This is a genomic window from Flavobacterium faecale (genome assembly GCF_003076455.1).
Taxonomy (GTDB): Bacteria; Bacteroidota; Bacteroidia; order Flavobacteriales; family Flavobacteriaceae; genus Flavobacterium; species Flavobacterium faecale.
In genome coordinates, this window is record NZ_CP020918.1 from 2,928,358 (window position 1) to 3,043,700 (window position 115,343).

99 protein-coding genes (2 of these 99 only partly in view) are annotated in these 115,343 nt (G+C 35.7%); 41 read left to right on the plus strand and 58 right to left on the minus strand.

Annotated features, from left to right (window positions below):
- The 7 genes from FFWV33_RS12500 to FFWV33_RS12530 all read right to left on the minus strand — a co-directional run.
- Window positions 1-63, minus strand: the 5' portion of a protein-coding gene (locus FFWV33_RS12500; RefSeq protein ID WP_108741211.1) for an REP-associated tyrosine transposase. The gene continues 504 nt to the left of window position 1, outside the view; the window shows 63 of its 567 coding nt (coding positions 1-63); its start codon is at window positions 61-63; its stop codon lies off the left edge, out of view.
- Between the two features lie 189 nt (window positions 64-252).
- Window positions 253-714 carry a hypothetical protein gene (locus tag FFWV33_RS12505; protein WP_108741212.1) on the minus strand — a complete coding sequence of 154 codons (462 nt, stop codon included), beginning with the start codon at window positions 712-714 and terminating at the stop codon, window positions 253-255.
- Window positions 704-2,350 (minus strand): hypothetical protein, encoded by a 1,647-nt coding sequence (locus FFWV33_RS12510; protein WP_159086019.1) that lies wholly within the window; start codon window positions 2,348-2,350, stop codon window positions 704-706. Before FFWV33_RS12510 ends, FFWV33_RS12505 begins: the two co-directional genes overlap by 11 nt.
- 6 nt (window positions 2,351-2,356) lie before the next feature.
- Window positions 2,357-3,916 (minus strand): T9SS type A sorting domain-containing protein, encoded by a 1,560-nt coding sequence (locus FFWV33_RS12515; RefSeq protein WP_108741214.1) that lies wholly within the window; start codon window positions 3,914-3,916, stop codon window positions 2,357-2,359.
- A 114-nt stretch (window positions 3,917-4,030) separates the two neighbouring features.
- A complete protein-coding gene (locus tag FFWV33_RS12520; protein WP_159086020.1) occupies window positions 4,031-5,314 on the minus strand; it encodes a hypothetical protein in 1,284 nt (427 codons plus the stop codon).
- An 86-nt stretch (window positions 5,315-5,400) separates the two neighbouring features.
- Entirely contained in the window at window positions 5,401-6,921 is a 1,521-nt protein-coding gene (locus tag FFWV33_RS12525) for a transglutaminase domain-containing protein (RefSeq protein ID WP_159086021.1), read from the minus strand.
- 101 nt (window positions 6,922-7,022) lie between these two features.
- Window positions 7,023-8,381, minus strand: a complete 1,359-nt coding sequence (locus tag FFWV33_RS12530) for an O-antigen ligase family protein (RefSeq protein ID WP_108741217.1) — start codon at window positions 8,379-8,381, stop codon at window positions 7,023-7,025.
- 887 nt (window positions 8,382-9,268) lie between these two features.
- On the opposite strand from FFWV33_RS12530, the gene FFWV33_RS12535 reads away from it, so the two are divergent.
- Window positions 9,269-10,072 (plus strand): SDR family oxidoreductase, encoded by an 804-nt coding sequence (locus FFWV33_RS12535; protein ID WP_108741218.1) that lies wholly within the window; start codon window positions 9,269-9,271, stop codon window positions 10,070-10,072.
- A 186-nt stretch (window positions 10,073-10,258) separates the two neighbouring features.
- The gene (gene fsa / locus FFWV33_RS12540; RefSeq protein WP_108741219.1) at window positions 10,259-10,915 is read left to right on the plus strand and encodes a fructose-6-phosphate aldolase; all 657 of its coding nucleotides are present in this window, start codon (window positions 10,259-10,261) and stop codon (window positions 10,913-10,915) included.
- Between the two features lie 53 nt (window positions 10,916-10,968).
- Here the strand turns inward: fsa and FFWV33_RS12545 are convergent, their stop codons facing one another.
- From FFWV33_RS12545 to FFWV33_RS12570, 5 genes are all read right to left on the minus strand, one after another.
- Complete coding sequence (locus FFWV33_RS12545) at window positions 10,969-11,901, minus strand: transglutaminase-like domain-containing protein (RefSeq protein WP_108741220.1); 933 nt, start codon at window positions 11,899-11,901, stop codon at window positions 10,969-10,971.
- A gap of 453 nt (window positions 11,902-12,354) precedes the next feature.
- Window positions 12,355-13,221 (minus strand): nucleoside phosphorylase, encoded by an 867-nt coding sequence (locus tag FFWV33_RS12555; RefSeq protein ID WP_108741222.1) that lies wholly within the window; start codon window positions 13,219-13,221, stop codon window positions 12,355-12,357.
- 146 nt (window positions 13,222-13,367) lie between these two features.
- Window positions 13,368-13,700, minus strand: a complete 333-nt coding sequence (locus FFWV33_RS12560) for a translation initiation factor (RefSeq protein ID WP_108741223.1) — start codon at window positions 13,698-13,700, stop codon at window positions 13,368-13,370.
- A gap of 131 nt (window positions 13,701-13,831) precedes the next feature.
- Window positions 13,832-14,782 carry an isopenicillin N synthase family dioxygenase gene (locus FFWV33_RS12565; protein WP_108741224.1) on the minus strand — a complete coding sequence of 317 codons (951 nt, stop codon included), beginning with the start codon at window positions 14,780-14,782 and terminating at the stop codon, window positions 13,832-13,834.
- A gap of 27 nt (window positions 14,783-14,809) precedes the next feature.
- Window positions 14,810-16,354 carry a hypothetical protein gene (locus FFWV33_RS12570; RefSeq protein WP_108741225.1) on the minus strand — a complete coding sequence of 515 codons (1,545 nt, stop codon included), beginning with the start codon at window positions 16,352-16,354 and terminating at the stop codon, window positions 14,810-14,812.
- A gap of 154 nt (window positions 16,355-16,508) precedes the next feature.
- On the opposite strand from FFWV33_RS12570, the gene FFWV33_RS12575 reads away from it, so the two are divergent.
- The 8 genes from FFWV33_RS12575 (at window position 16,509) to FFWV33_RS12610 (ending at window position 27,996) form a co-directional block, all read left to right on the plus strand.
- Window positions 16,509-17,684 (plus strand): 2-isopropylmalate synthase, encoded by a 1,176-nt coding sequence (locus FFWV33_RS12575; RefSeq protein WP_108741226.1) that lies wholly within the window; start codon window positions 16,509-16,511, stop codon window positions 17,682-17,684.
- A gap of 11 nt (window positions 17,685-17,695) precedes the next feature.
- Window positions 17,696-18,814 (plus strand): 3-isopropylmalate dehydrogenase, encoded by a 1,119-nt coding sequence (gene leuB / locus FFWV33_RS12580; protein ID WP_108741227.1) that lies wholly within the window; start codon window positions 17,696-17,698, stop codon window positions 18,812-18,814.
- A gap of 34 nt (window positions 18,815-18,848) precedes the next feature.
- Entirely contained in the window at window positions 18,849-20,522 is a 1,674-nt protein-coding gene (gene ilvD / locus FFWV33_RS12585) for a dihydroxy-acid dehydratase (protein ID WP_108741228.1), read from the plus strand.
- 86 nt (window positions 20,523-20,608) lie between these two features.
- The gene (gene ilvB, locus FFWV33_RS12590) at window positions 20,609-22,306 is read left to right on the plus strand and encodes a biosynthetic-type acetolactate synthase large subunit (RefSeq protein WP_108741229.1); all 1,698 of its coding nucleotides are present in this window, start codon (window positions 20,609-20,611) and stop codon (window positions 22,304-22,306) included.
- Window positions 22,307-22,409: 103 nt separating this feature from the next.
- Entirely contained in the window at window positions 22,410-22,943 is a 534-nt protein-coding gene (gene ilvN, locus FFWV33_RS12595) for an acetolactate synthase small subunit (protein WP_108741230.1), read from the plus strand.
- 3 nt (window positions 22,944-22,946) lie between these two features.
- On the plus strand, window positions 22,947-24,419 hold the full coding sequence (gene ilvC, locus FFWV33_RS12600; RefSeq protein ID WP_108741231.1) for a ketol-acid reductoisomerase: 1,473 nt from the start codon (window positions 22,947-22,949) through the stop codon (window positions 24,417-24,419).
- 362 nt (window positions 24,420-24,781) lie between these two features.
- Entirely contained in the window at window positions 24,782-25,726 is a 945-nt protein-coding gene (locus FFWV33_RS12605) for a sugar phosphate isomerase/epimerase family protein (protein WP_211316261.1), read from the plus strand.
- Between the two features lie 26 nt (window positions 25,727-25,752).
- A complete protein-coding gene (locus FFWV33_RS12610; protein ID WP_108742544.1) occupies window positions 25,753-27,996 on the plus strand; it encodes a heparinase II/III family protein in 2,244 nt (747 codons plus the stop codon).
- Between the two features lie 98 nt (window positions 27,997-28,094).
- Here the strand turns inward: FFWV33_RS12610 and FFWV33_RS12615 are convergent, their stop codons facing one another.
- From FFWV33_RS12615 to FFWV33_RS12645, 7 genes are all read right to left on the minus strand, one after another.
- Window positions 28,095-28,814, minus strand: a complete 720-nt coding sequence (locus FFWV33_RS12615; RefSeq protein WP_108741233.1) for a 3-ketoacyl-ACP reductase — start codon at window positions 28,812-28,814, stop codon at window positions 28,095-28,097.
- 10 nt (window positions 28,815-28,824) lie between these two features.
- The gene (locus FFWV33_RS12620) at window positions 28,825-30,345 is read right to left on the minus strand and encodes a Dabb family protein (RefSeq protein WP_108741234.1); all 1,521 of its coding nucleotides are present in this window, start codon (window positions 30,343-30,345) and stop codon (window positions 28,825-28,827) included.
- Between the two features lie 26 nt (window positions 30,346-30,371).
- Window positions 30,372-30,827 (minus strand): GlcG/HbpS family heme-binding protein, encoded by a 456-nt coding sequence (locus tag FFWV33_RS12625; RefSeq protein ID WP_245891510.1) that lies wholly within the window; start codon window positions 30,825-30,827, stop codon window positions 30,372-30,374.
- 115 nt (window positions 30,828-30,942) lie between these two features.
- The gene (locus FFWV33_RS12630) at window positions 30,943-31,515 is read right to left on the minus strand and encodes a Crp/Fnr family transcriptional regulator (protein WP_108741236.1); all 573 of its coding nucleotides are present in this window, start codon (window positions 31,513-31,515) and stop codon (window positions 30,943-30,945) included.
- 296 nt (window positions 31,516-31,811) lie between these two features.
- On the minus strand, window positions 31,812-32,405 hold the full coding sequence (locus FFWV33_RS12635; protein WP_108741237.1) for a sialate O-acetylesterase: 594 nt from the start codon (window positions 32,403-32,405) through the stop codon (window positions 31,812-31,814).
- 6 nt (window positions 32,406-32,411) lie between these two features.
- Window positions 32,412-32,699, minus strand: a complete 288-nt coding sequence (locus FFWV33_RS12640) for a hypothetical protein (protein ID WP_108741238.1) — start codon at window positions 32,697-32,699, stop codon at window positions 32,412-32,414.
- Window positions 32,700-32,705: 6 nt separating this feature from the next.
- The gene (locus FFWV33_RS12645; protein WP_159086022.1) at window positions 32,706-34,985 is read right to left on the minus strand and encodes a beta-galactosidase; all 2,280 of its coding nucleotides are present in this window, start codon (window positions 34,983-34,985) and stop codon (window positions 32,706-32,708) included.
- 214 nt (window positions 34,986-35,199) lie between these two features.
- On the opposite strand from FFWV33_RS12645, the gene FFWV33_RS12650 reads away from it, so the two are divergent.
- The 5 genes from FFWV33_RS12650 to FFWV33_RS12670 all read left to right on the plus strand — a co-directional run bounded on the left by FFWV33_RS12650 (window position 35,200) and on the right by FFWV33_RS12670 (window position 40,244).
- Window positions 35,200-36,006, plus strand: coding sequence for an enoyl-ACP reductase FabI (locus tag FFWV33_RS12650; RefSeq protein WP_108741240.1), 807 nt, complete (start codon window positions 35,200-35,202; stop codon window positions 36,004-36,006).
- Window positions 36,007-36,297: 291 nt separating this feature from the next.
- Complete coding sequence (locus FFWV33_RS12655; RefSeq protein WP_108741241.1) at window positions 36,298-37,290, plus strand: glycosyltransferase family 2 protein; 993 nt, start codon at window positions 36,298-36,300, stop codon at window positions 37,288-37,290.
- A gap of 9 nt (window positions 37,291-37,299) precedes the next feature.
- A complete protein-coding gene (gene coaE / locus FFWV33_RS12660; protein ID WP_108741242.1) occupies window positions 37,300-37,896 on the plus strand; it encodes a dephospho-CoA kinase in 597 nt (198 codons plus the stop codon).
- A 59-nt stretch (window positions 37,897-37,955) separates the two neighbouring features.
- Window positions 37,956-39,536: a sensor histidine kinase gene (locus FFWV33_RS12665; protein WP_108741243.1), complete on the plus strand. Its 1,581-nt coding sequence runs from the start codon at window positions 37,956-37,958 to the stop codon at window positions 39,534-39,536.
- Window positions 39,537-39,539: 3 nt separating this feature from the next.
- The gene (locus FFWV33_RS12670) at window positions 39,540-40,244 is read left to right on the plus strand and encodes a response regulator transcription factor (protein WP_108741244.1); all 705 of its coding nucleotides are present in this window, start codon (window positions 39,540-39,542) and stop codon (window positions 40,242-40,244) included.
- A gap of 136 nt (window positions 40,245-40,380) precedes the next feature.
- Here the strand turns inward: FFWV33_RS12670 and FFWV33_RS12675 are convergent, their stop codons facing one another.
- The 8 genes from FFWV33_RS12675 to FFWV33_RS12710 form a co-directional block, all read right to left on the minus strand.
- Window positions 40,381-40,881, minus strand: coding sequence for a MepB family protein (locus FFWV33_RS12675; RefSeq protein ID WP_108741245.1), 501 nt, complete (start codon window positions 40,879-40,881; stop codon window positions 40,381-40,383).
- Between the two features lie 193 nt (window positions 40,882-41,074).
- On the minus strand, window positions 41,075-41,815 hold the full coding sequence (locus FFWV33_RS12680; RefSeq protein ID WP_108741246.1) for an acyl-[acyl-carrier-protein] thioesterase: 741 nt from the start codon (window positions 41,813-41,815) through the stop codon (window positions 41,075-41,077).
- A 163-nt stretch (window positions 41,816-41,978) separates the two neighbouring features.
- Complete coding sequence (miaA, locus tag FFWV33_RS12685) at window positions 41,979-42,899, minus strand: tRNA (adenosine(37)-N6)-dimethylallyltransferase MiaA (protein WP_108741247.1); 921 nt, start codon at window positions 42,897-42,899, stop codon at window positions 41,979-41,981.
- Window positions 42,900-43,039: 140 nt separating this feature from the next.
- Window positions 43,040-43,867 (minus strand): ion transporter, encoded by an 828-nt coding sequence (locus FFWV33_RS12690; protein ID WP_108741248.1) that lies wholly within the window; start codon window positions 43,865-43,867, stop codon window positions 43,040-43,042.
- A gap of 7 nt (window positions 43,868-43,874) precedes the next feature.
- Entirely contained in the window at window positions 43,875-45,236 is a 1,362-nt protein-coding gene (locus FFWV33_RS12695) for an exonuclease domain-containing protein (RefSeq protein WP_108741249.1), read from the minus strand.
- Between the two features lie 129 nt (window positions 45,237-45,365).
- Complete coding sequence (locus FFWV33_RS12700) at window positions 45,366-46,025, minus strand: YggS family pyridoxal phosphate-dependent enzyme (RefSeq protein WP_108741250.1); 660 nt, start codon at window positions 46,023-46,025, stop codon at window positions 45,366-45,368.
- 159 nt (window positions 46,026-46,184) lie between these two features.
- Complete coding sequence (locus FFWV33_RS12705) at window positions 46,185-47,075, minus strand: 3-hydroxyacyl-CoA dehydrogenase family protein (RefSeq protein ID WP_108741251.1); 891 nt, start codon at window positions 47,073-47,075, stop codon at window positions 46,185-46,187.
- An 88-nt stretch (window positions 47,076-47,163) separates the two neighbouring features.
- Window positions 47,164-48,129 carry a Gfo/Idh/MocA family protein gene (locus FFWV33_RS12710; RefSeq protein ID WP_108741252.1) on the minus strand — a complete coding sequence of 322 codons (966 nt, stop codon included), beginning with the start codon at window positions 48,127-48,129 and terminating at the stop codon, window positions 47,164-47,166.
- A gap of 398 nt (window positions 48,130-48,527) precedes the next feature.
- Between FFWV33_RS12710 and FFWV33_RS12715 the strand changes: the two genes are divergently transcribed.
- On the plus strand, window positions 48,528-49,169 hold the full coding sequence (locus FFWV33_RS12715) for a protein-L-isoaspartate(D-aspartate) O-methyltransferase (protein WP_108741253.1): 642 nt from the start codon (window positions 48,528-48,530) through the stop codon (window positions 49,167-49,169).
- Between the two features lie 180 nt (window positions 49,170-49,349).
- Here the strand turns inward: FFWV33_RS12715 and FFWV33_RS12720 are convergent, their stop codons facing one another.
- Together FFWV33_RS12720 and smpB are read right to left on the minus strand one after the other, a co-directional pair.
- A complete protein-coding gene (locus tag FFWV33_RS12720) occupies window positions 49,350-50,399 on the minus strand; it encodes a Fic family protein (protein WP_108741254.1) in 1,050 nt (349 codons plus the stop codon).
- Window positions 50,400-50,604: 205 nt separating this feature from the next.
- Window positions 50,605-51,060 carry an SsrA-binding protein SmpB gene (smpB, locus tag FFWV33_RS12725; RefSeq protein WP_108741255.1) on the minus strand — a complete coding sequence of 152 codons (456 nt, stop codon included), beginning with the start codon at window positions 51,058-51,060 and terminating at the stop codon, window positions 50,605-50,607.
- Window positions 51,061-51,129: 69 nt separating this feature from the next.
- Between smpB and FFWV33_RS12730 the strand changes: the two genes are divergently transcribed.
- Window positions 51,130-51,354: a VF530 family protein gene (locus tag FFWV33_RS12730; protein ID WP_108741256.1), complete on the plus strand. Its 225-nt coding sequence runs from the start codon at window positions 51,130-51,132 to the stop codon at window positions 51,352-51,354.
- Here FFWV33_RS12730 and FFWV33_RS12735 read toward each other — a convergent pair.
- Window positions 51,351-52,205, minus strand: a complete 855-nt coding sequence (locus FFWV33_RS12735; RefSeq protein ID WP_108741257.1) for an aldose 1-epimerase family protein — start codon at window positions 52,203-52,205, stop codon at window positions 51,351-51,353. The genes FFWV33_RS12730 and FFWV33_RS12735 overlap by 4 nt on opposite strands.
- A 120-nt stretch (window positions 52,206-52,325) precedes the next feature.
- Here FFWV33_RS12735 and FFWV33_RS12740 point away from each other — a divergent pair, with 120 nt between their 5' ends.
- Window positions 52,326-54,575, plus strand: a complete 2,250-nt coding sequence (locus FFWV33_RS12740; RefSeq protein ID WP_108741258.1) for a M1 family metallopeptidase — start codon at window positions 52,326-52,328, stop codon at window positions 54,573-54,575.
- A 69-nt stretch (window positions 54,576-54,644) separates the two neighbouring features.
- Here the strand turns inward: FFWV33_RS12740 and FFWV33_RS12745 are convergent, their stop codons facing one another.
- On the minus strand, window positions 54,645-55,685 hold the full coding sequence (locus FFWV33_RS12745) for an agmatine deiminase family protein (RefSeq protein WP_108741259.1): 1,041 nt from the start codon (window positions 55,683-55,685) through the stop codon (window positions 54,645-54,647).
- 313 nt (window positions 55,686-55,998) lie between these two features.
- Between FFWV33_RS12745 and FFWV33_RS12750 the strand changes: the two genes are divergently transcribed.
- Window positions 55,999-57,126: an acyltransferase family protein gene (locus FFWV33_RS12750; protein ID WP_108741260.1), complete on the plus strand. Its 1,128-nt coding sequence runs from the start codon at window positions 55,999-56,001 to the stop codon at window positions 57,124-57,126.
- A gap of 126 nt (window positions 57,127-57,252) precedes the next feature.
- Window positions 57,253-58,770, plus strand: coding sequence for a choice-of-anchor I family protein (locus tag FFWV33_RS12755; protein WP_108741261.1), 1,518 nt, complete (start codon window positions 57,253-57,255; stop codon window positions 58,768-58,770).
- Window positions 58,771-59,015: 245 nt separating this feature from the next.
- Here FFWV33_RS12755 and FFWV33_RS12760 read toward each other — a convergent pair whose 3' ends face one another.
- On the minus strand, window positions 59,016-59,903 hold the full coding sequence (locus FFWV33_RS12760; RefSeq protein WP_108741262.1) for a carbon-nitrogen hydrolase: 888 nt from the start codon (window positions 59,901-59,903) through the stop codon (window positions 59,016-59,018).
- 193 nt (window positions 59,904-60,096) lie between these two features.
- On the opposite strand from FFWV33_RS12760, the gene FFWV33_RS12765 reads away from it, so the two are divergent.
- Both FFWV33_RS12765 and FFWV33_RS12770 read left to right on the plus strand, forming a co-directional pair.
- Window positions 60,097-60,807 (plus strand): hypothetical protein, encoded by a 711-nt coding sequence (locus FFWV33_RS12765; protein ID WP_108741263.1) that lies wholly within the window; start codon window positions 60,097-60,099, stop codon window positions 60,805-60,807.
- Between the two features lie 260 nt (window positions 60,808-61,067).
- A complete protein-coding gene (locus FFWV33_RS12770; RefSeq protein WP_108741264.1) occupies window positions 61,068-63,983 on the plus strand; it encodes an FAD-binding and (Fe-S)-binding domain-containing protein in 2,916 nt (971 codons plus the stop codon).
- Between the two features lie 247 nt (window positions 63,984-64,230).
- Here FFWV33_RS12770 and FFWV33_RS12775 read toward each other — a convergent pair whose 3' ends face one another.
- On the minus strand, window positions 64,231-65,112 hold the full coding sequence (locus tag FFWV33_RS12775) for an NAD(P)-dependent oxidoreductase (protein ID WP_108741265.1): 882 nt from the start codon (window positions 65,110-65,112) through the stop codon (window positions 64,231-64,233).
- A 426-nt stretch (window positions 65,113-65,538) separates the two neighbouring features.
- Between FFWV33_RS12775 and FFWV33_RS12780 the strand changes: the two genes are divergently transcribed.
- The 3 genes from FFWV33_RS12780 (at window position 65,539) to FFWV33_RS12790 (ending at window position 68,427) form a co-directional block, all read left to right on the plus strand.
- Window positions 65,539-66,147, plus strand: coding sequence for an alpha-ketoglutarate-dependent dioxygenase AlkB family protein (locus FFWV33_RS12780; RefSeq protein ID WP_108741266.1), 609 nt, complete (start codon window positions 65,539-65,541; stop codon window positions 66,145-66,147).
- 187 nt (window positions 66,148-66,334) lie between these two features.
- Window positions 66,335-67,738 (plus strand): dihydrolipoyl dehydrogenase, encoded by a 1,404-nt coding sequence (lpdA, locus tag FFWV33_RS12785; RefSeq protein ID WP_108741267.1) that lies wholly within the window; start codon window positions 66,335-66,337, stop codon window positions 67,736-67,738.
- A gap of 146 nt (window positions 67,739-67,884) precedes the next feature.
- Window positions 67,885-68,427: a lipocalin family protein gene (locus tag FFWV33_RS12790; RefSeq protein WP_108741268.1), complete on the plus strand. Its 543-nt coding sequence runs from the start codon at window positions 67,885-67,887 to the stop codon at window positions 68,425-68,427.
- A gap of 59 nt (window positions 68,428-68,486) precedes the next feature.
- Here FFWV33_RS12790 and FFWV33_RS12795 read toward each other — a convergent pair whose 3' ends face one another.
- Window positions 68,487-69,380 carry a DUF4349 domain-containing protein gene (locus FFWV33_RS12795; protein WP_108742545.1) on the minus strand — a complete coding sequence of 298 codons (894 nt, stop codon included), beginning with the start codon at window positions 69,378-69,380 and terminating at the stop codon, window positions 68,487-68,489.
- A 177-nt stretch (window positions 69,381-69,557) separates the two neighbouring features.
- Between FFWV33_RS12795 and FFWV33_RS12800 the strand changes: the two genes are divergently transcribed.
- From FFWV33_RS12800 to FFWV33_RS12810, 3 genes are all read left to right on the plus strand, one after another.
- Window positions 69,558-70,844, plus strand: coding sequence for an anthranilate synthase component I family protein (locus FFWV33_RS12800; protein WP_108741269.1), 1,287 nt, complete (start codon window positions 69,558-69,560; stop codon window positions 70,842-70,844).
- A 1,414-nt stretch (window positions 70,845-72,258) separates the two neighbouring features.
- Window positions 72,259-73,569, plus strand: a complete 1,311-nt coding sequence (tilS, locus tag FFWV33_RS12805; protein ID WP_108741270.1) for a tRNA lysidine(34) synthetase TilS — start codon at window positions 72,259-72,261, stop codon at window positions 73,567-73,569.
- Window positions 73,569-75,584 carry a protein-disulfide reductase DsbD family protein gene (locus FFWV33_RS12810; protein ID WP_108741271.1) on the plus strand — a complete coding sequence of 672 codons (2,016 nt, stop codon included), beginning with the start codon at window positions 73,569-73,571 and terminating at the stop codon, window positions 75,582-75,584. Before tilS ends, FFWV33_RS12810 begins: the two co-directional genes overlap by 1 nt.
- A 436-nt stretch (window positions 75,585-76,020) precedes the next feature.
- On the opposite strand, the gene FFWV33_RS12815 is transcribed toward FFWV33_RS12810, so the two are convergent.
- The 6 genes from FFWV33_RS12815 to FFWV33_RS12840 form a co-directional block, all read right to left on the minus strand.
- A complete protein-coding gene (locus FFWV33_RS12815) occupies window positions 76,021-77,328 on the minus strand; it encodes an ammonium transporter (protein ID WP_108741272.1) in 1,308 nt (435 codons plus the stop codon).
- 319 nt (window positions 77,329-77,647) lie between these two features.
- Complete coding sequence (locus FFWV33_RS12820; protein WP_108741273.1) at window positions 77,648-78,721, minus strand: alanine/ornithine racemase family PLP-dependent enzyme; 1,074 nt, start codon at window positions 78,719-78,721, stop codon at window positions 77,648-77,650.
- Between the two features lie 2 nt (window positions 78,722-78,723).
- Window positions 78,724-79,875 carry an alanine racemase gene (gene alr / locus FFWV33_RS12825; protein WP_108741274.1) on the minus strand — a complete coding sequence of 384 codons (1,152 nt, stop codon included), beginning with the start codon at window positions 79,873-79,875 and terminating at the stop codon, window positions 78,724-78,726.
- Window positions 79,865-81,019: an amidohydrolase gene (locus FFWV33_RS12830; protein WP_108741275.1), complete on the minus strand. Its 1,155-nt coding sequence runs from the start codon at window positions 81,017-81,019 to the stop codon at window positions 79,865-79,867. The genes alr and FFWV33_RS12830 overlap by 11 nt, the downstream gene beginning before the upstream one ends.
- A gap of 185 nt (window positions 81,020-81,204) precedes the next feature.
- On the minus strand, window positions 81,205-81,639 hold the full coding sequence (locus FFWV33_RS12835) for a GNAT family N-acetyltransferase (RefSeq protein ID WP_108741276.1): 435 nt from the start codon (window positions 81,637-81,639) through the stop codon (window positions 81,205-81,207).
- Window positions 81,629-83,092 (minus strand): sodium:solute symporter family protein, encoded by a 1,464-nt coding sequence (locus FFWV33_RS12840; protein WP_108741277.1) that lies wholly within the window; start codon window positions 83,090-83,092, stop codon window positions 81,629-81,631. The genes FFWV33_RS12835 and FFWV33_RS12840 overlap by 11 nt, the downstream gene beginning before the upstream one ends.
- 450 nt (window positions 83,093-83,542) lie before the next feature.
- On the opposite strand from FFWV33_RS12840, the gene FFWV33_RS12845 reads away from it, so the two are divergent.
- Window positions 83,543-85,078, plus strand: coding sequence for a YifB family Mg chelatase-like AAA ATPase (locus tag FFWV33_RS12845; RefSeq protein ID WP_108741278.1), 1,536 nt, complete (start codon window positions 83,543-83,545; stop codon window positions 85,076-85,078).
- A gap of 550 nt (window positions 85,079-85,628) precedes the next feature.
- Here FFWV33_RS12845 and FFWV33_RS12850 read toward each other — a convergent pair.
- Genes FFWV33_RS12850 through FFWV33_RS12860 form a run of 3 tightly spaced genes read right to left on the minus strand, consistent with a single transcriptional unit; the run spans window position 85,629 to window position 89,710 of the window.
- Window positions 85,629-85,871: a hypothetical protein gene (locus FFWV33_RS12850; RefSeq protein ID WP_108741279.1), complete on the minus strand. Its 243-nt coding sequence runs from the start codon at window positions 85,869-85,871 to the stop codon at window positions 85,629-85,631.
- Between the two features lie 10 nt (window positions 85,872-85,881).
- Window positions 85,882-89,322 carry a DUF3427 domain-containing protein gene (locus FFWV33_RS12855; protein ID WP_108741280.1) on the minus strand — a complete coding sequence of 1,147 codons (3,441 nt, stop codon included), beginning with the start codon at window positions 89,320-89,322 and terminating at the stop codon, window positions 85,882-85,884.
- The gene (locus tag FFWV33_RS12860; protein WP_108741281.1) at window positions 89,315-89,710 is read right to left on the minus strand and encodes a (deoxy)nucleoside triphosphate pyrophosphohydrolase; all 396 of its coding nucleotides are present in this window, start codon (window positions 89,708-89,710) and stop codon (window positions 89,315-89,317) included. Before FFWV33_RS12860 ends, FFWV33_RS12855 begins: the two co-directional genes overlap by 8 nt.
- A gap of 364 nt (window positions 89,711-90,074) precedes the next feature.
- Here FFWV33_RS12860 and guaC point away from each other — a divergent pair, with 364 nt between their 5' ends.
- Window positions 90,075-91,115: a GMP reductase gene (guaC, locus tag FFWV33_RS12865; RefSeq protein ID WP_108741282.1), complete on the plus strand. Its 1,041-nt coding sequence runs from the start codon at window positions 90,075-90,077 to the stop codon at window positions 91,113-91,115.
- Between the two features lie 6 nt (window positions 91,116-91,121).
- Complete coding sequence (locus FFWV33_RS12870) at window positions 91,122-91,619, plus strand: GNAT family N-acetyltransferase (RefSeq protein WP_108741283.1); 498 nt, start codon at window positions 91,122-91,124, stop codon at window positions 91,617-91,619.
- A 521-nt stretch (window positions 91,620-92,140) separates the two neighbouring features.
- Here FFWV33_RS12870 and FFWV33_RS12875 read toward each other — a convergent pair.
- The 6 genes from FFWV33_RS12875 to FFWV33_RS12900 all read right to left on the minus strand — a co-directional run bounded on the left by FFWV33_RS12875 (window position 92,141) and on the right by FFWV33_RS12900 (window position 98,025).
- Window positions 92,141-92,710, minus strand: coding sequence for a pentapeptide repeat-containing protein (locus FFWV33_RS12875; protein ID WP_108741284.1), 570 nt, complete (start codon window positions 92,708-92,710; stop codon window positions 92,141-92,143).
- Between the two features lie 192 nt (window positions 92,711-92,902).
- Entirely contained in the window at window positions 92,903-94,129 is a 1,227-nt protein-coding gene (glgA, locus tag FFWV33_RS12880; RefSeq protein WP_108741285.1) for a glycogen synthase, read from the minus strand.
- Between the two features lie 254 nt (window positions 94,130-94,383).
- A complete protein-coding gene (locus FFWV33_RS12885) occupies window positions 94,384-95,502 on the minus strand; it encodes a PAS domain-containing sensor histidine kinase (RefSeq protein WP_245891512.1) in 1,119 nt (372 codons plus the stop codon).
- 315 nt (window positions 95,503-95,817) lie between these two features.
- Window positions 95,818-96,669 carry a hypothetical protein gene (locus tag FFWV33_RS12890; RefSeq protein WP_425433134.1) on the minus strand — a complete coding sequence of 284 codons (852 nt, stop codon included), beginning with the start codon at window positions 96,667-96,669 and terminating at the stop codon, window positions 95,818-95,820.
- A 10-nt stretch (window positions 96,670-96,679) separates the two neighbouring features.
- A complete protein-coding gene (gene kdsA / locus FFWV33_RS12895; protein WP_108741287.1) occupies window positions 96,680-97,498 on the minus strand; it encodes a 3-deoxy-8-phosphooctulonate synthase in 819 nt (272 codons plus the stop codon).
- A gap of 77 nt (window positions 97,499-97,575) precedes the next feature.
- The gene (locus tag FFWV33_RS12900) at window positions 97,576-98,025 is read right to left on the minus strand and encodes a 2-dehydro-3-deoxyphosphooctonate aldolase (protein WP_108741288.1); all 450 of its coding nucleotides are present in this window, start codon (window positions 98,023-98,025) and stop codon (window positions 97,576-97,578) included.
- A gap of 246 nt (window positions 98,026-98,271) precedes the next feature.
- Here FFWV33_RS12900 and FFWV33_RS12905 point away from each other — a divergent pair, with 246 nt between their 5' ends.
- Both FFWV33_RS12905 and FFWV33_RS12910 read left to right on the plus strand, forming a co-directional pair.
- The gene (locus tag FFWV33_RS12905) at window positions 98,272-98,829 is read left to right on the plus strand and encodes a YeeE/YedE family protein (RefSeq protein WP_108741289.1); all 558 of its coding nucleotides are present in this window, start codon (window positions 98,272-98,274) and stop codon (window positions 98,827-98,829) included.
- 3 nt (window positions 98,830-98,832) lie between these two features.
- Window positions 98,833-99,246 (plus strand): DUF6691 family protein, encoded by a 414-nt coding sequence (locus FFWV33_RS12910; RefSeq protein ID WP_108741290.1) that lies wholly within the window; start codon window positions 98,833-98,835, stop codon window positions 99,244-99,246.
- Window positions 99,247-99,419: 173 nt separating this feature from the next.
- Here FFWV33_RS12910 and FFWV33_RS12915 read toward each other — a convergent pair whose 3' ends face one another.
- Window positions 99,420-99,695, minus strand: coding sequence for an ATP-dependent Clp protease adaptor ClpS (locus tag FFWV33_RS12915; protein WP_108741291.1), 276 nt, complete (start codon window positions 99,693-99,695; stop codon window positions 99,420-99,422).
- Window positions 99,696-99,738: 43 nt separating this feature from the next.
- Entirely contained in the window at window positions 99,739-100,572 is an 834-nt protein-coding gene (gene prmA, locus FFWV33_RS12920) for a 50S ribosomal protein L11 methyltransferase (RefSeq protein ID WP_108741292.1), read from the minus strand.
- 487 nt (window positions 100,573-101,059) lie between these two features.
- Between prmA and FFWV33_RS12925 the strand changes: the two genes are divergently transcribed.
- Window positions 101,060-102,283: a porin gene (locus tag FFWV33_RS12925; protein ID WP_108741293.1), complete on the plus strand. Its 1,224-nt coding sequence runs from the start codon at window positions 101,060-101,062 to the stop codon at window positions 102,281-102,283.
- Between the two features lie 60 nt (window positions 102,284-102,343).
- Here the strand turns inward: FFWV33_RS12925 and tpiA are convergent, their stop codons facing one another.
- The 4 genes from tpiA to FFWV33_RS12945 all read right to left on the minus strand — a co-directional run bounded on the left by tpiA (window position 102,344) and on the right by FFWV33_RS12945 (window position 105,465).
- Window positions 102,344-103,099, minus strand: coding sequence for a triose-phosphate isomerase (tpiA, locus tag FFWV33_RS12930; protein ID WP_108741294.1), 756 nt, complete (start codon window positions 103,097-103,099; stop codon window positions 102,344-102,346).
- A gap of 22 nt (window positions 103,100-103,121) precedes the next feature.
- Window positions 103,122-103,625 carry a TlpA family protein disulfide reductase gene (locus FFWV33_RS12935; protein ID WP_108741295.1) on the minus strand — a complete coding sequence of 168 codons (504 nt, stop codon included), beginning with the start codon at window positions 103,623-103,625 and terminating at the stop codon, window positions 103,122-103,124.
- 184 nt (window positions 103,626-103,809) lie between these two features.
- Window positions 103,810-104,910, minus strand: coding sequence for a BT_3928 family protein (locus FFWV33_RS12940; protein ID WP_108741296.1), 1,101 nt, complete (start codon window positions 104,908-104,910; stop codon window positions 103,810-103,812).
- 12 nt (window positions 104,911-104,922) lie between these two features.
- Window positions 104,923-105,465 carry a DUF1599 domain-containing protein gene (locus FFWV33_RS12945; protein WP_108741297.1) on the minus strand — a complete coding sequence of 181 codons (543 nt, stop codon included), beginning with the start codon at window positions 105,463-105,465 and terminating at the stop codon, window positions 104,923-104,925.
- A gap of 158 nt (window positions 105,466-105,623) precedes the next feature.
- Between FFWV33_RS12945 and folP the strand changes: the two genes are divergently transcribed.
- Together folP and FFWV33_RS12955 are read left to right on the plus strand one after the other, a co-directional pair.
- On the plus strand, window positions 105,624-106,448 hold the full coding sequence (gene folP, locus FFWV33_RS12950; RefSeq protein WP_108741298.1) for a dihydropteroate synthase: 825 nt from the start codon (window positions 105,624-105,626) through the stop codon (window positions 106,446-106,448).
- Window positions 106,449-107,069: a hypothetical protein gene (locus FFWV33_RS12955; RefSeq protein ID WP_245891514.1), complete on the plus strand. Its 621-nt coding sequence runs from the start codon at window positions 106,449-106,451 to the stop codon at window positions 107,067-107,069.
- 298 nt (window positions 107,070-107,367) lie between these two features.
- On the opposite strand, the gene rlmH is transcribed toward FFWV33_RS12955, so the two are convergent.
- The gene (gene rlmH / locus FFWV33_RS12960) at window positions 107,368-107,841 is read right to left on the minus strand and encodes a 23S rRNA (pseudouridine(1915)-N(3))-methyltransferase RlmH (RefSeq protein WP_108741299.1); all 474 of its coding nucleotides are present in this window, start codon (window positions 107,839-107,841) and stop codon (window positions 107,368-107,370) included.
- 139 nt (window positions 107,842-107,980) lie between these two features.
- Entirely contained in the window at window positions 107,981-109,219 is a 1,239-nt protein-coding gene (locus FFWV33_RS12965; protein WP_245891516.1) for an ATP-binding cassette domain-containing protein, read from the minus strand.
- Between the two features lie 201 nt (window positions 109,220-109,420).
- Between FFWV33_RS12965 and nadC the strand changes: the two genes are divergently transcribed.
- The 4 genes from nadC to priA are packed head-to-tail and all read left to right on the plus strand — an operon-like array spanning window position 109,421 to window position 114,209.
- On the plus strand, window positions 109,421-110,278 hold the full coding sequence (nadC, locus tag FFWV33_RS12970) for a carboxylating nicotinate-nucleotide diphosphorylase (RefSeq protein ID WP_108741300.1): 858 nt from the start codon (window positions 109,421-109,423) through the stop codon (window positions 110,276-110,278).
- Window positions 110,279-110,306: 28 nt separating this feature from the next.
- Window positions 110,307-111,245: a YihY/virulence factor BrkB family protein gene (locus tag FFWV33_RS12975; RefSeq protein ID WP_108741301.1), complete on the plus strand. Its 939-nt coding sequence runs from the start codon at window positions 110,307-110,309 to the stop codon at window positions 111,243-111,245.
- 60 nt (window positions 111,246-111,305) lie between these two features.
- A complete protein-coding gene (locus FFWV33_RS12980; RefSeq protein WP_108741302.1) occupies window positions 111,306-111,731 on the plus strand; it encodes a DUF2147 domain-containing protein in 426 nt (141 codons plus the stop codon).
- Window positions 111,732-111,755: 24 nt separating this feature from the next.
- Entirely contained in the window at window positions 111,756-114,209 is a 2,454-nt protein-coding gene (gene priA / locus FFWV33_RS12985; RefSeq protein ID WP_108741303.1) for a replication restart helicase PriA, read from the plus strand.
- On the opposite strand, the gene FFWV33_RS12990 is transcribed toward priA, so the two are convergent.
- Window positions 114,206-114,901, minus strand: coding sequence for a LytR/AlgR family response regulator transcription factor (locus tag FFWV33_RS12990; protein WP_108741304.1), 696 nt, complete (start codon window positions 114,899-114,901; stop codon window positions 114,206-114,208). The two genes, priA and FFWV33_RS12990, sit on opposite strands and share 4 nt — an antisense overlap.
- A 185-nt stretch (window positions 114,902-115,086) precedes the next feature.
- Here FFWV33_RS12990 and rpsF point away from each other — a divergent pair, with 185 nt between their 5' ends.
- Window positions 115,087-115,343, plus strand: the 5' portion of a protein-coding gene (rpsF, locus tag FFWV33_RS12995; RefSeq protein WP_108741305.1) for a 30S ribosomal protein S6. The gene runs 85 nt beyond the window's last position; 257 of the gene's 342 nt are visible here — the first part of the coding sequence; the start codon lies at window positions 115,087-115,089; its stop codon lies off the right edge, out of view.

A 115,343-nucleotide genomic window follows, 5' to 3' on the forward strand; every position in this document is an offset into this window, starting at 1 on the left:
CACCACAGCAAAGCTGATAAAATATACTCCATCTGGATTATGAAATTTATAATTCCTACTCATAATATCTATAAAAATAAGACTGTTCTGTAAATATATAAAAGTTTTGATTACAGCAGAACATACAAAACGCAGTATTTTTAAAACCCAAAAAGCACAACTCTCGCTGTGCTTTTTAGTTTTTAAATTAGAATAATTACGTTGCTATTCACGAAACCACACGAAAGGATTCGTGCGGTAGCGGGGGTCTTTTTAATATTTGTATTTCTCAGGATGTTTTTCCCTTTTATTTATAACCTCAAATAATCTTTTAGTAATATTGTCTTTTTCTCTTTCTAAAACAATAATTCTACCAGACTTATTTTTTTCGGGTTGGAGATATAAAAATATTGTATTTTCATCGTATGTCAAAACATCAAAAAAACCTCCTCTCCAGTCTAAAATAGAGTCATTTTTAACACTCCATTCCGATGGTAATATTATATTATCAGCTGCACCAATATACTTTTTGTATTTATTAGTTTCTCTATCTAAAGTATATCGGTCAGAAATTTTATTTTCTTTAAAAATATAATGTGTAAATTGATATTCATTATCAAAACATATCCAAGATTCATTTGGGTTGTTTATTAATATTTCTTCTAAACTTCTTTGCCTATCACATCCCGTAAGGATAAATAAGAATATAATTAATTGGCTTATTTTAGTTTTCATCTGATATAATTTTGTAAGGTATTTGCGGTAATAAACTATTGAAATTTTGTCTGTCTCTAATTTTTATATCTAACGTTCCTTTTTGGTTGTAATCAAGAGGATCTATTACAAAAGTAAAGTCTAATCCAGCAATATTATTAAAATTATCTATTTTTTGTTTTATTTCATAAACAGGATAATCTCTTTGAGTATCTGTTCTTTTATCCATGTTTAAAATATACCTTACTAATGATCTTATAGTACCAATTTGATAATCCCGAGTAGCATCTTTAAATGTAATATGTTTCATGGCATTTATATAGACATCGATATGTGTAGATAAATTATCTGGAGTCTTTAATATATTATCATCCACATGAAATATCTCGTGTTTTAAAATACTTTTAAAATTATTAACATTATCCAAATCTTTTGAATAGCCACCATTTGAATTTAGAGTTATCACGCTTCCTTTTGTACCATCACTAAATTTAACAGAAGAAAGTGTACTTGCTTGATTTTCAGACGATGGGTCTGTAGCTTTCCTCGAGCCAATATAAAAAAAGTTATTCTTATCATTTAATTCTCTTGCCAAAGATGCAGCATATCGATTTAGTTCGATTCCATCAAAATGTGAATTAGGATCTAATTCAGATGGTTTTTTGTATGTTCCATCTTCAGATTTTATTTTTACTGTATTGCCTTCAATTCGAAAATCGGGTGGTGTTAAATCTATCAGATTTACAATATCCACAAAATCGCTTTCAGCAAGATTCTCTTCACACGAACACATTTTTTGTTCTCCTTTTGTGACAACTATTTTGCTGGTTGTTAGCTTTGAGGTAGTACAGGGTTGATAACAATCATCTGGAGGGGTGTTACCTTGTGTTTGACTGTCTTCTTCATCATCAGGAATATCATTAAAAGCACCTGTGTTTTCATAATCAGTTCCAGTATTTGTAGGGAACCCTGGAGGTGTTGTTGAGGTTTTATCTGGACATTCTTTACCTTCAAATCCTCCAATGTAACCGCCATTAAACTTGGTTGATACAGCCGTCCATGTATAACTTAATGATTTGATTTCATAATAATTTCCATGTTGCAAAATTTCTGGGTTTACTAAATTGGCAGCAGCAGTTCCAGTTTCAGTGAAAAGATTTTTACGTACTTTATCTAAATCTGAAAAATAAAATGGACCATTAAAAGTAATAACATCTCCTATTTGATAGTTTAAAGAGTTACCAGGCACATAAGTTTTATTTTTTCCTTCTGAACAATCATCTTCTGCAATTTTTATACAACTACAATCTTCGTTTTGAACAAAACCTTCAATGCATGTATTTGGGCAAACAATCTCTATATTTGATGGTGTGTCACCATAATCACCATCATCACCACCATCACCACCACCATCATCATCACCATCATCATCACCAAATTGATCTTCTGGTTCTTCAGGATCAGCGGGCCAATCAAAATCATCAGATGAACCATTATCAATAATTACTTCGTCTAATTCACCTAAATCCCAAGTATCATCATCATCATCATAATATTCATAATCATCATCATCATCGCAATCATCCTGAGCATAACTACCCTGTCCTGCTAACAAGCAAAATAGTAGCATTACAAATGTAAAATATTTTATTTTCATTACTTGTTATTTTTTAATTAAAATGGTTTTTATTACTTGGTCGTTATAGTACAGATTCAGGATGTAGTTACCTGCAGAAGCATTGAAGGGTATAATTTGTTCTTGTAGTCCTGTGCCAGTAGTTGTGAGCTTTTGAGTGCTTTTGAGCAATCCCATAAAATCATATATACGAATACTAATTTCGGTTGGAATAGTCAGTTCGTAGCTTAGTTTAAAGCTATTACTAGTTACTGGATTAGGATAGACCACTAGATGCGAAACAATGGTGTTTGCTGGGTTTGCGACTGGTTCTTTCTCTTCGTCATTCAATTTTCGCTCTAGGATGAGGTACATTGGTTTTTCGTTTTCGTGCTGTTTAATGTTGTACAATTGCAGGTTGCCTACAATATATATATCGTCCTCGTTTTCGAGTAGTTGCAGTTTGGCTTCCTTGAATTTATACGACTTCATTACGGGCTCTACATACCTATTGAGACGGTCTATTTTAGAATCGTTAAACAGGATTCTTTTTTCTTCGAGCGTGGCTTTAAAGGCTAAAGAATCGCCTTCTTGTTCTGTCCATATTCCTGCAAGGGCTTGTCCGTCTTGGTCTAGCGTTATTTTGAGCGGTGTGGTAGTAATGATGTTTTGACCGCTCCAGTCGTAGCGCATGAGGTGTCCTGTGTATTCGCCACTAATATCACCTTTAGCGATTTTGTGTTTTACCTTTTTTATTTTTTTAGGCACTTCAATAGGGGCATTTTCTACGTCTTCGGCTAGGGGTGTCGAGACAGTTTTGATTTGATTAGGTTCGGCATTTTCAGATTCGGGTTGTGCTAGTTCCAGCTCGGCTCTTTTGAAACCCAAATCGGCAGCTTGGTTGTAATATTGGCTCGCTTGTTCTTTGTCTATCGTTACACCATAACCATTACTGTAGCAATAGCCTAGCATATAGATAGCTATGGGGCTTTTTTTGTCGGCAGCTATTCTAAAGTATGCTAAAGCTTTGTTGTAATCTTGTGGAACTCCAAAACCTTTATAATGCAAATACCCTTGAGCATAAATACATTGCGCATTTCCTAATGCAGCTCCTTGTTCAAAAATATCCATTGCTAGAACATAGTCTCGTGTGGTACCCAAGCCATTTTTTACCAATTCGCCCCAGCGTGCATACCCATTTATATCACCTGCTTTGGCTGCTTTTTCAAAATTGCTTACCGCTTTGGTTAAGTCTTTGGGTATGCTTACACCTTCTCTGTATAGTGTTGCAAGGTTGTAATAGGCTTTGCCATAGCCATTTTGAGCTGCTTTCTCAAACCATTCTATTGCCAATACATCATCGGTGGGGACTCCTAAACCTTGAATGTAGATTTGAGCCAATCCATTCATTGCTTCAGGATTGCCCTCGGTGGCTAGCTGCTGAAAAGTTTGTAGTCCTGCTTGAGGATTATACAAACGGGAACCTTCCATAAGCTGTAATCTAGCTTTTTTTAGAGGGTTGGGTGGGTCGGTGGCTGTTTGCGAAAAACAGTGTGTACTGCCTAGTAGCAGTAGCAGGGCAACCCCAGTGGTAATTGTTTTTGTCATTGGTTTGTTATTTAAAGGTTATTATTTTTATTTTTACAAAACTTTTTATTGTAATTTTTGCTAACAAAAAACTGTTTTCTAAGTATTGAGTATTGCAAAACGAATACGCTCACTTTACCATTTTAATTGACTTTTGGTAACGGTAGTATTTTTTTCATTCCTTTTGATAGAGTCCAATTGTTTGAGTAAGTCGGGTTTTTTGAGCTCTATATCTCGTTTTTTGAACATATTGACTGCACTTTTATTCATTTTTAGTTGGTCGCTAACCATTAAATAGCGCAATTGGTACATAGCAAATTGTTTGGTTACTGTTTTTTGATCTTGCCCTTTTGTAAGCCCTTTGTTTTCAAGCTCAGACCACTTTTCTTGTGCAATTTGTATCGCATTCTTTTTATTTTTGTTTGCCAACAATTTTTCAATTTGTTGCGGGTCTAGGATAGATGCAATTGCCGTGTTTTCAAATAACGTATAAGTGTCTGTTTTTTTGAGTAGTACATTGGTTGCTTTGTCTTTGTATTTCATTATTTCCAATTCTTTGTATTTGGATAATAAAGAGTCAATTTGAGTGGTGTTGAGGTTTAGTTCTTTTTCAAATTGAATCGCTAGTGAGAAAATATTTATTTTGTATATAAAATCTGATAAAATATTAAATCGAGTTAACACAGGTGGTTGTTTTTCGAGTACAATTAGATTTTTTATTTCGGTGCTTTTTTTGGCATCAAATTTTTTTGCGCTGGAGTCTATATAACTATTCAATCCTATATAATAATCCAATAGTTGGCGATGTACGAGACTACTATCTTTGGCAGCTACCAATTTTAGTTTTTGAATATTTTTCCAATCATTGTCTGCTTCTTCTTTTGATTTGTCTGTATAAACCAAATTAATTACCATTGCAAATTGCTTTTGATTGAGAATAGTATCGAGTTTTTGGTTGTAAAACTGTTGTTTTTGTACTGATTCTTGCATGTTTTGAAAATCCAAAAGCTGGTTATGAGCTCTAATGGCAATGATTTGTTGGGTTGTTAATTCTAGTTTTTTGGCAGATTTTAAAGCCAAAAGAAATCTGTTTTTGTTGTCTAGTTTGTATTGGTAAGCATCTAACTGTTCGTCTGACAAAATACCTGTTAGTAATTTTTGAGTTGTTGGATAGTAATTTTTTAAATTAGCAATGGGCTCTCCTTTGGCAACACTTAGATTTGCAAGACTATCATTGGCAATTAATTTGTTGCCAATTTTAAATTGCTGGTCTTCAGTAAGTACTGTTTTAGTTGAGATATCATAAATTTTATTAAGCATTGAAGCAGGAAATTTTTTTATAACTTTCGGACTTAATTGTGCCGTAATCAAGCTTGATGCCATGAAGAATAAGAGCAAGAATGGAGTTGTTTTTTTCATTTTTTTTGTGTTAGTTAATCGTTTATTCGATTATTTGTTAGAAGATTATTTCTAATTCAAAATTCCTAAATCCTTAATTTTGTTGTTTAAAACCACGTTCGTTCTCCTGTATCATCAATTATAAACGGCCGTTCAAGTCCTTTAGAATCGCTACTCAAGAGTAGAAGCAAAGCATTTTTGGGTACTTTATGAAATAGGAGTGATACTGTAGTTTCTGTGGCTGTAATAGTCTCGGTCAATTGCCATTTGTTATTCCAATACATTAATTTGTAGCTTACATTGGGTTTTATGATTAAATAATTGGCTAGTGATTTGATGTTTATATCCTGCAATTGATTGAAGTCGGGAGTTAAAACGGTATTTTCGGTTTCTCCCACAATAATAGGCGCACCAGCTGGAATCATTTTCTCATTACTGTAATATTGAGGTAACACGACTGTGCCTAGGCAAATTTGATCAAATTGAGAGTCGTTATTTATGATTTTTCCCCACCAAAAAGGTTGCCAACGTAAACTACTAAAAGTACAGGCATAAACGATTTTGTTTGGTAGTTGATTGGGGTATAAAGAACATTTTACGTTTCTTGTTTTCCAATATTCATTTGTAACATCGAGGAAGTTAGTTTCTCTTAAAAACCCCTTTGGGATTTTATCTTGTTCTTCAAAACTAGCTAGGTTTTGTGGGTTTTTAGAATAAGTTGTTCTTAGAACTTTGGCAGGTTCTCGTCTTAGTTTTTCATTGTATTCTTTTGTTCCATAGTCAAAATGAGTGGGTTGGTTGTTATCGCCAAAAAAAGCGTTCAACGCATGACCTCCTTTTGTGGTTGCCCAATAGGGAATAAAATCTACGGTGGCAGGAATTCCTTGAGAGCGCATGGTAAAAACTCCTAAATCTGCCAAGTCTTCACAAGGACCTTGTTTGCGAAAAAGTAGTTGCAGACTGCCTAATCGAGGCAAAGGGTCTTTGCGTTTGCCAAAACTCCAGGTATTTGTAAACCACGAATTGGCTTCGTCGGTTACATACGGAAGGATGGCTTCAAAACCAATGTCTTTTATTTTAGGAGTTATCCAGCTAAATTTTGTGCTATATGCAGTTCTCCATTCTTGAAGTGGCTCTATATTGATTCTATAAGGTAAAATATAGTCGCAAAAAGCATCGAATGAAATGTTTTTAACAGGAGAATATTTCCAAGCATCAAATGCTTTTTCGAGATTGTTTATCAAGAAATCTCCTTTGATGGTTTCAATATCGTTACTCTTAAATGGTTTGGGTCTCAAACCGGGATTTTGAGTTTTGATGTATTCAATTACTTTGGAAGCTTCATTAAAATCGGGATAATCTAGTTCGTTGTAGGCGATTTTTTGACCATCTTTGCTTTCCCAATAATAATCCGCCGATTGGTGGATGTCCATATTGGCAATCAAAAAATAAATGGCTTGTAGTTTTTTCGGGTCATTTGTTTGCTGGCAATGTGCAATTGCTTTCTCCAATTCAGGTCGATTACTACCTGCCTTTTTTAGATTTTGTTCAACAGCAACAGGATGTTGAGCGTACACTCCAAGTGAGCAAATTAGCAAGAATAATAGTGGCTTAAATTTGTGTAACATTTGTTAATTGTTTAATAGGTTATTTGTTTAATCGTTTAATTGGTTTATTCAGTTATTTGTTTAATTGCGACTGGTAACTATCAACCAACAACTGAAAACCATCAACTACGACTGACCACTTTCTTAGCTTTCATCTTATAATACTGTACTTTTCTTGACGGTATTTTAGGCTTTAAGTCGATTATCTCTTGGGCAGCTTTTTTTGCATTTGGGATGTCCTTGTTTTTTAAATAGGCCTGCATCAATAAGTTGCGATACTTGAATTTAGAAGGCTTTGTCAAGATTAATAGTCGAAATTGAATAATGGCGTTGGCGTATTGTCCTAGTTTTTGATATGAATACCCCTTGCCTAAAAACAATTCGGGGTCCGAACTGTACGATTTGGCTTTGTTGAGGCAATCGATAGCGTCTGAATATTTTTTTGTTTTATAATAAACCAATCCTAAATTTTTCCAGTAATCAGGGTATTGTTGTAATTTTGGTTGGATTTTCTGGAGTATTTTTAAGGCTTCTGGATAATTTTTAGTTACTACAAGCAAAGATGCTTTTTTGTTTTGTCTGTCGGCAATTGCAGTATTGACAAGAGAACTTAACAAGAAAATGCTAATTGCAATTCCCCCCATTTTAATTGTGGTGGCAATAGAGTTGTCTTTCATAGCTATCCATTTTGGCAATGAAATAGGTTGCACTTGGCAGCAAATTATAGCCGCATAAATTGAGAACATTGTCATAGCAGGAATACATTGTGTCGCAACATTAACCATCGCTATTATTACAAAAGCAAACACTCCAGCAAAGGAAAGATGAAAAATGCGATTATTGTTTATGGAGTATTGTGGCGATTCGCTATCTTCTTCCAGATTTGCACTTTCGACTAAGGACTTAGGACTAAGTACTAATGACTTTCTACTCTTCAAAGCAACTAGTAATGAACCAATAAAAAATGACAATAATGTGAGCCCAACTAATCCACCTTCAACAGCATTTTGAAAAATTTCGTTATGAGGGACTAAAACGTGTCCTGCATTTTGCATTTCTTCGGAGGTGGCTTTACCTTTTTCGATATATTGTGCTTGAAATAAATTGTATTCTTTTTCGAATAAACCATAACCATAACCTAATAATGGTTTTTCTACAACCATCAAAGTCGATAATTTCCAGATAAATTTACGCCCGTCCGACGAGGCTTTTTTGCTGTTATAAAGTTGGTTGCCAATTGGAATTAGAATAATACAAAAAACAATCGCAAGTGCTTTGACAGACATTTGATTCTTTTTGTCTTTTGCCCATTTGATAAAATCATATTCTAAACCAAAATAAATTACGGCAGCCATTACAATACCAATCCAAGCCGCTCTACATTTGAGTAAATACAGCGCAACTAATAGAAATGCGAAGCTAATAGCCGTTATTTTTGACTGTTTTTGTCTGAAAGAAGCATAAAAGAATGGAGTTGTCATGGCTAGAAATAATGCCGTAACATTGGGGTTACTCCATGAACCTGTAACTGTAAAGAGGTTGTTTTTGCTTTCTAATGTGCCAAAAAATTGTAGTAAACAATAGCAAGATTCTACTGTAGCAATAGCAATAATTCCAAAAGCGAGTAGTTGGAAGTCGAATTGAGGATGTTTGAATAATTGAGTAGCAGTACAAATTAGCAGAAAATGTATGCCATAATAAATAACAATGTCCGTTGAACCACCTATTAAAAAATACCGAACGGCAATGTAAGAAACCCATAAACCACAAAGTAGAATGGGTAAACAAGTGTTAAGTTGTTTATTATCAGTTAAATATAAATGGGGGGGGGGGTAATTGCAAATAGCAAAGCACTTATGCCAAAGGCATAATAGGCAATGCTAGTGGTTTGGTAGAAATAATCTGTATTGATAAGTCCTGCAATAATTGTAACTAACAATAGAAGCGTTGGAAAGGTAATTTTGCTATTCACTTTTAAAAATTCAGTTTGTATTTATTTCTTGTTAACAAACATAGTCCAAAAATTATGTTAAACCTATACCCACTTTTAGTGATATTACATTTTCAATGAAAATTTATTAAATTATTTATTAATAATGTTTTTATGTTCTTAAAATATAAAAAATTTTGTTAAAAAACAGTATTTATTGCGTTGTGTAATGGTTTCAAATTGATTGGAGTATAAAACAAATGTTTTTTTTTGAATTTCTTAAAATTTAAAATAGTGCAATTAAAGAATTCTTAGTGCATTTAAAAAAAAAGTAACAATTAATTGAGCTGCATTAAGAAGAAAGTTTTGGTTATTTGAGTAGTCTATAAAAAGAAATTTTTGAACAAAAATACTATATTTGCTTTCTAAAATTTTTAAATGAATAAAGTAGTTTTAATAACAGGAGGTTCATCTGGAATTGGGAAATCTATAGGCGAGTTTTTGCAACAAAAAGGATTTACAGTTTATGGAACGAGCCGCAACCCAGATCGAATCACAGATTCTCTTTTTCCGTTATTAGCTTTGGATGTGCGTAATGTAGCGACTATAAAAACCGCCATTGCCGAAGTTATTGCTCGGTCTGGACGAATAGATGTGGTGATAAACAATGCTGGGGTTGGAATAACGGGACCACTTGAAGAGATACCTACCGAAGAAATCAAAAATAATTTTGAGACTAATTTTTTTGGTCCAATCGAAGTCATGAAAGCAGTTTTACCACAAATGAGGATTCAAAAATCGGGTTTGATTTTGAATGTAACCTCAATTGCGGGCTATATGGGCTTGCCGTACCGTTCTATTTATTCGGCATCGAAAGGAGCTTTAGAAATTATAACTGAAGCGTTACGAATGGAAGTAAAATCGTTTGGGATACATATTGCAAATGTTGCTCCTGGAGATTTTGCCACTAATATAGCCTCAGGTAGGTTTCATGCTCCCGTAATTCAAGGATCTGCTTATGAGAAGGTGTATGGTGATATGCTAGAAACAATGGATGAGCATGTAGATGCAGGTAGTAATCCAATGGAGATGGCAGAAGCTGTTTTTGCTATTATTCAAGAACCAAACCCTAGGATACATTATAAGGTAGGTGCTTTTATGCAAAAGTTTTCTATTGTACTGAAACGTATTTTACCTGACAAAGTATATGAAAAAATGTTAATGAAACATTATAAGTTGTAAATTAGCGTCGGTTTTGCGTGAAGGATAGGAGCAAACTACCTTGCAGTGCGGATAGCCTGACAGCGCTTGCGGGAGCAGGCGACTACTCGCAAACTGAATTGGCCTGCTCCTGTAAGTGGTGGCACGCCCAAAGGATATTTTTGGAACGGATGAATTAAATTATTAAACATAAATAAATTAAGAAATATGAAATTTTTTATTGATACGGCTAATTTGGCTCAGATTAAAGAAGCGCAAGCTTTAGGTGTTTTGGATGGTGTAACTACAAATCCGTCTTTGATGGCTAAAGAAGGAATCACTGGAAAAAACAGCATTTTGAAGCATTATGTGGATATTTGTAATCTTGTTGAAGGTGATGTAAGTGCTGAAGTAAATGCTCTTGACTTTGACGGAATGGTGAAAGAAGGTGAAGAATTGGCTGACTTACACGAGCAAATCGTAGTGAAATTGCCTATGACCAAAGAAGGGATCATGGCTGCAAAATACTTCTCTGATAAGGGAATTAAAACAAATGTAACTTTGGTATTCTCTGCTGGACAAGCTTTGTTGGCTGCAAAAGCAGGTGCCACTTATGTTTCTCCTTTTATTGGTCGTTTGGATGACGTTTCGACTGATGGATTGAACTTGATTCAAGAAATTAGAGAAATTTATGATAACTACGGATATGAAACTCAAATTTTGGCTGCCTCTGTACGTCACACGATGCATATTGTGAACTGTGCAAAAATTGGTGCTGATGTAATGACGGGACCATTGTCTGCAATTTATGGTTTGTTGAAACACCCATTGACAGATATTGGATTGGCGCAGTTTGTTGCTGATTTTGAAAAAGGAAATAAATAATATTTTTCTAAAAATAGTAAAGCCTCATTTTTTTTATTAAAAATGAGGCTTTTTTAGTTTAAGGTCAAAGCACCCAGTATCTCTTCAGACATGAATGGTCCGCCAGGATAAGAGGCTGTATAGTCTAAGTTTAACCAAATTTGGTTGCGCTCATCGATATGATAATGCAATTGTTTGTTGGCACTTTCTTTGGTGAACAACACATTTTTGATCAAAAAGTTTACTGTTTCTAAGTCGTTCATGCTCCCGATCAAAATCTCAGGGTAGATGTGTCCTTTGGTATGTATGAGGCGAGGCGTGCCACCGATGGCGCGTACACAAGCAGCCATAAGTATCGAATGATCATCGCAGTCTCCAGAAAGGTATTTTAGGGATTCGCTTGCTGTAGCAATGTAATCATCGTCTTTTGGATCGCTTACATAATGCCAACGACTATTAATTTCTTTGAAAACGGCAAAGCACTGAATAATGGTTCGGTACTCTGAATAACCTCTTACGTTTTTGAAATTTTCATTGGTAGCCATGATGGCAAAGGTGCGTACTTTTGGATTTTTGTACTCAATAGCATTGAGAATCAAGTTTTTGTTTGGGAAAGGTAAAAGCTTGGAAACAATGATATCTTGCGGATACGGATTGTCTGACATGGTGTAAATCATGGAGTTGTAGTCCTCAAAAATACTGTCAAAACCATAATTACCAAATGTTGTACCATAGACTAAAGCCAATATATAGACAAATATGCAAATGATTATAATGGTACGCAACAATCGTAATGTAAGCTGAATGGCGATTAATAATAAGATGAATAGAAGTATTCTATCAATGTTGAAAGGCCAGTTGAGTTCGATTAGGTTCTCGTGAGCGATGATAAAAACGGGTATGGAAATTAAAATATTAAGTACAAAAATAATGACATCGTCCCATGGTTTTTTGACCTGTAGACTCTGCTTTATTTGAGTAAAAGTAATGTTCTTAATATTTATCATAAATAACCTAAAAAGGCAAAAACAGGAATGATTTTACATTTTTATCAAAAGTACCTATTTTATAGCTGATTTTGGTGTGAAAAAAATGTTTTTGAAGATTGTTTAACAGTTTTTTTCGAAATGATAATTGCTATTCCTATTCTGTGATAAAAACCATGATTTTGATCTAAAAGTGAAGTAGTTTTTGAAGAACTTGTAAAACTAGTTTATGAATCATTTTTTAATCGAAATAGTCAATCAATAAAATAAGTGCAATAAAAGTACCGATACCCAAAACAGTACGGATTCCCTCAGGAGAGAATCCGCTTTTGTTTTTGATTGGGTCATTTTCAAACAGGTGATAGGCTAAGCTGGTATTGCATTCTACGCTTCTTACATGGTAGCAGAATAACGCATATATCCACAATGAAAAACCTCCTAAGGCTAGAAATAATTTTTGAAGAAAAGTCCCCACTATTTTACCAATTGCTCTAAGGCATAATCAATCAAGTTGATGGTAGCCTGATTAGGATCACTACTGAAAGTTTTTGTGGCACGATTAGCAATGATAGCATTTAGAGATAAGGCATGATGTCCTAAAAGAGCAGATAGACCGTAGATGGCAGCTGTTTCCATTTCTAAATTAGTAATTCGAACGTCATTGTGACTGAAGCTGTCCATTTTGTTATTTAGTCCTTCGTCTTGTATTGGTAAACGTAAAATACGTCCTTGTGGTCCAAAAAATCCACCGGCCGTAGCTGTGATTCCTTTGAAAATTGAATCACTTTCAAATTGTTTTTCGAGTTTTTCAGAACAGGATACAGCATAAGGTCTCCCTTTGTCTGGACTCCAGCTGGTGTGCTTGATAAAGGCGTCTTCTAGTGTTGCATGTGTAACGTGATCGGCTTGGTAGGAGCGAAGCATACAATCTAGACCCAATCCCATTTTTGACATTACAAAACTATCTACAGGAATGTCAGCTTGCAATGATCCTGAGGTTCCAATGCGTACAATGTTTAAGGCTGTATGTTTTTCTTTTATGGTACGAGTCGTTAAGTCAATATTGACCAAAGCATCCAATTCGTTTAATACGATGTCAATATTATCGGGTCCAATTCCCGTAGATATTACTGTAATTTTTTTGCCTTTGTAAGTTCCGGTTTCAGTTTTGAACTCTCTTTTTTGAGTCGAAAATTCTACAGAATCAAACAATTGCGTAATTTTTTCGACACGATCAGGATCTCCTACAAAGATGATGTCGTGGGCTATATTTTCTGGTTTTATATTCAGGTGGTATACACTACCATCTGGGTTCAATATCAATTCTGATGCTGCTATCATTTTTTTATTTTTTAATTATACTCTTCGTCTTTAAGACCAAAAGTTAGTTTTTTATTTCTAGAACTAAATTTAGTTAAAAAAAGTGGCAAAAATATCAAAAACTGATTTTTTTGCCACTTTTAAGAAAGCGAAATAAGGAAGGGGTTTTAGCCACCCACACGTTTTACCTTAAATCCTTTTTCTTTTAAAAGTTGCATGATTTTGTCGCGATAATCTCCTTGCAAAATCAAGGCACCATCCTTAAAACTACCACCAACACTAAGTTTGGTTTTTAGTTCCTTGGCCAAAATTTTAAAGTCTTCATCCTCGCCCTCATAACCTTCGATAATGGTTGTTGCTTTCCCTTTTCGTTTTTCATATTTACAAATCATAGGTTCTTTTTGAACGTATAATTGGTGAGGTGTATCGTCAATTTCTTCGGGCTCATTACTAGGTACATGATCCGGGAATAGGTTTTTTAATTGGTCTTCTAGATTCATTTTTATTTTATTTGAACATATAAGTGGTACACTGATGAAAAGGATTCGGAAAAGCGAAACTACGGATAAAAAAAGCTTTTTTTATTTCTAAGATCTCTCTAATCAATGTTCCAAAAGCATGCAATGAAATATTATTTTTTAATCAATCCTAATTCAACTAAACGCTCATAAAGAAAATCTCCAGCAGTGATGTCTTCAAATTGTTTTGGGTGTTCGGCATCGATACAATTTTCTAAACAATTTAGTTTCATATCACTCACAGGATGCATGAAAAACGGAATAGAATAACGAGATGTTCCCCATAATTCTCTCGGTGGATTTACCACTTGGTGAATGGTCGATTTTAATTTGTTGTTGGTGTGTCTTGATAGCATATCACCTACATTAATCACCAATTCATCTGGTTGTGCAATAGCATCAATCCATTCTCCATCATGATTTTGTACTTGCAATCCTTTTCCTTGAGCACCCATCAACAAAGTGATTAGGTTAATGTCGCCATGAGCAGCTGCACGTATGGCATTTGCAGGCTCAGACGTAATAGGTGGGTAGTGAATTGGGCGTAGGATAGAGTTTCCTTCTTCAGCATATTTGTCAAAGTAGAATTCGTCCAATCCTAAACGTAATGCCAAAGCTCTAAGGACATAAATTCCTGTTTTTTCAAGCATTTGGTACGCTTCTTTTCCGGCTACATTAAAACGAGGTAATTCTTCAACTTCAATATTTTTTGGGTATTCAGAGGCATATTTTGAGCTGTCATCTACGTATTGACCAAAATGCCAAAATTCTTTTAAATCACCTTCTTTGCGTCCTTTAGCATGTTCTTTTCCAAAAGAGATATAGCCTCTTTGTCCGCCTATGGTTAAGTCTTCATATTTTTGTTTCGTTTCTAAAGGTAACTGGAAAAAATTTCTTATTTCGCTATATAATTCTTCAACTAAATTTTGGTCTAAAAAATGTCCTTTCAAAGCTACAAATCCAATATCTTCAAAGGCAGCTCCTATTTCGTTTACAAATTTTTGTTTTCTCTCAGGATCATTCGATAAAAAATCTCTTAAATCTACGCTAGGTATGTTTTGCATGATTATGTGTTTTAAAATTATTGTCTTTTAACGGTTGTTAGTTTTTGCTTTTTCTTTGATGATATCACCAATTTTTTTGTTTTCTATTTTGCTTTCTAACCATGAAATAATATCAAGGTATAGGAAAGCTCTTTTTTCGTATGGTATTTTTTCTAATTCTATAAAACGCTCTCGCATTTTGATAAATTCCTTTTTAATGTCAGAAGGATAGATCGAATTTAAATTTCGCATGAAGCGAATAATTTCTTTCTGAACCTCATGTAAATCATTCATTTTAAGTAAGAACTTATACGTGTTTTTGATTTGCGTTTCTAGGTGCAAATCTTTTCCTAGTTCATAGTTGACAATTAAGTACAACAAACGAGCAAAACACATTAAATCTTCACGCATGGTCAGATTCTTATTGTTGATGATTTTTTCTAGGTAAAAAATACACTCGTTAAATTTGTCTGATCCAAAATAGATGCATGCAAACTTATAATAAAACAACATCTCGTGATGCTCATCAAGGTGATCGCTGTGAATCTTAATTTTATCAATTACAATCGGAATCAAATATTCGCCTTCTTGAAACGAGCCTTCTAAGATATGGTAATTTAATTTATTATTGTATAAATATAAAAATGCAAGTGACGAAATATTGTCATTGACAGGAAAACGAGGATCTTCGATAGTCGCTTCGAGTTGCTGCAAGTAATTTTTGAATTTAGTTTGGTATTTCAACATAAAAACCGACTCCAGAAAATAGTTGTTTCCTTTTAGAAAAAAAACGGGATTGAGGTAAATCATGTTTGGATTGTCATAAAATAGAGTTACCCATTTGTAGGCAAATTTATAACTGGCAACAAAATCTTGTACCAAAAAACTACGCCACAAATTGGCATTATAAAACCAATATTTCTCTCTAAAACCAAATTTATTTTCGTCGAGTTTGGCAATATGTTTATTGAAATATTCGTCAATATACTGGTATTCTTCGTCATTTTTTACATAGCCCGTTTTGAGCATAGTACCGTACAATTGCAACGATAAATTAGATAGTTTACTCGAAATGGTGTTTCGATAATTAAGCTCTTTTGCTTGTATAACGAGCTCATCTGCACGCCCTTGTATACTGCGTGTGATGTATTGTGACTCGATTAGTTTTTCGAATTCTACGATCTCAAAAGCGATGTATTTTTCATCATTTTCGAGAGCCTGAATTTTTGTTTTGTCTAATATTTTTAAACTTTGTTTGTATAAACCTTTGTTATACAAAATGGTAGCAAAATCAATTTGCTCACGTAATTGGTATCGAATGTTTTGACTCGGAATATTTAATCGAATACTAACCAATATTTGCTTGTACAAATAAGATTTTAAATTTGAAAGTTGCACCTTTTTTATAATGCCACTTTTGAGTATAATTTTTTCGTCATAACCTTCCGATTTGTCCAGGATATTGAATAATTCGATAAATTTTGTATTGGAACTTGTCTCTAATCGACTCGCAAAGATCTTAAACTGACGTTTTTCAGACTTTGAAAGGGATTTGATTAAGACAAATAAAAAATCTTTTTGATGGTTAGCCATTGTAAAATAATAGTACTTAAGTAATTGTTAATCAGCTTTTTGAGTAGAGTTAATCTTCTTTATAAGCAGTATATTTCATTAATTTGATTTTTATAATAAAGTAATGAAAGGTATATTTGTTACCAAGTTGTGAAATTACATTAAATAAATTAAAATGAATAGAGAGAAAGTTCAAATTTTTGATACGACTTTAAGAGACGGAGAACAAGTTCCAGGATGCAAATTAGATACCAAACAAAAACTCGTTATTGCTGAACGATTGGATGGAATGGGAGTAGATGTTATCGAAGCTGGATTCCCTGTATCGAGTCCTGGTGATTTTTTATCTGTTTCAGAGATTAGCAAAATTGTAAAAAATGCAACCGTATGTGGACTTACACGTGCAGTAAAAAATGATATTGATGTTGCAGCTGCAGCCTTGAAGCATGCCAAAAGACCTCGTATACACACAGGTATTGGTACCTCACAATCACACATTATACACAAGTTAAATACAACACCTGAAGATATAATAGCTAGAGCAGTCTTTGCAGTAGCTCACGCCAAAACCTATGTTGAAGACGTAGAGTTTTATGCAGAAGATGCTGGTAGAACAGATAACGCTTTCTTGGCTCGAGTCTGTGAAGAAGTCATAAAAGCAGGTGCTACAGTACTTAATATTCCTGACACCACAGGGTATTGTTTGCCACACGAATACGGTGAAAAAATTAAATATTTAAAAGAAAACGTAAAGGGTATCGAAAACGTTACGATTTCTTGCCACTGTCATAACGATTTGGGTATGGCGACTGCAAATTCTATCGCAGGTGCTATGAACGGCGCAAGACAAATTGAATGTACTATTAATGGAATAGGTGAGCGTGCAGGAAATACAGCCCTTGAAGAAGTGGTAATGATTTTCAAACAACACCCATACCTAAACTTATATACTGATATTGATGCAAAGCAATTAAACGAAATGAGTCGTTTGGTATCAGATTCTATGGGGATGATGGTGCAGCCTAATAAAGCAATTGTTGGTTCGAATGCATTTGCTCACAGTTCTGGAATTCACCAAGATGGTGTAATTAAGAACAGAGAGACCTATGAAATCATGGATCCATTAGAAGTGGGTGTGAATGAGTCATCAATCATCTTGACAGCAAGAAGCGGTAGAGCAGCCTTGGCATACAGAGCGAAAAAAGTAGGTTATGAATTGACAAAAGTGCAATTGGACCTTGTTTATGTTGAGTTTTTGAAATACGCAGATATTAAGAAAGAAGTAATGGATGATGATATACATCAAATCATTGAAGCTTCTAATTTACAAGACGATTTAGTTAGAAATTAAAAATAAAAGCCATGAATTTAAAAATAGCTGTACTTGCAGGGGACGGAATAGGTCCCGAGGTAGTTCTTCAAGCCATGAAAGCATTGAATGCAACTGCTTTGATGTTTGACCACGAGTTTATTTTTGAAGAAGCTCTCATTGGAGCTGCGGCTATAGATAAAACAGGAAAGCCTTTACCGGAGCAAACATTGAATTTATGTTTGAATACAGAGGCTGTGCTATTTGGCGCTATCGGAGACTTGAAATATGACAACGATCCAGAGGCGAAAATTCGTCCAGAACAAGGGTTGTTTCAATTGAGAAACGCGCTAGGTTTATTTGCAAACAGTAAATCAATCAAGCCTTATGAAGGTTTACTCTCTAGCTCTCCTTTGAAAAAAGAAATTATTGAAGGAACTGATTTTCTGATTTACAGAGAACTTTCAGGCGGAATTTATTTCGATGAAAAAACCTTGAGCGAAGACGGAAAAGTAGCCACTGATTTGTGTAAATACACCGAGGAACAAATTTTGAGAATTGCTCATTTGGCTTTTAAAGCAGCACAAAAGAGGAACAATATCGTGACACTTATTGATAAGGCAAACGTATTGGAAACTTCAAGATTATGGCGCAAAGTGGTAACTGAGGTAAGTAAAGAATACCCATCTGTTGAACTTAATTATTTATTTGTAGATAATGCTGCCAAACAAATCGTTGCCAAACCTAAGCAATTTGATGTTATTCTTATCGAAAATTTATTTGGTGATATTTTATCAGAGGTTGCAAGTGTAATTACGGGTTCTATTGGAATGTTGGCATCAAGTTCTATTGGGGCTTCACATACTTTATTCGAACCAGTTCACGGAACTTTTCACCAAGCTAAAGGGAAGAATATTGCTAATCCATTTGCCTCAATCTTATCAGCAGCTTTGCTGTTAGAACATTTTGGTTTGGTAAAAGAAGCAAAAAAAATACACGAAGCGGTCGAAAAAGCAATTGCTTTGAAGGTCGTCACCACCGACTTGAATCCAGAGTCAAAATTCGGAACGAATGAAGTTGGAGATTTTGTTTCCAATTTTATTCTAAACAAGCAAGATTTATTATACTTCAACAATGACAATGTAAGTATAGGACAATCAACAATAGTATAATTACAAAAAAAAGACAGATACAAACACATATATAATGGAATTAAATAAATACAGTAAGACGATCACTCAAGATGAAACACAACCAGCTTCTCAAGCTATGTTGTATGCACTTGGACTAACTGAAGAAGATTTAAAAAAAGCACAAGTAGGTATTGTAAGTATGGGTTACGATGGGAATCCATGTAACATGCACTTAAACGACTTGGCAAAAGATATTAAAACAGGTGTCTGGAAAGAAGATTTAGTAGGTTTGATCTTTAACACAATTGGTGTTAGTGACGGAATCTCAAATGGTAATGACGGAATGCGTTTTTCATTGGTATCTCGTGATGTAATTGCAGATTCTATTGAAACAGTAATGGGAGCACAATGGTACGATGGATTGATTGCTGTTCCTGGTTGCGATAAAAATATGCCTGGTGCTTTGATGGCAATGGGTAGAGTAAACCGTCCATCTATTATGGTATACGGTGGATCTATTCACCCAGGAAAATGGAAAGGTGAAGATTTGAATATCGTTTCTGCTTTTGAAGCTTTAGGAAAAAAAATAAAAAATACAATTACACCAGAGGATTTTAAAGGTGTAATTCAAAATGCTTGTCCAGGTGCTGGTGCTTGCGGAGGTATGTATACTGCAAACACAATGTCATCTGCAATTGAAGCTTTGGGAATGAGTTTGCCGTACAGCTCATCAAACCCTGCTTTGAGTCCAGAGAAAAAACAAGAATGTGTTGATGCTGGTGCAGCGATCAAAATATTATTGGAGAAAGATATCAAACCTAGAGATATTATGACTCGTAAAGCATTCGAAAATGCAATTACGATTGTAGCAGTTCTAGGAGGTTCTACAAATGCTGTAATGCACTTAATTGCAATGGCACATTCAGTAGGAATCGAATTGACACTTAAAGATTTTCAAGATATTAGTGATAAAACACCTTTATTGGCTGATTTAAAACCTAGTGGAAAATACCTAATGGAAGACTTACACAATGTTGGTGGTGTTCCAGGAGTAATGAAATATTTATTAAAAGTTGGATTATTACACGGTGACTGTTTGACTGTAACTGGAAAAACTATCGCTGAGAATTTAGCATCTGTACCTGACTTACAAGACGGTCAAGAGGTTATTTTCGAAATTCAAAAAGCATTAAAAGCGACTGGAAATATTCAGATATTGTACGGAAACGTAGCTTCTGAAGGATGTGTGGCTAAAATTAGTGGAAAAGAAGGTGAATTTTTCGAAGGTACAGCAGTAGTTTTCGAAGGAGAAAAGCAAGTAATTAAAGGAATCCAAGGTGGAGAAGTAAAACCAGGAAATGTAGTTATTATTCGTTACTGCGGACCAAAAGGTGGACCAGGAATGTCGGAGATGCTAAAACCAACTTCTGCTATTATGGGAGCTGGATTAGGAAACACAGTAGCCTTGATTACAGACGGACGTTTCTCTGGAGGATCACACGGATTTGTAGTAGGACACGTTACTCCTGAAGCTTATGAAGGTGGAGGAATAGCTTTAATCGAAAATGGTGATGTGATTACCATTGATGCTGTGAACAACACCATCAATATGAAGATTTCTGATGAAGAATATGCAAAACGTAAAGCTGCATGGAAACAACCAGTATCTCCAATCAAACAAGGGGTTTTACTTAAATATATGAGATCGGTTTCAAGTGCATCTGAAGGATGTGTAACTGATAAATAGCTTTTAGCTTTTGGCAATAAGCCATTTGCTAAATGAAGTATTACCAGCCAAAAGCCAAGTGCTAATGGCCAAATGCAAATAAAAATATGGAAACAACTAAAATAAGCGGGGCAGAAGCCGTTATAAGATGCTTACTAGAAGAAGGCGCAAATTTGGTTTATGGTTATCCAGGAGGAGCAATCATGCCAGTTTACGACGAATTATATAAATTTCAAGATCAATTGCATCACGTTCTTGTACGTCATGAGCAGGGTGCTGCACATGCTGCACAAGGTTTTGCTAGAGCAACAGGTAAGGTGGGTGTGTGTATCGCAACTTCAGGACCTGGTGCAACAAACTTAGTAACTGGAATTGCAGATGCGCAAATTGACTCTACACCTTTGGTATGTATTACTGGACAAGTCGGGAAACATTTGCTTGGTTCTGATGCTTTTCAAGAAACAGACATTATCGGAATATCGACTCCGGTAACCAAATGGAATTATCAAATTACAGAAGCACATGAGATTCCAGAGATCATGGCCAAAGCTTTTTATATCGCTCGATCAGGCCGACCAGGTCCAGTATTGATTGATATTACCAAAAATGCTCAATTTGACTTATTAGACTTTAGCTATACAAAATGTACCGATATCCGTAGCTACCATCCAAAACCAATTCTTAATGAAGAAAAAGTTAAAGATGCTGCTGCAATTATCAATAAGGCCAAAAAGCCTATGATTATTTTTGGTCAAGGTATTGTTTTGAGCGAAGCAGAAGCAGAGTTGAAAGCATTGGTTGAAAAAGCAGGTATACCAGCGGCTTGGACTATTTTGGGACTATCAGCTTTGCCTACCGATCATGATTTAAATGTTGGTATGGTGGGTATGCATGGAAACTATGGACCTAATATGCTAACCAACGAGTGTGATGTTTTGATCGCTCTTGGAATGCGTTTTGATGACCGTGTTACCGGAAATTTACAAACGTATGCAAAGCAAGCTAAAGTTTTACATTTCGAAATTGATCCAGCAGAGATTGATAAAAACGTAAAATCAGAAGTTGCTGTTTTAGCAGATTTGAAAGACGCCTTAACAGCTTTATTGCCTTTGATCGAAAAAAAATCGCATACAGAATGGCATAATGAATTTAAAAGACATTATGATATCGAACTAGAGGCAGTTATCAATGAAGAGTTAGCACCAACCAATGGAAAAGGAATTTCAATGGGAGAAACAATCGAAATGATTAACAAGCACTCTCATGCAGATGCTATTATGGTTTCGGATGTAGGTCAACATCAAATGTTTACTTGTCGTTACTCAAAATTCAACCAAACCAAAAGTAATGTAACTTCTGGAGGATTGGGAACTATGGGTTTCGCCTTGCCAGCAGCAATTGGAGCAAAAATGGGTAGACCAGACCGCGAAGTAGTTGCCGTAATTGGCGATGGTGGTTTTCAAATGAACATTCAAGAGTTAGGTACAATTAACCAAACTAAAGTTCCGGTTAAGATTGTAGTGCTAAACAATGAATTTTTAGGAATGGTTCGCCAATGGCAAGAATTGTTTTTCGATAATAGATATGCTTCTACCGTAATGGTTAATCCAAACTTTTGCGCTATTGCAGAAGGGTATTATATCAAAGCAAGAAAAGTAACCAAAAGAGAAGAACTAGACGAAGCGGTTGCCGAAATGATGGCATCCAAAGAGGCTTACTTCTTGGAGGTTATGGTAGAAAAAGAAAATAACGTATTCCCAATGATACCTACAGGAGCTTCGGTTTCAGATATCAGATTATCATAAAATAGTTTAATAGTTTAAGGATTAAAGTTGTTTAATAACGGAACTTTTAAGTTGCCAAACAATTTTAAACTTTAAACAATTTTTAAACTTTAAACAAAAAAAAATGGAAAATAAAACATTCACCATTTCAGTATATTCAGAAAACAATGTAGGGTTGTTGAATCGCATCTCAGGTATCTTTTTGAAGAGACATATCAATATTTTGAGTCTTAATGTTTCAGAATCAGAAATCGAAAACGTTTCAAGATTCATTATAGTTGTAGATACGACAGAGAAATGGGTCCAAAATATAGTAGGACAAATAGAAAAGCAAATCGAGGTGATTAAAGCATTTTATCATGTAGATGATGAAACTATTTTTCTCGAAAATGCTTTGTTCAAAATAGATTCTAGTTTGCTTTTCGACGAAAGACAAATTCAGAATATTATCAAAGAAAGCAATTCTGAAATCGTTACGGTTTCAAGAAAATTCTTTGTCATTTCAAAATCAGGAAGACGTTCTGAAATTGAAGAAGTACACGAAAAATTAAAACCTTTTGGAATCATGCAATTTGTGCGTTCAGGCCGAATTTCAGTTTCGAAAGAACCAATGGAGATATCAACATTATTACAAGAATTAAATATAAATAAATACTAAAAAATGGCAAATTACTTCAATTCATTACCACTTAGATTACAGTTAGAACAATTAGGCGTTTGTGAATTCATGGATAAATCTGAATTTACTGACGGAATCACTGCTTTAAAAGGAAAAAAAGTAGTTATTGTAGGTTGTGGAGCTCAAGGTTTAAACCAAGGGTTGAATATGAGAGATTCAGGATTAGACATCTCTTACGCTTTGCGTGCTGAAGCTATCGCTCAAAAAAGAGCATCTTATATGAATGCAGCCGATAACGGTTTTACTGTTGGAACATATGAAGAATTAATTCCTACAGCTGATTTAGTATGTAACTTAACTCCAGACAAACAACACACTGCTGTAGTGACTGCAATCATGCCTTTGATGAAACAAGGAGCTACATTGGCGTACTCTCACGGTTTTAATATTGTTGAAGAAGGAATGCAAATTCGTAAAGACTTAACAGTAATTATGTGTGCACCAAAATGTCCAGGATCTGAAGTACGTGAAGAGTACAAAAGAGGATTTGGAGTACCAACTTTAATCGCTGTTCACCCAGAGAATGATCCAAACGGAGACGGATTAGCTCAAGCTAAAGCCTATGCTGTAGCAACAGGTGGAGATAGAGCAGGAGTATTGCGTTCTTCTTTCGTAGCAGAGGTAAAATCAGATTTAATGGGTGAGCAAACAATCCTTTGTGGTTTGTTGCAAACAGGTTCAATCTTGTGTTTTGATAAAATGGTAGCAGAAGGCATTGATGCTGGATATGCTTCAAAATTAATCCAGTACGGATGGGAAACTATCACAGAAGGATTGAAATATGGTGGAATCACCAACATGATGGACAGATTGTCTAATCCTGCTAAAATTGCTGCTTTCAATGCAGCTGCAGAATTAAAAGAAATCATGCGTCCATTATTCCAAAAGCATATGGATGATATCATTTCTGGAGAATTCTCTAGCACAATGATGGCTGACTGGAACAATGATGATAAAAATTTGTTGGCTTGGAGAGCTGCAACAGGAGATACTAACTTTGAGAAAACTCCAGCTGGTGACGTTGAAATTTCTGAGCAAGAATACTACGATAACGGAACTTTGATGGTTGCAATGGTAAAAGCGGGTGTTGAGCTAGCTTTTGAAGCAATGACAGATTCAGGTATTATCGAAGAGTCTGCTTACTACGAGTCTTTACACGAAACACCACTTATTGCTAACACAATCGCAAGAAAGAAATTGTTCGAAATGAACCGTGTAATCTCTGATACTGCTGAGTACGGATGTTATTTGTTTGATCATGCTGCAAAACCATTAATCGCTGAGTACGTGAAAAATGCACCATCAAACATGGTAGGTCGTCCATTCGGAAACACATCTAACGGAGTTGACAACAAAGAATTGATCGAAGTAAATGCAATCATCAGAAACCACCCAGTTGAAGAAGTTGGTGCTTGGTTGAGAGAGTCAATGACTGCAATGAAAAAAATCGTATAATTTAATATACAATTTTAATAGTTTGAAAGGCTGCGTATTTTTACGCAGCCTTTTTGCGTTAATATAGGATTTATTTACAGTTATTTTTGGGCGTGCCCCTTCGTAATCCCGATAGCTATCGGGAACGGGTCAGGCTATTCGTTGCAATCTTGTGGGGGCATAAATGCCAGCCCCCACAAGGATTTCGACCGATAACTCGGGACTATCCTTCACGCAACTTCAAGACAACGATAAGTATTTGTTTTGGAAATTACTGATAACTATTTTGAATATATATTTCAAAAAAAAGAGTACATTTGGAAAACCAATTTGGTTATCCAAATAGAAGCAATACTTTATAAAGTCATTTTAAAATAGATTTCATGACAACAAGACGAGAATTTATTACAAAATCTGCCTGTGCTGCAGGAATATTACCTTTATCGAGCTTTTGCTTACCTAGTATTTTTGATTTTGCTGATAATGATTCCCTTGATGTTAGTATATTTTCTAAACACCTTCAGTTTTTAGATTATAAAGCCACTGGTGAAATGGCGGCCGAAATGGGATTCTCCGGTGTTGATTTAACCGTTCGTCCAGGTGGTCACGTACTCCCAGAGCGTGTACGCACAGATTTGCCATTAGCTATTGCTGCCATTAAAAAAAGCGGCATCCATTGTAATTTGATTACAACGGCTATTGAAAGTGTCAATAATCCCCTTGATATGGAGGTCTTAAAATGTGCTTCGGAGGCAAAAGTACAGGTCTACCGTACCAATTGGTACAAGTACAAAGATGGTATGTCTATGCAAGATTCGCTACTTTTCTACCAAGAAGAAGTCCGAAAGCTAGGCCAGATAAATAAAGAACTTGGTCTTATAGGTAGTTATCAAAATGTAGACGGAATTGCAATAGGTTCTTCTTTTTGGGAAGTCGATACGATTCTACAAACGGTTGATCAAAAATATTTTGGCGCTCAATATGACATTAGACACGCTTTAGCTGAGGGAGGGAATTCATGGGAAAACGGATTTAGATTATTACATGATAAAATCAAAGTCATCGTTTTAAAAGATTTTAAGTGGGGAATTGTAAACGGGAAATGGCAGGCCATTAATGTGCCAGTAGGAGAGGGAATGGTGGATTTTACTACCTATTTCAAATTACTAAAAAAACACCACCTAAAACCTCCAGTTTCTTTGCATATCGAATATGATTTGGGAGGAGCTGAACAAGGAAAAGAAATCATTACTGTAGACAAAAAAGTAGTTTTTGACGCCATCAAAAAAGACTTGGTAACCATTCAAAAACTATGGAAAGAAGCTTAACGACTATAACTAACCAAAAAATTAATATGAAAAATATTGTATCGGTAATTATCTTGCTTACTAGTTTGTACGCACAAAATATTTGTTCTCAAAACATTCCATCTGAAAGTATAATTGCAACAAATGAACTAGCTTCTTACCTAAAGCCCGAGGTACAGCAAGAGTTGGGTGGTCGTAACGCAATTACGCCAACTGTACTAGCTAACTATTTTCGAACTAAATTTTCAGAACGATATTTTTATAATTGGAAAGATAATGATGCTCGATTTCAAGCGTATGCACAAGCGTATCCCGATACGGAAAAGAATCATTTAGAAAGAGCTTCCGATCACATGACAAAATATCCTGCAATTGCCCAGTGGAAGCTACCTTACAAGTATCGAAATGGTGAACCAGTCGATACCTATGCTATGCGACATTTAGCACGCCAACATAAGATGGTAGATATAGCTTTCGAATATAATTTTCAAAATAAAGATCCAAAGTACATTACTTATTTCAAGGACCAATTAAAGTCGTTGAATTTGGCTCTGTTAGCCAACAAGTATGAAACAATGGAAGGTGGAAATGGTACTTATGAAGCCTTTCGATCAGGATACCGCATTTTGAATTGGCTGGAAATTCACAATATGTTCTTGGGTGAAAAAACATATTCAGATGAAGATCAATTAGTAACTATTGCCACTTTATTACAACATGCTTCCAATTTGTATGAAAGTAATACCGAATTTGTTCCAGGGAATCACCAAACAAGAGGAATGTCGGCTTTGGCAATGCTATCTATTTTGTTCAACGACTTTGAAGATGCAGATAAATGGAACGAGCGTGCGATGCATCTATTAGAACAACATTTATCAAAAGAAATTAATGCAGACGGATTTCAGTTTGAGCGTACGGTTCATTACCATATTAGCGATATTGATACGTATTATTATGTGTACCAATTGGCAAAAAACAGTAACGTAAAAGTAGATCAAATATGGGAAAATAAATTAAAATCTTTGTTTGTAACCTTAACCAAAATTGCTTATCCAGATAAATCAGCACCCGTTTTTTCAGATGATACCGATAAACCTTGGGCTGAGACCAATGACATTTCTGGAGCGTTAACCTTAGGCTATTTGCTTTTCGGTGATCCGCAAATGGGTTATTTTGCCAATAATTTTGTAGCATCTGATATGTTTTATTTTCTAAACAATTCACAATTGAAAATGTTAGACACTATTAAAACGCAAGCACCTAATTTTAAGTCGGTTGATTTTCCTGTGACAGGGTTTTACTTCATGCGCCAAGGTTGGAACAAAGATGATATGATGATGTCAATTTCAAACGGATTGGATCCAGATAAACCAGACCATCAGCATGGTGATATGTTGGGCATTCAGGCGATGGCAAACGGACAGGTTGTTTTACCCAACTACCAAGTGCGTTATTCGTTAAAGGACTTTGAGTTTTTCAAAAATTCGATGGTGAAAAATGTTGCCTTGGTGGATAACGAATTAATAGGTAAAGACTACGGCGGAAACCAAGGAGGGAGTGGTTTTGGTAAATTTAAATCGCTACCACATCCAACAACTATTGCATGGAAGACAGCTGAGGATCTTGATTTTTATGCAGGTAGTCACGATGGCTTTGAAAATATAGGTGTTTATTATTCGCGACAAGTCATTTATTTAAAAGGGGATATGTGGATTGTGAAAGATAATTTCAAATCGACTACACCGCATACCTACAAGCAGGTTTGGCAAGGACATTATAGTGTTGACAAAGGGGCAGATTTAATTAGATCTAGTTTTTCGGACGGTTCAGGTGCTGATATTTACCAATTTAAGAGGGCAGACACAGTTCAGTCTGACGGGAAAGATGGAAAACAGTGGTCTGTAGTAGCAAAGAAAGACCAACAAGATTATAGCTTCATCACCGCTGTAACTCCTTTTAAAAGTTTTGAAGGAAGAATTGATGAGGACAAAGAAAGCCCAGCGGTAAAAGGGTGGAAGCAGAACAATTCAAATTGGACTGCAGAAGGAACAGCGACAGTTTCACTATCAAAAGAGAAGGCTTCAGTATTTTTTTCTGTAAAAAAGTTAACGCTGAATTTGATACAACTAACTTTTTCGTCTGATGCAGATGTATATGTGAAAGAAGTTGAGGGCAAAATACTAATTACGTCGCTAAATCAAGCTACAGTTACAGTTACCTATAAAAATGGTAAGGTCAGTAAAAAGGCTATTTTAAAACCAGGTGAAACGTTCGAAATTATACTGCATTAAAGCTACGATTTCGATTAGAATTAAGGACTATCTAATGTAAATAGCCAAAAAAAGCCGTAGATATTTATTTACGGCTTATCTAATTTTCGAAAAAAAAGTTACGGATTTGTAGACCATAAAGCCGCACTTTTAAGCATTGCTCTTCGTGGTAATTGTAATCCTGCTACAATTAAATCGGCAAAATCTTGTGGTTGCAATACACTATCTTCAGAATCTTTGTTTGCAATACCTAATTCTATCGTCATGTCAGATTCTATAGTGCTTGGTGTTAAGGTGCAAACTCTGATATTATTTTTACGAACTTCTTTCATTAACGATTCAGACATTCCAATTACAGCAAATTTAGAAGCTGAATAAGCAGAAATATTTGCATTTCCATTCAAGCCTGCGGTAGAAGAAATGTTGATAATATCACCTTCATTTTTAGCCAATAAATAAGGCAAAACCTCTTTGGTTACATAATACATACCCATTACATTGGTTTGAATAATTTCACTCCATTGGCTAACTTCCATGTCATTAAATGATCCAATAGCTGCAATGCCGGCATTATTAACCAAAATATCTACCCCGCCTAAAGTTTCAACAATACTTTTTATATTCGTTTTAACTGCTTCATAATCGCTTACGTCAAATACAGAATAAATTGCAGTAACGCCAATCGCTTGCAATTCAGCAACAGTTGCTTTTAAAACAGCTTCATTTCTTCCTGTTATTGCAATATCAATACCTTCTTTGGCAAAAGCTATCGCTGTTGCTTTTCCTAATCCACGGCCACCACCAGTAATAATGGCTTTTTTGTTTTTTAAATTACTCATATGTTCTTATTTATTTAGTCCAGTAATCAAGTACTAAAACGTCGTCTATTATCGGTCCTATTTTATTTACCATTTTTAGATGGGCTTCATGAAAAAGATAAATTTCTCTAGCGTGCTCATTATTAAATGTTATGGTAAAGCAATGTGTTAAACCTTTACTATGTCCTTCAGTACTATCATTAACTCCCCATTCAATAGTTGCAATTTCTGGAATTTCATTTTTAAGATTTAAAAAAGCTTTAACTGCCTCATTAACTTGTTGCGCTGTTGCATTATCTTTATACTTTAAATTGACCATATGTCTTAACAGCTTTCCCTCTCTATTAATTTTAGGAGAAACCTTGTAGGAAGCAATTTTTCCCATATCAAATCTGTTGGAGCCAGCAATAAGGAAATTATCATTGCCAATTTTATGCGATCGTAATCCGTAGTAAATCGAGAAACCCATTTCTAAGTAATTTAGGGGAGTTAGAATTCCGTTTTCATCCAGTTTGCATAGCTGAATACTAGCATCATCTCTAGTTCCTACAGCTAATATGGCTTCTTTATTAGTTGTAGATACAATTTCAATCCTTGTTTGACCTTTTAACTTAGTGTTTTCGTCATCTTTTAAGACAAAATGTGGCAGCAGTGCGCCTTTACTATTTATTTTAAAAACACTCACGCCATCGCCATGATACACAAAATTTGGTCTTTTTATAAATCCATTATTTTCATAATATTTATGATGTCTATGTCCTACAATCACATAATTATTTTTTCCTAAAGTAACTCCAGTTACGGGGTATGCGCCAGTTAAGTAGCGATCGGTATCATTGTCATCTATGTTGTTGACGTTTTTAAAAGTTCCATTTTCGAAAATTCTAAAGCTACTTACACCATTATCCTGAAAACCACTAGTGTACAAAAAGGTTTTTCCGCCTATATTATGAGTAAACATGCCAATGATACCATCAGTGTGTATTTTGTCATCATCTTTCGTAGACTGTACCGAAGTCAATTTTCCATCATCATGAATTTTAAAACTACTTAAACCTGGCGTTTCTTCCAATCCTCCGATAAAAAGATACGAAGCCTTTTTCATGTGAATTACTTGTAAGGTTATAGCGGTACCAAGATGGGTTTTGTCAGTGTCTTCTACTAGAGCCACTCGTTCTAGAGAACCCGTATCATGTATTTTGAAAGTTTCAATAACATTTCCGTACTTGTTTGCAACAAACAAATAATCGGTGCCATTTATCTTATCAGCAACCATTCCTCTAGCCGGACCTTTTTTCATATACAGTTCGTGGTTACTTACAGGCGTAAGCTTACCGTCTTTGTCTAGGCTAAAAACATCTACATTTCCAGTTCCTCCAGCAAATACAAAATGGGATCCGTTTTTTTCGTAACTAGTGATAGAAACGGTGTTTTTACCGGATATATTTTGGAAATCTTTTCGATACAGCATCAGTTGATCTGTAACTTGAGAAAAAGATATTTGTGTTAGAAATAGTAAACATAGTAGACTAAATCGTTTAATAATGTTCATAGTAGTATTTTTTTTATTTTAATAATTTACTCACTTATTGCAGCGGCTCCTACCATAGCAATTGCTCTATCCTCATCAATAGTGCCGCCACTTACACCAATGGCACCAATAATTTTGCCTGCTTTATTTTTGATAGGTACACCACCGGGAAAGGTCATCAAACCTCCATTTGAATGCTCGATGTTGTAGATAATTCCTCCAGGTTGCGTCAATTCTCCAAGTTTTCCAGTATCAATATTGAAATAGCGTGCTGTCTTCGCTTTTTTGATGGCGACATCAATACTTCCTAGGAAAGAATCATCCATTCGTATAAATGCTTTTAAGTTTGCACCAGCATCCACGACGGCTATGTTTACGAGTACATTTGCTTTTTTAGCATTTTTCTTAGCTGCCAAGAGTGCTGTGAAGGCTTCCTCATGAGTAATGTCACTCGAATTTTGCGCTTGCAATGCACTTGTCATGCTAAGTAAGCAAATAACCATCAGCTCCAATTTTATTAGTTTCAGTATTTTCATCTTTCTGTTTATACATTTATATTACAAAAGTCATCAACAGTAGGCAGAAAATTGTTGAACAAGTTCAACAATGACTAAATAATTAGCTATTCTTTTTTATTTTGCTCAAAAATTCATGTGTTATTCCCAAGTAACTCGCGACTTGCTTGTCTGTTAGTTTAGAAACAATGTTTGGATAAGTGGTGGTAAAGTGAAAGTAACGTTCTTTTGCAGTTTGACAATGATTACTGATTAATCGACGTTGCCAAGCCACTATGGCTTTTTGAGACATTATTCGGAATAATTTTTCTACCACAGGAACAGTTTCATAAAGAGCAAGTTTATCTTCTCTGCTAATCAGTAAGAGGGTGCTATCTTCTAAAGCTTGGATGTTTAGATCCGACGATTTTTGGTTCATGAAGCTATCAATATCCATCAGCCACCAGTCATTGCTTGCAAAGTAAAGCGTGTTTTCATTACCTTTTTTATCAATAGTAAAAATTCTAAAACAGCCATCAATTACAAAACCCTCAAACTTACAAACGCTACCTTGCGTCAATAAAAACTCCTTCTTCTGGATCTGTAGCGGCTGAAAATAAGTGCAGATGTTCTCTAATTCTGCATCAGAAAGAGTGACGTTCTTTTGGATATTTTGTTTGAGGAGATTGTATTTCATTAATTTTCTTGTGCTTGAATCGGTAAATAATCATCTTGATTTTTCAAATCCCTTTTTTGATTAAGGCACTAATTTAGCAAATAAAAGTTAGATGAAAAATCGGCTTTCAAGTTGACTTCTTTTGGGCTTTCAGTTTAGATTGTTCATATGCTTCCAAAAGATTGTTTAATTTGTTTATTTTTTTAAAGTTTTTTCATACATATATGTGCTATCTTCATTGATGGCCATTAGAATATACTCTGTTTGACAGGATAAAAAAAATCATATTGCAAACAAATGACGCCTACATTTTAACGTTAATACGCCAGTTCCAACAACTTTTCAGCAAAGGCAGTTCCAAGATTTTTTTGACCTTGTGCATCGTAATGTACTTTGTCAGATCGTTTAGGGTAATCTTTAAAACCACTATTCATTGATGTCAGTATAATATCAGTTTTAGGATCATCTTTGGCAACACTTACCATTGCATTACGAACAATTTCGACACCTTCAATGTATTGACGGGGAGGACAACTGATTTGACCGATTATAAATGGCATTTTGGGTAAATTAAATTCAGAACGATAGGATTCAATTAATAGCTTCAAATTTTCTTCATAGGCTAGGGCCGTAAAATCTTTACGGGTGTCTGTTTCTCCTTGCATCCACGCCATTCCTATAATGACATACTTTTTATTTTCAGCTTTTAGAGCATCCAAACATTTGTGAATGCTAGTTATATGCTTTTTATAGAGATGCATTTGTTTGCGCTTTTCATCTAGTTCTGCTGTATTCGCTTTTTGAGCAGTCCAATTGGGATTCCATGCACCATATAGGGTAGTGCCACCAACAGCTTCCTTAATGAGTAAATACTGTTTGTCTGGATTTTTTTCGGCTAATGTGAGACCGATGAATAATTATGGACCAAAGTCAGTTGCTATTTTGTCAGCTTTAAAATAGGAAAGAGGTTGTGCGTCTCTGCCATCAACAACAACCGAAACACGATTTTTAACTGCTTCAATTCTTTTAATATCTTCTGGCTTTACATCAGCCATGATGCCATGACCCGCCATATTTGATTGACCTCCCAGTAAAACAATTTGTAATATTGCATTCTTGGATATTGTTTTTTGAGCCTTTACTTCATTCGAAACAAAGGCCAAAAACAGCACTACTAGAATTTTAAATTCATTATTAATTTTCATCACTTATTATTTTACTTCCAGAAAATAAACTTGATTAATGTTCATTTTGAAAGTAGGAGCTAATTTTTCGCCAGTAAGATAGTTCACTACTGAGGTAGGTGTTTTTCCGTCAGCAAGTGTAATCGAAATAGCAGCTTCATTTTTACCGTAATTCGCAATGTTCAAGAATGAATTTCCGTTTTTATCAGATAGAACTCTCCAATCACATCCTTTTTGTTCCAATCCATTGCTTTCTTTCACATTCAAAGCAGGCAATTTGTTTTTTTCTTTTAAAATCGAAAAAGCTTTATTTTTCATTTCGTTTAATGATTCTACGACTATCACTTTTCCTTTTGAATCTTTCAAACTAGTTTGTAATGGTCTTCCGTATTCATCCGTTTTTAAACTTTCTTTGTCCATGATAACCACACCACCTGTATCAATATAGGATTGTAGTGCTTTAATATCAGTTTCGAAAGCAAAAGGGGTTTTGGTAATCAAAATCGTTTCCCAAGTTTTATTGTCGTTATTTTCGATAATTCCTTTTGTAGCAAATCCAATAGGAGTACCTTCAAAAAATACCTTTTGATACGCTTTAAAAATATCGTCCATATGGGTTGGTTTGTTGATAGACGAAGCCTTCGTATAAAAAATACGAATTGGTTTCTCTTGGCGTTGCAATTCCATGATTTTGTCCGAAATCGAATTTAAATCCAAAATGGTGGCATGAACTTCGTTTACCACGCGTGGTTGGTGGTTGTTTGAGGCAGCATAACCGTTGCTGTCTTCGCTTTTTCTACTAGAACCATCTTCTCTTCTAGCCCAATACCAGGTTTGAATAGCGGTTAACCCATGCACATACGCTTGCCAATAATTGCAACGCACGTATTCTTTAGTTTGGTATAAATCTCTGTATTTTCCTGTAGAAAGAAAATGTCCTTCGGTGTTGAACATGATTTTGTCTGGACTAATAGATTTATAAAAATCATATGACATACACATTTCTACCCAATCAAAATTGAAGTTTTTCTCCCATTCTTTTGGTTTCCCCCACATCCATGGCCCGCCAGTACTACAATCGTTTCCAATAATGTCACTATTGCGAGTCAAGGCTTCCATATCAATACCATGATCTCTTTTATTTTCTGTCCAAAGGTTAGGCATGATTTTCATGTGGGTTCTCGCGTTTGGATCATATTTTTTAACCTCCTTTTGTAGAAATGAAAACCAATTGGTAACTCTGTCCATATTATAACTTTCAAAATCAAACCAAGTTGCGGTCCCTTGTTGCGATTCGATTATGTCTTTTGGAACTACCATTGTTTCAAAATTACTGAAATTTGTTTTCCACAGCTCATTAACTTCATCAATATTCCCATGACGTTTTTCTAGCCACTTTTTAAAATCAAGAACAGCCAAATCAGAAATAGGAGCAGATGCCCAAGTTTTTTGTATGGTGTTCCAATGCGGTTCGTTACATAACATATATCCCAATTTGGTATATTGCTTTCCAGCCATCAAAGGCACAACAGCGGCAATCAAATCTGACTGAATTTTCTGTGCTACAGGATGATTAATGTCGTACATGGTATATTTTATTCCTGGGCCATCTGTGATTTCAGGATACTTATTTTTGGCCCAAGTTGGGGTAGTGGAGTGGTTGAAAAAAATGAACCCCATGCTACCGTTTTCTTTGGTAGTTAATTCTTTTAATTTTTGAGGATTAACTTCTCCGTTTTCATTTACAACATAAGAAGGAGTTAGAAAATAGCCATCTTGATCCCCATGAAATTCGGTATATTTTTTGCCTGCAGGTTTCCATGTCCAATCTGTAAGAAAAACAGGTTTTCCAGCAAAGGTGATTTCGTCTTTGTTCACATCAGTTTTTGACCAATCAATTTTAGGAGTAGGCAAGCGTTTTATTTTTCCGGTCGCTATCTGCTGTAATTCGGATATAGCATCATCGAGCATGATTGCCATTTCTTTGCGTTCAAAATCGGGTAACATTTTTGCATATTTGTCCGCTTCCTTTTTATAAGCATTTACTAAGGCAAAGCTTTTTTTATTCGTTTCAAAATTATCATCATCCCATTTGGCATAATCCAAAAATATTTCAGCTGTTCTTAAAGCTGTTTCCTCCTTAAGAGTATTGATTTTTTTTGATTGTGCTTTTCTTATCTCTATTTTTAAAATATTGATTTTTTCTTTAACTATTTTTTCAGTGGTTTGAGCGGAGATACTGCCGCAAATTAATAAGGAAAAAAATGTTGATTTTATAAAACGTGAGGAGTTATTGTTGTATTTCATTTTATAGATAATTTGATAGGTTAGATTTCCGGTACTAATATTCAAATTAATGACTTTAGAATTAAAATCATGTATCTGTCAGTTTATAAATATGAATTGCTTAAGGTTTATAGATACAAATTAATATTAAATCGCTTTTTTGAATCTAAAAACAAATAATTATTACTACTGTAAAGTTGTTTGCTTATTTTTGAGCTCTTAAAAATACAAGATCATGTACAATTTATTGAAAGGAAAAAAAGGAATTATTTTTGGCGCTTTGGATGAGAGTTCAATCGCCTGGAAAACAGCTGAACGCGTGCACGAAGAAGGTGGTGTTTTTGTGTTAACAAATGCTCCAGCTTCGATACGATTGGGCAATATTACTGCCTTGGCTGAAAAGACAAACTCACAAGTGATTCCTGCAGATGCAACCTCAGTGGCTGATTTAGAAAATCTGGTCGAGCAAGCCATGGTTATTTTAGGTGGTAAAATAGATTTTGTTTTACATTCGATAGGGATGTCTGTAAATGTTCGAAAAGGAAATCATTATACCAATCAAAATTATGAATTTACCGAAAAAGGCTGGAATGTATCGGCGGTTTCATTTCATAAAGTAATGCAAGTTTTGTACAAAAAAGATGCTATGAATGAGTGGGGTAGTATTGTGGCTTTGTCCTATATGGCAGCGCAACGCGTATTTCCAGACTATAATGACATGGCAGATAATAAAGCTTTTTTGGAATCAATTGCGCGTAGTTTTGGATACTTTTTTGGAAGAGATAAAAAAGTGAGAGTTAATACTATTTCGCAATCACCTACAGAAACACGTGCAGGAACAGGAGTGAAAGGATTTGGTGGGTTTATTGCATTTGCAGATAAAATGTCACCACTAGGAAACGCAACTGCCGAAGATTGTGCCAACTACGCCATCACACTTTTTTCTGATTTAACAAAGAAAGTAACCCTTCAAAATTTACTGCACGACGGCGGATTCTCCAATATGGGAGTGAGTCAGGAAGTGATGGAGATGTTTGAATAATTTTTAAGTAAGGATTATAGATTTGGGATTTGTTAAAAAATAAGGATTTAGGATTTTGATTTTCATTTGATCACTCAAAATAGAGGATTGATCGATAAAAATGATTTGACATTGTTAATGCTTCGCCAGTTCGCACTTTCAGGCTCGAGTCACAAACCGTTAATCCTAAATCCTGATTCCTGATTCCTAATTCCAAAAATCAAAATTTCTTTTAAATCTATTGATCAAGTCTATTCTAATATCCATTATATTTGCGGTCGATTTCCAACTTAATTTAATCCTTGTTTGAGTATGTTTTTCTCATTAATAATTCCTGTTTATAATCGTCCTGACGAAGTTGCTGAGCTTTTAGAAAGTCTAGCAAAAACAACTTACAAAAACATGTTTGAAGTCGTTCTAATCGAAGACGGTTCCACTATACCTTGCTTGGAAGTCGCTAATAGATATGTCAATAAACTGGCTATTTCGTACTATCAAAAAGAGAATTCAGGTCCTGGTGATTCTAGAAATTTCGGAATGACCAAAGCACAAGGAGATTATTTTATCATTTTCGATTCTGATTGTATAATTCCGGAGCAATATTTAGATGAGGTCGAAAAAGCCTTGGCTGCAGATTATGTCGACTGCTTTGGAGGTCCAGATGCGGCACTCAAAAGTTTTTCAGACATTCAGAAAGCTATAAATTTCACCATGACGTCATTTTTAACCACAGGTGGAATACGCGGTGGCTCTGAGAAAATTGGTAAGTTTCAGCCTCGTAGTTTCAATATGGGTTTGTCTCGCAAGGCATTTGAATCATCAAAAGGTTTTGGGAATATTCATCCTGGTGAAGATCCTGATTTATCCATTCGATTATGGGAACTAGGTTTTGAGACTCGTTTGTTTACAAATGCTTTCGTCTACCATAAGCGTCGTATTGACTGGGATAAATTTACTTTGCAAGTAAGTAAATTTGGTAAAGCTCGTCCAATATTAAACAGTTGGTATCCCAAATATAGTAAGTTGACTTTCTTTTTTCCGTCATTATTCGTGATTGGATTTATAGTAGCTTTAATTTTACTTCTTTTCAATAATGACTATTTGTTAAAATTATATTTCCTATATTTCGTTCTGTTATTTGTGGTTTCGACCATAAAGAATAAAAATCCAAAAATAGGTTTCTTATCCGTTATTGCCGCTTGGAAACAGTTTTTCGGATACGGACTTGGTTTTATCAATTCCTATATCAAAGTTATTATTCTTAAACAAAAGCCAGAAACAGCATTTCCAGAATTATTTTTTTAATATAAAATTATGACAAAAACGATCGGGCTAACAGGCGGAATTGGAAGTGGTAAAACAACCATTGCGAACTATTTTAATTCTAAAGGTATTCCGATTTACATCGCTGATATTGAAGCTCGCAAGATCATGCAATCTCAAGAAATAATTGAAGCTTTAAAAGTGATTTTTGGTACTTCTATTTTTGATGGAAATATCTTGATTCGACAAAAATTAGCTGATATTGTGTTTAACGATCCCGAAGCTTTGAAGCGTCTGAATGGGATTGTTCATCCTGCAGTAAAAAAACATTACGAGGATTGGCTTCTGGAGCAAGACTCGGTTCCGTATATCGTTTATGAATCGGCTATTTTATTCGAAAACGATGGCTATAAAAATTTTGATTACATAATTTCTGTAACTGCACCCGTGCAAACGCGTATAGATCGTGTCATGGATCGCGATGCTATAAGCCAAGAACAAGTTCAAAAACGTGTTGATGCACAATGGAGCGATGAAAAACGCATCTCCAAAAGCGATTTTATCATCGAAAATTCCAATTTAGAGCAAGCAAAGCTAAAAGTAGATCAAATTCTTAAAATTTTAAAGATTAAACAAAAAGAGTCTTAAATGTTAATCTTTGGTTAATGCATATTTAGTTATAGTGTTAAAATCTTAATTTTGAAGCGATGAATAAAATGTTTTTTAGATTATTGGTTCTACTAATGAGTTTATCCTTAATTGGGATAATTCTCGTTCAAGTTTATTGGTTTAATACCTCTTTTAAAAATAATGATGAACAATTTAAGTTTCACGTTAAGCAAGTTTTAGGGAATGTAGCCGATAAGTTGCAAAAGCAAGAAGCTTACAGTTTCTACGACAAATACAATCATTATAAAGATAGTACAGGTAAAATTCCACAAAAAAATGATTTGTTAGAATTTTACTATGTTCAAAAAAATCCAAAAACAAATGAAACTATTGTGTATACAAATAGTTTAATGTCTGAGGATTATAACATCTCATCATCGCTCTTTGATAAAAAGTTTAGTGCTGATAAATTCAAGAATTTCAGTAGTCGTAGGACCACAGAGGTCTATAACGGAAACGGAATTGATAAGTCGGGATTGCAACAAAGTTTGACACCTGATATTAAAATACAAAAAAGTGGAAGTTTAGATATTCTAGATAACGCTCAGTTCGAAATATTTTTTAAAGATATTGCTTCTGTAATGCCGATTAATGAAAGAATTTCGAAAGAAAAACTGGAGAAGTTAATTAAGAAAGAACTAGAGCAATATGGTGTAAATACCAAATTTGAATTTTCTATTTTCAATAATGGAGTACAAACGAAGATATTGTCCAAAGGATTTTGTCACAAAGAAGAAGGATATTCGATTCCGATTTTTTCAGACAATGAGGGGAATGAGAAGTACAAATTGTTTGTAATGTTTCCTTATAAAAAGAAATTTCTTTGGTCAGAGCTAGTAAGTATTACGGTATTGTCGATAATCTTTACATTGATTATCCTAATCGCTTATAGTAGCGCCTTGAATCAATTGATAAGACAACGCCAGATATCAGAGATCAAAACGGATTTCATCAATAATATGACGCACGAGTTTAAAACTCCTATTGCGACTATTAATTTGGCACTTGACGCAATAAAGAATCCGAAAATTATTGACGATAAAGAGAAGGTCTTGAGGTATTTGCAAATGATTCGAGACGAAAATAAACGTATGCATGCACAAGTAGAAAATGTATTGCGTATTTCGAAACTAGAAAAGAAAGAGTTAGATATTGAAAAAGAATCTAATAATGTAGAAGATATAATTGGTGAAGCAATTGAACATGTAAGTTTAATTTTAGAAGATAGAGGTGGAGCAATCACCACTAATTTTGAAGCCGCTAGAACAACTGTGTTGATTAATGAAGTTCATTTTACAAACGTAATTGTGAATATCTTAGAAAACGCAATCAAGTACACTACAGGGGCACCTGAAATTGTAATTATGACAGAGAATATCAAAGATATGATCTTGATTAAAGTACAAGATAATGGTTTGGGAATGAGTAAAGTGGCTCAGAAAAGAGTTTTCGAAAAATTCTATAGAGAGCACACTGGAGACATTCACAATGTAAAAGGGCACGGTCTTGGATTGGCCTATGTAAAAAGAATAGTTGAAGACCATAATGGTCAAGTATATGTAGAAAGTGAAAAGGGAAAAGGAAGTACCTTTATAATAAAAATACCGCTAATAAATTAAGATATGGAAAGTGTAAATAAAAAAATACTCTTAGTAGAGGACGATTTGAATTTTGGAGCCGTTCTAAAGGACTATTTAATGCTAAATGACTTTGATGTTACCTTGGCTAAAAATGGTATGGAAGGTTTTGAGAAATTCAAAAAAGACACGTACGACTTGTGTATTCTAGACGTAATGATGCCATACAAAGACGGGTATACCTTAGCAAAAGAAATTAGAGAAAAAAATAGTGAAGTGCCTATTATCTTCTTGACTGCAAAGTCTATGAAAGAAGATGTATTAAAAGGATACAAAGCAGGTGCTGATGATTATTTGAATAAACCTTTTGATTCTGAAGTATTGTTGATGAAAATCAAGGCAATTATTCAGAGAAAATCATCAGATGTTAAGCCTGAGCAAGTTCAATTTGAATTTATCGTTGGTAAATTTCATTTAAATTCAAAACTTCGTTTCTTGACAATTGAAGGTGAAGAACCTATAAAATTGTCTCCTAAAGAAAATGAATTATTGAAAATGTTAATTCAACATGAAAATGATTTAATGCCAAGAGAATTAGCTTTGACAAAAATATGGAGAGATGATAATTATTTTACTTCTCGTAGTATGGATGTGTACATCGCTAAATTACGTAAATATTTAAAATTAGACGAGAATGTTGAAATCCTTAATATCCACGGAGAAGGATTTAGACTAGTAGTCAAAAAATAATACGCAGTAGTAATTATAATGCCAAAAGCTTCGAGAAATCGAGGCTTTTTTTATTTGTAATCTGTCGAAGATGCTGTGATAGGTCCTTTAGTATTACGAACTGAAATTAGAAGTTTGTACAGAAGTATTTTTTTATTTAAAAAATCGAAAGGAGGTTGCTAACTTTTTGTAATTGTTCCGTGCTATTATTTGAACAATCGATAAAGTAATTATACTGCCAAATCTGTGTTTTTTTTGCTTGCTGATTGTTTACTTGATCCCAAGTTGGATAAACTCTAAATCCGCACTTTCCTTTTTTAGTGCTACCTGATAGAATGGCGTTGTCATGTAACACAGTTTTAGGAAAAATAAAGTACCCAATCTGATTGTCTTTTTTTGCAGCTATGATGTAAAAATCATAAGGATCGACTATACTGTGCGGGGTTGTAATTCCTTGGCTGTTGCGTTTCCATAAGGTTACAAATTGACCTGTTTTGGTGGGTGTGATTTTAGAAACTCTAAATTTTATCGAAAGTTCTCCCAGCAGAAAAGTATGCGCCGAATAGCCTGTGCTCTCAACTTCAGCTTGAACAGCTGCTATTGATAGACCGATTGCATTAAAAAGTACTTCGTCAAGATGTTTTATTTCCCTAGTCACAATTTTTACTCTTTTCGATTAAATTCAAAACTAAATAGGCTGTTTTATATGTAAAATGAGATAGCTTCCAAAAGCTAAATGGTTGCAAATGTTTTTTTTTTATATTCTACAACACTCGTAACAGACAACATGGGCTGCAACCGTTTTCATCAAGCAAGGATAAGTTTGAAGCATTAGCTGATTGTTATTCGAACTAAATTAAATTCAGTTGTAAAGCAAAACAGTTCTTGTTTTCTTTTGTGACGCTGAAAACGATTAAATGATCGGCAATATTTTCATGAATGACTACTTTGTCTCGTAACGAAAGTTCTTTCATGAAATTCATCTCAAAACTCTTTATTTTTTGGTTTAGAATAATTTTTTCATCGACAACATCCATGCACCATTCAAGGTATTTTACATGGTTTACGTGGTTGATAATATCTAAATCGGATAAAATGACAGATTTTCCAAAAACTTCTTCTTTTTCGGGATTGATTACTATTTTCGAAAAGGTTTCGGCGGTAGCTTTCAAATCTGGATATAGTACAAAATGTTCGTGATCCAATGCCAAAGCTTCTGGGCGTCGTTTTACGGTGTTAAATACAGCCCAAAAAGTTTCTCCTCCAATAATTTTCTCGCCGTTAAGGTAGATTTCTAATGCTCGAATAGAACGTGAATTTTCCAGGGTATTAATCCACGTTTTGACCGTAACCGTATCTTTCCATTTGGGTAGCGATTTAATTTCGACACGCATTCGACTCAGTACCCAAGCTTGTTTAAAAGCTTGCATGTCTGAAAAGCTAATGCCACCAAGATCTGCATGTGTAGCGGCTGTAAGCTGCAATAAGTTGCATAACTCAGTATACTTTAAATGGCCTGAAGGAAGGCACTGCGTAAAATTTATTTCGTAATCTTTTTCTAATATCGAACTAAAGGATGGGTGTATTGGCATTTTATAAGCGTATTCGGTTGTGTATTATTTAAAATTAGCGTGAAAACAAAAATAAGGAAAATCTATGGTTTTACTAATACTTTTTAGTTAATGAATGTGAGTTTAATTCATAAAACAATAGAACAGCAAAATTACATAACCACTAAGTTGATATTTACCCTTTTTATTCTGTCTTACCAGTAATATAATCGATTATGGTAGGTGTTGGTGTTTCAAAGTCGAACCACTTTGTACTTTCATCACGTTTAAACCAAGTTAGTTGACGTTTAGCAAAACGGCGGGTATTCTTCTTGATTTCTTCAATGGCAAAATCCAAGCTAATTTCTTGATCAAAAAACTGAAATAATTCTCTATAGCCCACCGTTTGTAGGGCGTTCAGCTCTCTTTTAGAATATAAACTTTTAGCTTCTTTAAGCAAACCTTCATCCATCATGATGTCTACTCGCTGGTTGATACGGTTGTAGAGTACAGCACGATCAGCTTCGAGACCAATGAGTATGGGGGTAAAGTAGCGACTTTTTTCTTTTTGTTTTAAAAACGAAGAGTAGGGTTTTTGAGTGCCTATACAAACTTCTACAAAGCGCATCATGCGTTGCGGATTGAGTAAGGTTTGCGGATTTTCAATGCTGACAGTTTCAAAATACTGTGGGTCAAGACTTTTTAATTGGTCTTGCAGGTATGTGATTCCGAGTTTTTCATATTTTACGGTAACGTCTTTTCGCACCATAGCATCTATTTCCGGAAATTCATCAAATCCTTTCAAAACAGCATTTACGTAAAGACCTGAGCCACCCACAAAAACAACATAATCATTGAATTGAAATAATTTTTCGATGGTGCTTATGGCTTCTTTTTCATAATCTCCTACCGTATAATTTTCGGTTATCGATTTGTTTTGTATAAAATGATGTTTAGCTGCGGCTAGCTCCTTTTGATTCGGGACTGCGGTACCAATGGTCATTTCTTTAAAAAATTGTCGGCTATCGCACGAAACTATATCACATTTATAATAATTGGCTAACTGAATACTCAAGGCTGTTTTGCCAATTGCTGTGGGACCGATAATCGTAATTAGGTATTTCATATTTTGCTTTTAGTCCAAATAAATAAGACTGTTGCAAGTTACTATTTCTAAGAATAAAAGTGGAGATTTAGGGCTTTCTTTCTTTATTATTTAAAAAATTAAAGACCAGTATTTTGAGTAATAAATGACTGAAAATTATATTAACTAAGTAGTGAAGTTCCACATTTATAACAAAATCGAGCATTGTCCTGATGGTCATCTGTGCCACACACGGTACAAGGTTTTGTTTGTTTAGGAACTTTGGTTGTAGATTTTGCGATTTCGGCGGTTACAATACCTGTTGGTACTGCGATGATGCCATAACCCAATATCATTACGAAAGACGCTATAAATTGTCCAAAGGGCGTAACAGGTGAAATATCACCATAGCCTACGGTCGTCAAGGTGACAATGGTCCAGTAGATTCCGGCAGGAATACTCGTGAAGCCACTTGCTGCTCCTTCGACTACATACATGATGGAACCGATTATTATTGTGATAATGAGTACGAAATAGATGAAAACAATGATCTTACCACGACTAGCGTTAATAGCTCTTTTGAGGTGAACCGATTGACTATTGAATTGCGGATGATTCAGAATTTTGAATAGTCGTAACAATCTTAAGGCGCGTACCACCGTGAAGACGTTTGACCCCACAAGAACTAAGCTTAAGTACATGGGAAAGATCGAAAGGAAATCGATAATACCGTAAAAACTGAAAATGTATTTCCATGGTTTGTCAATACTGATGATCCTCATGAGGTATTCGATAGAGAAGAAAACAGTTATGACCCATTCTAATAATATAAGTTGTGAATGATACTGAGCATTAAAATCTGCTACGGTTTCCATCATCACTAAAAGAACACTGAGTAGAATAAGTGCCAATAAAATTAAATCAAATAACCGCCCCGCTTTGGTGCTAGTACCATAGATGATGATATAAGCACGTTGTTTGAATAGGGTATAATTTGATTTCTTAGACATTTTTTTGTTAGAATTTCATGATTTTGTGCCCCTTATTTTTTTTAAGGTAAGTTTGAACAGTATGCTTTGTGTCTCTATTATTTGGCATAGGAATCAGTATCGTTCTAAGGATTTCAATATTGGTGATTTGATAATTTAAATCATAAAAAGCATAGCCCTTCAATTGGCCATTTTCTATCAATACGGCTGATCGTTCGGATACAGATCTACCTCGATCAATGATCACCATACTAGTGTTATCAAAATTATTTTTCGTGATGAAATTCTGTACTCTTAGGTTGTACTCGGTAGCGGAAACTTCTCCTAAGCATGCTCCATCACATTCCTTAATTTTATGCTTGAAGCAAGCGGTCTTAGTAGGGTATAAGCCAGTTAGTTTCTGACATAACTTAAATTCATCTGTAATACGGAATAGCGCATTTTTACCATCTGTCTCATTGTTGTATGAAGTGATATCTTTTTTGCGTCCGTCTGTTTTTTGAAGCTTTAAGTTTAGGTAGCCATTGCTGTCTTTCTCAGCATAAATGGACCAAGGTAAAGTGTTGCGTCTCGGAATACGATTATAAACGGGACGGTTAACTTTAATCGCTTCTGTCTCTTTTAGAATGGCTATAAGTTCGTTTCCTGTCTCTTCATAAGACACTTCAAAAACTTCTTTTTGTATTTTTTTGGCAGTATTTGTTATTCCAGTAAAAATCTGGTTGATACGTTTTTTTATATTTCTACTTTTTCCAATATTTATAATAGCTCCAGCTTGGTTATGGACGTAATAAATTCCCGTTTTGGCAGGGAGCTTGTTTATAATATCTTGAAGTTTTGGTGCGATTCCTTTTTCGATTTCGAATTTAATAAAATCTTTGACAATCGTTTTTTCGATATCCTTATCAAGCAACATTTTAAAAAGCTTGACGGTAGCGAGTGCATCACCACTTGCCCGATGCCTATCTGTAACAGGGATGCCTAAGGCACGCACAAGCTTACCAAGGCTGTAGGATGGCTGTTCTGGGATCAAGGTCTTGGCTAATTCTACCGTACAGATGGTTCGCGACTGAAAATCATATCCTAGGCGACGAAATTCAGTTCGCAAGATGCGATAGTCAAAAGTTGCATTGTGAGCCACCACCACACAGTCAGTTGTGATTTCAACAATGCGTTTTGCAATTTCATGAAATTTAGGCGCCGATTTTAGCATGGCGTTATTTATACCTGTAAGTTGTACCACAAATGGCTGAATAGGAATTTCAGGATTAACCAAGCTAATAAACTGGTCCACAACTTCGTGTCCGTCAAATTTATAGATGGCAATTTCCGTAATTCCTTCTTCGTTGAATTGTCCTCCTGTGGTTTCTATGTCTAGTATCGCGTACAAAATAAGTATTCAGTTTACAGTTATAAGTGTTCAGTAGTGAAAAGTAAGTAATCAGTTGTTGTAAAAGATGAATTTCATTATGAACACAAAATCAAAAATCGTTAATCCTTAATCAGAAAACGTTAATCGTTATCTTCCTCCAAAGATACTACTTCCAATGCGAACCATGGTACTTCCGCATTCTATAGCGAGTTTGTAATCGCCTGACATTCCCATTGAAATAGTCTGAAGGTTACAATGTACAGGATTTTTACCTTTTAGAGTATCAAAAATAGATTTTAAATGGGTGAACTCTTTCTTGACTTGCTCTTGATTGTCGGTGAAAGTTGCCATTCCCATCACGCCTTGTATTTGGATATTTTGCATTGTAGCAAATTCTTCGGAAGCTATCAGGTCATTCAGTTCCTGCTCATCCAAACCAAATTTAGTTTCTTCTTCGGCAATGTGTAGTTGTAATAAACAGTTAATCACACGATTATTTTTCGCGGCTTGTTTATTGATTTCTTGAAGTAATTTTAAGCTATCAACACCATGAACTAAGCTTACAAAAGGAGCCATGAATTTGACTTTGTTGGTCTGTACATGTCCAATCATATGCCACTGAATATCTTTCGGCATTTGTTCCCACTTGTCTGCCATTTCTTGAATTTTGTTTTCTCCAAAAATGCGTTGACCAGATTCGTATGCTTCGGTTAAATCACTTACAGGCTTTGTTTTAGAGACCGCAACTAAAGTAACAGTTTCGGGTAACGTAGTTCGTATTTGTTGTAGATTTTCGGCTATTGTCATTGTATATGTTTTTTATCGAGTTAGAATTTTATTCTAAATTGATTATTTTTTATTTTTAAGATTTCTTCAATCCGTATTTCGAAAAATGAAGTATTCGAGTATAAAAATTTATTGAGCTGCAGATTAAAAATTTCTCCAACCTGTATTTCCAACAAGTGTCTATTTCAAAAACTGCTTAGAAACTTTTTCAGCCTTCTTGCTTTCGCTATAATCATAAAAACCTTCGCCAGATTTTACACCCAATTTTTTAGCATTGACCATGTTCACTAGTAAAGGGCAAGGCGCATACTTTGGATTTTTGAAACCATCGTGCATCACGTTTAAGATGGATAGGCAAACATCTAGTCCAATAAAATCGGCCAGTTGCAAGGTTCCCATAGGGTGACTCATTCCGAGTTTCATTACGGCATCAATTTCGGCAACTCCAGCTACTTGATTATAAAGCGTCTCAATTGCTTCGTTAATCATTGGCATTAAAATGCGATTTGCTACAAATCCAGGATGATCATTGACGGTAACAGCTGTTTTTTCTAATTTTTGAGTCAATGCCAAAGTAATAGCAACAACCTCATCACTAGTATTGTATCCTTTAATAATTTCGACCAAAGGCATAAGTGGCACGGGATTCATAAAATGCATACCAATCACTCTATCAGGATGTGCAACTACGGCTGCAATTTGCGTAATCGAAATCGAAGACGTATTAGTCGCAAAAATAGTATTGTGCGGACATAATTCGTTCAATTTTTTGAAGATAGCGAGTTTTAAATCTAGATTTTCAGTAGCTGCTTCAATCACAAAATCGACTCCTGTGACACCATCTTTCAAATCGGTATAGGTAATTATATTTGTAATGGTCTTGGCGAATACCTCGGTAGTTATTGTTCCTTTGGTTACCATTCGATTCAAATTGTTAGCAATTGTTTCCATTGCTTTATCTAATGCCTTCTCTGATACATCAATTAACTTGACTACAAAACCATTTTGCGCAAATGTATGAGCAATTCCGTTACCCATAGTTCCTGCACCAATTACTGCTACTGTTTTCATTTTCTAAAATAGGTTAAAAGTTAAAAAAGTTTATAGATTAAAATCACCTGAGCGACTTTAAGCAATAAACTTTTAACCGTAATTTGTATTATTTTTTAAAACAATCAATTATCTGATAAGCAATTCTAAGTGCTTCTGTTGCTTGTTCGAGAGTTACTACTGGCTCTGTATCGGTGTTGATTGCATGTGCAAAAGACTCAAGTTCGTCCAAAATGGCATTGTTGTGATTTACATCAGGATTAGAGAAATAAATTTGTTTTTTTACTCCTTCGGCATTTTGTAAAATCATATCAAAATCACCAGGATTTTCTGGTGCATCCTTCATTTTTACCACTTCACATTTTTTCTCTAAGAAGTCTACGGAAATATAGGCGTCTTTTTGAAAAAATCTACTTTTACGCATGTTTTTTAATGAAATACGGCTTGCAGTCAAGTTGGCAACACAGCCATTCTCAAATTCTAAACGCGCATTGGCAATATCAGGAGTTTCACTAATCACAGATACGCCGCTCGCAGACACATGTGTAACTGGCGATTGTACTACGCTCAAAATAGCATCGATATCATGAATCATCAAATCCAAAACCACAGGAACATCGGTTCCGCGAGGGTTGAATTCAGCTAAACGATGCGTTTCAATAAACATCGGATTTTCGATCATATTTTTGGTAGCGATAAAGGCAGGATTAAAGCGCTCCACATGCCCAACCTGTCCCTTAACATTATATTCTTTTGCAAGTGCAATAATTTCTTCTGCTTCGGCAACAGTATTCGAAATTGGTTTTTCGATAAAAACATGTTTACCCGATTTTATGGCCGCACGAGCACATTTGTAATGCGATAACGTAGGCGTTACAATATCAATCACATCCACAGCGTGAATCAACTTGGCAATAGTTTCAAAATGTTTATAGCCAAATTCCTTTGATATTTTTTCGGCATTTTCTTGATTAGGGTCATAAAAACCAACCAATTCATATTTTTCAGATTGTTGTAATAATCGCAAATGTATTTTTCCTAAGTGACCAGCACCCAATACTCCAATTTTCAGCATAATGATGTAATTTCTACAAAAATAAGAATTATAAACTAACATCAAACAGCTAATCATCACAAATGTTGACCAAATTTAGTTAGTCGTAAATAGCTTTTTTGTCGTGCAAGTATCAAGACGAAAGTGCCACTGATGTACTTTTAAAAATAGTGCAGTAGTTTATTTCAAACGTAGTTCACTTATTATTTAAATAAAGAATAAGAGGTGCAATAATATTTTGATGCTCGTTGAAATTGGCAGAGAAATTATTTTAAATTATACGCTTGCTATATCTGTGTGAACTCCAATTGCTTATCCAAAGCCTGCAAAATAAGTTCCAATTGTTCAAAACCACTTTGCTTTGAAGCCCTAATATTTGAAATTCTTTTCTATTTTTGCTAAAATATAAATACCTCACATTGAAAGATACTGCAAAACATCAAGGACGTCGAAATCAACTAGTAAGCTTATTACAAGAAAAAGGAATTACAGACAAAAATGTTTTGGAAGCCATCAGAAAGATTCCGAGACACCTGTTTTTGAATTCAAGTTTTGAGGAATATGCCTATCAAGACACCGCTTTTCAGATTACGGCTGGGCAAACCATTTCGCAACCTTATACCGTAGCATTCCAGTCACAACTGTTAGAAATCAAAAAAGATCATAAAATTTTAGAAATAGGTACAGGCTCTGGTTATCAAACGGCAGTTTTGTGCATGATGGGTGCTAAAGTTTTTAGTATCGAAAGGCAAAATGAATTGTTCAAAGAAACGTCTGCCTTACTACCAAAACTAGGCATTAGACCAAAACACCTCACCTTTGGAGACGGATACAAAGGTTTACCAGGTTTCGCTCCATTCGACAGCATTATTGTAACTGCTGGCGCTCCGTTTATTCCGCAACCACTTATGGCACAATTAAAAATAGGGGGTAGGCTGGTAATTCCGTTAGGAGAAACGGTTCAAATTATGACATTGCTTATTCGTATCAACGAAACGCAATTTGAAAGACACGAACTTGGAGAGTGTAAGTTTGTTCCGTTGTTAGAAGATAAAAACTAAGATTTCCAATTTTTCATACACTGTTTTAGTGCGACTGAATTGATTGAAAAATATAAAATTATTAGTATGCACCTTTTCGCTTTTGCGAATTTGTTTTCCGCGTTTATTATTTTACTAAAACAATTAAGTCCTAAAATTCAAAATCCAGAAAGCCATTCGAGCATCATCGAATGGCTTTTTTTATTGTCCTATAATCCCAATGTAGCGTTCCAGGGATTGTTTTTCTATCTGTGCAATAAACAACAAAAAGTCTTCCTTGTTATTTTGGGTTTGTGCCGTCTCAAGAGATTGGTAATACTGCATTCTTGAATCATAATCTCCTTTTATATTGGCAATGACATAACCATGTTGTAGCAAAATTAAGTTCATCACTAATCGAGAGGTCCTGCCGTTCCCATCAATAAACGGATGGATAGTAACCAGTCGTTCGTGCATTTCGGCAGCCAAAACTACGGGGTGCAAGTTATTTTTGTGGGTTTCATACCAAATATAAAAATCCTCCATCTCTTTTGAAACCATGTACGGTTGTGGTGGCATATAAGTACTACCTTTTATCATAACTTGTACTTTTCTGTATCGACCTGCATCATCGGGATTAATTCCTCTCAGAATCAAATTATGGATTGACAAAACTTCTCTTTCATTCAAAGTGGTGTTTTTCTCCATCAAATGTTTAATGTAAGCAATCGCTTCTTGATGGTTAATGGCCTCAAGATGTTCTCTCATGCTTTTTCCAGAGATAGTCAGACCTTCGTTGATAACCAAGTCGGTCTCGCGTAAGGTGAGTGTGTTGCCCTCGATACGATTACTCTCAAAGGTGTATTCAAGCTCGAGTGCTTGTGCAATCCTGAAACTATCAAATTGTCTAAATTGGTCTAATTTTATTTTTAAAACATCAATTTGATCCAGCACCGATTGGAGTGCATTTGAAATGATATTGTTGGTAACACTTCTATTATATTTTATTTCTTCTTCAGCTTCTTTTAATGCTTTAAGAGCTAAGGCATCATCACCAATTTCATAAAGAATTTTTTCTTTGAGCCAAGCCACCATCAAGGTTTCGTAGTTAATGTCTAGTGCGGTAGCCAATTTTAAAATTTGTTCTTTGGTTGGTTTGCGCGTGCCACTTTCAAATTTACTAATCAAGGCTTGATCGATGCCCAATAATTGTGCAAGCTCTCTAGTTTTTAAGGCCTTAGATTCCCGAGCTGTTTTTAATAAATACTTCATAACTATATTTTTGTCATGACAAAAATAGTCATATTTCTTAATATAAAAAAAGCATTATTCAATTATAATTCAATAATGCTCTAATTTAAATCTATTTTGTAGTGTACATAGCATTATGTGCTAAAATTATTAACAATTCAATCCTGACCCAAAAAACTTAGTAACTCAGTCTCTTGGCAACTAAATAAGCGGGCAGAATATTTCCCTATTTATGTATTTTTTTAATTCTATCCAAATCTCGTTTGGTATCTTGTTCTTTGAGAGATTCTCTTTTGTCGTAGGTTTTCTTTCCTCTACAAAGACCAATTTCTAGTTTAGCCAATCCTTTATCGTTGGTATACAATTTTAAAGGCACAACGGTAAGTCCTTTAGATTGTACAGCGCGAGCAAGGGTTTTTAATTCTTTTTTCTTGAGCAGAAGTTTTCTCTCACTACGTGCTTTGTGATTAAATTGGTTTCCAAAGGTGTATTCTTCAATATAAGTATTGATTGCAAAAAGCTCTGTACCAGTAAATTCGCAAAAACTTTCGGTGATATTGGCTTTTCCTAAACGGATGGATTTGATCTCTGTACCTGCTAGTACGATTCCAGCAGAATACTTTTCGATTATCTCATAATCAAATCGAGCACGTTTATTAAGGATGTTAACTGTTTTTAGCATAGGTTTGCAAATGTAGGAACATTTAATATAAGTCCACAACTTTTTAACGAAATTGCATAAATTTGTCAAATGGAAAATCAGCCTTCAAAAGATCCGATGCACGGAATCACGCTAAAAATCATTGTCGAACAACTTGAATCCTATTATGGATTTGATACTTTGGCAGAATTAATTAACATAAAATGCTTCAAAAGCAATCCGTCAGTCAAATCATCACTTACTTTTTTACGAAAAACAGATTGGGCACGAAAAAAAGTAGAGGAGTTGTATATTAAGACGTTACCTAAGTTTTAAACGATTTCAATAGTATATTGCGATGCAAAAGTTTCGTTGGCAGCCAATTTTAAAATGCCTTCTTTTTCGAAAATATTTCCGTTCGTGTCTATCGTATCAGCATAACCTAACCACGGTTCAATGCATAAAAATGGTGCGTTAACCATCGTCCAGATTCCTAAGCTAGGAAAATCGTTGTACTGAACGCGCAAGAATGCAGTATTGTTTTCGATTATACTCAATGTTTTCGAACCTATTGTTTTAAAAATAAGCGCATCATTTTCGAATAATGAATATTGCAATGCGACACTATTTTTGTTGTCTAATGGAAGCTCTTTGGTGCTATCTGCTATTAAATTGTCTTCGAGTAAATGATATGCAAGGGATTCTTGATCGCTAAATTGCAATGAATATTCCTCAAATTTGTTTGGTAAGGCAAAGGCAGGATGTGCGCCAATAGAGAAGGGCATTTCAAAATCATTATGGTTCATTACTTTATAACCAACATGGAGATTTTTAACTTCTAAGGTATATATAATTTGCAATTCAAAAGCAAAAGGATATTTTTCAAGCGTAGTAGCATTCGATTCAATAGAAAATACTGCTTTTTTGTTCGTTTTTTCGATGAGCTTAAATTCCATTTCACGTGCAAAACCATGTCGTGACATTTTGTACTCCTTGCCGTTACACAAATAACTATCGTTTTTAAGAGCGCCTACAATTGGAAAAAGTACAGGTGAATGTTTGCCCCAAAAGTCAGGGTTGCCTTCCCAGATGTATTCTTTGTTATTTATGTCTTTAATAGAGACCAACTCGGCACCCATAGACTTAATTTGAACCGTTAAATTTGCGTTTTCTAGTGTTGTTTTCAAGAGTAGACTATTAATTATTACGAAAAATTTAAGAAATAAGGTTAAATTCACTTCTTTCGTATCAAATATAAGCTATCTGTTCGTTTTTTTTTCATTAATTTGTTATTTAAATATAAAAGTATGATAAGTAAATGTTCGGGTCTTTTTTATGCAGCATTATTGCTAGCCAGTTCAACATCATGGAGTCAGCAGGCACCAGATGCACCTTCAAATTTCAATTATAACGAAGCGTTTTCTTCCAATTTTTACAGCAGTCAAGGAACTATGTTTCGATCAGCTAGTGGTCAGCCAGGAATTACGTATTGGCAAAACCGAGCAGACTATCAAATATCGGCTAAATTAGATGACAAAAAAAGCGAAATTACAGCGACAGCCGTTATTAATTACACCAACAATAGCCCAGACAAATTAGGTTTTTTGTGGTTGCATTTGGATCAAAATTTATTCAAATCCGACTCAAGAGGAGAGGCTTTAGTACCACTTAGTGGAAGTAGAAATGGATCTCATGGGCAAGTTTTTGATGGAGGACACAAAATCAAGTCGGTAAAAGCAATCACGAGTTCAAAAGGTAAACTAACAGAAACAGAAGTGAAGTTTTTGATTACCGATACGCGTATGCAAGTTTTTCTGCCATCAGAATTAAGTGCGAAAGGTGGAGCAGTAAAATTAAAAATAGATTTCTCATACATCTGTCCAGACGAAGGTTCAGACCGAACAGGAGTATTAGAAACCAAAAACGGAAAAATATTTACAATTGCGCAATGGTACCCACGTATGTGTGTATATGATGATGTACGCGGTTGGAACACGAACCCTTATTTAGGAGCATCGGAATTTTATTTAGAATACGGTGATTTTGACGTTTCAATTACTGCTCCCTCCAATCATTTTGTAGTTTGTTCAGGTGAGTTGTTGAACGCAAAGAGTGTTTATTCTGCAACTGAACAAACCAGATTAGCACAAGCTAAAGCAAGTGATAAAACGGTTTTTATCCGTACGGCTGAAGAGGTTGAAGCAAATGCCAAAGTTGAAACTACAACGACAAAAACGTGGCACTTTGCCATCAAAAATTCTCGTGATGTGTCTTGGGCTTCTTCAACAGCTTTTATTGTTGATGCGGCAAAGATAAACTTGCCAAGTGGCAAAAAATCGTTAGCTATGTCTACTTATCCAACTGAAAGTGCTGGAGATTTAGCGTGGGGACGATCTACAGAATACACCAAAGCCTCTATTGAAAATTATTCTAAAAGATGGTTTGAGTATCCTTACCCTGCTGCGATTAATGTGGCTGGAAATGAAGGCGGAATGGAATATCCTGGAATTGTTTTTTGTAAATACCAATCGAAAGGGAAAAGTTTATGGGGAGTTACAGATCATGAATTTGGACACACTTGGTTCCCGATGATTGTGGGCTCCAATGAGCGTCTTTTTGGATGGATGGACGAAGGCTTGAATACCTTTATCAACTCGTTGAGCGATATTGATTTCAACAAAGGAGAATACAAAGATGGTCCTGAAGATTTGCAGCAAAGAGCAAATTACTATACAGGAGGCACTCTAGAGCCTGTTATGAGTTCACCTGATAATATGAAGGAAAACAATATCGGAATATTACTGTATGCCAAACCGAGTTCAGCTTTGGTAGTTTTGAGAGAGCAAATATTGGGAGAAGAGCGTTTTGATTATGCTTTTAGAACGTACATCAACCGATGGGCTTTTAAACATCCTACACCAAATGACTTTTTCAGAACTATGGAAAATGTAGCTGGTGAAGATCTTGCGTGGTTTTGGAGAGCCTGGTTTGTAAATAACTGGCGTTTTGACCAAGCTGTAAATTCGGTTAAGTATATCAAAAACGATCCTTCGAAAGGAGCTGTTGTAACGATTTCGAATCTTGACAAAATGGTTTTACCAGTTATTATGGAGTTCAAAACCAAATCAGGTAAAATATCACGTGTAAAACTACCTGTTGAAGTTTGGCAAAAAAATAAAGAATGGAGTTTTGAACCTAACATTAATGAAGAAATAGAAACTATTACACTTGATCCAGATCACGTATTTCCAGATTATAATGTTGCAAACAATGTTTGGACTGCAGGGAGTGGAGAAATTGTAAAAGATATAATTCTAGATGGATATTTAGGATCATTCTCAAACCCAAAGTCGCCTTGGAAAATTGAAATGACTGAGAAGTCGAACGAATTAACATTTCATATCGAAGGATATCCTGAATTTAGTGTGGAATCAGTCGGTAAAAATTTATTCGAATCAAAATCTGCTGGCGTTAAATTTCAATACAAAGAAGATTTATCAGGTTTTGATATGATGATGCAAAACGGTCAATCAATACCTTTTACTAGAAACAAATAGAGATATTATTTCTGTATAAAACAAAAAAATACCAGCGCGAGCTGGTATTTTTTTGTTTATATAAGTTCTTTATGCAGGGATTTGTTGGCTTAGACAGTGTAATGTACCAAAACCCCAAATCAAATCAATTGCACTAATGCCAATGATTTCGCGATCAGGGAAACATTCTGCTAAGATGTTTAGTGCTTTGCGATCGTTAGGATCGTTGAAGGTTGGCACCAAAACACATTTGTTCAAAATCAAAAAGTTAGCATAGCTTGCAGGTAAACGCAAATCTTCAAAATCCAAACGTTTAGGCATTGGTAAAGTTACAATAACTGGAGATTGACCATTTTCTAATTTTGCATTTTGCAAACGCTTCAAGTTTTCTTGCAAAGGTTTGTAATTGGCATCATTTGGGTCTAATTCTACAATAGTTACAATGGTATCTTCGTTTATAAAACGGGCTAAATCATCTACATGTCCGTGGGTATCGTCACCTTCAACACCATCGCCTAACCAAATGACATTGGTAACTCCAAGGTATTCTTTGAAAACGGCTTCGTAATCTTCTTTTGTGAATCCAGCGTTACGAACTTGAATAGTCGGATGCATCAAGCACTCTTCGGATGTGATTAAAGTACCGCGACCATTTACATCAATTGCGCCACCTTCTACAATTACGGGCTTTCCTTTGTACATGACCTGCGTTACAGGTATGTTTAGAAAATCAGTTACTTTTTGAGGAACATTTCGGTCTAGTTGGTAATTTTTATATTTTGCCCATCCGTTAAAGTTGAAATTTAATCCTTCTCTTTTACCATCGTTATACACTACAATAGGTCCAGAGTCGCGCATCCAACTGCGGTTGGTCTTGTGTATGATGTAGGATACTTGTGTTAGGTTTACGCGAGCGCGCTCTAGCATATCCGCTACTTTTATTTTTAATTTCTCATCGGCTACAACCAAAAATACTTTTTCAACCGCAGCTACTTTTTTAATAAATTCTACAAAAGCCCATTGTATTGCTTCGTATTTCCCTGGCCAATCATTTCCATTATGTGGAAAACAAAGTAAAATTCCGTCTTGTTTTTCCCATTCAGCAGGAAAACGTCTTTTAGTATCAGTCATAATCAATTTCTATTAAACGTTGCAAAGGTAAACAATCGAAAACTTATTTTTTGAATCCAAGCTGTGCAAAATATAGAATAAAAGGTTACTTTTTATGTGATACTCTTTTCTCTTTTATGGATACAATTAGAATTTAACATTTTTTTAATTCAAAAATAGTTGGCAATCAGCGATTTCAATACTAAAAATGATTTATATTTGTTGACCCTACTATTAAATTGAAACCTAGTATATAGTGCTGATTACTATTGTTATAGGTTTTGTTTTTTTTTTAAATCCCCTACATTTTTCGGCAACAATTAATTAAAAACTCATGCATCAAGACGTAAAGAGGATTCAGATATTTGACATAGCAAAAGGGATCAGTATTATTTTAATGATTATTAGTAGGTTCAGTTTTGTATCATTATATCCTTATTTATCTGCTTTTCAGGATGCGGTGATGGTCTTCAAAATGCCATCCTTTGTTTTTATATCTGGATATCTTTTGAGTGACCGTTTGCGTTTTAGACCCTTTCTAGAAAGTAAAATAGACGGACTACTTAAGCCCTTGCTTAGTTTTGTGTTAAGTTTGACCATTTTAGAAATTATTTTTTATGTCTTTACAGCCGATGTAGTTACGCTAAGAGGCGCTATTGGTTACCCGACTAATCTGCTTCGTTCCTTTTATCACGGTAGTTTTGATGTAATTAATGTATCATTTTGGTTTATTGGAGCATTATTTTTAGGCCAATTGTCATTAAAAGGGTTTTTGGAAATAAGAAGATTAAAAAAGCCACTAAATTATATTTTCCTAGTTGTTTTCTTTATGGGAGTAATTCTATTGGATACATTAAAAATCAAATTTTATTGGACAGAATATATTCCTTCCTTTTTCTTGTACCTATCGCTAGGATACGGATTTAAGCAGTTAAGCACAAGATATTTCAACGGGACAAAATTTTTCTACAGTAATAAGACCGTTGTTTTTCCTATTCTATTTTTGGCGGCTCTGTTTGTGTATCCAAAATTAAATTTGAGTACAAGTTTAGATTTATCAGGACTTCTTTTTAACTATCATTATACTTTGGTACTCTCCTTATTAGGTATATTTACCTTGCTGTTTGTGTGCCGTTTTATCGAGAAAGTGCCTGTTTTGTCGGCTGCTTTGGTATATTGTTCCAAAGCTAGTTTCTTTATCTTGGCATACCATATCTTTATACTTCAGATCTTTACACATTTCTTTGACATGGAGACTTACAATCCAATATTGCATACCTCTTTGGTGGTTCTTAATTTAGCTATGTGTTGTTTGATTTACAAATTGGTACGACAAATTAAAATTATAAGAGTGTTTTTCTATCCTTTGAAGACCCTTGTACTTAATTACTGCGAAGTTAAAATTGTGAATTCAAAATATTTAAAGCGATTTTTTCCTGCAGAGGATACTGTTATGAACTAAGTTTTTTTGAACGAAATTTACACTAAGGTAACATGCTCGTTCCCAACTTAAAGATTTTATAATAATGTCTTAATCAAAACTCACGATTGCACTTCTATTTTTGCGGAAAACAAAAAAGAAGGAAGCATGAAAAATTTGAAAATTACATTATTAGCCGCTTTATTTATGGCGGTCGGTTGCGAAAAAGACACTATAGACAACAATGTAGAATCGGTAGTAAATGAAGATGCAGCAACTTTTGCAGAGATTGGTACTATCGCAATTGGTGGAGAAGGAGCAGCAGAAATAAGTGCTTATGACGAAACGACCAAAAGATTGTTTACGGTAAACAATAGCGCTACCAACCAAATTGATGTAGTTGATTTATCCAATCCAGCGAGTCCAAAGAAAGTTGCTGTTATTAATTTGGCTCCTTATAACGGTGCTTCTAATAGCGTAGCTACGCACGATGGTACACTAGCTGTGGCACTAGAATCTACAATTGACAAGCAGGCCAACGGAAAAGTAGTTGTTTTTAAAACATCTGATTATAGTTTGATTAAAGAAATCACAGTTGGCGCTTTGCCAGATATGGTTACTTTTTCTCCTGACGGGAAATATATTATGAGTGCTAACGAAGGAGAACCAAATGATGATTACTCCAAAGATCCAAACGGAAGTATTTCGATTATTGATATTGCTAGTAATTATACAGTAACCACTTTAGATTTTACAAGCCTTAGTTCACAAGCGACAAGTTTGAAAGCGGGAGGTTTTAGAATATCACATCCTACTAACAATTTTGCAGCAGATATCGAACCGGAATATGTTACCATATCTGAAGATTCAAAAACGGCTTGGGTAACCTTGCAAGAGAACAATGGTGTTGCAAAAGTAGATTTGGCTACGAAGACAATCGCTGGAATTTTTCCTTTGGGATATAAAGATTTTAATACCGTTGCAAACGGAATCGACATTAGTGACAAAGATGGTTCTATCGTTTTTAGTCCATGGAAAGTAAAAGGATTGTATATGCCTGATGCGATTGCAAGTTACAATGTAAATGGTGTTAGCTATTTTATTACTGCAAACGAAGGTGATGCTAGAGAATACAAAGCCAATACAGATATTATTAGAATAAAATCGGCCAAATTGGACCCAACTGCTTTTCCTGATGCTGCGGCTTTGCAAGCAGATGCAAAAATGGGACGTTTGAATATTATTTCGAACATGGGAGATACAGACAAAGATGGTGACTTGGACGAATTATTTTGTTACGGAGGACGTTCTTTCACGATTTGGAACGGCAGCACAGGGAGTTTGGTTTTTGATAGTAAAAATGATTTGGACAAACGTGCCAATGATTTGAATATTTATGATGATGGTCGTAGTGATGATAAAGGATCAGAGCCAGAATCGGTTGTAGTAGCCAAAATGGGAAGTAAAAATATCTTGTTTGTAGGGTTAGAAAGAGCCGATGCTGTAGTGATCTACGATGTAACAAACCCAAGCGCACCCGTATATTTGCAAACTATTAAAACAGGAGATGCACCCGAAGGATTATTGTTTATTCCGGCAAGTAAGAGTCCGACTAAGAGAAGCTTATTGGTGGTAAGCAGTGAAGGGGACGGGCAAGTGAAAATTTTTCAACCAAATTTGAAATAATTATTTATCCAAATTTCTTTATAGAAAGTAGATTTTGGAAGGAAGGCATGGTTTGCGTGAGGGGTAGAAGCTAGCTACCGAAGTAGCGCGGATGACCCGACAGTAGTATAGAAAGGGGCTCATAAGCGCTATGCATTTTCAGCCCCTTTTTATACTGCTGGCACGCCCAAAATAAGTGTAATAGAATGCAAAAAGGACTAAAACGTTGCTGTTTTAGTCTTTTTTTTATTTAGAATAGTGTTGTTTTAATCAATTGCTCTTTTGGTGATGTCTCCAAAGGCATCGATGCGTCTGTCTCTGAAAAATGGCCAGTTTTGACGAACGTTTTCTTGTAGATCCAAATCAACTTCGGCAATCAAAATCTCTTCTTTATCGTGAGATGCTTGAGCTAAGATTTCGCCTTGAGGTCCTGCGATAAATGAGGCTCCCCAAAACTCGATTCCGGCAGTACCTTCAATATATTGCTCGAGGCCGATACGGTTGGCAGCGGCAACATATACACCGTTGGCTACGGCATGTCCCTTCATTACATTCATCCAAGCGCCGTATTGGTTTTCACCGTACTGCTCTTTTTCTCCAGGATGCCATCCAATTGCGGTAGGGTAGAACAATACTTCGGCACCTTGAAGCGCTGTCAAACGAGCAGCTTCTGGGTACCATTGGTCCCAACAAATTAGGGTTCCGATTTTACCTTTTTGAGTCGGAATCGTTTTGAAGCCTAAATCTCCAGGTGTGAAATAGAATTTTTCGTAGAAATGTGGATCGTCTGGAATGTGCATTTTTCGGTACAAACCAGCTTCGCTACCATCTGTATCAATAATGTAGGCACTGTTGTGGTAGATTCCGGCCATTCTTTTTTCGAAAAAAGGAACGATAATTACCACACCCAATTCTTTTGCCAATGCGCTAAAAGCAATAAAAGAGGTGCTATATAAAGGCTCTGCAATAGAAAAATTATCTACATCTTCACTTTGACAAAAGTAGTGACTGCTGTATAATTCGGGTAACGAAATAACTTCGGCACCTTGACTAGCGGCATCACGTACCCAGCTGATACATTTTTTTAGATTGTTTTCGGCTACGTCATTAAGATTTAGCTGAATAACGGCAATTTTATATTTTTTGTTTGGCATGTTTTCAATATTAGACTGCAAAAATAAGAATTTTATAAGGAGTAGAAAAAGACTAAAACAAAATTTTAAGAGTTAGTCGATGGTATAGCTTGTCAAGTTTAACAAAATGTTGTGTAAATTAAACCATACGACTGCCTATTTGACTACAGAAGCACGTATTTTTGCAACTGTTTATACCTAAAATCGAAAAATTATGAGCCGAATGAACTCTTTGCTTTTTGTACTATTTATGACCTTTATTGCTACTGTACCGCTACACGCACAACCGGATGTAAAGACGCTTGTGAAAGAGCAAGAAGTAGCCATGGGTGGAACTGCTAATTATAACAATGTAAAATATATCGAATGGGATTTTGGAAAACGAAAACTCTATTGGAATAAATGGACGGGTGATGTTCGGGTAGAAAATCCTGAAGCCAATCAAGTGATTTTGGTCAATATTAATAGTTTGAAAGGGAAAGTCTTTGAAAACGGAAGCTTAGTCGAAGAGGACAAAAAAGTGGCTAAATTATTAAATCAAGCCAAAAATTGGTGGATTAATGATTCCTATTGGTTGGTTATGCCTTGGAAACTCGAAGATCCTGGAGTGTCTTTGTCTTATGTTAAAACGGAGCAATTGCCAGACGGAGCTACTGCTGATGTTTTGCAAATGACCTTTAACGCTGTAGGAGTTACTCCAGAGAACAAATACTGGGTGTATATGGATCAAAAGGAACACTTGATTAAACAATGGTCGTATTTTAAAGGTTTTGACGATGCCGAACCAAAATTCACTCTAGCTTGGGATAACTACCAAAAAGTAGGTAACATTTTATTATCCTACAACCGATCAAAAGGGGCAGGCGGACCAAAGAATGTAGTTGTGAAGTCAGATTTTGACAATGCTATTTTTACAAAATTGTAGTCTCGATATTTTATTCTTTTTTTAAAGGCTTCTAAATTAATATTTAATACTGAATTCGGTTATTAAATTATAAACCAGAAATTATAGCTACGCTGCAAAGTATGTTGCAGTAGTAGTTCTAGTTTGTGGTTTTCTTTTTCGAAATTGTTTCGAAAGGTAGATTGATTTTAACTTTTAATTATAAGGGAAACTTTTGTTTGTGATGAATTTTAGCGCACTATTATCTTTATCTTTGTTTTTCTCATTAAACACGATTTTTCATGTCTTTGCAATCCAAATTTGATTCTTTATCAAAACAATTAGAAGGAACATTACTGTACGACGAACTTCATAAAATATTGTATTCAACCGATGCTTCGGCATACAAATTAACTCCCGAGGCAGTTGCTTTACCCAAATCGGTAGAAGATATTGTAAAAGTGGTTCAGTTTGCACGAGAGAACAAACTTTCGATCACACCCAGAACCGCAGGAACCTCATTGGCAGGGCAAACTGTTGGAAACGGAATCATAGTTGATGTATCCAAGTATTTTACTAAAATAGTCTCTTTCGATAAAGAAAAAAAGACCGTTACTGTACAACCAGGAGTAATACGTGACGAACTCAACATATTTTTGAAACCATACGGATTGTTTTTTGGTCCGAATACTTCAACCTCTAATCGATGTATGATTGGTGGCATGGTTGGAAATAATTCTTCTGGGACGACTTCAATTCGCTACGGGGTTACTCGTGATAAGATTGTCGAAATTAAAACAGTGTTGAGTGATGGTTCGAAAGTGAGCTTTAGCGAAATCACTTCTGCTGAATTTATCCAAAAAACCATAGGAGACAGTTTAGAAAATCAAATTTATAAAAAATTATACGACGAATTATCTGTTCAGGCTACGCAAGAAGAAATCAAGAGAGAATTTCCGAAGCCTGAAATTCATCGTAGAAATACCGGTTATGCGGTAGATATTTTACTAAAATCAGATTTGTTTGGAGGTAAAGAGCCAACTATCAACGTTGGAAAACTATTGTGCGGAAGCGAAGGAACATTAGGCTTCACTACCGAAGTAACCTTGAAAGTAGATATTTTACCGCCAAGTCATAACGTAATGGTAGTAGCACATTTTCACACCATTCAAGAGAGTTTAGAGTCGGTTTTGATTGCTATGAAACATCATTTGTACACTTGCGAAATGATGGACGACACCATTCTTGATTGTACTAAAACGAATAGAGAACAAGCCAAAAATAGATTTTTTATTGTAGGTGAACCCAAAGCGGTTATGATGCTCGAAGTAGGTTCGTATGAAAGCATGGAAGATGCCCAAAAGCAAGCCGATGATTTGGTAGCTGATTTGGAGAAAAACAACTTCGGTTATGCCTTGCCAAAAATATACGGCACCGATATTGACAAAATAAACGAACTGCGCAAAGCGGGCCTCGGACTTTTGGGTAGCATTGTGGGCGATAATAAAGCGGCAGATTCTATTGAAGATACTGCTGTTGAATTAAGTGACTTGCCTAACTACATTGCCGATTTCTCAGCCATGATGGCACGTCACGGACAAAGCGCGATTTATTATGCACATGCAGGAGCAGGAGAGATTCATTTGCGCCCAGTTTTAAATTTAAAAACAAAGGAAGGAATTTTTCAGTTTCGAAATATAGCTACCGAAGTAGCCCATTTGGTTAAGAAATACAGAGGTTCCTTGAGTGGTGAACACGGTGACGGAATTGTACGTGGTGAGTTTTTGCCGTTTATGATCGGGGAGCAAAACTATGAACTGCTTAAACGCATCAAATTGGCATTCGATCCATATTCTGTTTTGAATATGGGAAAAATAGTCAATGCCTTAAAAATGGACGAAAACCTGCGTTTTGAACCCGGAAGAGTAGAACCAGACATACAAACGATTCAGGATTTCTCAGATAGTATGGGAATCCTACGTGCTGCCGAAAAGTGTAACGGTTCTGGTGATTGTCGAAAATTACCATCGGCAGGAGGGACACTTTGTCCTAGTTACCGCGCCACCCGAAACGAAAGAGACACTACTCGCGCCCGTGCCAACGCCCTACGTGACTATTTGACCAACTCGGATAAGGAGAATAAATTTGACCAAAAAGAATTGTATCAGGTATTTGACTTGTGTGTGAGCTGCAAGGCGTGCGCGAGCGAGTGCCCGAGTAATGTTGATATTGCCTCACTAAAAGCAGAATTTTTATACCAATACCAAAAAGCAAATGGCTTCTCGTTGCGATCCCGAATTTTTGCCAACAATGCCAAACTAAATCATTTGGGTAGCGGTTTTCCATCTTTTACGAATTGGGTTTCAAATCTTTCTGTGGTAAAAAGTATAATGGGTGTCGCGCAAAAACGCGAAGTACCTCATTTGGCTAAAATCACTTTTAGAGATTGGTACAAAAATCAGAAGCAATCAGTGGTTCAGGATACTTTGATCAATAATAAGGTATATCTATTTTGTGATGAGTTTACCAATTATTATGATGTTTCGGTAGGTATTGATGCGTTTGAATTGTTGACCACTTTAGGATACGAAGTCGTGATTCTAAATCATGAAGAAAGTGGAAGAGCTTATTTATCGAAAGGCTTTCTGGAAGAAGCCAAAGAAATCGCCAATATTAATATCGAAATATTCTCAGATGTAATCACAGACCAAGCACCACTTATCGGAATCGAACCTTCGGCAATCCTATCGTTTAGGGATGAATACTTACGTTTGGCGGTGGACAAACCTAAAGCTGCTAAATTGGCCAAAAATGTGTTTACCATCGAAGAATTTTTCAAAAACGAAATCACAAAAGGCAACATAAAAGCGGAACAATTTTCTGATGAGGTTAAAGAGATAAAAATCCATGGTCATTGCCACCAAAAAGCATTGAGCACCGTAGAAGCGACTTTTGTGATGCTAAATATTCCAAAAAATAATACGGTGACGATTTACAATTCGGGTTGTTGCGGAATGGCAGGATCTTTTGGGTACGAAAAAGAGCATTATGATATCAGTATGCAAATGGGAGAGGATACACTGTTTCCAAAAATTCGATCGACTGCACAAACCACAGAAATCGCTGCCGCCGGAACCAGTTGCCGCCACCAAATTTTTGATGGAACGAGTAGAAAGGCACAGCATCCGGTGAGTATTTTGAGGAGTTGTTTGAAGTAAGCGAAAATCAAATATTAATTTCAAAAACGCATCGATTGAGAATAATTGTAGTTGAAGCTAGATATTTTTTTTAGATTAAAACACAATATTACAAATTACAGCAAATAAAAATGGTTATGATTCGTAATAGAATATCTCTATCATGAATCATAACCAAAATTTATCTGTACTATATCAGCGTTTTAAAAAAGCAGAAAATACAATGAAGAGGTGTGCAAGAATTTTATTTAAAAAATAAAGACACCAATTATTTTTTCAATTCTGTAAAGTAATCAAATATTACAGGAACATTTTCAGCACCCATATCAGCAGCAACAGCAGCTTGAAGGTTAGCAGAAGTAGCTTCGGCAATTTGAGAAGTTGTACCAAGGTCGTTCATCATTTGAACAAAATAGCCTAAGTCTTTATTAGCGTTAGCAATAGAAAATCCTAAATCACTTACGTTATCGACAGCATAGTTTTTACAAAATTTCATGAAAGGCGAATTTGATGGTCCAGCAGACATGATATCAAACAATTGTTGTCCATCTACACCGGAAAGTTTCGCTGCTGCGAAAGCCTGTGACATAGCAACTACAGTTGTCATTCCCATAAAGTTATTTATCAGTTTGGTTGTATGTCCCGCACCTAAAGGTCCTAAATGGAATACGTTTTCACCTTGTACGTCAAGAACTGGTTTTACTTTATCAAAAGTTTCTTTGTCTCCACCTGCCATGATGTTAAGCAAACCGTCTTTGGCATGAGCTGGTGTACGACCAAGCGGAGCGTCAATCATTCCAACTCCTTTTTCGGCAAGATCTTTACCTATTTTGCGTGTAGAAGCTGGAATCGAAGTTCCAAAATCGACCAAAACAGCACCCTCTTTGATTCCTGCAATAATCCCCTCTTCGCCATAAACAACTTTTTCTACAACTGCAGAAGTCGTTAAGGCAAGCATTACGATATCGCTCTTTTCAGCTAATTCTTTTGGTGATGTTGCCGCAGTAGCATTACCACGAGCTATAACAGTTGCAACAGCATCCTTATTAAGGTCCATTACTATTAGTTCGAAACCTCTTGTTTGTAAGTTTTCAACCATGTTTGCACCCATAAGACCTAAGCCGATGAATCCGATAGTAGGTTTTTTCATATATAAGTTATTTAAATTCTATTTGTTAGTGCAAAGATATACATCTGTTTGCATTTAACAAAACTCTTCAATCTCGTTATTGTTCCAACTAAGACCTTATTTGTTAAAAAAAATATAAAAGATTTTTAAAACATCGTTCTCAAATATCCGATAGTATTGCATTCTAATTTTGAAGAAAAATATTTATCAAGTTTCCATGTGATTTTCTTTCACAAAGTGATTATGACATACAATATGTAAATAGATATTCGTTTATAATAACAAATTGGGTCGATTGAACTCTCATTGTTTTGGTTGTTTTTTAGTGATAAAGCTTATTATGATCTTCAATTATTCTTCATTCTAAAAACAGTTAACAAAAAAAGCTTTTATGTCTTATTTTGTTTTAAAAAAAAAACATAATCTTTGTTAATCTAAAACTTTTACATGGACTTATTTACCCCAGACTTAGACCCAAACCACAATCTCTTACCCCAAGCCGGCACCGTAAATTATTACGGTTTTCTGTTTTCGCAAGAAGAAGCCAATCATTTTATGTCCGTTTTATTAAGTGAAATAGAGTGGAAGCACGATGAAGCTATAATTATGGGCAAACTGATTGTGACCAAACGTAAAGTAGCTTGGTACGGCGATCAAGAATTTGAATATACTTATTCGAACCGAACGAAAAAAGCAATGCTTTGGACACCCGCTTTACTAGAATTAAAAGCACGAGTAGAGCAAAAAACAGGAGAAAGTTATAATTCATGTTTGCTCAATTTGTACCATTCAGGAGAAGAAGGAATGACATGGCACAGTGATGGTGAAAAGGATTTAAAGAAGAACGGTGCTATTGCATCTTTGAGTTTTGGTGCGACCCGCAAGTTTGCTTTCAAACATAAGGATACCAAAGAGACAGTTTCGATTATATTAGAAAATGGGAGTCTGTTAGTGATGAAAGACGAAACACAAACACACTGGTTGCATCGATTACCACCCACTAAAAAAGTATCGAAACCCAGAATCAATTTGACTTTTAGAACAATTATGAAGTAAGCTAAGGGTTAGACCTTATATCTTTAGAACTTTTATAAAATGAAATAGGGTATTTATCCTAACCCTTAACATATAACATCTTTCACTAATTTTCTTAACAAAAAACATTGAAGTTTAAAGTTTAAACAAATCTTAATTCCTTAATTTTGTATCCACAAATAATATTACACACTATAAATAATATACTATGAGTTCATTTGACGTAGTCATCATTGGTTCTGGACCAGGCGGATATGTATCAGCTATTCGTTGTGCACAGTTAGGATTTAACACAGCTATTATCGAAAAATATTCTGCTTTGGGCGGTACTTGCCTAAATGTGGGATGTATTCCATCAAAAGCATTGTTGGCATCCTCTCATCATTATGCTGAAATTAAGCACTTTGAGGATCACGGAATCGAACTTTCGGGTGAGGTAAAAGTGAATTTAGAGAAAATGATTGCTCGTAAGCAAGCGGTTGTTGATCAAACATCTGGAGGTGTTAAATACCTTATGGACAAAAATAAAATTACGGTTTTTGAAGGTATGGGATCTTTTGTAGACGCTACGCATGTTGCTGTTGCAAAAGCAGACGGTACATCTGAAACAATCGAAGCAAAAAATATAATCATTGCAACGGGTTCAAAACCGTCATCTTTGCCATTTATCACTCTTGACAAAGAAAGAATCATCACTTCGACAGAAGCGTTGAAGTTACCAGAAGTTCCTAAACACCTTATCATCATTGGTGGTGGAGTTATTGGTATCGAGTTAGGGCAAGTATACTTACGTTTAGGAGCGCAAGTTTCTGTAGTGGAGTATATGGACCGTATTATTCCAGGAATGGACAGTTCTTTATCGAAAGAATTGACAAAAGTGTTGAAAAAACAAGGAATGAAATTCTACGTTTCTCACAAAGTGAAATCGGTAGAAAGAGCTGGTGATGCAGTTACTGTTCAAGCAGAAAATGCAAAAGGCGAAACAATCACTCTTGAAGGAGATTACGCTTTGGTTGCTGTAGGGCGTCGTCCTTATACTGACGGATTGAAAGTTGAAAATGCAGGAGTAAAAATGGCTGACAGAGGTCAAGTTGAGGTAAACGATCATTTACAAACTAATATTCCTAATATCTACGCTATCGGTGATGTTGTTCGTGGAGCAATGTTAGCACACAAAGCAGAAGAAGAAGGTACTATGGTTGCTGAGTTGATTGCAGGTCAAAAACCACATATCGACTACAACTTAATCCCAGGTGTTGTGTACACATGGCCAGAAGTTGCAGCTGTAGGACAAACAGAAGAGCAATTGAAAGCTGCTGGAATAGCATACAAATCAGGAAGTTTCCCTTTCAAAGCGTTAGGTCGTGCGAGAGCAAGTGCTGATTTGGACGGATTTGTAAAAATTCTTGCCGATGCAAAAACAGATGAGGTTCTTGGTGTACACATGATTGGTGCAAGAACTGCAGATTTAATTGCCGAAGCAGTTGTTGCAATGGAATACAAAGCATCTGCCGAAGATATTTCAAGAATGTCACATGCACACCCTACGTTTGCAGAAGCAATCAAAGAAGCAGCACTAGCAGCGACAGATAACAGAGCATTACACGTATAGTTTTAGACCATACCAATAAAGTAAAACCGCCAGATTTTAAATTTGGCGGTTTTTTTATGCTCAAAAATAATATTGTAAATCTCGTTATTAATTCTGTAAGACAGTAACTTTATGTTTTTCATACTTTTATAAAAAAATTAAGCATTATGAAAAAGAGACATATAGTTGGTGCACTAGCATTAGTTGGAGTAGGAGTTATTCTTAGTTCATGTTCTAGTAAAAAAACGATTCCAGACAAAGCGAAAGCAGTTCAAGATTTTGATAAAAGTAAGTATTTAGGTAAATGGTACGAAATTGCCCGACTTGATTTTAAATTTGAAGAGGGCTTAAATAATACTACCGCAGAATATTCTTTAATGAAAAGTGGTAAAATCAAGGTCGTAAACAAAGGGTACGATGTGGAGAAGGATAAATGGAAAAAAAGTACAGGAAAAGCCAAGTTTGTAGGCAATGAGAATGTTGCCATGCTTAAGGTTTCTTTCTTCGGACCATTTTATGCAGGGTATAATGTGATTGCAATTGATGAAGATTATAAATATGCGCTAATTGCAGGAGATAGCCTAGATAACTTATGGATATTGTCACGTGAAAAATCAATTCCGTTAGAAATTACTTCAGAGTACATGAAAATTGCAGAGGAAATAGGTTATAATACAGCAGATTTAATTTGGGTACAACACACTAAATAATTGCTTAATATTAATCATAAAAAAACCGACTTCAATTGAAAGTCGGTTTTGCTTTTTGATTAAGATTGCTTTTTCTGAAAGCATTTTTTGTAGACAAACACCCCGCCAGTTGCAAGCAGGAGTAACCACCAAATTTCAAATAAAAATACGATGAGGTTCAATAACATGTACCAGCCTGATTGCAAGGCATCAATCACGCGCATGCCTAGATTGGGTTTGTAGTATTCGTAATCTTTGGTAGTAGCATTCATTTCTTGTTGCACTGTTTCGTTTTGGTACAGTTGTATGGTAAGCGTACTAAAATTAATTTTATCCTCTAAAGCCAAATTTTCTAGTTTAGAGTTGTCTTTTTGGGCTTCTTTATCCGTTAGTGTTGCTTCGGCAGTAGTAATGTCTGTTAGTTTTTTACCTTTTGTGTCAATCGCTTTTTCGATTCTTTTTTCTGTTTTTGCTGCTCTATTTTCGGCTAGAGTGTTCGAAATGGATTGCAAGGAAACGTCATCAGCTTTAATAACACGATAGTCTAGAAATTTGATTTCTTTAGCAATTGATTTTAGTACCGTATCCAACTTTTTGTTGGGTACTCTAATGGTGATATTATTTTCGACATTGTAACGAGTAGTTTCAAGGGTGCTGTCTTGACTTATTTTAGTATCAACTTGTTCAATTATGTTACTTTGTAAATTGGTGTAAATCACAAAACCGTCAAAATGGTTGGTGATGTTTTCAATGGCATAAGTAGATTTTGCTACATTTTTGACTTTAAATTTTAAATCGGCTGTACGAATGAATTTTCGATTGCTCCCTGGTTTTTCTACAGCGGCAGAGGAAGAGATGGTAGAAGCATCAGAAGTGAGAGCAGCAACTTCTTCGTTGGCTTCTCCTTTTTTACAACTACTGAAAAGACTGAAAGTAAAGGCAATAAGCAATGTTATTCCTAATGTTTTTTTCATGGAAATGCGTTTTAAGGGTTCGGATTTTTCTGATTCAAAAGTCATACCACATTTTTTAACTTTCGAATAATAGTATTGTATTCGAATAGGATTCTTTTTAAGTACTAGTTTTTTGTAGGTTCGAATTTGAGAAGCGATTTTTTTTGTTGTAATTTTGAGTTTTAAAGCAAAAATCAATTGAGATTAATAGTAAATAAGCCCCTAAGTGATATAAAATTGTTTAAAAAACAATTGCTAACCTGGTCGCAGCAATTTCGCGAAATCACCTTTTTAGATAGTAATGATTATCCGCAAGAGTATGCTACTTATGACTGTGTATTGGCAGTTGACGCCTTTACTTCACTAAAAACAGATTACCATAATGCTTTTGAAGATTTAAAGCAATACCAACAAACTACACAAGATTGGTTGTTTGGGTATTTGTCGTATGATTTGAAAAATGATACAGAGGATTTAAAGTCCGCTAATTTTGATGGAGTGGATTTTCCTGATTTGTATTTCTATCAACCCAAAAAGCTTTTCTTGATTAAAGGAGATGCAGTCGAGATGCAGTACTTACACTTTTGTGATGATGAACTTGAAGATGACTTTTTAGAAATTACAAATACACCTTTGTGGTCTAGTCTTGATGAGCGGTCGTTGGATATTAAACAGCGAATTTCAAAAGATGACTACCTTAAAAAGGCGAAAGTTTTGCTGGAAAAAATTCATCACGGACAAGTGTACGAGGCTAATTTCTGCATGGAATTTTATGCAGAGAATGTTCAAATAAGTCCGTTGGAGACCTATTTGAAGTTAAACGAAATTTCGAAACCACCTTTTTCTGTTTTCTTCAAAAACCATAAACAGTATTTGCTTTCTGCTTCGCCTGAACGCTACTTAAAAAAGGTGGGGGAACAGATAATTTCGCAACCCATCAAAGGTACAGCAAAGCGCTTTGAAGATCCTGAAGAAGACGAACGCTCGAAAGCAGAATTGGCATCCAACCCAAAAGAGCGAGCAGAAAACATCATGATCACCGACTTGGTGCGGAATGATTTATCGCATACTGCACAGCGTGGCTCAGTACAAGTGAAGGCTTTATGCGAAATAAAAACCTTTTTGCAAGTACACCAAATGATTTCAACCGTTACTTCAATTATAGATAGTAAACATTCTGTAATAGATGTGATTAGAAATAGTTTTCCAATGGGAAGCATGACAGGAGCGCCCAAGATTTCGGCTATGAATATAATCGAAGAGTTGGAAGAAACCAAAAGAGGTTTATACAGTGGTGCAGTAGGCTACTTTAGTCCCACAGGTGATTTTGATTTTAATGTTGTAATCCGAAGCATCTTGTACAATCAAGAAAAGGAATATGTTTCTTTTTCGGTTGGGAGTGCTATCACGGCGATGTCAATTGCCGAAAATGAATACGAAGAATGTTTGCTAAAAGCCAAAGCAATGCGACAGGTTTTGGAGTGAAAAACGTGCTGTAATCTTATTAATTTGGTTTTGACGAATGTCAGTCTGAGCTTGTCGAAGGCTTATTATATTGTTGATTAACGTGCCGAGCGCTTCGACAAGCTCAGCGAGACAAAGTTTTAAATTGAAATTAGAGTAGGTAGAATTTTGATTTATTTTCATCGTCTGTCAGTCTGAGCCTGTCGAAGACTTTTTGTATAATTGATTGTTGTAACGAGCGTTTCGACAAGCTCAGCGAGACAAAGTTTTAAATTGAAATTAGAGTAGGTAGAATGTTAATTTATTTTCATCGTGTGTCAGTCTGAGCTTGTCGAAGACTTTTTATATTGCTGATTAAGGTGCCGAGCGCTTCGACAAGCTCAGCGAGACAAAGTTTTAAATTGAAATTTGAATAGGAAGAATGTCTATTTATTTTTATCGTCTGTCAGTCTGAGCCTGTCGAAGACTTTTTGTATTGTTGATTCACGTGCCGAGCGCTTCGACAAGCTCAGAGAGACAAAGTTTTAATTGAAATTTGAATAGGTAGAAAGTTAATCTAATTTCATCGTATGTCCGTCTGAGCCTGTCGAAGACTTTTCGTATTGCTGGTTAACGTGCCGAGCGCTTCGACAAGCTCAGCGAGACAAAGTTTTGAATTGAAAGTAAAGTAGATACAACGTTAATGTATTTTCATCGTCTGTCCGTCTGAGCCTGTCGAAGACTTATTGTATTGATGATTCACGTGCCGAGCGCTTCGACAAGCTCAGCGAGACAAAGTTTTAAATTGAAAGTAAAGTGGGTAAGATGTTAATCTATTTTCATCGTCTGCCAATCTGAGCTTGTCGAAGACTTTTTTAGTTTAGTGTTTTAACGAGCGCTTCGACAAGCTCAGTGAGACAAAGTTTTAATTGAAATTTGAATAGGAAGAATGTCTATTTATTTTCATCGTATGTCAGTCTGAGCTTGTCGAAGACTTTTTATAGTGCTGATTAACGTGCCGATCGCTTCGACAAGCTCAGCGAGACAAAGTTTTAATTGAAATTTGAATAGGAAGAATGTCTATTTATTTTCATCGTGTGTCAGTCTGAGCTTGTCGAAGACTTTTTATATTGCTGATTAAGGTGCCGAGCGCTTCGACAAGCTCAGCGAGACAAAGTTTTAAATTGAAATTTGAAAAGGAAGAATGTCTTTTTTTTTCATCGTATGTAAGTCTGAGCTTGTCGAAGACTTTTTATATTTCTGATTCACGTGCCGAGCACTTCGACAAGCTCAGCGAGACAAAGTTTTAAATTGAAATTTGAATAGATAGAATGTCTATTTATTTTTATCGTCTGTCCGTCTGAGCTGGTCGAAGACTAAATAATATAAATGAAAAGGCAAATCAAGATTAATAGAGTTTTAAACTAAATATTTAGTACTTAAAAAATAAATCAAAATGATAGAACGTTTTAAAAAGCAGTTGCAAGCAAGGTTTTCGTTTTTAGAAAATAAAAAACTATTGTTGGCTACAAGCGGCGGACTGGACAGTATGGTGATGGTCGATTTATTTCGAAAGGCTAAATTCGAAATTGCAATTGCGCATTGCAATTTTCAACTTCGTGGTTTGGAGAGTTTTGGAGATCAAAATTTCGTACAAGAATATGCCGAGGAACATGCGATTCCGTTTTTTTTGACACAATTTGATACAACTGCTTTTGCAAATGATTACAAACTTTCGACTCAAGTGGCTGCTCGCGAGTTGCGTTACAACTGGTTTTATGAAGTGTTACAAGAAGAAGGCTATGATTATATCCTCACCGCGCACCATGCAGATGACAATATCGAAACTTTCCTTATTAATTTATCCAGAGGTACAGGTTTAGATGGGTTTACCGGTATTCCTGAGCAAAACGGCGAAATCGTGCGTCCTATGTTGTCTTTAACTCGTCAAGATATTTTGGAATATGCGCAAAATGAAGGCTTGCAGTGGCGTGAAGACAGTAGTAATGCCTCAGATAAATATGTTCGAAATAAGATTCGCCACCATTTGGTACCGCTTTTAAAATCGCTTAATCCGCAGTTTATGGAAGCGTTTCAAAAAACACAGTCGTATTTGCAAGACGCCTCCGAAATGGTAGAAGATGCTTCAACGATGGTGTATCAACAAGTTGTTCGTCAGGATGATGAAGTGTTTTATATCGATTTAAAGCAGTTGTTGAAATTACCAAATTACAAAGCGTACTTATATCAGTGGCTGAAAGATTTTGGTTTTACTTCTTGGGACGATATTTATGAATTGGTAGATAGCTTGTCAGGAAAACAAATTTACTCGTCTGATTTTCGGTTGATCAAAGATAGAGAGCAGTTAATTTTGAGTCCAATTGTTAAGGAGGATGCTAACCTTTCATTTTTGGTACACAAAGAGGAGCAAGACGTTAATCTTCCCTTAAAACTGACCTTGAAAGAGGTGGATTCGATTACAGATCCTTCAAATACGAGTATATTTGTGGACGCTGAAAAGTTGGTTTTTCCGTTGGTTTTAAAAAAATGGATCGAAGGTGATGATTTTCAACCCTTAGGTATGGGCGGAAAGTCAAAAAAGCTGAGTAAATTTTTTAAAGACGAAAAAATGTCTTTACTCGAAAAAGAAGCTACTTGGGTGCTCTGGTCTGGAGATACAGTCGTTTGGATTGTAGGCAAAAGGGCAGATGAGCGTTTTAAAGTACGCAAACAAACATTAAAATTATTAAATATTCAATTGGTATAATGAAGAAGATATACTTTTTATTACTGACTATTTTGGCTTTTGCCAATGTAAATGCACAAATTTTAGATCCTGCTAAATGGAAATCGTCCCTCGAGAAAAAATCAGATGACAGTTATGTTCTGACTTTTACCGCGGTGATCGAAAAAGACTGGCACCTATACTCGCAGTTTACACCAGATGGTGGACCGCTACCTTTGGAATTGGAATTTAAAAATCAAAAAGGCAATTATACCTTAGTTGGGAAAGCGAAAGAAAGTAAAACACGTACGGCTTTCAACGATATTTTTGAAGTCAATGAAACATTTTTTGAAGGGAAGGCGCAAATACAGCAAGAAATTAAAATCGTAAACGCAAAATTAGCGACGATTGATGCTGTTTTAAACTATCAAGTGTGTAAAGACGTATGCATCAATCAGGAGAAAAAGTTTAGTTTTTCTATTCCTGGCAGTACTTTAAATGGTAGCAGTACGATTGAAAAACCAGTGCTAGACGCTGTGAGTGCAGATACGCTTGCGCCAAGCTTAGGTGAGGCTAATGTAATGGAATCGAACATTCAAGAGTCGGTAACCAAAAGCATTGCGATTAATGATAAAGAAGAGAAAAAAGGACTTTGGTCTATATTCTTCATCGCTTTTATATCTGGTTTTGCTGCTTTGTTAACGCCCTGTGTTTTCCCGTTGATTCCTATGACGGTTAGTTTTTTTACCAAACAAAGTAAAACAAGAGCGGCCGGAATTCGAAATGCCATTTTTTACGGAATCTCAATCATTGTGATTTATGTTGTTTTGGGATTGGTGGTAACAACCATTTTTGGAGCAGGAGCGTTGAATGCCTTGTCAACCAATGTATGGTTTAATATTATTTTCTTTGTATTATTGGTTTTCTTTGCAGTGTCCTTTTTGGGTGCTTTTGAGATTGTTTTACCCAATTCATGGGCAAACAAAGTAGATTCGCAAGCTGATCGTGGCGGAATTATTGGGATTTTATTCATGGCTTTGGCTTTGGCTATTGTTTCGTTCTCTTGTACGGGCCCAATCGTGGGAACCTTGTTGGTGGAAGCAGCTTCCAAGGGCGGGATCGCTCCTGTAATTGGTATGTTTGGGTTTTCGTTAGCAATGGCTTTGCCTTTTATGTTTTTTGCTTTGTTTCCTGGATTCTTGCAATCGCTTCCAAAATCAGGTGGTTGGTTGAATACCGTAAAAGTATTTTTAGGATTTTTAGAATTGGCTTTAGCCTTTAAATTTTTATCGAATGCTGATTTGGTTTTACAATTGCATTTATTGGAAAGAGAAGTGTTTCTAGCAATTTGGATCGCCATTTTTGGAGTGTTGGCACTTTATCTATTTGGTAAAATTTCAATGCCACACGATAGTCCAATGACTCATATTTCGGTAGGAAGAGCGATGATGGGAATATTGATTCTGACCTTTACCATTTATTTAATTCCGGGATTATGGGGAGCACCTTTAAAATTGACCAGTGCTTTTATTCCGCCATTGGAATACAGTGAAAGTCCACATGGAGTTGGAGGTTCAGGAACAGCCAATGGAATTGCAGCGCCTGATGGTGCAAAAATTGGTGTTCATGGCTTGACAATTTTTGAAGATTATGACAAAGGATTGGCTTATGCCAAAACAGTAAACAAACCAATTTTACTTGATTTCACTGGCCATGCTTGTGTGAATTGTAGAAAAATGGAAAACAATGTATGGTCTGACCCCAAAGTGTTATCTATTTTGAAAGATAAGGTAGTTTTGATTTCGCTTTACGTGGATGAACAAATAAAATTACCAAAAAGCGAGCAAACCATTTCAAAAACGACAGGTAACGAAATAGAAACAGTAGGAGAGAAGTGGACCGATTTTATGATTTCACGCTACAAAACCAACACGCAACCCTTATATGTTTTGACAGACTTAGAAGGGAACAGTCTGAATACGGCACAACCAACCATAAGTTATGTTGGGATTGATGTTTATGAAAATTGGCTTAACATTGGAATAGCTGGATTTTAAGCAATTGCAAAAAATAAAATATATAGAAAAACCTCGTTTTATGGATGTAAAATGAGGTTTTTTGTTTTACTGAAAGACTAGTTTTTTGATTTATAACAAACACAAGTACAATATAGTTCAATCTAATTTTTGTCTCATCAAGCGCAGTCGAGATGCAATAGTGGTTCTCGACTGCGCTCGAACTGACAATAGGTCTGTTTTATAAATAGTATTGGTATTATTCCTCTTTTACTGTCGATGTCTCTGAATTGGGTGAGGGGTAGAAGCTAGCTACCAAAGTAGCGCGGATGACCCGACGGCATTATAGAAAGGAGCTTTGTAGGCGCAAACTACGGTAAGCTCCTTTTTTTAATGGCGGCACCCCCAAATAGTAACGCAAAAAAAAAACACTCTAAAGACGAATCTTTAGAGTGTTTGATTATAATGTGACTAGGTGTTAAAGGTATTCTCCGTGTTGAGAGATGTCTAATCCTAATTCTTCTTTTTCTTCTGTTACACGTAGCGGTGTGATTTTGTTCACGATAAAGAACAAGGCATACGATCCTAAGAATGCAAAGATAGATACCATGATCATGGCTGTTAATTGTGTTATGAATAGGGTAGAGTCTCCAAAGATCAAACCTTCGTTGTCGCCTACTGCTGGGTTAATTTTGTTTGAAGCAAAAACTCCAGTTAACAACATACCAACCATTCCACCTACACCGTGACAAGCAAAAACGTCTAGAGCGTCATCAATTCTTCCTTTTGGAAATTTACTTACCATATAGTTACTTACCAAACTACTGAAGATACCAATGAAGATTGCATGAGGAATGCTCACAAATCCTGCTGCTGGTGTAATTGCTACCAGTCCAACAACGGTACCGATACAAGCACCCATTGCAGATACTTTGTGTCCTAATATTTTGTCAATAAAGATCCAAGCCATACCTGCGGCTGCGGCTGCAACTGTAGTTGTTCCTAAGGCTTGTACTGCCAATGTGTTGGCTCCTAATGAAGATCCTGCGTTGAAACCAAACCAACCGAACCATAATAAACCAGTTCCTAATAATACATAAGTGATACGAGCTGGGTTTACTTTTTGGATTTTTCTTTTTCCTAAAAAGATTGCTCCTGCAAGTGCTGCCCATCCTGCGCTCATGTGAACTACTGTTCCACCTGCAAAGTCAAGTACTCCCATTTTGAAGAAGAAACCGTCTGCATGCCAAGTCATGTGGCATAATGGTGTATAGATGAATAAGATAAATAAAACCATGAATAACATGTATGCCCAAAAACGAACACGCTCTGCAAATGCCCCTGTAATTAACGCCGGAGTGATAATGGCAAACTTGGCTTGAAACAAAGCAAACAATAGGAACGGAATGGTTCCCCATGCTGTGTGTATGTCTACGCCTTGGAACATGAAAAACTCTGTTGGGTCACCAATAAAACCACCGTAACTTGTACCGAATGACAAACTAAATCCAATTACTACCCATAAAATTGTAACAATAATCATGGCCATGAAACTTTGTAACATGGTACTGATTACATTTTTTTTACCAACCATACCACCGTAGAAGAAACCTAAACCGGGTGTCATGATTAAAACTAATGCCGTGGCAACGATCATCCAAGCAGTGTCTCCTGTGTCGTACTTTGCAGCTTCGGCAGGAATGTTTGCTGGTGATAAAAAGAATGAAGAAAAGAATGTTAATGCAGATAAGGCAATAAGAATGATGCCCAGAATAATTTTTCTCATAGGATTAATAAAATTTAGTATTTGTTGATTTTTTATGCAAATCTAAATAATTATTAAGCATGCCTATTAAAAGGAGGGGGGTCTAATTTATATTTTTGTTAATTTTATAATGAGACCCCCTAAATTTTAGTCAATTGTTTGAAATAGTATCATAATTTTAGAATTCAGCAAAAAGACTGTTAAATTAGTAGTGTAATTCTTTCTAAATTAATGAATTTAAAGCATTTGACAACGAAAACGGTGTCGTAAACTTCAGAAAACGATAGAATTATCATTTTTTAAGGCTTTTTTGAATAAATCATTACAGTTTGCTGTGCAACTATTCAATAGTTTTCTCCACATAATCCGAATTCAATAAATAAAGTGCGCCCATGTACTGAATTTTGAAGCTTACTAAATCGCCGATTTTGTAGTTGGTATCTGAATTTGATATGTCGATAACTAGCATGTCTGAGCTTGCGTCTACAATGGTAATTTTTTCGTCGTCTGCCTGCAGGTATTGCGGTTGCATGTCGAGTAATCCGATGTCAAGTATGGCTCGTAAAGAAGTACTGCTAAAATCGACATCATCAGCTACTGTAAAAGCATGTCCGGCTACGTTTTCGCCTAGTTCGCCAGTTGGGGTATCTGGCTTCTCGGTGATTTCGATAATTTCGGCAAAAAGTTTGAACACGTCACTATGCATGCCTTCCATGGTTTGACCGGTAAATAAATCTTTTCCGAAAAAGAGCGCTTCGCCTATTCGAAAATGATTAACAGCCATTGGTCGTGCGTTTTTCAATATTAAAGGCACAGCAACAGAAGTTCCGCCGGAAACCCAAGGAATACTAATATCAAATTTGGCTTCTATTAATTGTTTGTATAAGCTTAACTGAATCAATTTGTCTTGCGTAGGCATTACACCGCTCAAGCAATTCAGGTTGGTACCGATTCCTCTTATTTCGATATTGGGTAATTTTAAAATATCGCCGTAAAACTGTACTAATTCTTCACCCATAACGCCCTCACGTAAATCACCCATTTCGATCATGATAATGATTTTATGAATTTTGTTTTGGCGTTGTGCTTCTTCAGACAGGAGCTGAATCGTGTATTTCTCGGTATTAAAACTCACATCGGCATAGCGTACAATGCGCTCGATACTGCGTTTTGCAGGCGGCTTAATGTATACGGTTTGAATGTTGGGATTGAGTTTTTTGATTTTCTTCAAATTACTCACGCGCGAGTCGTGCATTTCGGTCACACCCAAGGCGATAATTTCTTGGATATAAATGGTGTTGCCACACAATAATTTGGTCACCACGCCCCAATCGATGTTGCGAGAGCTGAAGATGTTGTCCAGGAAAGCATAGTTTTCTTGGAGTTTTTTGCGGTATAATTTTATAAAAGCCATTTTTATTGCTTTGTTTTTCTTGGGATAGTTTTGGATATTCGAGTCAGTAGCTCGTAGTTCAATTGATTGCTCAAATCACTAAATGAGGCTACAGAAACGGCTGTATCACCTTGTTTTCCTATTAATATTACTTCGTCTTCTTTTTTTACTGGTCCTACATCTGTGATGTCTACCGTCATCATGTTCATGTTTACAGATCCTACCACCACGCAGCGCGTACCATTAATGATCACACGGCCTTGATTGCTTAAGGAACGGCTGTATCCATGCGAATAACCGATGGGAACAACTGCAATGATCATTTTTCTTTCGGCCAAAAAACTGGTTCCGTAGCCTATGAATTCGCCAGCTTGGACGGTTTTGATGTTCATAATTTTACTTTTCCAACTGATTACGCGCTGTAAAGGGTCAATTTTGCTTTTTTTCGAATTTAAATAATTGACAAATACTTCGGGACTGGGCCACAAACCAAATTGCATAATCCCGATACGAACCAAATCCATTCTAGTCTCTGGGAACATCATTGATGCCGCAGAACAAGCAGAATGTTTGATTTCGGGTTTCAAGTCATTGGCGCACATGTATTGGTAGGCTTCATCAAATCGTTTGATTTGCTTATCAATGCGGTAATAGTTTGCAATGCTTTCTGCGCCTGCATAGTGTGTGCATAATCCTTTTAGAACCAAATGTCCGCCTTCTTTCTTCAATATAGAAACTACGCTTGGTAATTCTTTTTTGTCAAAACCCGTGCGGTTCATACCAGTTTCTATTTCGATATGAATTTTAGCTTTTATATTGCTACTTTTTGCCACTTTAATGGCTTTGTTCAGTCGGTTTTTATCGAAAACAAAAAACTCAATGTTATGATTCACTACCCATTCCATATCTTCGTCAGATACGAGTCCAAGTACCATAACAGTCACCTTGTCTTGTAATGTGTTGTAAACGATTTTGGCTTCTTCGACATCAAAAACAGAGAAGTGTGTGATGCCACAATCGTTTGCCATTTGCACAAATTCCGATAAGCCATGACCGTACGCATTCCCTTTGACCACAGAGGAAAGGATGGTTTTTTTATCGAATGTTTTTCGCAAAAAGGCAATATTATTTTTCAGAGCCTCTCGGCTTAGTTCAATAGTTGAATTAGTGTGCATTGGTAATTTGTTTGGCAATTTGGTAAAATATACCGACACCGGTACTTATAATATCATCCGGAAAATCATAATCTGGATTGTGTAGGGCAGGAGTTAGTTCTCCAGATCCCAATCCGAACATGGCGCCCGAGTAGAGTTTCGTGAAAATTCCGAAATCTTCGCCCCAAGTGAATGGGAATTCTTTTTCGGCCAAATCAAAACCATTCACTTGTGCCGATTGACGCACATGGTCAACGGCTTCGGTATTGTTTTCGTTGGCGTGAAAGCTTTGCGTCCAGCTGATTTTGATTTCCAACTGATATTTTTTGGCAATTGCAATTGCGGTATCTTCAAGCTGGGTTTCAATGATTTTCATTTGGTCGTTGCTGTCAGATCGGACCGTGAAATGTGTCTGACCACTTCCTGCGGAAACCCCGTAAGCTTTCGAACCCATTTTGGAATAAATTGGCGTGATCAAGCAAAAGTTGTCTTTGGTAATATCCGTTTGCATTTGCCCTAAAAACGAAGCTGTGATCTCGGCCAAAGCCAATGCAGGGTTGATTCCTTTCTCTGGTTCTCCTGCGTGCGAAGTTTTACCTTCAAGTTTGATGATTATGCTGTTTACGGCACAAGTAAACGTTCCGTTTTTAACCAAAATTTGATTTTTGGGATAGCTAGGTAAATTGTGCAGTGCAAAGATAAAATTGGGAGCCAAGGCTTGAAACCTTGAATCGGGCGCAATTTTCACAGCACCTTGACCGTCTTCTTCAGCGGGTTGAAAAAGTAAAACGACTTTCCCTGTTTCAGGTCTCACAGCGTGCAGTTGCATCGCGAGTCCGCACAAGATCGTCATGTGTCCGTCATGCCCACATTTATGTGACACGCCCTCGTATATAGACTGGTGTTCAAAGTTGTTAATTTCTTGAATAGGCAAAGCATCCAACTCGGCTCTAAACACCACCGTTTTCCCTGGCTTGCTTCCGTTATAGATGGCAAGGATTCCTGTTTCTCCAACCTCAGTAATGAGTTCATCAGGTGGGTATTTTTCGAGAAAAGAACAAATTCTATTTGCTGTATTGTGTTCTTTAAGTGCTAGTTTAGGATGTTTATGTAAATCTTTGCGTAAAGCAATAAGCTCCGATATATTTAGATTTGAATTCTCCATTTGGTACTGTTTTAAGCGCTAGTTTTTTAATGAAATAAACGCTGTAATTGATTTTTCTATTCTAAATAAAACAAAACTAGATAACCATTTTTCAGGAAAATTTCCCTTCTACCTTTCCTCTGTATTTAAGGGGATTTGCGGTTTTACGGATTGATTCAATGTTTTTTTTTTCGAATAAAAGCATGCTATTTAATCAAACGCATCTCTAGGTATTTGTTTGTGAACCCTAGTTTCTCATATAATTTTTTGGCAGGATTATTAGGTTCCACGTGCAAGGCAATATCGCCATCAGTGCTGTCAATTGCTTTTTGCATCAGTTGTTTTCCGTATCCTTTGCCACGCTGGCTATTGTCAACTGCAATGTAAACCAAGATATTTTCGGGGATAAAGCCATTCATTCCCGTTTTGTTCAAGATGGTGATTCCAACGATCTTTCCTTGGTCCATTCCAACCACGATTGATCCTCCTTTGTCAGGATTCATGGCGTAGGCAATACATTTTAAGATATCATCCACTTTATCGCCATATTCTTCAAGGTGAGTGAACAAAAAGTTGGCAATGATTGTATCGGTAATCGTAGTATCGGCTCCTGTGGCGCTATTGATGATTTTAAATTCCATGTTGTAATTTTATTTTATTAGAATGATAAATTGATAGTATGACAAACACAAGCAAAGACACTGTAATCCCGTAGGCGTTGGCGTCTAGGTGTTGTGGTAATTGTATTCCTAAAGGTAGTTGATTTTTGGTCAATATTAAAAAAATTGTCGTAGTTCCTCCCGATAGCATGCTCCAAAAAGCGGCAATAGGATGACTCTTTTTCCAGAATAGCGCTCCAATCACGGGGACAAACAAACCAGAAACCATAAAAGCGTAGGAGTAGAGCATGAGTTCGAGTACATTTTGCATTTGCGAAGCCAGTAAAATGGCAAAAACACCCACAATCAAAGTAACGATCTGCGACAGTTGTAATTCCTTTTTATGTGTCATTTCTTTTTTCGAAAATTTTGCAAGGATATCGGTCACTATATTTCCAGATGCCGCCATCAAGCAACTGTCTGCGGTAGAAAGTATGGCAGAGAAATAGGAGGAAAGCATCAATCCCATTAATCCGATAGGTAGGATGGTAGCAAGTAAAATAGGTAATCCCATCTCGCTATCCATTCCGTTGGCGTCAGTAATTCCGGCAAACATACCTTGGTTGGCGGCTACTTTTGCCAACAGTCCAAGACTCACACCCATAAAAGCCATGATCGGCCATTCAAAAACACCAGCAATAAGCCATGCTTTTTTGGCTTCTTTCTCGCCTTTGCTCGCATAGATGCGTTGGTACAATGTCATTCCCACAAACCAAATCGGAATAATAGTAATCGCCCAATTAAAAATTTGGTAACCTGTTATATTCGTTAAAGAGAGGTATTCTGGAGCAAGTGAACTTTTGATCGCATCGTAACCACCCACTGCATGGTACGCCATCGGAATCCCGATGAAAACCAAACCCAAAATCAGGATGGTCCATTGAATAGTATCGGTATAGATCACAGCTTTTAGACCTCCAATAGCGGTGTAGATAACGGCAATTAACCCCATGACAATCAGAGCGGTTTGCAAATTTAAACCTTCGATAGTGGCTGAGGCTAGTTTGGCTCCCGCGAGTACCTGCGAACTCGTAAAACCAATATATCCAATAGCAGAAATGATTCCTGCCAACAAGGCTACTCTGGCCGAATAATAATGTTCAAACAACTGCGGAAACGTAAAAAATTTATGTTTGTGACCCAGTTCGCTCACTTTCGGAATCAAGAAAACGGCACTCAACCAAGCACCAAGCAATCCTGTAAAAAGCATCCAAGAGCCCGACAATCCCATCGTGAAACCCAGTCCACCAAGACCAATCGAGAAACCACCACCTACATCTGTAGCCACGACCGATAGCCCAATGTGCCAACTGCTCATATTGCGTCCGCTGACGTAAAAATCTTCTGCAGTTTTGTTTTTCTTAAAAAAATAATAACCTACGCCAAGCATCGCAAGCATGTATACGACAAAGATTATATAATCTAGTACGTGCATTTTTCGGTATTTTTGATTATTTATAAGCCTGTACTCGAAATTCTTCCGAAGGCAATGAGTGCAGTCAACTACACATTATGAAGGCGTTTCAGTTTGATTTCGTTGCATTGAAATCGTAGAATGGTAAAACTGAATTATTGCATTAAATTCAGCTTTTAGCCCTGAAAACCGTTTAATTTCTGGCAAAGGTACGTTTTTTTATCCAAAAACCGCTCAAAACGCAATAGGTAAGTCTTAGGGCTGAATTAAGAATCGACCTATTTTTGACCTTGTTTGTATTCGAATAGATTATTTTTCGAAACCCATAAAAGCAGTTTATTTAGTTTTCGAATGACAATCCGTTTTCCATTTCTAACCCCTTCATTTGCAAAGTACAACCCTTAAAATTTTTATAAGAAAATTGCAGGTTATTATAATGTAAAATGTCTATTTTTAGAAAAAATATCTGCTATGCTCGTTAAAGTTTTTGGAAGTGCCGTTTTTGGTGTCGAAGCGACCACCATCACCGTAGAAGTTAATATCGACAAAGGAATCGGCTACCACTTAGTAGGTTTGCCAGACAACGCCATCAAAGAGAGCAGTTACCGCATTGCCGCCGCACTCAAAAACAACGGCTACAATTTGCCGGGCAAAAAAATAACCATCAACATGGCGCCTGCCGATTTGCGCAAAGAAGGATCTGCTTATGATTTGACCTTGGCAATCGGAATCCTAGCAGCCTCAGATCAAATCAAATCCGACGAAGTCAACAAATACATCATCATGGGGGAGTTGTCCCTTGACGGAAGCCTGCAACCCATCAAAGGTGCCTTACCGATAGCGATCAAAGCCAAAGAAGAAGGTTTTAAAGGCTTTTTTCTACCCATGCAAAACGTCAAAGAAGCCGCCATCGTAGCAGGTCTCGACGTATACGGAATCGAAAATGTGCTCCAAGTCATCGATTTTTTCGAAGGTAAAGGTACCCTAGAACCCACCACCATAGACACCAGAGCCGAATTTTACAAAGACCTTGATTTTCCAGAATTTGATTTCAGTGATGTCAAAGGCCAAGAGTCCATTAAGCGCTGTATGGAAATCGCGGCTGCAGGTGGTCACAACATCATTCTGATTGGTCCTCCAGGTGCTGGAAAAACCATGTTGGCCAAGCGATTGCCAAGTATTTTACCACCCATGACGTTGAGAGAAGCATTAGAAACCACCAAAATCCATTCGGTAGCGGGGAAACTTAAGGAAGCCGGATTGATGAACCAGCGCCCTTTCCGCAGTCCGCATCACACGATCTCGAATGTAGCTTTGGTCGGTGGCGGGAGTTACCCACAACCGGGCGAAATCTCCATGGCGCACAACGGCGTTTTGTTCCTAGACGAGTTACCCGAGTTCAAGCGTGACGTGCTCGAGGTCATGCGTCAGCCGCTCGAGGACCGCGAAGTAACCATTTCGAGAGCCAAATTTACCGTGACCTATCCGTCGTCGTTTATGTTGGTAGCGAGTATGAACCCGAGTCCAAGTGGGTTTTTTAACGATCCCGATGCACCGCAAACCTCCTCGCCACACGAAATGCAACGCTACATGAGCAAAATATCAGGACCCTTGTTGGACCGAATCGACATTCATATCGAAGTCACGCCTGTGCCTTTTGAGAAACTGTCAGACGATCGCAAAGCCGAAGCCAGCGTCGATATCCGTAAGCGCGTTACAGCAGCACGCGAGTTTCAGTCCCTTCGTTTTGCCGAAATGGAAAACGTGCACTACAACGCCCAAATGAACACCAAATTAATTCGCGAGTACTGCGCCCTAGACGATCCTTCCAAGCAATTGCTCAAAACCGCCATGGAACGCCTCAACCTTTCTGCACGTGCCTACGACCGAATCCTAAAAGTGGCCCGCACCATCGCCGATCTCGAAGCATCACCAAAAGTCGAATCCATGCACATATCCGAAGCCATTCAGTACCGAAGCTTAGACCGCGACGGTTGGTTGGGGTAGAGGAGTGTTGTGGTTTGGACTGCCGATAGCTCTCAGCACGCTGAAAAAATTACGGCAGAAATAGTATAATGAGTTAATCTAACGGAAAATCATTTGGGCGTGCCCCGCTGAAAAAAGCGGGTCGTAGTCCCGACGCTTCGGGATGCTACAATCTTTTTATGGGGCAGAAAAAGCCCCGTAAAAAGGATTTTCGCTGCTATCACTCACGCAAAATATCGTTAAGTTGAGTGTATTTTGTGTCATTTCGACAAAGGAGAAATCACATAGCATAAGCAACTAGTGCGATTCCTCCTTCGTCGGAATGACAAAACTGGATGTTTTTAGCCTTAACTTAAAAACATTGCACTCGCATGACAGTTGGATAATGAGGGGATTTTATAAGTTATTCAATTTTAGATAGTACAAAAGAATCAAACCACAAATTGCACAAATTCCCACAGATTAATTTGCGGAAATTTGTGCAATTTGCGGTTAAAGTTAGAAGGGATTAACTTTTTGAATTTAGAAGATTGAATTTAAACTGTTGAATCTACTGTTACAATTCTATTATTTATTTTGAAATTTGGAGATAATTCTTCATCGCTTTATTGTAAATTTTTTGGTCAAGCGAGGTAAGCGCTTCTTTTACATTCCAACCCAAAATCATTTCTTCGTCTTTTGGGTCGATTTCTTGCCCTTCTAATTTTCGAGACAAAATATCACTCAACAATATTTCATCTGAAGAGTAATAATTTGGATAGTATTGCTCTATGAATGACCAGTTTATTTGGTTTGGGGTTTTTTGAGTGGTCATAGTAATAAAGTTAAGATAAAACTGAAACAAACTCACCAATAACTCTCATTTCAGCTCCATTTTCTTCGTTGATAATAATATTTTTATAAGAGCCATCATAAGAGTTTGGTCTTAAGATGATTTCAGTATGCTCCCAACCTTCTTCACTAATTGTTTTTTCACTTGAATACGTTTTGATTGTAAACGCGGAATTAAAATCTTGATCTTGAATGTCTATATTTTCGACTAAAATAATTTTACCATTCCTGCTACCACCAATATAAGGTTTGAATAAACAAATTGAACCATTTGGAATTACTCTGTTCATTGATTCACCGATAATTTTACAAGCAAAATAATCACTGCTTGAATTTGTGTTATTAGGTCCTTCAATTAGAATAAAATCTTTATCAGATTGAATCTCACTGAATGTTCCTGCAGCTGCATAAAAATCATATAAAGGGATTGGATTTTTTAATTTTGGCTCAAAATCAATAACTTTTTGTTTTGGAGAAATATCTTTTACCTTTTTCGCACTGTTTACTTTTACCGTAGCTTTTTGTTCGAGATAATTATACATGGAATTTGAAACAGGATCAGATAAGATAAAACGTATTTTCACAACTGATACAAACTTACCACTATCATTTTTCATTTTAGTTTGTTCGATTTGAGTGAGTTCAGGAGTAACTTCGCCCATGTAATAAAATTCCATTCCTTCATCATTATTTTTTTTGATAAAAAGTGGTAAACGTATAATTCCATTTTTACCCAAAATCGATTGAACGTCATTACTAGTAATTTTTCTATTGGATTTTGACATCCAGTTAAATTCTCTATTACTAATAAATTCATCTTCGTATTTAGTCGATTCTGATATGTGATCTTCCTTATGATAATTAACAAAAATAGGACAATGGGAATTATCAGGGCTAACTAAATATCCACCTACGTTTTGTGCTACAGGATTTTCTGAAACATTTAATATTCTGAAAACATCCTTTCTGGAGTATTTTCGATAAAGTATAAATCCATTCTGCCAATTCTCTTGTGAATACATTTTATCAAATTCATATATCGCGCAATTAGTAGAATCAATTAAGAAATTCTGAAAAACATTGTCATCTAAGGCCTTAAGAAAGGAATCTGAAAAAAGGAAGTTTTTGTTTTCAATATTTATAATATCTAAATTGTGAATTTCTCTTGCCGAAATTAATTTCCCTTCTTTTTTCTCTCTAATAAATTCAAAATTTAAATTGAATACTGCCGATTCAATTGTTTCGTCAGAAACTGTATATTGGTATTTCTTTAAAATTGTTTTTTTAAAGGTTTTTATTGAAAGCTTTCCATTATCAAGTAATAGCTTTATAATTAAACTCTCTTCAACTCTCTTTGAATTATTTATTTCCTTTGAAAATAGTTCTAAAATCTTAATTTGTTTTTTTGATAGTTCAGTGTTAAAATCCTTTTCAACTTTTAATATGAAATTGTAATATGAATTAGAGTATTCAACATATAGGTAAGGATCTCTAGATCCATGTTCTATAAAATCCATCATCATTGGAATTCTACCCAATTTAAATTGTAACAAAGCGTAGTCCTTTTTTAAATCACTGAATAACTGCATGTTTGCAGAATCGATGGATTGAAATATTTTTTCTTTTGTGATTTCATCAAAATTAATAGTTGAAGATCCTGGAATCATTCTGCTACCTTCGGTAATTAGTTTTCTTAATGAATCTTTGTTGTATGAAGTGTCACCGTATAATGCAATAGGGATTAGGTAATTATTTTCATAGTTCCCTATAAAATCAATAACTGTAACATAACTTTTCCCGTCAACTTTTCTTAATCCGCGACCTAATTGCTGGATAAATATAATCGCTGATACGGTAGGTCGAAGCATTATGATTTGATTGACTTTTGGAATGTCAATCCCTTCATTAAAAATATCAACTGTAAAAATGTAATCGAGTTTTTCATTTACATTATCCGATTCTAATCTTTCTATTGACTTAGCTCTCTCTTCTTCGGAACTATCACCTGTTAAGGCAACTGTTTTAAATCCATTTTGATTTAATAATATGGAGAGTTCAATCGCTTCGTTCTTTCTTGAACAAAATATTAAACCTCTTGTTATCCCATTATCACTGCCGTAGAAATTTGCCTGTTCAATGATATTCTTTACTCTTTCTTTAGAAATCAAAAGATTAAAAGTGGTTTTGTTGTCGATCTCGATATTATCAATTTGTAAATCAGTTACGCCATAATAATGAAAGGGACTTAGCATTTCCTCTTCCATTGCTCTGTTTAATCTAATTTCATAAGCAATATTGTGGTCAAATAATCGAAAAATATCCGTTCCATCTGTTCTTTCAGGTGTTGCTGTCATTCCTAAAAGAAACTGGGGTTCAAAATAATCAATTAATCTTAAATAGGAGTCTGCGCCAGATCTATGACTTTCGTCAATAATGATGTAATCAAAATGATCCTTCGAAAAGTTACTAAGATGTTTAGGTTTTGAAATAGTTTGTATTGTGGAAAATATAAAATCACAATCTAAATCTCGTTTATCACCGGAATATAATCCCATTTTTTTATCCTTTCCAAATACTCTTTGAAAGGTAATTAATGAATCTTTTGCAATGGTTAATCGATGAACGACGAATAGTAATTTTTTAGGACTGAAAGCTTTTGCATCGAAAGCAGATAAATAGGTTTTACCTGTTCCTGTTGCTGAAATTATTAGTGCTTTATTCTTTTTTTGTTTTCGTAAGTTATTTAAATTTTGCAATGCTTCTATTTGCATTGCATTGGGAGTTATGATCGTCTCTAAATCAGTTAAAGATTCTTTATTGATTTTTAGATTTAGAAGAAATTGTTTTTTGTATATTTCTTCATAACGTAAAATATATTCCTTTGTGACAGGAGTTGCTTTTTCAAAATCAGATTTGAATTCATTTACTACTTTTTCGACAAGACCACTATCATTTAATGCAGAAACCTTAATGTTCCATTCCTTATTGACTGATAATGCATTTGCAGTCAAATTGCTACTACCAACAATTAAATTATAATGCTCTTCATTTTTAAAAATATAACCTTTTGCATGTGCATTCCCTATTGTTGCAATTCTTAAATTTATATTTTTGAATTGGGATAGTCTCTTTAATGCTTCAGGTTCGGTGAAATTCAAATATTGAGATACTAAAATTTCTCCTTTTATGTCATTGTTTTCTAATTCCCTAAGTTTATTAATTATCGTAGCAACTCCACTAGTAGTAACAAATGCAACTGAAATATAGAATTGACTACAACTTTCAAGTTCTTGCAGTATTGATGATAATACTTTTTTTGGTGGATTTTTTTGATTAACAAGTAACTCAGGTTGATAGGCTATACTTGATAAAATATTTTTATCAACATAGCCAGTTTGTAAGCTCGAATTAAAAATTTCTGTTAACTTATCCATTCATTATTAATTTGTTTACAATCGGAATATCAGCTGCAGCCCAATCAAGTTTTTTAAGTTCATCAATCGTCAACCATTCTTTTGCAATATGTTCGTTAAGTTTAAGTTCTTTATTCTTAACTTCACAAATGTAGCTATGCATGGTCAATTCAAAATCTGGATATTCATGTATCACAGTAAGAAACAATGATTTAATAGAGGTTGTAATATTTAATTCTTCAAGTAGTTCTCGATGTAAAGCATCCTCTTGTGTTTCACCTTTTTCTATTTTGCCCCCAGGGAATTCAAATTTTTCGGAAATATAGGAAAATTTGTTTTTAGGTCTTTGGACACATAAAATCTGGTCTTTGCAAAGTATAATTGCAGCTACTACTTGAACTTTTTTCATTCTTAAATAATATTTTTACTTTAGGTCTTGAATGAATGCAGTTTCCAATTATAAAATAAGAATTGTCATTCAATGCAAATATATATTTTTTGAAATAATAAACCTTAATTCCTTCCCAAAATTCCCAAGCCCTGACCACAGCAAAACTCCATATAAAACAGGCTTGCATTTTTTCTTGGTCAAAAGAGCGGATCCCAAAACGTCGAGAAAGCTCCTTTTTGGCCTTTTAAAAAAATAAGAATACAAACAAGCGTGTCGCGTTCTGCAGGAACAACTCCTGAAACTATAAATCGTAAATTGTTTACTGCCATTGCGGTGTTTTTGGAGTAAATACGTATATTTGGTTGTAACGAAATTTTTGAAGATGAGAATTGAAACCGACCTTAAGTTAGGATTTAAAGATGTAATGATTCGGCCAAAACGCTCGACCTTAAAGAGTAGAGCGCAGGTCTCGCTGGAACGAAATTTCAAATTTTTGCACTCTGGGGCAAGTTGGTCTGGTGTGCCTATTTTTGCCGCCAATATGGATACGGTTGGAACTTTTGAGATGGCTTTGGTACTGGCGAAAGAGCAAATTTTTACGGCGGTTCACAAACATTATTCGGTAGAGGAGTGGCAGGCATTTTTGTCGGTTTTGGCTCCGGAATGCCTTCCGTACATAGCGGTGAGCACGGGTACAGGTAAGAATGATGCCAAAAAATTGAATGATATTTTGACGCTGAATCCTGCTTTGCAATTTATTTGTATAGACGTGGCCAACGGCTACTCAGAGCATTTTGTAGAATTTTTAAAGCAAACGCGTTTGCAATACCCAGACAAAGTGATTGTTGCGGGTAACGTGGTGACCGGCGAAATGGTGGAGGAACTGCTCTTGGCGGGTGCCGACATTATTAAGGTGGGTATTGGTCCAGGGTCGGTTTGTACGACACGTGTGAAAACGGGTGTGGGGTATCCGCAGCTTTCGGCGATAATCGAGTGTGCCGATGCGGCGCATGGTTTGGGTGGTCACATTATAAGCGATGGTGGCTGCGTGACTCCTGGTGATGTTGCAAAGGCTTTTGGCGCTGGTGCCGATTTTGTGATGCTGGGCGGAATGCTTGCGGGTCACGAAGAGAGCGGGGGCGAACTGGTAGAAATTGACGGCAGTAGCTTCAAACAATTTTACGGAATGAGCTCGACTACTGCGATGAACAAACATGTAGGTGGCGTGGCCGAATACCGCGCTAGTGAGGGCAAGACCGTCTCGATTCCGTTTAAAGGAAAAGTGATTCATACCTTGATGGATATCTTGGGTGGCTTGCGTAGTACCTGTACGTATGTAGGCGCATCACGCTTGAAGGAATTGACAAAAAGAACGACTTTTATTCGTGTGAGCGAACAAGAAAATAGAATTTATAACGAATAATATAGTATGATTTCAATTGTTGCTGCGGGTGTTGCAGAGGTAAATGTGATTCGGGAAATCGCTTTAAAAGTCTGGCCAGTTACCTATGGTTCGATTTTGTCTAAAGAGCAGCTGGTCTTTATGTTGGATGCTTTTTACGACATCGATACTTTAAGAGATAGTATGGCCAAAGGTTGCCTATTTGTTTTAGCCAAAGAAGGCGATACTGTTTTGGGTTTCGCTGGTTTTGAGCATTTCGAATCCACGAAGCGGACCAAAATTCATAAGCTATATCTGTTACCCGAGTCACAAGGAAAAGGAGTAGGGAAGTTGTTGGTGGAATACATTGAAGCTTCGGCAGCAGCGATTCATTTTGAGGCGCTGCTTTTGAATGTAAATCGTTTTAATAAAGCTTTGGGTTTTTATGAAAAACTAGGTTTCAAGATTATTGAGGAAGTCGATATTGAAATCGGTAAAGGCTACTTGATGGAGGATTATGTGATGGAGTGTTTGCTTTCGGTATAATAGTCCACGGATGAAACGGATTCGCTATCGCGAAGTCGCGGATAAAAACGGATTTTTCATGTGGCTTGCGGTTAATTTTTTTTAGCCACTAATGACACGAATTTTTACGAAGGCTCACGAATTTAATTAAAAAATCTGTGCGTATAGTTTTAGCCACAAATGACACGAATGACACGAATGCTCACGAATTAATTTAGAAAATGTATACGTATAGTTTTAGCCACGTCCCGAGTCTTCGGGAACACGAATGACACGAATTAATTTAAAAAATCTGCGGAAATCTGTGTAAATCTGTGTTTTCGCGATAGCGACTGAGTTTCATCCGCGTCCTCTCATGCTCAGGAGTATAACTCTAGTTAAATTAGGGAAATCTGTGTAAATCTGTGTTTTCGCGATAGCGAATCAGTTTCATCCGCGTCCTATTAGGTGTATAGCTCTAGTTAAAATAGAAAAATCTGTATAAATCTGCGTTTTCGCGGTAGCGAATCCGTTTTATCTGCGTACCATAAATACGTAAAGGTTTACTCCACAATAATGTCATGTGTGAACAGCAAGCCTTTCAGGTATTCCATTGAGAAGACGGCTTTTTTGAGTTTGGTTCTTTTGGGGTCAATTGTGTAGTTTTTGCTGGTTGCAAAATTAGCTTTGTTGGCAACGGCTTGATCGAATTCGGCACGGTAGAGATCACATTTTTCGAAAAGAACTTCGGTGAGATCTGTTTGCATGAAGTCAACAGCTACCAAACTACAGTTGTTGAAAGTGGTACCTTTCATTTTTAGAGTATAAAACTTAGAAAAGTCCAGTATTGTATTCTTAAAATGGATTTCGAAAATAAGCTTGTCACACATAGCAAAGTTAACCTCGTTGATTTTGCAATTGTCGAAAGTGACAGTACGTAGCGCTACGTGATTGATCTTGGTTTTGTTGAAGTTACAATTTTTAAAAGTACAGTCAATAAAGGTCACAGCGGTAAAACTGCAAGCCGTAAAATCGCAATTGGTAAAAACACAGGCCTCAAATTCCTTAAAATTAACTTCCTCAATAGTGTAGATTAAGTCTTGGAAAGATTGGTCGAGGAAATACGCTAGCATGGATTTTTTTTGTAAAAGTACTAAATAGAACGGACTCTTATTACATGATTTTTACAATTTATACGAAGTGGTTTGGGAGGTGGTTCGGCTTTAGAAGAATTAGAAAAAGTCTGAATTCAAATGTTCGTAAATTAAAAAAGGGATGCTGTTGCAATAACAGCATCCCTTTCGAATATAAAAATGAAGCTTTGATTATGCTTTTTCTTTTTCGAAATTAGTAATGACTTCTTGGTAATAGTCAAAGGTCGTTTTTGCTATCGATTCCCAACTGAAGATTTTCAATACACGTTCTCTTCCTGCTTTTCCCATTTTGGTAGCTAGTGCTTCGTCGTCTAACAATACATTAATCTTTTGGGCAAATGCTTTCTGGAATTCTTCTGGATGAGTAGGGTTGAAGTCGGTTCTTGATTTACTTTCTAACGGAATCAAATAACCAGTTTCACCTTCCACAATAATCTCCGGAATCCCGCCTACGTGACTTCCTACTACGGGAGTTTCACAAGACATTGCTTCCAGATTTATAATTCCAAACGGCTCGTACAAGGACGGACATGCAAATACACGTGCTTGGCTGTATAGAATTTTGATTTTTTCACGTGGTAGCATTTCTGATATTAGAATCACACCATCACGGGTTGCTTTCAGCTCGGTAATTAATTGCTCAGTTTCAGCAGCGATTTCAGGCGTATCGGGTGCACCTGCACACAATACGATTTGACACTCTTTATTGAAATATTTGGCTGCCGAAATCAATTGTGAGATACCTTTTTGACGCGTAATACGCCCCACAAAAAGCACAAACGGAATGTTTGGATCAATACCAAGATCTCTCAATAAGGCATCGTCTGTGGTTGGTTTATAAAATTCAGGATCAATTCCGTTATGAATTACAGTAACTTTATTTGGATCCACACCGTAAGCTTCGACCACATCTTCTTTCATTTGTTCACTTACCGCAATAATTCCGTCGGCGGTGTTGTAGGCGTTATTTTCGATCCAACGAGACAAGAAATAACCATTTCCTAGTTGTTCCACTTTCCACGGGCGGTGCGTTTCTAGACTGTGGGTAGTCAAAATCAAGGGCACTTGTAGTAGCTCGCGCGTCATAACACCTGCAAGGTGCGTGTACCACGTGTGGCAATGAATAATATCGGCCTCTGGAGTAGCTTGCGACATCTCTATGTTTCGACTCAAGTTGTGAAACATTTTGATATGCGAATTCTTTTCGTCTTTTGGATTGCTCAGGCACGAATCAATACCTTTTACATTGAGATTACTTTCGTTTACATTTTGATCTCCAAAACAACGAACTTCCACTTGTCCAAGTTTTAGGAGTTCTTGACTCAAAAAATCGATGTGTACGCCAGCTCCACCATAAATATTTGGTGGAAATTCATTTGTAAAAAGTGCTATTTTCATTGTAGACTAGTTTTATGTGCGGTTAAATTTTTTAGATATATAAAGCGAAAAACCCCTTGACGATGCAATGGACTATATTTTACTAAAGTAGCAAATTATTCATAAATCAGAAGCAAAATTGTTGCAAATACAGCACATTTTAAGAAAATAAAAAAGGAAATGAGCTAGTTCTTGCTCAATTAATCTGAATGACTGTACAATTATTTAGTAAGATTGATATGTAAAAGTTGCATCAAGACAAAGCGAATCAAATGTTAATCTCTGAAGGTAATGGTGAATTTTGCCCCTTGGTCAAGAGCACTTTCTACCTGAATTTGGCCTCCCATGTTGATCACATGATTGTAAACTAGGTACAATCCAATACCATTGCTATCTGAGTTGTCATTAAATTTTTGATGCAAACCAAATATTTTACTCCCTACATTTTTCATGTCAAACCCAATTCCGTTATCTTCAATAATTAATTTTCGAACCCCTTCATCAATGATGGAATAGATTGAAATAACAGGAAAGGTTTCTGTTTTCGAATATTTAATCGAATTGGTAATAAGGTTCAAGAAGATGCTTTTCATGTACGTTTTATTGAAATACAAGAGATCAAATGCCGTAAAATCGCTGTTTATTGTAGTATTCGAATTAGAAATATAAGAATTTATAGAAAAAATAACGTCTTCAAGTGTTTCTTGAAACGAAATTCGTTCTACAGGTGAGCTGCTTTTAATTTTGTCACTCAGGACGTTGATATAATCGTTCAAAGAGTTTTTTAATCCTTCAATAGTATCCTTGGTGATGTTTAAATATTCTACAGACTCGGAATCTGTAATTTTTTCGATTTCTAATAAATCAAAAACACTAATCAAATTATTTACCGGAGATCGCAAGTCGTGTGCAGCAGCAAAGGTAAGCTGTTTGTATTCCTCAACGGCTTGATTTAACTTAGCAAGATGTAGGTTTCTTTCTTCTTCTAATTGTTTTTTATGGGTTACATTCTTGGCAATAGCATAGATGTATTGTTTGTTTTCGATAGGAATTGAGGTCCAAAGCAGCCAAACAATACGACCACTTTTGGTAATGTATCTATTTTCGAAATTAACTAAGTGATTGTGATCCTTAATGGATTTTCGTGCGAAAGTAGTAGTCTCTTTGTCTTCATAATAAATAAACTGATTGATAGGTTTTGCCTTTAGTTCTTCCTCAGTATATTCGAGTAATTTGCAGACAGCAGGGTTGATTTTTTTGAAATAACCATCGTATCCAGAAATACAAAGTAAATCAGGAGATTTATTGAAAAAATCTTCAAAGGTGGCTTCGGTTTCAAACGTTTCTTTGGGGGCTTTTCCGTTAATGATGCGCAACATTTTTCTCATTCTCATCTTTTCCTACTTTTAAACCATTTTAAATTATCAATTCTTTGCCGTCAAATTGCGCTTGTGATCGGACAAAAACTAAAGTGGTGCTGAATGCTATTATTCGTTGTTCGTTCCTTTGTTTTTTAAGTCTGTTTTATAAAAATACAAAATAATAAAGTACGTTGTCTGCAACTGTATAGAACTTAACACTATAAAACCAAATTAAACCAAAATACCTTATAAAAAAAGCGGATAGTTGCTTTTTTTATAAGGTATTTCTATTTTTAAATATCCTACAGCTAATTGATGTAAATGGACATTTATTTGTATTATAAATGGTTATATTCTGAATATTCCACCAAATGCAATGATTCTTTGAAAGAAGAAAAAGTCTTGTGAGGCCTTATCTTCAGGGTTTTGTGTGGTACGAATGTCTTGCATATTGATATAACCACCTTTTAATTCACCTTGTACGTAAAAGTGTTTGAAGAAAGTAATATTCAAACCTGCCTTAACAGAGGTTCCAAAACCAGAAACATGAAAATCATCGTGACGATCTTTACCCAATAAGGTAGCATTTGTTTTTGGGTACAATACACCTACGCCAACACCTTCGGTAAGGTTGATTTGGATCTTATCTGTATTTCCAATTTTGAAAATTTTCGAAATATCATCGTGGCGAGATACTTCAGTATTGATGTAGTTTAATCCATCGGTATGCTCAAATTTTAAGAATTTTTCAGTAAGCAAAACTTGATCTGGATTTCCAGTTACCGTTTCATCATAACTCCCTTTGTTTGGGTAATAACCATCAATATCCACTGCTCGATCTTGTACCATTACATATTTCATGTGATCCAGACCAATCGTAACACTGTAATGGTCATTTAAAAAATAACCCAACCTAAAATTGGTTTGAGGAATTGTCATCTTGGTAGGATTGATATAATCCATATGCCAACCTTTCGGCTTATCTACTGCTTGCACATCCTTCAGCGTAAAGTTGTAATCAGCTCCCTTAAAAGTAATGTCAGATTTGCTGTAGCTATCTCTGTTTCCTCCCCAAGACACAAAAAACTTTCCTTTATTGTGTGCCGTATATTTTTCTTGTACTTTAATTTCTTCCTGAGCAGTCAGGGTATTTATAAACATCAAACCTAATAATCCGATGTATGCAATGCTATTTTTCACGAGGGTAGTATTAAAATGTATTAATTGTTTTTCTAATCGCCACTAGTTTTTTCATAAGCGATTCAAAATAGTCTAGGTGCAACATATTTGCTCCATCACTTTTTGCGTTTGCAGGATCAAAATGAGTTTCGATAAAAATTCCGTCAACACCTACTGCGATACCCGCTTTGGCTACCGTTTCAATCATATCAGGTCTTCCACCAGTGACACCCGCTGTTTGGTTAGGTTGTTGTAAGGAGTGTGTAACGTCTAGTACAGTAGTGGCATATTGTTGCATGGTTGGGATTCCTCTAAAATCAACAATCATATCTTGGTAGCCAAACATTGTCCCTCTATCCGTCACCATTACGTTTTCATTTTGGCAATCCAATACTTTTTGAACGGCATGTTTCATGCTCTCTGGACTCATAAATTGTCCTTTTTTCAAGTTTACTGTTCGTCCAGTATTTGCTGCAGCCACCACAAGATCAGTTTGACGCACCAAGAAAGCTGGTATTTGTAAAATGTCTACATATTGCGCAGCCATATCAGCATCTTCATTGGTATGGATATCTGTAACAGTAGGAACATGAAACGTTTCGGATACTTTTCTAAGAATCTTTAGCGCTTTTTCATCTCCAATACCTGAGAAACTATCAATTCGTGAACGATTGGCTTTTTTAAATGATCCCTTAAATACAAACGGAATTTCGAGAGAGTCGGTGATCCCAACAAGCTTTTCAGCTATTCGCATCGCCATTTCTTCGCCTTCAATAGCACAAGGTCCAGCTAGCAAAAAGAAATTCCCGCTTTTTGTATGTTTAATTTGAGCAATTTGTTCAATATTCATCTTTTATTATTTTTTTATGCAAAGATAATTCGAATTCAGAATTCCACTTGCACAATTAACGTTTATTTTAGTTGTCTTTATTTTTTTATCGAAAGTCCCACTGGAGCCAGCAAGTAGCCGCGCTCATATATATTAAGGTACAATTGAATAGGTTTTTTTTGTCCTTCCCATTTCAATTCGTACACATCCAAAAATCCAGCGCCCATACCGCTCGTTTTGGTAGGGAAGGGGCAACAGCTTTCAAGTTTGGTATAGCTTATTTTTTCGCCTTTTGGTCCTGCTAGCGCACGTATAAAGCGTACAGAGTTCAGGGTGTCATTGGCTGTATTGTTGTAAAAAACATTTATAGGATAATCTTTTTCATACCCATATCTTTTGTCTTGGCTCATCTCTGTGATTATAAAGGTGTTTTGAGCACTAATTCTTGGGATTGGAGCATTATTATCTACATTTTTCAAGGTAGACTTTGTACTCACACAAGAGGCCAAAGCTAATGCTATCACGATAGTAAAACTGATTTTCTTCATTTCGAAAGAAGTATAAAATGATTTTGTAGTTGTTTTATAATTTCAAAACAAAGATAAACAGAAGTTTAGTTTTTAATGTAGTTAATTTAAAATCTCTCACCTCGGCTTCGACAATAACTTTAGAGTAATTAAGGTCATAACTCGAAATTGTTTACTAGTAGCATTTACTTTTGTTTTTAAATTTTGCAAAAGGGACGGTTAACTATTTAAATAGAACTTATCTTTGCAATCTAAATTTTTAAAAATATGAATATCTTTTTTCAAACCTGGCCTTGGTATGTTTCAGGTTTTATCATTGGTCTAATAATGTTATCACTAGTTTTTTTCGGAAAATCTTTTGGTATGTCATCCAATTTACGAACTATGTGTACAATCATGGGTGCAGGCAAAAAGGTTGCTTTTTTTGATTTCGATTGGAAATCTCAACGTTGGAATTTATTAGTAGTATTAGGTGCAATGCTTGGTGGTTTCGTGGCAACACACTTCATGAGCGATCCTAGTAATGTATCGATTAATCCAAAAACAATCGAAGCTTTGGCAGCTTTAAACATCGAAGCTCCAAACGGACAATTGGCACCAATCTCTATTTTTGGTGACTTGAATTTTTTGCAACCCAAAAACCTTATTGTTTTATTAGTTGGTGGTCTTTTAGTAGGTTTCGGAACTAGATATGCTGGTGGTTGTACTTCTGGACATGCCATTTCGGGTCTTAGTAATTTGCAACTTCCGTCTCTAAAAGCTGTAATAGGTTTCTTTGTCGGTGGCCTTATTATGGTTCACGTTTTATTCCCCTTAATTTTTTAAATCATGAAAATAATCAAATATATACTAGTCGGTTTTATATTCGGAATCGTTTTGACAAAATCTGAAGCCGTTTCTTGGTACCGTATCTACGAGATGTTTCAGTTTCAATCCTTTCACATGTACGGAATCATTTCTGTTGCAATTGCCACTGGAGTAATTGGAATCCAAATCATTAAGCGCAATAACATCAAAGATATTGATGGAAACGCAATTGAAATTGAAGACAAAGAACCAGGTAATTTTCGCTATTGGATAGGAGGAACTATCTTCGGACTCGGTTGGGCTTTGATAGGTGCTTGTCCAGGACCAATTTACATTCTACTAGGAGCAGGATACTATTCGATAGGGGTTGTACTAGTAGGTGCGATGCTTGGGACGTACCTGTATGGAGTAATCAAAAATAAGTTACCGCATTAATCTACTGTTTTTATTGCAGTTGTTATGATTTTAGTCTTTTGTTTGTAAGCAGAAATGCTTAATCACTAAACTTCGAGCCTATCCTTTACGCAAAAAATTAAATCAGAATATATGTCATAAAAAAAAGCATTCTCGTTGGAGAATGCTTTTTTAATTTTATGCCAAACCGAAAATTAAATGATTTCAGCGCTAATTCCTGCTTCCAATAATTGCAAGCATTGTGGTTTCAATTTCTTCAAAGGTCCCGTTTTTACGGTACATTTTCCGTTGTAATGCACGATTAATGAGCATTGTTCTGCTTGCTCAGGTGTGTGCTCGCAAACGCGCATCAAGGTTTCGATAACGTGATCAAAGGTGTTCACATCATCATTATATACAACAATTTCGTTATTCAAAGTAGGTGCTTCTTTCAAGCTTACCTTTTCTCTTATTTTTTCTTTAGTACTCATTTTGTTCTTTTTTTTGTACTTGTGATTAATAAAATAGCAACCTCTAATTTACGTATTTTAATGATACCCAATTGTTTCTTTCGAATTTTTTAACATACGTCAATCCTTTTTCTGTGCATGATGCATCAATAAACGGAATGTCTTCGGTATAAAAACCGCTCAATAATAAAGTTCCTCCAGGATTCAAACAATCTACATACGCTTGCATGTCATTCAACAAAATATTACGGTTGATATTTGCAATAATAAAATCGTATTTTTTGTCTTTCAACAAAGCAGCTTCTCCTTCATATACCGTAATGTGCTTGCAATTGTTGCGTTCTGCGTTTTCGATAGAGTTCAAATAACACCAGTTGTCAATGTCAATGGCATCAATAGGTTGCGCTCCTTTCATTTCGGCCAAAATAGCCAAAATAGCCGTCCCACATCCCATGTCAAGCGTTTTTAAACCTGTAACATCTGTTTCAAGCAAGTGCTGAATCATCATGTGTGTAGTCTCGTGATGTCCCGTTCCAAAACTCATTTTTGGTTCGATTACAATATCAAATTCGGCTTCTGTTTTCGGGTGAAAAGGAGCACGTACGTGACAATTTCCGTCTACATCAATAGGTTCAAAGTTTTTTTCCCATTCTTCATTCCAATTTACTTGCTCGATTTCTTCAAAAGTATAGTCGATTTTAAACTCTTCAGAACTTAATATCTGAATGTTCTCTAAAATAGATTCATCCCATAGATCTTTTTGTACAAAAGCAGATACGCCCGTTTCTGTTTCAGTAAAACTTTCAAAAGCTGTTTCTCCCAATTCTGCTACAAGAATTTCAGAACCCAATTCTTTTGGAGTGATTGTAAAATGGTATCCGATATATATATTTGACATTTCTTAATTTTTTTGCAAAGGTAGCATTTCTGTTTTATCGTTTTTATATAAAGCAAAAAAAGAATTGTAATTTAATCGGGTTCGAAAGTGTTCTTGCTATTTGCAAGTGCACTTTTAGAAAATTGTAAACCGATTTACCTTTCGAATATTTTCTTTTCGAAATCCATTATTTTTTTCGAAAGAAAGAATGTCAACTTTAATGCAAGTCTTCCGATGGTATTGATAAAATGGTTCTTATTATTTGTGATACTGTAAATGTGTGAGATGTTTGTTGTTATTTTTTTGGTACAAAGTTAATAGGGAATGCCTTGACGTACAATTTATACGAGCTCACTTTCAATAAAAAACACCGATCTGGAATTGGCTAATTATAGTTATCCTAGTTGTTAAAAAAAATGAAATAAAAAATGCTGTTTTATGAATTTCTTAGAACGGAAAGTATGGTTAAATTTATCTTATCTTTGCAGAATAAAAACAATCTAGTATAATGAAAAAGTTTACTATCCTTTTACTTTTAATTGCGACGATAAGCAGCAGTGCTCAGGTGACTATTCGACAAAACAAGCAAGATAATGACTTAAAACTATCCGCTTTACCTTATTATAGTTTTGGAAAAGGAATAGGAATCACTTCTCCTGATAGTTTGTACCAGTTAAATATTCGTTTTCGAATGCAAAATAGGGTTACTTATACCAAAAATGAGGAGGAAGCTGGAGGTTATGACGGCCAAATTCGTCGTCTGCGTTTGCGATTAGATGGCTATGTAGGTTCGCCAAAATTTCTATACGCTATTCAGTTGTCTTTTGCGCCAGGTGATGTGGGCGAAATAAAAGAAGGTGAAAATATCAATATTATTAGAGATGCGGTAGTATTCTACAGACCAAACAGGCATTGGAATTTGAGTTTTGGTCAAACTAAATTACCAGGAAACAGACAAAGAGTGAACTCATCTGGTGGTTTACAATTGACAGATCGTTCTATAAACAATGCAAAATTCACCATAGATCGTGATTTTGGTTTTCAAGCACATAATTTACATGAGTACAAAGATAAATTTTCATACAACTTTAAAGCTGCTGTATCGACAGGTGAAGGTCGAAATGTGACCGGAAACTCGGATAATGGGATAGCACTAACCGGAAAAGTAGAATTGTTGCCTTTTGGTGCTTTTACCAAAGACGGAACTTATTTTGAGGGCGATATTGCAAGAGAGAAAAAGCCCAAATTCATGCTTTCGGGCGCTTTTCAGCAAAACAATCATGCCAAGCGTACGCAAGGGCAGTTGGGTAGTGATTTGTATGAAGACCGTACCATGAAATCAGTATTTGTAGATGCTATGCTTAAATATCGTGGTTGGGCTGCCATGTCGAGCTATATGTCGCGAGCTACTATTGAGAATGCGATTACAGTCAATCCAAATAATCCGTTACAGAGTAACTATGTATTTGTTGGTGAAGGTTTTGATTATCAGTTGAGTTATATCTTTAAATCAAATTACGAATTGATAGGTAGATTTTCGACTCAAAACGTGGGGAAAGACATTAAAGCTTTGGCACCCGATACCAAACAATACAGTTTAGGAGTTACAAAATACATTTGGGAACACACCTTTAAGCTACAAAGTGAGCTTACCTTTGACCAGCTTTCGTACAATGATGGCAGCAGCAAAAACAATTGGTACGTACGTTTTCAAGTAGAAATCGGAATATAAATAAAAAGAGCAGTGACCTTCATCACTGCTCTTTTTGTATCTATATAAGAAGGTAGTAAATTATACTGCCGCTTTTACAATCGCTAAGAAATCATCTGCTTTCAAGGCTGCTCCACCAATAAGACCACCGTCTACATCTGGTTTAGAGAAAATTTCAACTGCGTTTTCTGGTTTTACACTTCCACCATATAGGATAGAAACTTCGTCAGCTACTTCAGCTCCAAATACTTTGCGAACTGTTTCTCTGATAAATTCGTGCATTTCTTGCGCTTGCTCAGGAGAAGCTGTTTCACCTGTACCAATAGCCCAAACTGGCTCGTATGCCAAAACAACTTTTGACCAAGATCCTTTTTCGATTTGGAACAAACCATCACGCAATTGGTTCTCAACAATGTTAAAATGTTGTTTGTCTTGACGGTCTTTCAACTCTTCACCAAAACAGAAAATAACAGTCATGTCATGTTTCAAGGCTGTGTTTACTTTTTCAGCAATTAAAGCATCACTTTCATGAAAGATAGCTCTACGCTCAGAGTGACCTAAGATTACTGTGTTCACACCAACACTTGTCAACATATCTGCAGTGATTTCTCCTGTAAATGCACCACCTTCAGCTTGGTGAACGTTTTGTGCTGCTACTGTGATTGCTTTTCCTTCTAGTTGTGATACAGCTGCTGCTAGATTCACAAACGTTGGAGCTACAATTACTTGTGCAGTAGTATCAGCAGGCAATTTTGCTACCAATTCGTTTAAAAGTTCAGCAGTTTGTGCGGCATTTTTATGCATTTTCCAGTTTCCAGCTACAATTTTCTTTCTCATCTTTTCTGATTTGTTTTAATTTTTATTTTAGTTCAGTTATTGTTTTGTCTATAAGGTCAAAGTCTGTTTCAATAGCACGGTACAAGGCAATTTTACCCGTTTTGTCTATTACAATGTATCTCGGAATCCAATCTAGGTCAATTGCACCAGCAAATTTTCCTTTCATTTGATCGTTTGCCATAAAGTGTGATCCCTTTAAATCGTGCTTGATTATTCCGTTTTGCCAAGCAATTTCAGTTTTGTCCATAGAGATAAAAACGTAGTTTACCTCAGGATGTTTGGCTTGCAATTCTTTCAACTTTGGCATTGCTTTGATACAATCTCCACACCATGAAGCCCAAACTTCGATCACCGTTGTCTTACCTTCGTTTGCTTTCAAAATAGATTCAAAACTCACTTGGTTCCCTTCACGTGTAAGCAAGGTTTCTTTCAATGCTTCAGTTGAAAAGCTTGTTTTTTCTTTTGTTTTATTCGAACATGATATAAAAATGAATACTAAAGCGACTAGAGCAGTTAATTTTTTCATTTGTGTAATTTTTGCTAAGTTAATTAAAGTTGAAATAAAGCCCTATTAAAAACAGCCTTAATCCCGTTTTTTATTGATTTTTTATCGTAAAATCAATAAATTTCTATTGATATGATTATGAAAACGTAATAGTTTGTTTTTCTGTTGCATATATTTCAATCAGACTCAAAAATGTGTTTACAATCTACAATTTCAATTTGTCGATGTCATTATGATGCACTTTTTGTGTGATTGTGCCATAATTCAAAATTACGATGCTAGGATTTGCTCTTTCGATTGTTTTTAATGTAGTACCATCACAGAAGTAAAAGTCAAAATCAAAAGCATATTGTTTTTGAGCTGCGGCTATTTGTTCAGGAGTCGATGCGGTCATAGCGATCACTTTGTATCCTTTTGCTTTGGCATCAACGGTCAAGGTTTTTAGTTTAAGTAAGCCTTCCGGTGAAGCATTTGGCAAGTCGTAGGTAACAAAAATCATCACCTTTGGCTCACGTAAAAATTCTTCCTTATAATCAGATCCATCTTTGGTCATCGTGAAATCGTGAATAGGAGGGACATAGCCTTCTACGATAACCTTGTCTTTTCGATCTACAAACGTAGCGCCTTCTGGAATATTCATCAGGTCATTTTCGCCAAACTCTGTATCAACGCCATTGACTTTGTAGATAAAAATCATTTCTACAACCGACTTAGGAGCAGAATCAGGTATTGCCATTCCTTTTGTAATATTGGTACCAACTTGGTACGGTCTAAAATCAATTGCTGGTAAATGGTTCAAAACATGATAACCAAACATAGCCGCAAGAGCAAAACTTGCAAACGCCAAAACAGTTTGTATTTTGTTACCAAATAATGGCTTAATTAACTTTCGATTAAAAGTCAAAATCAAGATAAAAAACAACAAAACAATATCCTTGGTAAACGATTCCCATGGTGTCAAATGGAGCGCGTCACCAAAGCAACCGCAGTCTTTGACCACATCAAAATAGGCAGAATAGAACGTCAAGAACGAAAATTTAATGATCATAATCAGCAAAATCCAAATGGTCCATTTTGCTTGGTATCCAATCAATAAAAAAACACCCAAAACTACTTCAAGGATAACAATAAATAGCGCTAAAGCGAGGGTATACGGAATCAAAAAAGGCATATTGAACACGGGTTCACCAAAATATTCGCCGAGTTTATAGGAAAATCCCAGTGGATCATTCAATTTAATTAATCCCGAGATGATAAAAAGAACGCCGACAAAAATTCTCGAAAATTGGGTAAGTATATTTTTCATTCTAAAGAGGTATTATTTTTTGAATCCCATTAATATTAACGCAAAAACGGAATAGTTAAGCATGTCTTGGTAGTTGGCATCGATCCCTTCCGAAACCAATGTCATCCCTTTATTGTCTTCAATTTGTTTCACACGCAAGAGTTTTTGCAAGATCAAATCGGTCAATGAACTCACACGCATTTCGCGCCATGCTTCGCCGTAATCATGATTTTTGGCTTCCATCAATTGTTTGGTTAGCAGCGCTTTTGCATCGTATAATTCGGTAGCTTTTTCTAATCCCAAATCAGGTTGATCAACAACACCCAACTCCAATTGAATCAAGGCCATGATCGAATAGTTAATGATTCCGATAAATTCTCCAGTTTCATCTTCGTCCACTTTTCGAACCTCATTTTCTTGTAAGCTACGTATGCGCTGTGCCTTGATGTAGATTTGATCTGTAAGCGAGGGTAGCCTCAAAATGCGCCATGCACTCCCGTAATCTTTCATTTTTTTGGTGAATAACTCACGGCAAATTGCCATAACTTGATCGTATTCCTGAGAAGTATTGTTCATTATTGATGTATATTTGTCTAAAATTTTCTCAAAAATAAGGATTAAATTTAAAAGTCAAAGGTCGTTTAAAGTTTAAAATGTTTAAAGTTTGAGGTCGTTTCCGATTGAGACAATTTTAAACATTTTAAAATCTTTAAACTTTTAATCAATAAATCAAAATGACCATAAACTGTAACGGACAATTAATAGATTTGAAAGCACCCAAAGTAATGGGAATTTTGAATATAACACCCAATTCTTTTTTTGACGGTGGAACGTATAAAAATGAAGCTGACATTCTTTCGAAAGTAGAAAAAATGCTGGTTGATGGTGCAACCTTCATTGATGTGGGTGCCTATTCAAGCAAACCAAATGCCGAATTTGTTTCAGTTCAAGAAGAAATAAATCGAATCCTGCCGGTGGTAGCACTAATAATGAAGCTATTTCCAGAAGTTATCCTTTCTATAGATACGTTTAGGAGTGAAGTAGCTAGGATTAGTATCGAAAGTGGTGCTGCCATAATCAATGATATCTCCGCAGGAAAATTAGATGAAAAAATGATGGAAACCGTCGCAAAAGCACGAGTACCTTACATCATGATGCACATGAAGGGGAATCCACAAACGATGCAAACCTTGACAGATTACGATAATATTGTAAAAGAAATGATTTTGTACTTTTCGGAAAGAGTTTTTGAAGCACGTCGTCACGGAATATCAGATTTAATAATCGACCCCGGATTTGGCTTTGCTAAGACATTAGATCAAAATTTTGAAGTGATTCGAAAGTTAGAAGACTTTCAAATGCTTGATTTACCATTGTTGGCGGGTATTTCTAGAAAATCAATGGTGTACAAAACACTCGAAAACAGCCCTGAAGAAGCATTAAATGGCACGACCGTTTTGAATACGATTTCGTTGTCAAAAGGAGCCAATATCTTGCGGGTACATGATGTGAAAGAAGCCGTTGAAACGGTAAAATTATGGAATAAGTTAAAGAAATAAATGATGAAATACCTATCTATTGCACTAGTTGTACTGCTTTTTTCATGTGGTAAAGAGGAAAATATACAATTGCCCAAAGCAGCTAAAACTATAGTAAGCGATGTGCAAGATCACTCGCCAATTTATATTTTTTTTAGATCGAAAGAGAAAGATACGTTGGCAGAAGTAAATCGAAAAAACAGTATCATATCCACCAATTGGATTTTGAATATCGATGCACGCTTACCCTTGAAATTGGTTATTCCGGAAGTAATGAAATTGCAGGAAAAAAAGCGACAAGAGAAAGCGCATAAAAATGAAAAAGCAGAGAATTTTTATGCATATGCTGATAGCATCGGAAAAAATATGGCTTTCATTCCGTTTACGAAGGTTTTTTATAAAATTGGGAAACCGGATAAAAACAAATTAGTTTTTCATTTTCGAAAAGGAAAAGATGTAGTTGTATTTAAAGGAGTTGATGTTCAAATAAAAGATTTACTAGAAAGCTTTTATGCTACTAAATATGAAGTCACACCAAAAGTTGTATTTCAATTTGATGGGAATATGTCTTATGGAGAATATCTTCAAAACAAAATACTATTAAATGGATTCAAAGATATAAATGAAGAATTTATCTTTTAAGATGAATTCATATTTGCGTTCAGCTTTCACTGGATGATAACAAATTATTATTAAGAAGGCTTTAGCCGAAAACTATTATGTTTTCGGCTAAAGCCCTTTATTATTTTGGAACAGTTCAATCGGAGGATAATTTTAATTTATGTACAAAAATCATAGTTTAGTCTAAATAATCGCACGAAGACATTAACGACGGAAACGGCAAACTGGCACTGAATACCGTAAACTAAATACTGCAACCTAATACTGCAACCTGAGACTGTAAACTGAAAACTGCAAACTGAGACTGAACACAGAAGTTCTACTGATGATGATAAGGTTCGTTCTTCAAAATAGTAAAACCGCGATATAATTGTTCGATAAAAAACAAGCGCACCATTTGATGGGAAAACGTCATTAGCGAAAGCGAAATTTTCCCTTTTGCTTTAGCATAAACCGTATCAGAGAAACCATAAGGACCACCAATCACAAACACAAGCGTTTTGACACCCGAGTTCATTTTTTTCTGCAAATCTTCCGAAAAAGCGACACTTGAAAATGTTTTTCCGTTTTCGTCCAACAAAATTAATTGGTCAGTGGGTGTGATTTTCGATAAAATCAATTCGCCTTCTTTTTCTTTTTGCTGACTTTCAGACAAGTTTTTTACATTTTTTATATCTGGAATCACTTCCAAATCAAATTTGATATAAAAAGACAAACGCTTGGCGTAATCATCAATCAGGGTTTGAAGTGCTTTATTGTCGGTTTTGCCTATTGCAAGTAGTTTAATATTCATAAGGTTTTGATATACAAATAGATCTGATGGTTGTTTTTTTGCAGCAATTATTCAGTTGCTATTTATCTACAAGATCATTTTCTCGTTTCAATATTTACTTTTCTATAATACAAAATTGTAAAAGAGCAAAGATAACAATCTAGTTTTGGATTTTGATCATTCCTTCGGATCCAGTTGGTTTTGGAGTCAATTCCAAAATAGAATTCGGCGCCAGTAATTTTTCTATTCGATGAGAAACAAATATAATGGCAATGTTCGTTTCCTTAGCCAAATGTGATATAAGTTGCGTGACTAGCGCTACGTTTTCGTCATCTAATCCTTCTGTAGGTTCGTCTAAAATCAATAACGGCGGATGTTTAAGCACCGCACGTATGATCATAATGACCCGTTGTTGGCCTACTGATAAATCTATAAATGCGGTTTTTCGAAGGTGTTGCATGTCTAAAAAGGTGAGCCACTCGTTCACAGTTTTGACTTGTAAGTTGGTAGGCTGCACATACAAACCTACAGAATCGAAAAAGCCAGAAAGAATCATTTGCTCTGTGGTATGTTTTTTTTGGAATAAATCAATCATGGCCGATGAGAATTGACCAATATTTTTTTTAATATCCCAAATGCTTTCACCGCTTCCTTTCTTTTTCCCAAAGAGATATAAATCTTGTCCGTAGCCTTTTGGATTGTCGCCAGTTATCAAAGACAAAATGGTACTTTTTCCAGATCCATTAGGACCTATCAATTGCCAAAACTCTCCTTTTTTGATCGTCCAATTGACGCCATTAAGTATGGGTTTTTCGTTATAACTCACATTTAAATTGTTCATTTTGATCAAGACAGGATCTGGGCATTCAATGATTTCTAACGGTTTCGGAATCGCGGTTACAAAGTAATTATCCTTTGTTGTAATCGTAGTTAACGGTTGCAAGGCAAAGGTGTTATCTAGAATTTGTCTCTTATTGAGTATAAAATCAAGTAAATCATCAGCACGATTAACGAGCTGAATCAAACTAAAGGTCTTAGCTAGTTCTTGGAGCTGAATGCGAAGTTCTTTCCTAGAATTATGATCCAAATGGTCCAAAGGATTGTCTAGAATTATAAAATCAGGTTTTTGATTGATGCAGTATTTTAAAAAAGCCTTCTTTCGCTCACCAGAGGAGAAAGTGCGCAGTTGACGTTGTGTGTCGGGTGCCGCTTCCACCGAATCGTATTGGTACTCTTTTTCGATAAACTTTTCGATGGCTAAATCAGAGAAAAGAATACCTTTTTTGAAATTGAAGAACTCCAATTCTCCTACTGCTTTTGATGTAATTATATTCTCGATGAATTCTTTTTTTGCGACTTGATTGCGCAAAAGAATATCCCAGTGATTGATGTCTTGCATTTTGTACTATTAAAAACACAAAAGTACCACTATATTACTACATTTGAAATGCTGATATTATTTTTTGTCTGATTTTTATGCTTTGGCCTTGTTCTGAATCGAATACCGGTTGATGGTTAATAAAAAAGTATAAAGACTGCAGGACAAATTTTCTTTTCGATAAAATTATCTTATTTTAGCCTAAACAAATAACGACACCCAATGATTACTGAAGCTCAATTTTTGAATGAAATACAAATCTTAATTGCAAATGCTATCCGTGAGGATGTAGGCGATGGCGACCACAGTTCACTTGCTTGTATTCCTGCAACGGCGCAAGGTAAAGCAAAACTTTTGGTCAAAGACAACGGGATAATTGCTGGTGTCGACTTTGCAAAAATGATTTTTGAGTACGTTGATTCCAATTTAAAGGTGGAGACTTTTATCGAAGATGGTGCTGCTGTGAAGTATGGAGATATCGTATTTCATGTCGAAGGAAGCTCTCAATCAATCCTAAAAGCAGAGCGTTTGGTGTTGAATTCAATGCAGCGCATGTCTGCCATTGCGACCAAAACCAATAGCTATGTACAATTGTTGGAGGGTACTGGTACCAAAATATTAGATACTAGAAAAACCACTCCAAGTTTTAGAGTGGCCGAAAAATGGGCCGTAAAGATTGGTGGTGGAGAAAATCATCGTTTTGCACTCTACGACATGGTGATGTTGAAAGACAATCATATTGATTTTGCGGGCGGAATTGCCTTAGCGATTGACAAAACCAAAGAGTATTTGGCGACACAAAAGAAAGATTTGAAAATCATAGTAGAAGCTAGAGATATTGACGAGGTAAAAGAAATTTTGGTTGCCAAAGGGGTTTTTCGAATCTTGTTGGATAATTTTGACTACGATATGACTCGCGAAGCTGTTGCATTAATTGGAAACGAATGTTTGACCGAATCATCAGGGAATATTAACGAAGACACAATTAGGCAATATGCAGAATGTGGCGTAAATTATATTTCGTCTGGTGCTTTGACACATTCTGTTTATAATATGGATTTGAGTTTGAAAGCGATTTAATACTAATTTGAGCATTAAAAAAGAATAGATGTCTGCAGAAATTGAAGCAATAATTAACCGCATTCCCGTAATTCGAAATTTGGTTTCCGTTTTTAAACGGATCAAACTTCCTTGGATGGAAGGGATTAGTTTGTATGATTTACTCGAATTATATGGGTTAGGTCTTACTTCTGGCGCCTTCTCTAATCGTGCTGGTTCGATAGCATTTAGTTTTTTTATGGCCTTATTTCCGTTTGCGCTGTTTATTTTAAACTTAATTCCGTATATTCCGATAGAAGGTTTTCAGCAAGATTTTCTAGATTTTGTAGCAGATGGAGTACCACCAAATACCTACCACGCTATCGAAAGCATTATCAATGATATTTTGACCAACAGTCACTCAGGCTTGATTTCGACCGGTTTCTTGTTGTCAATTTTCTTGATGGCCAATGGATTGAATGCTGTTTTGGGTGGTTTTCAAAAATCAGATCATGTATTGTTGAAGCGCAGTTTTTTACAGCAGTATTTGGTTGCCGTAGGAATGTCACTTTTTTTGTCCTTCCTATTAATATTGACCGTTGCAGTAATCGTTGTTTTTGAGGTTGTCATTCAGTTAGAAGCCATACAAGATATTGTCAGTGATAGTATTCCGTTGATTATATTAGGACGTTATATTTTCTTGGTTTTGATGCTGTTAATCACCACATCGATCTTATTTAAATTTGGTACCAAAGACAAATACAAAGGAGCTTTTATCTCAAGAGCATCCATATTTAGTACGATCTTGACTATCTTAACCTCTTACTTTTTTGGTATTTGGGTAGTGCATTTTTCAAAATATAACGAGCTTTATGGTTCTATTGGGACTTTATTAATTGTTATGTTTTATATTTGGATCAACTGTATGATTCTTTTGCTTGGTTTTGAGTTAAATGCTACCATTCATAAAAAAAGAGACCAAAACGATAGCCTTAAGCTCGAAAAATAAACGCATTAATGGGAGGCGAAAATTCCATTACTATTAACTAATTTCAAAAAACAAACAACCATGAAGAAGTCATTATTGACCCTAGTTTTATTATGTGTAACCTCTGTTTTCTATTCTCAAAGCATTACTGGAAAGTGGAAAACAATTGACGATGAAACGGGCGAAGCAAAATCTATTGTCGAAATTTATGAGCGCTCAGGAAAAATTTACGGGAAAGTTACAGAGATTCTAGATGCAAAACGAGCAAAAGCACTATGCCAAGATTGTAGCGGTGAAGATGCTAACAAACCGATCTTGGGTTTGACAATTATTAAAGGACTTAAAAAAGACGGAAAAGAATACAACGGTGGATCTATCTTAGACCCAAAAAGCGGAAAAGTATATCGTTGTTTGATGGAATTGACAGACAAAGACAAACTTAAAGTAAGAGGTTATGTTGGTTTTTCATTATTTGGTAGAACACAAGTTTGGTACCGCGTTAATTAGTTATAAAATATAATAAGTATACAAATGTTATTTTTTGTTGAAGTTATCATGCCGCTTTCATTAGCCAAAACCTTTACGTACAGTGTTTCTGAGGCGGAGTATCACTTTATAAAAAAAGGAATGCGTTTGGCAGTACCTTTTGGAAAAAATAAGATTTATACAGCATTGGTAATTGATACACATCAAAACAGACCAAGTTTATACGAAGCGAAAGAAATTCATCAAATCTTAGATGAAAAACCAATCGTTAACGAAAAACAAATCGCACACTGGCAGTGGATCGCTACCTATTATATGTGTGCAATTGGTGATGTGTATCGTGCCGCAATGCCTTCTGCATTTTTGTTAGAAAGTGAATCCCTGATTATGCAAAAACCAGATGTTTTTGTTGATGAAGCTACACTGACTGACGAAGAATACCTAGTCTATCAAGCGTTGCAACTGCAATCTTCATTGAAAATTCAGGAAATAAGTGCCATTTTAAACAAAAAAACGGTTTTTCCTGTCATTCAAAAAATGATAGACAAAAACATTATAATTTTAGAGGAAGAAATACAAGAAAGCTATAAGCCAAAATTGGTGCGGTACATTCGTCTGCATTCCAAGTACGAAGGCAATGAGGGTTTAAGCCAATTACTTGAGTTTTTGAAAAATGCAGCCAAACAAAAAGAAATTGTTCTGGCTTATTTTCAGTTAAGTGCAGTTGAAAAAAAACCAATTGCGGTCAAGAAATTAGTTGAAACCGCAAATACGAGTACGGCAATTGTTAAGGCTTTAATCGAAAAAGAAGTTTTTGAAGAATATTACATCCAAGTTGATAGAGTTCAGTTTAAAGGGAAAGCTTCGGAAGATGCTATAGTTCTAAGCGAGGCACAACAAAATGCCTTTGACACTATTCAGACTAGTTTTGAAACCAAAGAGGTGAGTTTGCTGCATGGTGTGACCTCGAGCGGAAAAACAGAGATTTATATTAAATTAATAGAACATTATTTAGAAACTGGTAAACAAGTTTTGTATTTATTGCCCGAAATAGCACTAAGTACACAGCTAGTAAGTAGACTTCGAACTTATTTTGGTGATAAAGTGGCTGTTTTTAATTCGAAATATAATAATAATGAGCGTGTAGAGGTTTGGAATCAAGTCTTGCACCAAGCGGCAAAAGCACAAATTGTTATTGGTTCAAGGTCTTCTTTATTTTTGCCTTTTCAAGATTTAGGATTATTGGTGATTGATGAAGAGCACGAGCAAACTTTTAAACAAATGGATCCTGCACCGCGCTATCATGCACGTGATGCGGCTATTGTTTTGGCGCACTTTTACAAAGCCAAGGTTTTGTTGGGGTCTGCAACACCAAGTATAGAAACCTATTTTAATGCACAAAATGAAAAATACGGACTAGCTACCATTACTGAACGTTTTGGGAAAGTCATGATGCCCGAAATAGAATTGGTTGATATTAAGGACAAATATTTTCGAAAACAAATGTCAGGGCACTTCAGTGATGTTTTAATCGAAAGGATAACCACTGCAATTTCATTAGGTGAGCAAGTGATTTTATTTCAAAATAGGCGAGGGTATTCACCCTTGTTAGAGTGTATGACATGTGGGCATGTACCGCAATGCCAGCAATGTGACGTGAGTTTGACCTATCACAAGCACAAAAATCAATTGCGTTGCCATTACTGCGGATATTCAATTGCAAAACCGGTGAGTTGTCATAATTGTTCTAGTATTGATTTGACGACCAAAGGTTTTGGTACCGAACAAATTCAGCAAGAATTGATTCACCTTTTCCCATCTGCAAAAATTGGGCGTATGGATCAAGATACCACAAGAGGTAAATTCGGTTTCGAAAAAATTATAGACAGTTTTAAAAATCAAGAAATCGATATTTTGGTAGGAACGCAAATGCTAGCCAAAGGTCTGGATTTTGAAAATGTGAGTTTGGTAGGAATTATGAATGCCGACAATATGTTATTTCATCCTGATTTTAGAGCATTTGAAAGAAGTTTCCAGATGATGACGCAAGTAGCAGGACGTGCAGGACGAGCGGCAAAGCAAGGTCGTGTTGTTATTCAGACTTACAATCCTAATCATAATACCATTCAGCAAGTCACGCGCAATGATTATATAGGTATGTATAAGGAGCAACTGTATGATCGAAAAATCTATTATTATCCTCCTTATTTTCGAATTATAAAACTAACCTTGAAACAACGAGATTACAACAAGTTGAATGAAGGGGCAAAGTGGTTGCATAGTGTATTGACTCAAAATTTAGCTATTCCGATATTAGGACCTGAAGAACCAGCGATTAATAGGATTAGAAATGAGTTCATCCGTACGATCTTGATTAAGATTCCGCAAGAATCGTCTATAAATGGCACAAAAAAAACTATTCAAAAAATATTGAATAGTTTTGATTCTGTACCTCAGTACAAAGCTATAAAAGTGACTGTAAACGTTGATTTTTATTAATCAACTGTTAATGCTCGTACAAGATCTTCTTTCTTATTTCGGCTCAACGGAATTTTAGTTGGACCAATTTCGGCAAATTTACTGTTGAAACGCTCAACTTTGTCAATGTTCAAAATGTAGGACTTGTGAACTCTAACAAAACGGTTTCCTGGTAAATCGGCTTCAAAGGCTTTCATGGTCGAAAGAACCAAATGACTATCCTCTTCAGTAACTACACGTACGTAATCACCAAAAGCTTCTATCCATTTTATTTTATTTGTAAATATTTTTAATTTTTTCAAATTACTTTTGATAAAGATATGTTCACCTTCATCATCTTTATTATCATTTTTATAAAGATATTGGTCAACGGCTCTTTTCACAGATGCATTGAAACGTTCAATTGCAATAGGTTTTTGCAAGTAATCGGTGGCATCATAATCAAAAGCTTTCATAGCATATTCTGCTTTTGATGTAACAAATATGATTTGTGGTTTAGTCTTTAGACCATCCAAAAAATCAAATCCGCTGATCACAGGCATCTCTATATCTAGAAATATAAGGTCAACATTATGTATCGACATGCAGCTTTTGGCTTCAATCGCGTTAGAAAAATCACCAACCAAGGTTAGGTTAGTGTGATTATTTACTAACTTTGCAATTATCATCCGCTGTATCGAACTATCATCTACAACTACGCAATTAAGTTTCATATTTATTGTCTTTAAGATTTGGTTTTGTAAAAATAATACGTTTTTTTCGATAAAACTAATTTTTCATCGATTATTTTAGTCGTTAAACGTCAAAACGTGTATTTGGACGAATTTTTAATATTTAGGGTTGCGAAATTAAAAAATTTAAGTACTTTTGCATCCAAATTAATAAAAACATATATTATATGAATCATTATGAAACTGTTTTCATTTTAAATCCCGTTTTATCTGATGTTCAGGTAAAGGAAACAGTAAGCAAATTTGAAGATTTTCTTACTACCAGAGGGGCTACTTTTGTATCAAAAGAAGACTGGGGTCTTAAAAAAATGGCTTACGAAATTCAAAACAAGAAAAGTGGTTTTTACCATTTGTTCGAATTCAATGTTACTCCAGAAGTGTTAATCGCTTTTGAAACTGAATTTAGACGTGACGAAAGAGTTAT

Coding starts and splice junctions, on each gene's coding strand:
- FFWV33_RS12505 (WP_108741212.1), bottom strand. CDS start 714: ATGAAAACTAAAATAAGCCAATTAATTATATTCTTATTTATCCTTACG.
- FFWV33_RS12510 (WP_159086019.1), bottom strand. CDS start 2,350: ATGAAAATAAAATATTTTACATTTGTAATGCTACTATTTTGCTTGTTA.
- FFWV33_RS12515 (WP_108741214.1), bottom strand. CDS start 3,916: ATGACAAAAACAATTACCACTGGGGTTGCCCTGCTACTGCTACTAGGC.
- FFWV33_RS12520 (WP_159086020.1), bottom strand. CDS start 5,314: ATGAAAAAAACAACTCCATTCTTGCTCTTATTCTTCATGGCATCAAGC.
- FFWV33_RS12525 (WP_159086021.1), bottom strand. CDS start 6,921: ATGTTACACAAATTTAAGCCACTATTATTCTTGCTAATTTGCTCACTT.
- FFWV33_RS12530 (WP_108741217.1), bottom strand. CDS start 8,381: ATGACAACTCCATTCTTTTATGCTTCTTTCAGACAAAAACAGTCAAAA.
- FFWV33_RS12535 (WP_108741218.1), top strand. CDS start 9,269: ATGAATAAAGTAGTTTTAATAACAGGAGGTTCATCTGGAATTGGGAAA.
- fsa (WP_108741219.1), top strand. CDS start 10,259: ATGAAATTTTTTATTGATACGGCTAATTTGGCTCAGATTAAAGAAGCG.
- FFWV33_RS12545 (WP_108741220.1), bottom strand. CDS start 11,901: ATGATAAATATTAAGAACATTACTTTTACTCAAATAAAGCAGAGTCTA.
- FFWV33_RS12555 (WP_108741222.1), bottom strand. CDS start 13,221: ATGATAGCAGCATCAGAATTGATATTGAACCCAGATGGTAGTGTATAC.
- FFWV33_RS12560 (WP_108741223.1), bottom strand. CDS start 13,700: ATGAATCTAGAAGACCAATTAAAAAACCTATTCCCGGATCATGTACCT.
- FFWV33_RS12565 (WP_108741224.1), bottom strand. CDS start 14,782: ATGCAAAACATACCTAGCGTAGATTTAAGAGATTTTTTATCGAATGAT.
- FFWV33_RS12570 (WP_108741225.1), bottom strand. CDS start 16,354: ATGGCTAACCATCAAAAAGATTTTTTATTTGTCTTAATCAAATCCCTT.
- FFWV33_RS12575 (WP_108741226.1), top strand. CDS start 16,509: ATGAATAGAGAGAAAGTTCAAATTTTTGATACGACTTTAAGAGACGGA.
- leuB (WP_108741227.1), top strand. CDS start 17,696: ATGAATTTAAAAATAGCTGTACTTGCAGGGGACGGAATAGGTCCCGAG.
- ilvD (WP_108741228.1), top strand. CDS start 18,849: ATGGAATTAAATAAATACAGTAAGACGATCACTCAAGATGAAACACAA.
- ilvB (WP_108741229.1), top strand. CDS start 20,609: ATGGAAACAACTAAAATAAGCGGGGCAGAAGCCGTTATAAGATGCTTA.
- ilvN (WP_108741230.1), top strand. CDS start 22,410: ATGGAAAATAAAACATTCACCATTTCAGTATATTCAGAAAACAATGTA.
- ilvC (WP_108741231.1), top strand. CDS start 22,947: ATGGCAAATTACTTCAATTCATTACCACTTAGATTACAGTTAGAACAA.
- FFWV33_RS12605 (WP_211316261.1), top strand. CDS start 24,782: ATGACAACAAGACGAGAATTTATTACAAAATCTGCCTGTGCTGCAGGA.
- FFWV33_RS12610 (WP_108742544.1), top strand. CDS start 25,753: ATGAAAAATATTGTATCGGTAATTATCTTGCTTACTAGTTTGTACGCA.
- FFWV33_RS12615 (WP_108741233.1), bottom strand. CDS start 28,814: ATGAGTAATTTAAAAAACAAAAAAGCCATTATTACTGGTGGTGGCCGT.
- FFWV33_RS12620 (WP_108741234.1), bottom strand. CDS start 30,345: ATGAACATTATTAAACGATTTAGTCTACTATGTTTACTATTTCTAACA.
- FFWV33_RS12625 (WP_245891510.1), bottom strand. CDS start 30,827: ATGGTTATTTGCTTACTTAGCATGACAAGTGCATTGCAAGCGCAAAAT.
- FFWV33_RS12630 (WP_108741236.1), bottom strand. CDS start 31,515: ATGAAATACAATCTCCTCAAACAAAATATCCAAAAGAACGTCACTCTT.
- FFWV33_RS12640 (WP_108741238.1), bottom strand. CDS start 32,699: ATGAAAATTAATAATGAATTTAAAATTCTAGTAGTGCTGTTTTTGGCC.
- FFWV33_RS12645 (WP_159086022.1), bottom strand. CDS start 34,985: ATGAAATACAACAATAACTCCTCACGTTTTATAAAATCAACATTTTTT.
- FFWV33_RS12650 (WP_108741240.1), top strand. CDS start 35,200: ATGTACAATTTATTGAAAGGAAAAAAAGGAATTATTTTTGGCGCTTTG.
- FFWV33_RS12655 (WP_108741241.1), top strand. CDS start 36,298: ATGTTTTTCTCATTAATAATTCCTGTTTATAATCGTCCTGACGAAGTT.
- coaE (WP_108741242.1), top strand. CDS start 37,300: ATGACAAAAACGATCGGGCTAACAGGCGGAATTGGAAGTGGTAAAACA.
- FFWV33_RS12665 (WP_108741243.1), top strand. CDS start 37,956: ATGAATAAAATGTTTTTTAGATTATTGGTTCTACTAATGAGTTTATCC.
- FFWV33_RS12670 (WP_108741244.1), top strand. CDS start 39,540: ATGGAAAGTGTAAATAAAAAAATACTCTTAGTAGAGGACGATTTGAAT.
- FFWV33_RS12680 (WP_108741246.1), bottom strand. CDS start 41,815: ATGCCAATACACCCATCCTTTAGTTCGATATTAGAAAAAGATTACGAA.
- miaA (WP_108741247.1), bottom strand. CDS start 42,899: ATGAAATACCTAATTACGATTATCGGTCCCACAGCAATTGGCAAAACA.
- FFWV33_RS12690 (WP_108741248.1), bottom strand. CDS start 43,867: ATGTCTAAGAAATCAAATTATACCCTATTCAAACAACGTGCTTATATC.
- FFWV33_RS12700 (WP_108741250.1), bottom strand. CDS start 46,025: ATGACAATAGCCGAAAATCTACAACAAATACGAACTACGTTACCCGAA.
- FFWV33_RS12705 (WP_108741251.1), bottom strand. CDS start 47,075: ATGAAAACAGTAGCAGTAATTGGTGCAGGAACTATGGGTAACGGAATT.
- FFWV33_RS12710 (WP_108741252.1), bottom strand. CDS start 48,129: ATGCTGAAAATTGGAGTATTGGGTGCTGGTCACTTAGGAAAAATACAT.
- FFWV33_RS12720 (WP_108741254.1), bottom strand. CDS start 50,399: ATGAAGTATTTATTAAAAACAGCTCGGGAATCTAAGGCCTTAAAAACT.
- smpB (WP_108741255.1), bottom strand. CDS start 51,060: ATGCTAAAAACAGTTAACATCCTTAATAAACGTGCTCGATTTGATTAT.
- FFWV33_RS12730 (WP_108741256.1), top strand. CDS start 51,130: ATGGAAAATCAGCCTTCAAAAGATCCGATGCACGGAATCACGCTAAAA.
- FFWV33_RS12740 (WP_108741258.1), top strand. CDS start 52,326: ATGATAAGTAAATGTTCGGGTCTTTTTTATGCAGCATTATTGCTAGCC.
- FFWV33_RS12745 (WP_108741259.1), bottom strand. CDS start 55,685: ATGACTGATACTAAAAGACGTTTTCCTGCTGAATGGGAAAAACAAGAC.
- FFWV33_RS12750 (WP_108741260.1), top strand. CDS start 55,999: ATGCATCAAGACGTAAAGAGGATTCAGATATTTGACATAGCAAAAGGG.
- FFWV33_RS12755 (WP_108741261.1), top strand. CDS start 57,253: ATGAAAAATTTGAAAATTACATTATTAGCCGCTTTATTTATGGCGGTC.
- FFWV33_RS12760 (WP_108741262.1), bottom strand. CDS start 59,903: ATGCCAAACAAAAAATATAAAATTGCCGTTATTCAGCTAAATCTTAAT.
- FFWV33_RS12765 (WP_108741263.1), top strand. CDS start 60,097: ATGAGCCGAATGAACTCTTTGCTTTTTGTACTATTTATGACCTTTATT.
- FFWV33_RS12770 (WP_108741264.1), top strand. CDS start 61,068: ATGTCTTTGCAATCCAAATTTGATTCTTTATCAAAACAATTAGAAGGA.
- FFWV33_RS12775 (WP_108741265.1), bottom strand. CDS start 65,112: ATGAAAAAACCTACTATCGGATTCATCGGCTTAGGTCTTATGGGTGCA.
- FFWV33_RS12780 (WP_108741266.1), top strand. CDS start 65,539: ATGGACTTATTTACCCCAGACTTAGACCCAAACCACAATCTCTTACCC.
- lpdA (WP_108741267.1), top strand. CDS start 66,335: ATGAGTTCATTTGACGTAGTCATCATTGGTTCTGGACCAGGCGGATAT.
- FFWV33_RS12790 (WP_108741268.1), top strand. CDS start 67,885: ATGAAAAAGAGACATATAGTTGGTGCACTAGCATTAGTTGGAGTAGGA.
- FFWV33_RS12795 (WP_108742545.1), bottom strand. CDS start 69,380: ATGAAAAAAACATTAGGAATAACATTGCTTATTGCCTTTACTTTCAGT.
- tilS (WP_108741270.1), top strand. CDS start 72,259: ATGATAGAACGTTTTAAAAAGCAGTTGCAAGCAAGGTTTTCGTTTTTA.
- FFWV33_RS12810 (WP_108741271.1), top strand. CDS start 73,569: ATGAAGAAGATATACTTTTTATTACTGACTATTTTGGCTTTTGCCAAT.
- FFWV33_RS12815 (WP_108741272.1), bottom strand. CDS start 77,328: ATGAGAAAAATTATTCTGGGCATCATTCTTATTGCCTTATCTGCATTA.
- FFWV33_RS12820 (WP_108741273.1), bottom strand. CDS start 78,721: ATGGCTTTTATAAAATTATACCGCAAAAAACTCCAAGAAAACTATGCT.
- alr (WP_108741274.1), bottom strand. CDS start 79,875: ATGCACACTAATTCAACTATTGAACTAAGCCGAGAGGCTCTGAAAAAT.
- FFWV33_RS12830 (WP_108741275.1), bottom strand. CDS start 81,019: ATGGAGAATTCAAATCTAAATATATCGGAGCTTATTGCTTTACGCAAA.
- FFWV33_RS12835 (WP_108741276.1), bottom strand. CDS start 81,639: ATGGAATTTAAAATCATCAATAGCGCCACAGGAGCCGATACTACGATT.
- FFWV33_RS12840 (WP_108741277.1), bottom strand. CDS start 83,092: ATGCACGTACTAGATTATATAATCTTTGTCGTATACATGCTTGCGATG.
- FFWV33_RS12845 (WP_108741278.1), top strand. CDS start 83,543: ATGCTCGTTAAAGTTTTTGGAAGTGCCGTTTTTGGTGTCGAAGCGACC.
- FFWV33_RS12850 (WP_108741279.1), bottom strand. CDS start 85,871: ATGACCACTCAAAAAACCCCAAACCAAATAAACTGGTCATTCATAGAG.
- FFWV33_RS12855 (WP_108741280.1), bottom strand. CDS start 89,322: ATGGATAAGTTAACAGAAATTTTTAATTCGAGCTTACAAACTGGCTAT.
- FFWV33_RS12860 (WP_108741281.1), bottom strand. CDS start 89,710: ATGAAAAAAGTTCAAGTAGTAGCTGCAATTATACTTTGCAAAGACCAG.
- guaC (WP_108741282.1), top strand. CDS start 90,075: ATGAGAATTGAAACCGACCTTAAGTTAGGATTTAAAGATGTAATGATT.
- FFWV33_RS12870 (WP_108741283.1), top strand. CDS start 91,122: ATGATTTCAATTGTTGCTGCGGGTGTTGCAGAGGTAAATGTGATTCGG.
- FFWV33_RS12875 (WP_108741284.1), bottom strand. CDS start 92,710: ATGCTAGCGTATTTCCTCGACCAATCTTTCCAAGACTTAATCTACACT.
- glgA (WP_108741285.1), bottom strand. CDS start 94,129: ATGAAAATAGCACTTTTTACAAATGAATTTCCACCAAATATTTATGGT.
- FFWV33_RS12885 (WP_245891512.1), bottom strand. CDS start 95,502: ATGAGAATGAGAAAAATGTTGCGCATCATTAACGGAAAAGCCCCCAAA.
- kdsA (WP_108741287.1), bottom strand. CDS start 97,498: ATGAATATTGAACAAATTGCTCAAATTAAACATACAAAAAGCGGGAAT.
- FFWV33_RS12900 (WP_108741288.1), bottom strand. CDS start 98,025: ATGAAGAAAATCAGTTTTACTATCGTGATAGCATTAGCTTTGGCCTCT.
- FFWV33_RS12905 (WP_108741289.1), top strand. CDS start 98,272: ATGAATATCTTTTTTCAAACCTGGCCTTGGTATGTTTCAGGTTTTATC.
- FFWV33_RS12910 (WP_108741290.1), top strand. CDS start 98,833: ATGAAAATAATCAAATATATACTAGTCGGTTTTATATTCGGAATCGTT.
- FFWV33_RS12915 (WP_108741291.1), bottom strand. CDS start 99,695: ATGAGTACTAAAGAAAAAATAAGAGAAAAGGTAAGCTTGAAAGAAGCA.
- prmA (WP_108741292.1), bottom strand. CDS start 100,572: ATGTCAAATATATATATCGGATACCATTTTACAATCACTCCAAAAGAA.
- FFWV33_RS12925 (WP_108741293.1), top strand. CDS start 101,060: ATGAAAAAGTTTACTATCCTTTTACTTTTAATTGCGACGATAAGCAGC.
- tpiA (WP_108741294.1), bottom strand. CDS start 103,099: ATGAGAAAGAAAATTGTAGCTGGAAACTGGAAAATGCATAAAAATGCC.
- FFWV33_RS12935 (WP_108741295.1), bottom strand. CDS start 103,625: ATGAAAAAATTAACTGCTCTAGTCGCTTTAGTATTCATTTTTATATCA.
- FFWV33_RS12940 (WP_108741296.1), bottom strand. CDS start 104,910: ATGAAAAATATACTTACCCAATTTTCGAGAATTTTTGTCGGCGTTCTT.
- FFWV33_RS12945 (WP_108741297.1), bottom strand. CDS start 105,465: ATGAACAATACTTCTCAGGAATACGATCAAGTTATGGCAATTTGCCGT.
- folP (WP_108741298.1), top strand. CDS start 105,624: ATGACCATAAACTGTAACGGACAATTAATAGATTTGAAAGCACCCAAA.
- FFWV33_RS12955 (WP_245891514.1), top strand. CDS start 106,449: ATGATGAAATACCTATCTATTGCACTAGTTGTACTGCTTTTTTCATGT.
- rlmH (WP_108741299.1), bottom strand. CDS start 107,841: ATGAATATTAAACTACTTGCAATAGGCAAAACCGACAATAAAGCACTT.
- FFWV33_RS12965 (WP_245891516.1), bottom strand. CDS start 109,219: ATGCAAGACATCAATCACTGGGATATTCTTTTGCGCAATCAAGTCGCA.
- nadC (WP_108741300.1), top strand. CDS start 109,421: ATGATTACTGAAGCTCAATTTTTGAATGAAATACAAATCTTAATTGCA.
- FFWV33_RS12975 (WP_108741301.1), top strand. CDS start 110,307: ATGTCTGCAGAAATTGAAGCAATAATTAACCGCATTCCCGTAATTCGA.
- FFWV33_RS12980 (WP_108741302.1), top strand. CDS start 111,306: ATGAAGAAGTCATTATTGACCCTAGTTTTATTATGTGTAACCTCTGTT.
- priA (WP_108741303.1), top strand. CDS start 111,756: ATGTTATTTTTTGTTGAAGTTATCATGCCGCTTTCATTAGCCAAAACC.
- FFWV33_RS12990 (WP_108741304.1), bottom strand. CDS start 114,901: ATGAAACTTAATTGCGTAGTTGTAGATGATAGTTCGATACAGCGGATG.